Source organism: Anaerosolibacter carboniphilus, assembly GCF_014205875.1.
Lineage (GTDB): Bacteria > Bacillota > Clostridia > Peptostreptococcales > Thermotaleaceae > Anaerosolibacter > Anaerosolibacter carboniphilus.
Map to the genome: position 1 here is coordinate 1 of NZ_JACHEN010000020.1, position 100,264 is coordinate 100,264.

106 protein-coding genes, 12 tRNA genes, 1 rRNA gene and 2 other annotated features are annotated in these 100,264 nt (G+C 37.4%); of the genes, 29 read left to right on the plus strand and 90 right to left on the minus strand.

Translation table 11 applies throughout. From position 1 onward, the window contains the following. Positions 1 to 140: 140 nt before the first annotated feature. From HNQ80_RS15430 to HNQ80_RS15465, 8 genes are all read right to left on the minus strand, one after another. On the minus strand, positions 141 to 656 hold the full coding sequence (locus HNQ80_RS15430; RefSeq protein ID WP_184311576.1) for an NADH-quinone oxidoreductase subunit I: 516 nt from the start codon (positions 654 to 656) through the stop codon (positions 141 to 143). Beyond that, positions 653 to 1,753 (minus strand): NAD(P)/FAD-dependent oxidoreductase, encoded by a 1,101-nt coding sequence (locus HNQ80_RS15435; protein ID WP_184311577.1) that lies wholly within the window; start codon positions 1,751 to 1,753, stop codon positions 653 to 655. The genes HNQ80_RS15430 and HNQ80_RS15435 overlap by 4 nt, the downstream gene beginning before the upstream one ends. Next, positions 1,746 to 2,075 (minus strand): (2Fe-2S)-binding protein, encoded by a 330-nt coding sequence (locus HNQ80_RS15440; RefSeq protein WP_184311578.1) that lies wholly within the window; start codon positions 2,073 to 2,075, stop codon positions 1,746 to 1,748. Before HNQ80_RS15440 ends, HNQ80_RS15435 begins: the two co-directional genes overlap by 8 nt. Before the next feature lie 27 nt (positions 2,076 to 2,102). Next, positions 2,103 to 2,978, minus strand: coding sequence for a 4-hydroxy-tetrahydrodipicolinate synthase (gene dapA, locus HNQ80_RS15445; RefSeq protein ID WP_184311579.1), 876 nt, complete (start codon positions 2,976 to 2,978; stop codon positions 2,103 to 2,105). Positions 2,979 to 3,029: 51 nt separating this feature from the next. Continuing rightward, positions 3,030 to 3,317, minus strand: a complete 288-nt coding sequence (locus tag HNQ80_RS15450; protein ID WP_184311580.1) for a (2Fe-2S)-binding protein — start codon at positions 3,315 to 3,317, stop codon at positions 3,030 to 3,032. Continuing rightward, entirely contained in the window at positions 3,310 to 4,074 is a 765-nt protein-coding gene (locus tag HNQ80_RS15455) for an FCD domain-containing protein (RefSeq protein ID WP_184311581.1), read from the minus strand. Before HNQ80_RS15455 ends, HNQ80_RS15450 begins: the two co-directional genes overlap by 8 nt. Before the next feature lie 81 nt (positions 4,075 to 4,155). After that, on the minus strand, positions 4,156 to 5,601 hold the full coding sequence (locus HNQ80_RS15460; protein WP_184311582.1) for a sodium:solute symporter family protein: 1,446 nt from the start codon (positions 5,599 to 5,601) through the stop codon (positions 4,156 to 4,158). Between the two features lie 30 nt (positions 5,602 to 5,631). Then, positions 5,632 to 6,825, minus strand: a complete 1,194-nt coding sequence (locus HNQ80_RS15465; protein ID WP_184311583.1) for an NAD(P)/FAD-dependent oxidoreductase — start codon at positions 6,823 to 6,825, stop codon at positions 5,632 to 5,634. Positions 6,826 to 7,138: 313 nt separating this feature from the next. Between HNQ80_RS15465 and HNQ80_RS15470 the strand changes: the two genes are divergently transcribed. Genes HNQ80_RS15470 through dapB form a run of 3 tightly spaced genes read left to right on the plus strand, consistent with a single transcriptional unit; the run spans position 7,139 to position 10,018 of the window. Then, positions 7,139 to 8,149: an aspartate-semialdehyde dehydrogenase gene (locus tag HNQ80_RS15470; protein ID WP_184311584.1), complete on the plus strand. Its 1,011-nt coding sequence runs from the start codon at positions 7,139 to 7,141 to the stop codon at positions 8,147 to 8,149. Positions 8,150 to 8,161: 12 nt separating this feature from the next. Further along, positions 8,162 to 9,226 carry an aspartate kinase gene (locus tag HNQ80_RS15475; RefSeq protein WP_184311585.1) on the plus strand — a complete coding sequence of 355 codons (1,065 nt, stop codon included), beginning with the start codon at positions 8,162 to 8,164 and terminating at the stop codon, positions 9,224 to 9,226. Positions 9,227 to 9,250: 24 nt separating this feature from the next. Next, the gene (gene dapB / locus HNQ80_RS15480; protein WP_184311586.1) at positions 9,251 to 10,018 is read left to right on the plus strand and encodes a 4-hydroxy-tetrahydrodipicolinate reductase; all 768 of its coding nucleotides are present in this window, start codon (positions 9,251 to 9,253) and stop codon (positions 10,016 to 10,018) included. A gap of 32 nt (positions 10,019 to 10,050) precedes the next feature. Here the strand turns inward: dapB and hpt are convergent, their stop codons facing one another. Then, positions 10,051 to 10,581, minus strand: a complete 531-nt coding sequence (gene hpt, locus HNQ80_RS15485; RefSeq protein ID WP_184311587.1) for a hypoxanthine phosphoribosyltransferase — start codon at positions 10,579 to 10,581, stop codon at positions 10,051 to 10,053. A gap of 306 nt (positions 10,582 to 10,887) precedes the next feature. On the opposite strand from hpt, the gene HNQ80_RS15490 reads away from it, so the two are divergent. Continuing rightward, positions 10,888 to 12,096, plus strand: a complete 1,209-nt coding sequence (locus HNQ80_RS15490) for a CD0519/CD1768 family membrane protein (RefSeq protein WP_330602894.1) — start codon at positions 10,888 to 10,890, stop codon at positions 12,094 to 12,096. A gap of 42 nt (positions 12,097 to 12,138) precedes the next feature. Here the strand turns inward: HNQ80_RS15490 and HNQ80_RS15495 are convergent, their stop codons facing one another. The 8 genes from HNQ80_RS15495 to HNQ80_RS15530 all read right to left on the minus strand — a co-directional run bounded on the left by HNQ80_RS15495 (position 12,139) and on the right by HNQ80_RS15530 (position 21,616). Further along, positions 12,139 to 13,434, minus strand: a complete 1,296-nt coding sequence (locus HNQ80_RS15495) for an L-cysteine desulfidase family protein (protein WP_330602895.1) — start codon at positions 13,432 to 13,434, stop codon at positions 12,139 to 12,141. A 124-nt stretch (positions 13,435 to 13,558) separates the two neighbouring features. Further along, positions 13,559 to 15,358, minus strand: a complete 1,800-nt coding sequence (locus HNQ80_RS15500; RefSeq protein WP_184311588.1) for a sigma-54-dependent Fis family transcriptional regulator — start codon at positions 15,356 to 15,358, stop codon at positions 13,559 to 13,561. 47 nt (positions 15,359 to 15,405) lie between these two features. Further along, the gene (gene pfkB, locus HNQ80_RS15505) at positions 15,406 to 16,338 is read right to left on the minus strand and encodes a 1-phosphofructokinase (protein ID WP_184311589.1); all 933 of its coding nucleotides are present in this window, start codon (positions 16,336 to 16,338) and stop codon (positions 15,406 to 15,408) included. A gap of 242 nt (positions 16,339 to 16,580) precedes the next feature. Beyond that, positions 16,581 to 16,718 (minus strand): hypothetical protein, encoded by a 138-nt coding sequence (locus tag HNQ80_RS15510; RefSeq protein ID WP_184311680.1) that lies wholly within the window; start codon positions 16,716 to 16,718, stop codon positions 16,581 to 16,583. A 270-nt stretch (positions 16,719 to 16,988) separates the two neighbouring features. Beyond that, entirely contained in the window at positions 16,989 to 17,672 is a 684-nt protein-coding gene (locus HNQ80_RS15515) for a single-stranded DNA-binding protein (RefSeq protein WP_184311590.1), read from the minus strand. Positions 17,673 to 17,827: 155 nt separating this feature from the next. Beyond that, on the minus strand, positions 17,828 to 18,595 hold the full coding sequence (locus HNQ80_RS15520; protein ID WP_184311591.1) for a UDP-N-acetylmuramoyl-tripeptide--D-alanyl-D-alanine ligase: 768 nt from the start codon (positions 18,593 to 18,595) through the stop codon (positions 17,828 to 17,830). 245 nt (positions 18,596 to 18,840) lie between these two features. Then, positions 18,841 to 20,337 (minus strand): sodium-dependent transporter, encoded by a 1,497-nt coding sequence (locus HNQ80_RS15525; RefSeq protein ID WP_184311592.1) that lies wholly within the window; start codon positions 20,335 to 20,337, stop codon positions 18,841 to 18,843. Between the two features lie 165 nt (positions 20,338 to 20,502). Continuing rightward, positions 20,503 to 20,713: a binding site (T-box leader), on the minus strand. 132 nt (positions 20,714 to 20,845) lie between these two features. Continuing rightward, positions 20,846 to 21,616 (minus strand): polysaccharide deacetylase family protein, encoded by a 771-nt coding sequence (locus HNQ80_RS15530; protein ID WP_184311593.1) that lies wholly within the window; start codon positions 21,614 to 21,616, stop codon positions 20,846 to 20,848. Between the two features lie 151 nt (positions 21,617 to 21,767). On the opposite strand from HNQ80_RS15530, the gene HNQ80_RS15535 reads away from it, so the two are divergent. Then, entirely contained in the window at positions 21,768 to 22,697 is a 930-nt protein-coding gene (locus HNQ80_RS15535) for a Na/Pi cotransporter family protein (RefSeq protein ID WP_184311594.1), read from the plus strand. A gap of 35 nt (positions 22,698 to 22,732) precedes the next feature. Here the strand turns inward: HNQ80_RS15535 and HNQ80_RS15540 are convergent, their stop codons facing one another. Beyond that, the gene (locus HNQ80_RS15540; RefSeq protein WP_184311595.1) at positions 22,733 to 23,839 is read right to left on the minus strand and encodes a polysaccharide deacetylase family protein; all 1,107 of its coding nucleotides are present in this window, start codon (positions 23,837 to 23,839) and stop codon (positions 22,733 to 22,735) included. Positions 23,840 to 24,016: 177 nt separating this feature from the next. Here HNQ80_RS15540 and HNQ80_RS15545 point away from each other — a divergent pair, with 177 nt between their 5' ends. After that, positions 24,017 to 24,256, plus strand: coding sequence for a hypothetical protein (locus HNQ80_RS15545; RefSeq protein ID WP_243183311.1), 240 nt, complete (start codon positions 24,017 to 24,019; stop codon positions 24,254 to 24,256). 16 nt (positions 24,257 to 24,272) lie between these two features. On the opposite strand, the gene HNQ80_RS15550 is transcribed toward HNQ80_RS15545, so the two are convergent. Next, on the minus strand, positions 24,273 to 24,962 hold the full coding sequence (locus HNQ80_RS15550; protein ID WP_184311597.1) for a 4Fe-4S double cluster binding domain-containing protein: 690 nt from the start codon (positions 24,960 to 24,962) through the stop codon (positions 24,273 to 24,275). Positions 24,963 to 25,194: 232 nt separating this feature from the next. Here HNQ80_RS15550 and HNQ80_RS15555 point away from each other — a divergent pair, with 232 nt between their 5' ends. Both HNQ80_RS15555 and HNQ80_RS15560 read left to right on the plus strand, forming a co-directional pair. Next, positions 25,195 to 25,410 (plus strand): alpha/beta-type small acid-soluble spore protein, encoded by a 216-nt coding sequence (locus HNQ80_RS15555; protein ID WP_184311598.1) that lies wholly within the window; start codon positions 25,195 to 25,197, stop codon positions 25,408 to 25,410. Between the two features lie 132 nt (positions 25,411 to 25,542). Beyond that, positions 25,543 to 26,070 carry a DUF4364 family protein gene (locus tag HNQ80_RS15560; protein ID WP_184311599.1) on the plus strand — a complete coding sequence of 176 codons (528 nt, stop codon included), beginning with the start codon at positions 25,543 to 25,545 and terminating at the stop codon, positions 26,068 to 26,070. A gap of 34 nt (positions 26,071 to 26,104) precedes the next feature. Here the strand turns inward: HNQ80_RS15560 and HNQ80_RS15565 are convergent, their stop codons facing one another. Beyond that, positions 26,105 to 27,067, minus strand: coding sequence for a YncE family protein (locus tag HNQ80_RS15565; protein ID WP_184311600.1), 963 nt, complete (start codon positions 27,065 to 27,067; stop codon positions 26,105 to 26,107). A 138-nt stretch (positions 27,068 to 27,205) separates the two neighbouring features. Here HNQ80_RS15565 and HNQ80_RS15570 point away from each other — a divergent pair, with 138 nt between their 5' ends. Beyond that, positions 27,206 to 27,457, plus strand: a complete 252-nt coding sequence (locus HNQ80_RS15570; protein WP_184311601.1) for a TIGR03905 family TSCPD domain-containing protein — start codon at positions 27,206 to 27,208, stop codon at positions 27,455 to 27,457. A gap of 33 nt (positions 27,458 to 27,490) precedes the next feature. Here the strand turns inward: HNQ80_RS15570 and HNQ80_RS15575 are convergent, their stop codons facing one another. From HNQ80_RS15575 to HNQ80_RS15640, 14 genes are all read right to left on the minus strand, one after another. Further along, on the minus strand, positions 27,491 to 27,697 hold the full coding sequence (locus HNQ80_RS15575) for a hypothetical protein (protein WP_184311602.1): 207 nt from the start codon (positions 27,695 to 27,697) through the stop codon (positions 27,491 to 27,493). 106 nt (positions 27,698 to 27,803) lie between these two features. Next, on the minus strand, positions 27,804 to 29,105 hold the full coding sequence (locus HNQ80_RS15580; RefSeq protein ID WP_184311603.1) for a bifunctional folylpolyglutamate synthase/dihydrofolate synthase: 1,302 nt from the start codon (positions 29,103 to 29,105) through the stop codon (positions 27,804 to 27,806). 57 nt (positions 29,106 to 29,162) lie between these two features. After that, positions 29,163 to 31,823, minus strand: a complete 2,661-nt coding sequence (locus HNQ80_RS15585; RefSeq protein ID WP_184311604.1) for a valine--tRNA ligase — start codon at positions 31,821 to 31,823, stop codon at positions 29,163 to 29,165. Positions 31,824 to 31,844: 21 nt separating this feature from the next. Further along, positions 31,845 to 32,057: a hypothetical protein gene (locus HNQ80_RS15590; RefSeq protein WP_207727039.1), complete on the minus strand. Its 213-nt coding sequence runs from the start codon at positions 32,055 to 32,057 to the stop codon at positions 31,845 to 31,847. A gap of 36 nt (positions 32,058 to 32,093) precedes the next feature. Beyond that, positions 32,094 to 32,317 (minus strand) — a binding site (T-box leader). Positions 32,318 to 32,387: 70 nt separating this feature from the next. After that, positions 32,388 to 32,915, minus strand: coding sequence for a CDP-diacylglycerol--glycerol-3-phosphate 3-phosphatidyltransferase (gene pgsA / locus HNQ80_RS15595; protein WP_184311606.1), 528 nt, complete (start codon positions 32,913 to 32,915; stop codon positions 32,388 to 32,390). A 174-nt stretch (positions 32,916 to 33,089) separates the two neighbouring features. Then, positions 33,090 to 33,809, minus strand: a complete 720-nt coding sequence (locus HNQ80_RS15600; RefSeq protein WP_184311607.1) for a PRC-barrel domain-containing protein — start codon at positions 33,807 to 33,809, stop codon at positions 33,090 to 33,092. A 20-nt stretch (positions 33,810 to 33,829) separates the two neighbouring features. Beyond that, entirely contained in the window at positions 33,830 to 34,573 is a 744-nt protein-coding gene (locus tag HNQ80_RS15605) for a hypothetical protein (RefSeq protein WP_207727040.1), read from the minus strand. 171 nt (positions 34,574 to 34,744) lie between these two features. After that, positions 34,745 to 35,230: a flavin reductase family protein gene (locus HNQ80_RS15610; protein ID WP_184311609.1), complete on the minus strand. Its 486-nt coding sequence runs from the start codon at positions 35,228 to 35,230 to the stop codon at positions 34,745 to 34,747. Then, positions 35,223 to 35,588 (minus strand): hypothetical protein, encoded by a 366-nt coding sequence (locus tag HNQ80_RS15615; RefSeq protein ID WP_184311610.1) that lies wholly within the window; start codon positions 35,586 to 35,588, stop codon positions 35,223 to 35,225. The genes HNQ80_RS15610 and HNQ80_RS15615 overlap by 8 nt, the downstream gene beginning before the upstream one ends. A gap of 618 nt (positions 35,589 to 36,206) precedes the next feature. After that, on the minus strand, positions 36,207 to 36,347 hold the full coding sequence (locus HNQ80_RS15620) for a hypothetical protein (RefSeq protein WP_184311611.1): 141 nt from the start codon (positions 36,345 to 36,347) through the stop codon (positions 36,207 to 36,209). A 102-nt stretch (positions 36,348 to 36,449) separates the two neighbouring features. Beyond that, positions 36,450 to 36,779 carry a LiaI-LiaF-like domain-containing protein gene (locus HNQ80_RS15625; protein WP_184311612.1) on the minus strand — a complete coding sequence of 110 codons (330 nt, stop codon included), beginning with the start codon at positions 36,777 to 36,779 and terminating at the stop codon, positions 36,450 to 36,452. 1 nt (position 36,780) lies between these two features. Then, positions 36,781 to 37,203 carry a PspC domain-containing protein gene (locus HNQ80_RS15630; RefSeq protein WP_184311613.1) on the minus strand — a complete coding sequence of 141 codons (423 nt, stop codon included), beginning with the start codon at positions 37,201 to 37,203 and terminating at the stop codon, positions 36,781 to 36,783. Between the two features lie 217 nt (positions 37,204 to 37,420). Beyond that, positions 37,421 to 38,794: a VanW family protein gene (locus HNQ80_RS15635; protein ID WP_184311614.1), complete on the minus strand. Its 1,374-nt coding sequence runs from the start codon at positions 38,792 to 38,794 to the stop codon at positions 37,421 to 37,423. Between the two features lie 245 nt (positions 38,795 to 39,039). Then, positions 39,040 to 39,849 carry a ZIP family metal transporter gene (locus HNQ80_RS15640; RefSeq protein WP_184311615.1) on the minus strand — a complete coding sequence of 270 codons (810 nt, stop codon included), beginning with the start codon at positions 39,847 to 39,849 and terminating at the stop codon, positions 39,040 to 39,042. Between the two features lie 219 nt (positions 39,850 to 40,068). On the opposite strand from HNQ80_RS15640, the gene HNQ80_RS15645 reads away from it, so the two are divergent. From HNQ80_RS15645 to HNQ80_RS15655, 3 genes are all read left to right on the plus strand, one after another. Then, on the plus strand, positions 40,069 to 41,073 hold the full coding sequence (locus tag HNQ80_RS15645; RefSeq protein WP_330602896.1) for an ABC transporter substrate-binding protein: 1,005 nt from the start codon (positions 40,069 to 40,071) through the stop codon (positions 41,071 to 41,073). 277 nt (positions 41,074 to 41,350) lie between these two features. After that, positions 41,351 to 42,580, plus strand: coding sequence for a MerR family transcriptional regulator (locus HNQ80_RS15650; RefSeq protein WP_184311617.1), 1,230 nt, complete (start codon positions 41,351 to 41,353; stop codon positions 42,578 to 42,580). Positions 42,581 to 42,732: 152 nt separating this feature from the next. After that, on the plus strand, positions 42,733 to 44,010 hold the full coding sequence (locus HNQ80_RS15655) for an MFS transporter (RefSeq protein WP_207727041.1): 1,278 nt from the start codon (positions 42,733 to 42,735) through the stop codon (positions 44,008 to 44,010). A 207-nt stretch (positions 44,011 to 44,217) separates the two neighbouring features. On the opposite strand, the gene HNQ80_RS15660 is transcribed toward HNQ80_RS15655, so the two are convergent. Both HNQ80_RS15660 and pepT read right to left on the minus strand, forming a co-directional pair. Then, positions 44,218 to 44,394 (minus strand): hypothetical protein, encoded by a 177-nt coding sequence (locus HNQ80_RS15660; RefSeq protein WP_184311619.1) that lies wholly within the window; start codon positions 44,392 to 44,394, stop codon positions 44,218 to 44,220. 95 nt (positions 44,395 to 44,489) lie between these two features. After that, on the minus strand, positions 44,490 to 45,713 hold the full coding sequence (gene pepT, locus HNQ80_RS15665; protein ID WP_184311620.1) for a peptidase T: 1,224 nt from the start codon (positions 45,711 to 45,713) through the stop codon (positions 44,490 to 44,492). 195 nt (positions 45,714 to 45,908) lie between these two features. On the opposite strand from pepT, the gene HNQ80_RS15670 reads away from it, so the two are divergent. Further along, positions 45,909 to 46,052, plus strand: coding sequence for a polynucleotide phosphorylase (locus HNQ80_RS15670; RefSeq protein WP_184311621.1), 144 nt, complete (start codon positions 45,909 to 45,911; stop codon positions 46,050 to 46,052). Between the two features lie 94 nt (positions 46,053 to 46,146). Here the strand turns inward: HNQ80_RS15670 and HNQ80_RS15675 are convergent, their stop codons facing one another. From HNQ80_RS15675 to HNQ80_RS15705, 7 genes are all read right to left on the minus strand, one after another. Continuing rightward, positions 46,147 to 47,307 (minus strand): ABC transporter permease, encoded by a 1,161-nt coding sequence (locus HNQ80_RS15675; RefSeq protein WP_184311622.1) that lies wholly within the window; start codon positions 47,305 to 47,307, stop codon positions 46,147 to 46,149. Continuing rightward, positions 47,294 to 48,469 carry an ABC transporter permease gene (locus HNQ80_RS15680; RefSeq protein ID WP_184311623.1) on the minus strand — a complete coding sequence of 392 codons (1,176 nt, stop codon included), beginning with the start codon at positions 48,467 to 48,469 and terminating at the stop codon, positions 47,294 to 47,296. Before HNQ80_RS15680 ends, HNQ80_RS15675 begins: the two co-directional genes overlap by 14 nt. A gap of 12 nt (positions 48,470 to 48,481) precedes the next feature. Further along, positions 48,482 to 49,537, minus strand: a complete 1,056-nt coding sequence (locus HNQ80_RS15685) for an HlyD family secretion protein (RefSeq protein WP_184311624.1) — start codon at positions 49,535 to 49,537, stop codon at positions 48,482 to 48,484. Positions 49,538 to 49,573: 36 nt separating this feature from the next. After that, entirely contained in the window at positions 49,574 to 50,998 is a 1,425-nt protein-coding gene (locus tag HNQ80_RS15690) for a TolC family protein (protein ID WP_184311625.1), read from the minus strand. Continuing rightward, the gene (locus HNQ80_RS15695) at positions 50,985 to 51,497 is read right to left on the minus strand and encodes a MarR family winged helix-turn-helix transcriptional regulator (protein WP_184311626.1); all 513 of its coding nucleotides are present in this window, start codon (positions 51,495 to 51,497) and stop codon (positions 50,985 to 50,987) included. The genes HNQ80_RS15690 and HNQ80_RS15695 overlap by 14 nt, the downstream gene beginning before the upstream one ends. A 155-nt stretch (positions 51,498 to 51,652) precedes the next feature. Next, a complete protein-coding gene (locus HNQ80_RS15700; protein ID WP_184311627.1) occupies positions 51,653 to 52,291 on the minus strand; it encodes an MBL fold metallo-hydrolase in 639 nt (212 codons plus the stop codon). A gap of 60 nt (positions 52,292 to 52,351) precedes the next feature. Then, positions 52,352 to 52,425: transfer RNA gene (locus HNQ80_RS15705), tRNA-Gly, on the minus strand. Between the two features lie 159 nt (positions 52,426 to 52,584). On the opposite strand from HNQ80_RS15705, the gene HNQ80_RS15710 reads away from it, so the two are divergent. The 3 genes from HNQ80_RS15710 (at position 52,585) to HNQ80_RS15720 (ending at position 54,887) form a co-directional block, all read left to right on the plus strand. After that, positions 52,585 to 53,067, plus strand: a complete 483-nt coding sequence (locus HNQ80_RS15710) for a hypothetical protein (protein ID WP_243183313.1) — start codon at positions 52,585 to 52,587, stop codon at positions 53,065 to 53,067. Between the two features lie 255 nt (positions 53,068 to 53,322). Next, positions 53,323 to 54,603, plus strand: coding sequence for an ArsB/NhaD family transporter (locus tag HNQ80_RS15715; RefSeq protein ID WP_184311628.1), 1,281 nt, complete (start codon positions 53,323 to 53,325; stop codon positions 54,601 to 54,603). A gap of 26 nt (positions 54,604 to 54,629) precedes the next feature. After that, positions 54,630 to 54,887 carry a hypothetical protein gene (locus HNQ80_RS15720; protein WP_184311629.1) on the plus strand — a complete coding sequence of 86 codons (258 nt, stop codon included), beginning with the start codon at positions 54,630 to 54,632 and terminating at the stop codon, positions 54,885 to 54,887. 39 nt (positions 54,888 to 54,926) lie between these two features. On the opposite strand, the gene HNQ80_RS15725 is transcribed toward HNQ80_RS15720, so the two are convergent. Continuing rightward, entirely contained in the window at positions 54,927 to 55,178 is a 252-nt protein-coding gene (locus tag HNQ80_RS15725; RefSeq protein ID WP_184311630.1) for a hypothetical protein, read from the minus strand. A 224-nt stretch (positions 55,179 to 55,402) separates the two neighbouring features. Between HNQ80_RS15725 and HNQ80_RS15730 the strand changes: the two genes are divergently transcribed. Beyond that, positions 55,403 to 55,600: a DUF378 domain-containing protein gene (locus tag HNQ80_RS15730; protein ID WP_184311631.1), complete on the plus strand. Its 198-nt coding sequence runs from the start codon at positions 55,403 to 55,405 to the stop codon at positions 55,598 to 55,600. Positions 55,601 to 55,638: 38 nt separating this feature from the next. On the opposite strand, the gene HNQ80_RS15735 is transcribed toward HNQ80_RS15730, so the two are convergent. The 19 genes from HNQ80_RS15735 to HNQ80_RS15825 form a co-directional block, all read right to left on the minus strand. Then, positions 55,639 to 56,475 (minus strand): family 1 encapsulin nanocompartment shell protein, encoded by an 837-nt coding sequence (locus tag HNQ80_RS15735; protein WP_184311632.1) that lies wholly within the window; start codon positions 56,473 to 56,475, stop codon positions 55,639 to 55,641. Positions 56,476 to 56,486: 11 nt separating this feature from the next. Then, complete coding sequence (locus HNQ80_RS15740; RefSeq protein ID WP_184311633.1) at positions 56,487 to 56,852, minus strand: demethoxyubiquinone hydroxylase family protein; 366 nt, start codon at positions 56,850 to 56,852, stop codon at positions 56,487 to 56,489. 153 nt (positions 56,853 to 57,005) lie between these two features. Continuing rightward, a complete protein-coding gene (locus HNQ80_RS15745; RefSeq protein WP_184311634.1) occupies positions 57,006 to 57,290 on the minus strand; it encodes a hypothetical protein in 285 nt (94 codons plus the stop codon). 245 nt (positions 57,291 to 57,535) lie between these two features. Next, on the minus strand, positions 57,536 to 58,702 hold the full coding sequence (locus HNQ80_RS15750; protein WP_184311635.1) for an MFS transporter: 1,167 nt from the start codon (positions 58,700 to 58,702) through the stop codon (positions 57,536 to 57,538). Between the two features lie 128 nt (positions 58,703 to 58,830). Continuing rightward, on the minus strand, positions 58,831 to 60,177 hold the full coding sequence (gene ypeB / locus HNQ80_RS15755) for a germination protein YpeB (RefSeq protein WP_184311636.1): 1,347 nt from the start codon (positions 60,175 to 60,177) through the stop codon (positions 58,831 to 58,833). 15 nt (positions 60,178 to 60,192) lie between these two features. Then, positions 60,193 to 61,083: a spore cortex-lytic enzyme gene (gene sleB / locus HNQ80_RS25990; RefSeq protein WP_243183314.1), complete on the minus strand. Its 891-nt coding sequence runs from the start codon at positions 61,081 to 61,083 to the stop codon at positions 60,193 to 60,195. A 139-nt stretch (positions 61,084 to 61,222) separates the two neighbouring features. Beyond that, positions 61,223 to 61,612, minus strand: coding sequence for a flavodoxin domain-containing protein (locus HNQ80_RS25640; protein WP_207727042.1), 390 nt, complete (start codon positions 61,610 to 61,612; stop codon positions 61,223 to 61,225). Positions 61,613 to 62,258: 646 nt separating this feature from the next. Then, positions 62,259 to 63,080, minus strand: coding sequence for a peptidoglycan-binding domain-containing protein (locus HNQ80_RS25645; RefSeq protein ID WP_207727043.1), 822 nt, complete (start codon positions 63,078 to 63,080; stop codon positions 62,259 to 62,261). Between the two features lie 277 nt (positions 63,081 to 63,357). Continuing rightward, positions 63,358 to 64,110, minus strand: a complete 753-nt coding sequence (locus HNQ80_RS15775; protein WP_184311638.1) for a tRNA threonylcarbamoyladenosine dehydratase — start codon at positions 64,108 to 64,110, stop codon at positions 63,358 to 63,360. Between the two features lie 80 nt (positions 64,111 to 64,190). Continuing rightward, a complete protein-coding gene (locus HNQ80_RS15780) occupies positions 64,191 to 65,117 on the minus strand; it encodes a cation diffusion facilitator family transporter (RefSeq protein ID WP_184311639.1) in 927 nt (308 codons plus the stop codon). Between the two features lie 192 nt (positions 65,118 to 65,309). After that, positions 65,310 to 67,292: a molybdopterin-dependent oxidoreductase gene (locus HNQ80_RS15785; protein WP_184311640.1), complete on the minus strand. Its 1,983-nt coding sequence runs from the start codon at positions 67,290 to 67,292 to the stop codon at positions 65,310 to 65,312. Positions 67,293 to 67,417: 125 nt separating this feature from the next. Next, complete coding sequence (locus HNQ80_RS15790) at positions 67,418 to 67,921, minus strand: MarR family winged helix-turn-helix transcriptional regulator (protein ID WP_184311641.1); 504 nt, start codon at positions 67,919 to 67,921, stop codon at positions 67,418 to 67,420. Positions 67,922 to 68,009: 88 nt separating this feature from the next. Next, positions 68,010 to 68,213 carry a hypothetical protein gene (locus HNQ80_RS15795; RefSeq protein ID WP_184311642.1) on the minus strand — a complete coding sequence of 68 codons (204 nt, stop codon included), beginning with the start codon at positions 68,211 to 68,213 and terminating at the stop codon, positions 68,010 to 68,012. A gap of 146 nt (positions 68,214 to 68,359) precedes the next feature. Then, positions 68,360 to 69,769, minus strand: coding sequence for a sensor histidine kinase (locus HNQ80_RS15800; RefSeq protein WP_184311643.1), 1,410 nt, complete (start codon positions 69,767 to 69,769; stop codon positions 68,360 to 68,362). After that, entirely contained in the window at positions 69,766 to 70,464 is a 699-nt protein-coding gene (locus HNQ80_RS15805) for a response regulator transcription factor (protein WP_184311644.1), read from the minus strand. The genes HNQ80_RS15800 and HNQ80_RS15805 overlap by 4 nt, the downstream gene beginning before the upstream one ends. Positions 70,465 to 70,571: 107 nt before the next feature. After that, positions 70,572 to 71,153, minus strand: a complete 582-nt coding sequence (locus HNQ80_RS15810; protein WP_184311645.1) for a UbiX family flavin prenyltransferase — start codon at positions 71,151 to 71,153, stop codon at positions 70,572 to 70,574. A gap of 16 nt (positions 71,154 to 71,169) precedes the next feature. Then, the gene (locus HNQ80_RS15815; RefSeq protein ID WP_184311646.1) at positions 71,170 to 72,024 is read right to left on the minus strand and encodes a UbiA-like polyprenyltransferase; all 855 of its coding nucleotides are present in this window, start codon (positions 72,022 to 72,024) and stop codon (positions 71,170 to 71,172) included. A 247-nt stretch (positions 72,025 to 72,271) separates the two neighbouring features. After that, the gene (locus tag HNQ80_RS15820) at positions 72,272 to 72,769 is read right to left on the minus strand and encodes a VanZ family protein (protein ID WP_184311647.1); all 498 of its coding nucleotides are present in this window, start codon (positions 72,767 to 72,769) and stop codon (positions 72,272 to 72,274) included. A gap of 253 nt (positions 72,770 to 73,022) precedes the next feature. Continuing rightward, positions 73,023 to 73,196, minus strand: coding sequence for a hypothetical protein (locus tag HNQ80_RS15825; protein ID WP_184311648.1), 174 nt, complete (start codon positions 73,194 to 73,196; stop codon positions 73,023 to 73,025). Positions 73,197 to 73,431: 235 nt separating this feature from the next. Between HNQ80_RS15825 and HNQ80_RS15830 the strand changes: the two genes are divergently transcribed. Then, on the plus strand, positions 73,432 to 74,076 hold the full coding sequence (locus HNQ80_RS15830) for an ABC transporter ATP-binding protein (protein ID WP_184311649.1): 645 nt from the start codon (positions 73,432 to 73,434) through the stop codon (positions 74,074 to 74,076). Between the two features lie 108 nt (positions 74,077 to 74,184). Here HNQ80_RS15830 and HNQ80_RS15835 read toward each other — a convergent pair whose 3' ends face one another. The 5 genes from HNQ80_RS15835 to HNQ80_RS15855 form a co-directional block, all read right to left on the minus strand. Beyond that, positions 74,185 to 74,541: an HlyD family efflux transporter periplasmic adaptor subunit gene (locus HNQ80_RS15835; protein ID WP_184311650.1), complete on the minus strand. Its 357-nt coding sequence runs from the start codon at positions 74,539 to 74,541 to the stop codon at positions 74,185 to 74,187. Then, positions 74,528 to 74,764, minus strand: coding sequence for a hypothetical protein (locus HNQ80_RS15840; protein ID WP_184311651.1), 237 nt, complete (start codon positions 74,762 to 74,764; stop codon positions 74,528 to 74,530). Before HNQ80_RS15840 ends, HNQ80_RS15835 begins: the two co-directional genes overlap by 14 nt. Next, positions 74,745 to 75,329 carry an accessory gene regulator ArgB-like protein gene (locus tag HNQ80_RS15845; protein ID WP_184311652.1) on the minus strand — a complete coding sequence of 195 codons (585 nt, stop codon included), beginning with the start codon at positions 75,327 to 75,329 and terminating at the stop codon, positions 74,745 to 74,747. Before HNQ80_RS15845 ends, HNQ80_RS15840 begins: the two co-directional genes overlap by 20 nt. Then, the gene (locus tag HNQ80_RS15850; RefSeq protein ID WP_184311653.1) at positions 75,283 to 76,662 is read right to left on the minus strand and encodes a sensor histidine kinase; all 1,380 of its coding nucleotides are present in this window, start codon (positions 76,660 to 76,662) and stop codon (positions 75,283 to 75,285) included. Before HNQ80_RS15850 ends, HNQ80_RS15845 begins: the two co-directional genes overlap by 47 nt. Before the next feature lie 200 nt (positions 76,663 to 76,862). Further along, on the minus strand, positions 76,863 to 76,997 hold the full coding sequence (locus tag HNQ80_RS15855; protein ID WP_184311654.1) for a cyclic lactone autoinducer peptide: 135 nt from the start codon (positions 76,995 to 76,997) through the stop codon (positions 76,863 to 76,865). Positions 76,998 to 77,284: 287 nt separating this feature from the next. Here HNQ80_RS15855 and HNQ80_RS15860 point away from each other — a divergent pair, with 287 nt between their 5' ends. After that, positions 77,285 to 77,467, plus strand: a complete 183-nt coding sequence (locus HNQ80_RS15860; RefSeq protein ID WP_184311655.1) for an aspartyl-phosphate phosphatase Spo0E family protein — start codon at positions 77,285 to 77,287, stop codon at positions 77,465 to 77,467. Between the two features lie 389 nt (positions 77,468 to 77,856). Here the strand turns inward: HNQ80_RS15860 and HNQ80_RS15865 are convergent, their stop codons facing one another. Beyond that, entirely contained in the window at positions 77,857 to 78,864 is a 1,008-nt protein-coding gene (locus HNQ80_RS15865; RefSeq protein ID WP_184311656.1) for an asparaginase, read from the minus strand. A 297-nt stretch (positions 78,865 to 79,161) separates the two neighbouring features. On the opposite strand from HNQ80_RS15865, the gene HNQ80_RS15870 reads away from it, so the two are divergent. Both HNQ80_RS15870 and HNQ80_RS15875 read left to right on the plus strand, forming a co-directional pair. After that, positions 79,162 to 80,031: a MurR/RpiR family transcriptional regulator gene (locus HNQ80_RS15870; RefSeq protein WP_184311657.1), complete on the plus strand. Its 870-nt coding sequence runs from the start codon at positions 79,162 to 79,164 to the stop codon at positions 80,029 to 80,031. Positions 80,032 to 80,060: 29 nt separating this feature from the next. After that, complete coding sequence (locus HNQ80_RS15875) at positions 80,061 to 81,701, plus strand: peptide ABC transporter substrate-binding protein (RefSeq protein WP_184311658.1); 1,641 nt, start codon at positions 80,061 to 80,063, stop codon at positions 81,699 to 81,701. Between the two features lie 63 nt (positions 81,702 to 81,764). Here HNQ80_RS15875 and HNQ80_RS15880 read toward each other — a convergent pair whose 3' ends face one another. The 18 genes from HNQ80_RS15880 to HNQ80_RS26500 form a co-directional block, all read right to left on the minus strand. Further along, complete coding sequence (locus HNQ80_RS15880; RefSeq protein WP_184311659.1) at positions 81,765 to 81,947, minus strand: hypothetical protein; 183 nt, start codon at positions 81,945 to 81,947, stop codon at positions 81,765 to 81,767. Between the two features lie 182 nt (positions 81,948 to 82,129). Beyond that, positions 82,130 to 83,278 carry an NADase-type glycan-binding domain-containing protein gene (locus tag HNQ80_RS15885; RefSeq protein WP_184311660.1) on the minus strand — a complete coding sequence of 383 codons (1,149 nt, stop codon included), beginning with the start codon at positions 83,276 to 83,278 and terminating at the stop codon, positions 82,130 to 82,132. An 80-nt stretch (positions 83,279 to 83,358) separates the two neighbouring features. Further along, positions 83,359 to 84,858: an ankyrin repeat domain-containing protein gene (locus HNQ80_RS15890; RefSeq protein ID WP_184311661.1), complete on the minus strand. Its 1,500-nt coding sequence runs from the start codon at positions 84,856 to 84,858 to the stop codon at positions 83,359 to 83,361. A 635-nt stretch (positions 84,859 to 85,493) separates the two neighbouring features. After that, entirely contained in the window at positions 85,494 to 86,159 is a 666-nt protein-coding gene (locus HNQ80_RS15895) for a hypothetical protein (protein ID WP_184311662.1), read from the minus strand. Positions 86,160 to 86,369: 210 nt separating this feature from the next. Further along, positions 86,370 to 86,759, minus strand: a complete 390-nt coding sequence (locus tag HNQ80_RS15900; protein WP_184311663.1) for a helix-turn-helix domain-containing protein — start codon at positions 86,757 to 86,759, stop codon at positions 86,370 to 86,372. A 236-nt stretch (positions 86,760 to 86,995) separates the two neighbouring features. Further along, a 5S ribosomal RNA gene (rrf, locus tag HNQ80_RS15905) occupies positions 86,996 to 87,112 on the minus strand. Between the two features lie 96 nt (positions 87,113 to 87,208). Next, positions 87,209 to 87,285: transfer RNA gene (locus HNQ80_RS15910), tRNA-Pro, on the minus strand. 15 nt (positions 87,286 to 87,300) lie between these two features. Next, positions 87,301 to 87,376 (minus strand) — tRNA-Trp (locus tag HNQ80_RS15915). Positions 87,377 to 87,470: 94 nt separating this feature from the next. Continuing rightward, a tRNA-Ser gene (locus HNQ80_RS15920) sits at positions 87,471 to 87,562 on the minus strand. Positions 87,563 to 87,567: 5 nt separating this feature from the next. Continuing rightward, positions 87,568 to 87,643 (minus strand) — tRNA-Lys (locus tag HNQ80_RS15925). A gap of 6 nt (positions 87,644 to 87,649) precedes the next feature. Further along, positions 87,650 to 87,723, minus strand: a tRNA-Gly gene (locus HNQ80_RS15930). A gap of 6 nt (positions 87,724 to 87,729) precedes the next feature. Further along, a tRNA-Thr gene (locus HNQ80_RS15935) sits at positions 87,730 to 87,804 on the minus strand. Between the two features lie 84 nt (positions 87,805 to 87,888). After that, positions 87,889 to 87,965 (minus strand) — tRNA-Asp (locus HNQ80_RS15940). Between the two features lie 5 nt (positions 87,966 to 87,970). Further along, positions 87,971 to 88,046 (minus strand) — tRNA-Val (locus HNQ80_RS15945). A gap of 4 nt (positions 88,047 to 88,050) precedes the next feature. Then, positions 88,051 to 88,125, minus strand: a tRNA-Glu gene (locus tag HNQ80_RS15950). Positions 88,126 to 88,130: 5 nt separating this feature from the next. Beyond that, positions 88,131 to 88,206: transfer RNA gene (locus HNQ80_RS15955), tRNA-Met, on the minus strand. Positions 88,207 to 88,212: 6 nt separating this feature from the next. Beyond that, a tRNA-Asn gene (locus HNQ80_RS15960) sits at positions 88,213 to 88,287 on the minus strand. A gap of 232 nt (positions 88,288 to 88,519) precedes the next feature. Next, positions 88,520 to 89,056, minus strand: a complete 537-nt coding sequence (locus HNQ80_RS26500) for an RNA polymerase sigma factor (RefSeq protein ID WP_184311664.1) — start codon at positions 89,054 to 89,056, stop codon at positions 88,520 to 88,522. Positions 89,057 to 89,538: 482 nt separating this feature from the next. Here HNQ80_RS26500 and HNQ80_RS15970 point away from each other — a divergent pair, with 482 nt between their 5' ends. Together HNQ80_RS15970 and HNQ80_RS15975 are read left to right on the plus strand one after the other, a co-directional pair. Further along, complete coding sequence (locus tag HNQ80_RS15970; protein ID WP_184311665.1) at positions 89,539 to 89,745, plus strand: LexA family protein; 207 nt, start codon at positions 89,539 to 89,541, stop codon at positions 89,743 to 89,745. Positions 89,746 to 89,931: 186 nt separating this feature from the next. Further along, on the plus strand, positions 89,932 to 90,255 hold the full coding sequence (locus HNQ80_RS15975; RefSeq protein ID WP_184311666.1) for a hypothetical protein: 324 nt from the start codon (positions 89,932 to 89,934) through the stop codon (positions 90,253 to 90,255). Positions 90,256 to 90,325: 70 nt separating this feature from the next. Here HNQ80_RS15975 and HNQ80_RS15980 read toward each other — a convergent pair whose 3' ends face one another. Beyond that, the gene (locus tag HNQ80_RS15980) at positions 90,326 to 91,342 is read right to left on the minus strand and encodes a metal-dependent hydrolase (protein ID WP_184311667.1); all 1,017 of its coding nucleotides are present in this window, start codon (positions 91,340 to 91,342) and stop codon (positions 90,326 to 90,328) included. Positions 91,343 to 91,797: 455 nt separating this feature from the next. On the opposite strand from HNQ80_RS15980, the gene HNQ80_RS15985 reads away from it, so the two are divergent. Both HNQ80_RS15985 and nrdG read left to right on the plus strand, forming a co-directional pair. Continuing rightward, on the plus strand, positions 91,798 to 94,170 hold the full coding sequence (locus HNQ80_RS15985) for an anaerobic ribonucleoside triphosphate reductase (protein WP_184311668.1): 2,373 nt from the start codon (positions 91,798 to 91,800) through the stop codon (positions 94,168 to 94,170). A 13-nt stretch (positions 94,171 to 94,183) separates the two neighbouring features. Beyond that, a complete protein-coding gene (gene nrdG / locus HNQ80_RS15990) occupies positions 94,184 to 94,735 on the plus strand; it encodes an anaerobic ribonucleoside-triphosphate reductase activating protein (RefSeq protein ID WP_184311669.1) in 552 nt (183 codons plus the stop codon). A gap of 94 nt (positions 94,736 to 94,829) precedes the next feature. Here the strand turns inward: nrdG and ybaK are convergent, their stop codons facing one another. Then, on the minus strand, positions 94,830 to 95,288 hold the full coding sequence (gene ybaK, locus HNQ80_RS15995; RefSeq protein WP_334297394.1) for a Cys-tRNA(Pro) deacylase: 459 nt from the start codon (positions 95,286 to 95,288) through the stop codon (positions 94,830 to 94,832). A 237-nt stretch (positions 95,289 to 95,525) separates the two neighbouring features. On the opposite strand from ybaK, the gene HNQ80_RS16000 reads away from it, so the two are divergent. After that, a complete protein-coding gene (locus HNQ80_RS16000) occupies positions 95,526 to 97,157 on the plus strand; it encodes a recombinase family protein (RefSeq protein ID WP_184311671.1) in 1,632 nt (543 codons plus the stop codon). Here the strand turns inward: HNQ80_RS16000 and HNQ80_RS26685 are convergent. Continuing rightward, on the minus strand, positions 97,074 to 97,322 hold the full coding sequence (locus HNQ80_RS26685) for a transporter associated domain-containing protein (protein ID WP_184311672.1): 249 nt from the start codon (positions 97,320 to 97,322) through the stop codon (positions 97,074 to 97,076). The two genes, HNQ80_RS16000 and HNQ80_RS26685, sit on opposite strands and share 84 nt — an antisense overlap. A 252-nt stretch (positions 97,323 to 97,574) precedes the next feature. On the opposite strand from HNQ80_RS26685, the gene ytvI reads away from it, so the two are divergent. The 3 genes from ytvI to HNQ80_RS16020 all read left to right on the plus strand — a co-directional run bounded on the left by ytvI (position 97,575) and on the right by HNQ80_RS16020 (position 100,033). After that, positions 97,575 to 98,576: a sporulation integral membrane protein YtvI gene (ytvI, locus tag HNQ80_RS16010; protein WP_330602904.1), complete on the plus strand. Its 1,002-nt coding sequence runs from the start codon at positions 97,575 to 97,577 to the stop codon at positions 98,574 to 98,576. A 787-nt stretch (positions 98,577 to 99,363) separates the two neighbouring features. Then, the gene (locus HNQ80_RS16015; protein ID WP_184311674.1) at positions 99,364 to 99,534 is read left to right on the plus strand and encodes a sulfonate/nitrate/taurine transporter ATP-binding protein; all 171 of its coding nucleotides are present in this window, start codon (positions 99,364 to 99,366) and stop codon (positions 99,532 to 99,534) included. After that, the gene (locus tag HNQ80_RS16020; protein WP_184311675.1) at positions 99,524 to 100,033 is read left to right on the plus strand and encodes an ABC transporter permease; all 510 of its coding nucleotides are present in this window, start codon (positions 99,524 to 99,526) and stop codon (positions 100,031 to 100,033) included. Before HNQ80_RS16015 ends, HNQ80_RS16020 begins: the two co-directional genes overlap by 11 nt. Positions 100,034 to 100,264 lie beyond the last annotated feature (231 nt).

Genomic DNA, 100,264 nt, shown 5'->3' on the forward strand with positions numbered 1-100,264 from the left:
CTTTTTTTAATGGGATAATATTCCACGTATGCACTTTAAGCCTAAAACCCCCATATCACATGGAATAATCCATGCAATCTGAGGGTTTTAAATTGGTCAAGATTAAATATTTTACTTAATGCAACACTAGAACTAGCGCACTAGCTTTTATTTTTTATCCTTTCCATACTGATCACTTCATCAAAGAAAATTTTAGGATATATCACACTTACGATGGCAGTTCGATCATTTTTCTTGCCGTTTTGAATACCTACCACAGTACCTGAACACACCTTTTCGCCTTTTCTCCCAACCAGTTGCACAATATCTCCTTTTTGAGGAAAGGGGAAGTATTCATAAGGAAAAGAGATCCGTGCCTCTTGCTCTGAATAGGTATAATCCTTTATATAGATCGCCAAGCCCGGGCAAGCAGCCACACAAAAACCACAACCAATGCACTTCTCAAAGTCTATCCTCGGAAGATTGGTAATGGGGCTACCTACGATAATTGCCCCTTTTTCGCAAGATGTTTCACATGGATTACAAGGTATTTCCTCAATACATTCAATTACTGCAATAGGACCTTTCATAAAATCTTCTCTTCGAGGAAAGGCAGCGGAATTTCTTAGCTCTTCTAAAGAAGGAGCACCTATCGTTTTCAAGCAGAATTCACTCATGATATCCTCTCCTTCCCTATAGCAAGAATTCTATCTTTGGCATCTTTTCTTTTTTGCCCAAACTGGCCACATCTTAAAGCATCTAAATGATGCCATACCTCACTGGTACGTCTCTCCTTTTCTTCATGGGTATAGTAGCCTAAATCAGCTGCAGCACTAATACCTGCCAGACGCCCCTCCTCCATAGCTGTACTAGCCTCTTCTACACCTGAGATATCACCAGCAATATAAATACCTTTCACACTGGATTCCATCTGATAATCATGAATTGGCACATGTCCGCCTAATTCTGATATGTAAGCAAATTTGCATCCTGCAATCCATACCAATTCAGCCAATGGAGTTAATCCCGTTGCCAAACATATCGTATCTACCTCTAAAACTTGCTCTGTGCCTGGTATAGGCTTCCATTCAGCATCTAGCGCAGTGATTTCCGCAGCTTCCACTCGCTGATCGCCAATGGCTCTCGTAATTGTATGGGATGTGTAGAAAGGTACACCCGCCCTTCTTACCTTTGCGGTATGCACCCCATATCCACCTAACTTTGGTGCAGCCTCAATGATTCCTACAACCTCTGCTCCAGCTTGCATTAATTGATAAGAAACAATTACTCCCACATTTCCAGAACCAACCATAAGAACTTTTTTCCCTGGCAGAACACGATGAGTATTGATCATGGTTTGCGCAGCACCAGCTCCCATGACACCTGGTAAGGTCCAACCCGAAAATTTTACTGCATTTTCAATAGCTCCTGATGCCACAATTATTCTTTCAGCATGAATATTTATCGATCTATCTTTATTACGGATTGCCCATATATTTCGATCTTGATCAATACCACAAACCTCTGTATCTAACCATACTTCAATGCCTAACGTCTTTGTTTCCTCAAGCAATTGTCTTCCTATATCTATCCCTCTTACACCTGCTTTATGAACTCTTGAACCAAAAAACTTATGGATTTGCTTAAAAAGCTGACCCCCTGGCTTAAGATTTTCATCTATAACCAAAACCTTTGCCCCTGCCTTTGCAGCTTCAATCGCTGCTGACAAACCCGCTGGCCCAGCCCCAATAACGGCAATAGGGACACTATTCACGGAGATCACCTCTTTTCCACTCCCCAACCCCCACTTGGGTTTCTATCACCATTCCATCTCGAACTGGGGTGATACAGGTTCTTATATTCGGGATCCCATCCACCGTCATAATACAATCCGTGCACCGGCCAATACCGCAATAAATCCCCCTAGGTTTATGATGATGTGCCGTATACCTGAAAATCTTGATATCATTTGCCAGTAGGGCTGCAGCAATCATTTCTCCTTCATAGGCTTGATAGGGCTTTCCATCTACAATGATGGTTACCTGTTCCTCACCTGCTGCTTTCCCCAAAATAGGATGTTCATAGATCCTTGTCATCTTCATTCATCCTTCCTTTCTGCATCTTTAAACAAGATCTAGCTTCCTCATGTGCCTTTGGATCTCAGCTTTTATCGATGGTTTTGCCGCAGTTAGCGGCATTCGGAGATCTCCCACGCGAATTCCCATCATGTTTAAAGCTGCCTTTACTGGGATAGGATTTGTTACAACAAATAATCCATTAAAAATGTCCAATAGCTGAAAATGGATCTCTGTAGCTCTTTCCGTATTTCCCCTTAAAAAGCTGTTGATCATTTCTTTCATTCTCGAACCAACCACATGGGATGCGACACTCACGACCCCATAAGCACCCACCGAAAGACTTGGAAGAGTCAATACATCCTCACCAGTGTATACAAGAAAATCATCGGGTGTTCGTTTCACCGCCTCAGATAGCTGAATTATATTTCCGCTGGCTTCTTTTAGTGCAACGATATTTTCAATCTTAGAAAGCCTTTCAATGGTTTCAGGACCTATATTGCATCCTGTTCTACCTGGAACATTATATAACATGATTGGAATTTCAACAGCTTCGGCTACAACTCTAAAGTGTTCAAACAAAGAGTCCTGATCAGGCTTATTATAATAAGGTGCCACAATCAAGAGTCCATCGACACCGCATGCCAAAGCTCTCTTAGCATTTTCGATGGTGGATGCTGTTGAATTTGTTCCAATACCTGCAATAACGGGTACGCTTATATTTTCTTTTATCTTGCAGAAAAGATTTTCCTTTTCTTCAGCTGTAAGCGTAGGCCCTTCACCCGTTGTTCCGCTAACCACCAAAGCTGTTGTTCCCTCCGCAACCAATCTATTTGCTAGTTCTACCGCTTGTTCGTAATTAACCTCCAGCTTTTCGTTAAAAGGAGTAACCATAGCAGTGATCAGCCTGCCCCAACTCTTCATGACTATTTCCCCCTTATACTTGTTTACCTCTATATTCAATAATTATAAGCATTATCGATTTTCAAATTTATCCCTATTCTCTATTTCACTGAAGATTCCCATTCTTATAGGCCGTACGGGTTGACGATAGGTAGAGGGTATAATATCTTTCAACGGTTTTCCCGTTTCCTCTGATAGAATACGTTCCACTAATCTTCTGCAGGTCCTACCTTGGCATAATCCCATACCAGATCGGGTCCAGCGTTTAATTTCATTTATCGTAGTAGCACCTTGCCGTATGGCCTCTCGGATTTGCTCCTCTGAAATTTCTTCACATCTACATATGATTTCATCATTCATTTTGTCTACCTCCATCTATGTTAGCGTGACCTTCGATAGCATATTCATCCCAATACATGGTAACATCTTGAATTAAGTTTTCTGTATGTTGGATCATACACCGCTCTGCCTCGTCAGCATCATGGTTTTTGATGGCATTGAGAATATCTCGATGAGACTTGGAGTAAGGTGATTTTACCTGAGTCCTCACATGTTCAAATAATTTTGACTGCTGTCCCATGGTAGAAATAATAGTATAAAGAGATTCTAGAACTGTGTTTCTAGAAGCCTTGGCAATAGCCTTATGAAAATCTATATCATCTTGGGCAATGCTGCTATGATTGGTAAAGTGATCTTCTTGACGTCTGAGTATGGACGCCATATACTCAATCTCCTGATCCGTACTATGCTGTGCTGCCAATCTTGCTGTCTCTCGCTCAATGGCTTTTCTAGCTTGGAGTACCATAATAAAATCTTCAAGGACTTTCGTATTGATCATCTTATCCAGTTCGTTCTTATGGAAGTTTATTTTTTCAATGGTTTTTGCATTTCGAATGGCCTCTAATCCTTTTTGGGTGATAACTCTCCCCTTAACACTCTCTTTCTCAACATAGCCTACCCTCTCCAGCCTGTTCAGAATCCTTCCTATGGTTGCAGAACTCGTATTTACAGATCTTTCCTCTAGCAGTTCAACAAGAAGCCATGACCCAATAGGTTCCTCTGAGGATGCAATACACTCCAATACAATTAGTTCTTTATCGTCCAATATTTGTTTCATATTCTTCCTCCAGTAAAAATGTTATATGTTGAGAAATGGCGATATGTATCGTCATTTCTCAACACCCTAATATTAGGCGAATTATACCGCTTCTCCTTCTTCTATTTTATTTTTATTTCTTGTAAAGCCAGATACTACCACAATCAGAACAGCCGAAATTACCAAAGCGATCAACATGCGATTCGGTCCCAATGCAGTCACCTGTGTTAAAACAGATCCTGTAACAATGCCTACCCTTGCTCCCCATGGTGTTACTTTACTGTTTTTCTTGCCCATCTCAAAAGCTTCATTCGTCCGCTCTTTCCATAACAAACCGACAAGAAGTAATGGAACTAGCCCTCCCCCAGCCATGGCGTAGGCTCTAGAGAATAGATCAATAATTGAGCTTGCATAGATAGCTGCCAAAGCCGCAAATATACCAATTACTATCGTTAAGCCTTTGGCATATTTAACAAGTTGTACATCGGTTGCTTCCTTGTTAAAGGGTTTAATCAAATCATTTACAATCAAAATGGATGCAGAGTTTAAGTTAGAATCTGCAGAAGACATGCCAGCTGCCAAAATTAATACAAAAATCATTGCTGAAATCCCTACGGGCACATAATTTAACATAAACCAAGGCATTGCATCATCTGGTTTTAATCCTTGGTTCAATGTTAATATTACCATTCCTATCAACGCGGTAAGCATTACCATGATAATTGCAATAATACCACTGTATAACAATCCATTTCTAGCAGTTTTACCATCTTTCGCAGAGAAGCATCTTTGCCAATAAATCTGTGCCACCAATATCCCCACACATCCAGTTACAAATTTCGTTATGAGTTCAAGAGTATTCCCACTTCCCATAGTCCAAAGCTCAGCCTTCCCTATTTCTGCAAGGCGTCCACCTAGCTCGGCCATGCTCCAGTTAACCGGCGAAAATGCATAAATGTAGAAAGCTGTACCAAATAATACCACCAATACTCCTTGCAATAGATCTGTCCAAACAACAGAATAAATACCACCCAATGTTGTATAAAGAATAAATACCCCTGAAAAGAACAATATGATTGGAATTGGATTTGCTCCTGTTACAATGTTAAAGATATTACCAAAGGCTTTTCCTTGGCCCCCTACCCATGCAATCATGATCATAGATGCTAAAATACCGCCAAGGGCCCTTGTAATTCTATCTCTTGTAATGAGATCATCAACCATTTCTGGGAATGTATTATAGGTAAATCTTCCTGCCAATCCTGCAAAGAAAAGCGCAAAAATAATTTTAGATCCTTGCTCACCTAAGATAAATGCCATCCAAGGAAGTCCCACAGAATATCCTTTGCCCGCATGGCCAACAAAGTTACCAACTCCCATGATTGTGGCAAACTGGGTAAAGAAAATCAGATACATTGGAAAGCTTTTACCGCCAATGGCGTAGTTAGAAAAGCTTGAGGATGCTGTGTCCTTTACCTTCCATGAGATCACCAAGAAAGCACCACAAAGTAATATGGTCAGCAACCACAATAATGTCCCTAAACTCATACTCAATCCCCCTTTATTTTAATTTGAGCATCAGGCAAATGCACATTCCACCTCCTCCTGCCTAAATCTCTCAAGCTTTAATTCTTCCATGTTATAATGGATGCTTTTATCATCGATTAAATCAGCAATCAATTTTCCTGTTACAGGTGCAAGGGCAATGCCATCACCTTCATGACCAGCAGCAATACAAAAGCCACTTCGATTTTCTACTTTTCCTAGGATTGCCTTTCCATCTTCGGTAGCAGGTCTAAAACCTGCAAAGGTGCGAATCAAATGAACTTTTGACAATATAGGAAAAAACTGTATAGCTTGATTTACAATCAATTGTATTGCCTTTGGGTTTGTACCTTTGTCAAATCCTGCCTCTTCTCTAGTGCTTCCAATAAGATAATTCCCGCAGGATGCCTGAGAGAGCGCGAAACCAATCCCTAACCTCTTGAATTCTTCTTTCTTTTCATCTGCCAACTCCGGCTTCAGTTTGGCGACAATATACTCGGCACTCCATACATTGGTATCTCCAAGCCTTGGTATCTGTTCTGTAATAACAACCTGCCCTTTTTTCGGTCGAATAGGAATATGAATATCTACCAGCCTCCCGATCTCCGGTGCCCACGCACCAGCAGCATTTACAATATATTCAGTTTCAACATATGTACCATCTTCAAGAACAAGCTTCCATCCACTGCTTTTCTGTTTAATTTCAGAAATATTCACATGCTTTCTAAGCTCTAGGCCCATGGCAGACCCTCTTGCCAAAAATCCACGCATCACCCTCAATGGATTCACTTGGGCATCTGTTGCACTATAGGTGGATGCCAAAATCCCCTGTCGAACATGGGGTTGTTTTCTATATACGTCTGATTGATCAATGATTTCTACATCTAAACCATAACACTTTTGCTTTTCAACATATTCTTCCATCACGCTAAGGTGTCGCTGATTCTCTATTAAAATCATACCTCCGCGACTTTCATATTCGATATCTATCCTCAGCTCCTTTGACATGATTTTATACATATTGAGGCTTTCGATGGCCATTTCCAATGAAATACCTAGCTTTTTTGACTGAAGAAGAATCATATCATCACAGGCTCCTGAAGCACCGCTGCCTATTTCATTTTTTTCAATTATCATTACTTTTTTTCGGCGTTTCAACAACTGATAGGCTATGGACAATCCGACAATGCCTCCTCCAACCACTACAACATCATAATTCTTTCTCATAATAAATAATCCCCTTTCATTTGAATTGTCCTTTAGCTACTCATCATATGATGAGTAGTATATCTTAATGATAAACGCTTTCGGTTTTCTGTGTCAATATATTTTTAAAATATTCTGAATTATTTTTTAGTATATATTGTTTATTCATTTCAAGTCAATAATTATTCAAAATATTCTATTATATCTTTTTGATTGTTCTATACTCATTTTTATGAAATGATATTGACTTTCAGAATATTAAAATAATATAATGATAAAAAAGCTACTCACCACATGATGAGTAGTATGAATATATTTTAAAGGGGGATGTTCCATGAAAAGTTATCGTATCGCCATCGTAGGAGCTTTGGGAGCCGTAGGACAAGAGATGTTAAAAATTCTCGATCAGCGTAAATTTCCTTTTGAAACCATTAAGCTGCTCGATATTCCTTCCAATGCAGGTACAATGGTACCTTTTGGCAATGATTATCTAATCGTTGAAGCTGCCAAGAAAGGCGCCTTCTCCAATGTGGATATTGCTCTTTTTTCAGCTGGAGGAGATGCTAGCCAAGAGCTTGCGCCTATTGCCATAAACGAAGGGGCCATTGTGATAGATAATAGCAGCGCTTGGAGGATGGATCCAACTGTTCCTTTGGTTGTACCTGAAGTAAATCCTGAGGATGTAGACTGGCATAAAGGCTTAATAGCTAACCCTAACTGCTCTACGATTCAGATGCTGGTAGCCCTTAAGCCTATACATGATATCTTTCAGATTCAGCGTGTTGTCGTGTCTACCTACCAAGCAGTATCAGGTACAGGCCAAAAAGCCATTGATGAGCTTCGTCAACAAGCAGAATGCTATGTGACAGGTAAGGACATCATTCCTCAGGTCTATCCTTATCAAATCGGCTTTAATGCATTACCTCATATCGATGTGTTTCAAGAGAATGGTTATACAAAAGAAGAAATGAAAATGGTCAATGAAACAAAAAAAATACTAGATAATAATGTTCAGGTTAGCGCAACCACTGTTCGAATCCCTGTATTCCGAGGTCATTCCGAATCAGCGAATATTGAAACAAAGAAGGCTTTTGATATGGATGAAATTTACACCATTCTGCGAAATGCCCCTGGTATTCAGGTGATAGATGATCCTGGGAATCACGTATACCCCCTTCCCATTTTGGCTGAGGGTAAGGATGATGTTTTTGTTGGTAGAATTCGTAAGGACTTCACCATCGAAAATGGACTAAATCTATGGATTGTATCTGATAACCTAAGAAAAGGCGCAGCCTTAAATGCTGTACAAATTGCTGAGACCCTCATACAAAGAAGTTTAATATGAGGGGTGGTTGCAATGGCTGTGATTGTTCTTAAGTTTGGAGGTACTTCGTTACATACTGCAGAAGCTCGAGAAGCACTACTTCGCCAAGTACAGCAGTGCAAAATGGAGGGCAATGATATGGTAGTGGTTGTATCCGCCATGGGGCGATCGGGTGATCCTTATGCCACAGATACATTAATTTCTATATTATCCAATGTACACAAAGAAGTTGATGGAAAGAAGAAGGACCTTGCCATTTCCTGTGGTGAAACAATTTCAGCAGCTTTGGTAGCCCACTTGCTGGATGTTCATGGTTTACCCAGTGTCGCCCTTACAGGCTTCCAAGCAGGCATTATAACCAACAATGACTTTGGCAATAGTGAAATCCTTCATATTGATACAAAGAATATTTGCAGGTATTTAGATACAAATAAGATCGTTGTTGTTGCAGGTTTTCAGGGCATGACCAAAGATGGAGAGATTACTACCCTCGGCCGAGGCGGCAGCGATACCAGTGCTGTTACCCTAGGAGGATATCTTGGTGCAGAGAGGGTGGATATCTTTACAGATGTTCCTGGAATCGCATTGGTTGATCCCCGGATCATTCCAAACCCATACTTTTTAGAATATATTTCCTATGATAACATGTATAAGCTGGCTTCCAGCGGCACAAAGGTTATTCATCCGAGGGCCGTTTTAGCAGCAAAAAAATTTCAAATTCCAGTAAGGGTTCGGTCCACTTTTTCTAGCGGTATGGGTACGTTAATCTCTGAAAAAGATGAAGATACACCCTACCCCTTCATCGGAATTTCCGCTGACAAAGATATCCCATGCATCCAGGGCATCTCTCCCTCTGAATATGACAGGCTAGGCAGGATATCCGTATTTTTTCGTCAAGGAGCAACCGATCAGTCGGATAAACTAAAAAATCTAATCCTAGAAATAACCTCTCAAGCCTTCGATTATTCCTCTGGAGAAGATTATATTTCTATCTTACTGTTGAAAGACCACATTTCACATGCCATTCAACAAATCTATATGCTCGCTTATGAACAAGATGGTTCTCGAGACTTATGTTGTCCATCCAAATCTTCATAGATTTAGTAGAAAGGAGAGAGTTATTTGATACAAATTATTCTAAATGGATGTAATGGAAGCATGGGAAGGGTTGTCAGCCAATTTATTGCCGAGACAACAGATATGACTGTGGTTGCCGACATCGACAGGAGCCCTAATAAACAAACGAATACCTATCCTGTTTATAACCATATCTCTAACTGTAAGGAGCGAGGTGATCTCCTCATAGATTTTTCCCACCATAGCCTTTTACCAGGTCTTATTCAGTATTGCCGCACTACCCATACTCCCCTTCTCACGGCTACTTCTGGTTTTACTGAAAAAGATTATAGGGAGCTGGAGGCTGCTTCTCAAGAGATACCCATATTTCAATCAACTAATTTTTCTTTAGGTATTAACTTACTTATAGCGCTTACTTGCTACGCAGCCAAGTCCTTGGACGAAAATTTTAATATCGAAATACTTGAAAAATATCATAACAAGAAGATTGATGCTCCTAGCGGAACCACTTTGACGATTGCGGATGCTGTAAAAAAAGCAAACCATGAAGAGGCAGATTTCATATATGGCAGGCATGGAAGAACAGAAGTCCGTAAGAATACGGATATCGGTATACATTCTATACGAGGAGGAACTTATATAGGAGAACATACCGTTATTTTCGCAGGGATGGATGAAATCATTGAATTGAAACATGTGGCATTATCCAAGAATATTTTTGCCCTAGGTGCCTTAACCTGTAGTCGATTTTTGGTTCATCAAGAAACTGGCTTATACCATATGAAAGATCTTTTAGCTTTATCAAAACAATAGAAAGCCAATAGCAAATGCTATTGGCTTTCTTCTTAATCTACAAAGGCAAACACATAAGGTACATTTCTGTAATAATCTCCATAGTTCAGTCCATATCCTACGATGAACTTATCTGGGATCGTAAAGCCTACATAATCAGCTTCTAATTCTGTTTGTCTTCTAGAAGGCTTGTCCAATAGGACGCAGGATTTAATGCTAGCTGGTTTCTTTGCAGCTAGATGTTCCATCACAAATTTCATGGTTAATCCTGAATCTGCAATATCATCTACCACAAGTACATCATATCCCTCTAAAGCATCCTTTAAATCATAAAGGATCTTCACATGCCCTGATGATTCTTCTCCATGACCGTAGCTGGCCGTGGCCATAAATTCAATTTTTACCGGCGCGTCGATGGCTCGTACCAAATCCGCTGTAAAAATAAAGCTTCCTTTTAATAAAGACACCACAAGAATTTTCTTCCCTGCATAATCTTCAGCAATTTGTTTACCCATTTCCATGACTCTTTGTCGAATATCCTCCTGGGTAAAGAGAACCTCTTTTTTCTTTTTTTCTATATCCATGACTAGTAATCCCTCCAATATCTATAGTATGTAAGAACTTGTAATGACCATATAATTATAAATATTCTAATGCAAATCAATTTCTTTGTCAAATAGAATCCCCAAACAAATCCTTCATTATTAGTTAATTCCCGGTTTTTTATTCTAAACACGCTGGACAAATTTCTGCTAATTATTACATTTTTTTAAGATCTATTTCCTATTTCCTTCATTGAAACTCGTATACTGGCATAGTAAAATGTAGTGGTATGTAAACGTTTTCTCAAAATTGATACTATATTCTATTGAATCAGATGGAGGTATAAGATGAAATCTATGGTCAGCACAGATGAAAGTTACCAATACACCACCAATCGTAAAAAATCAGTATCTATGGAAACCTATGTTTTTCTCTTTGTATGCGTAGTCGGTTTCGGTTATCTTATCTCAAAAATGGGTGTCGGTATCATGTTTAATATCATTATGTATACCGCTCATGACCTATTGCTAAACACTGTTTTCTTTATCATGGCAATTGCAGTACTGGCCGGTGCCTTTGCTGCTCTTTTATCTGAATTCGGTATTGTAGCCCTGATCAACAAAATCATTTCTCCAATTATGGGACCCTTATATGGGTTGCCTGGCGCTGCTTCCATCGGAGCCATCACCACCTATCTTTCTGATAATCCCGCAATTATTTCTCTAGCCAAAGACAAAGGGTTTTCAAAATACTTTAAAAATTATCAAACTCCAGCTCTTTGTAATCTTGGAACAGCTTTTGGTATGGGACTAATCCTAACCACCTTTATGATTAGTTTAGGGAATGGTACTGAATTCATCGCTCCAGCAATCATCGGTAATATTGCTGCAATCATTGGAAGTATTATTAGTGTTCGTTTAATGATTCGCCACACAAAGAATTATTTTCATGATCAAAACGATCCTGAAGGCAGCCTTTCTCCTGACCAAGATGATTTTCTAAACTACAGAGACGTTCGCCCCGGCAGCATCTTTGAAAGGGCTTTGGATGCCGTACTGGAGGGCGGAAAAAACGGTGTGGAAATGGGTCTTGCCATCGTTCCGGGTGTAATATTCATCTGTACAATTGTTATGATCCTTACCTTTGGCCCTAGCGAGGTAAACCATGGTGTTTCTGTCTATAAAGGTGTGGCCTACGAGGGTGTAGCCATTCTGCCCAAGGTTGGACAATTCCTTGCTCCTATTCTAAAACCTCTCTTTGGATTTAAGAGTGTAGAAGCCATTGCATTTCCAATTACCTCTTTAGGCTCCGTGGGCGCAGCTTTAGGCTTGGTTACAAAATTCTTAAAAGAAGGCTTGATTGGTCCTAATGATATTGCCGTATTCACAGCCATGGGTATGTGTTGGAGTGGTTACCTGAGCACCCATGTAGGGATGATGGACGCCCTAGGTGTAAGAAAATTAGCCAATAAAGCAATTATCAGCCATACCATAGGTGGTATTTTTGCTGGTATCACAGCCCATTATTTATATCTGATCTATCAACTTATTAACTAGTCAAACAGAAACAGGAGCGGCACTGTATTGCCGCTCCTGTTTCTATAATGCCACCTGCATTTCCTTCATTATTTTCAAGATGACTGTATCTGTACTGCCCATGCCATCCTGCCCCAATTTTCCCAGATTCTCAATGGTTTCCTCTGCAGTTTCAGCCACTATCCCATTCTTGGCTGGTACGATCTTATTTCCTAAAGCTAGGATTGCAGATTGAACCGCAGTAGATGCCGCTGTCGCCAGTTTCAATGCACATCCCACCTTTGCACCATCACAAATCATACCACTAATGTTGGCGATCATGTTTTTGATCACCCCATCCATTTGTTTATGGTTGGCTCCCATTAACCATGCAATGGCCACAGCCGCACCAGTTGACGAGGCAACACCACATCCACATAAAGCAGAAAGCCTACCTATGTGGTGCTTAATATAGCCATTGATCATGTGGCTCATGGCCAAGGCCTTGGCCAATTTTTCTTCACTTACAGCGTACTTATTTCGATAGGCTACGATGGGCAAAATCGTAGTCAGCCCATTGTTTCCACTCCCATTACTGCTCATCACAGGCATTGAAAACCCAGACATCCTGGCATCTGCACCAGCAGCCGTCAACATCATAGCTTGATTCATCAAATCATCCGATAGAATGCCATTTTTTATACTCTGATAAAGACCGCTTCCCACACCCATGCCCATATCTTGATCTAGAGCAGCTTGTGCAATTCTTTCATTCATGTCCAATCCTTCCAAAAGAAATTCAATCTGATAATACGATAGATTTTCTATCCCAAGTATAATGTCACGAATGCTGAAATCATATATTTGCTGTTCTCCTTGAGATGCTTCTACCGCTGCCAAATGCTTATTGAATGTTTCTTGCCCATCGATTCTAATAGAAGCAAATTGATTATGTCGTTCTCTGATAACGACTTCTACCATGCCAGCATCAGCTTTCAAACAAACCTCAACGTAAATTTTTTCACAGGTGTCTTTCATGCCTACAGAAATTTTATTTCGTTCTAGCAGTTTCTTTGCGGCGCCTACTTCATGGATTGTCAATCCTTCCAAAATTCTTAGGTCCTTCTCACTTTTACCCCCAACAATACCAAGAGCAGCAGCTATTTCTAGCCCTACTTCTCCTGTATTTGGAATCCCTACGCACATGCCGTTTTTGTAAATATTTGGACTAACTAAGATCTTTACTTCTTCTAATTCTTCGTAAAGCAATAACTCTCTAGCCTTTGCACAGGCTAATGCCACGGCAACCGGCTCCGTGCAGCCCATAGCTGGCACAACTTCTCTTTTAAGGGTATCTAAAATAAGATTTTCTAGTTCCACGAAGCACCTCCATCAAATTTTCATACTAATGAAAGAAGCAATATATGTGCCAAAAATCACATACATAATTTCGTAGATTTCTACTTTTTTATCTCATTTTGAGATAAAAATCTCAAAAACAATCTCAAAACGAGACATTCGTCTCACTTTGAGATTGTTTCAATTGATACTCTTTTAGCTTTCGATATAAAGTGGCTCGACTAAGGCCTAATAGTTCAGCTGCTTTATCCATAGATTGCTTAGATCCCTCACACAACTTTAGTGCTTTTTCGATCTCCCTATATTCCAGTTCTCGAATCGTCATAACCCTCGTATCAGCGTTACTCTGCTCTTGATTTTCCCTGTTCTTTAATCGTTTCGGAAGATCTTCTTCTGAAATCTGATTTTGGCTGCACATGTTTACAGCATACTCAATGGTATTCTCTAATTCCCGAACATTTCCAGGCCATTGATAATTCTGTAGTATCCTCAAAGCCCCGGTTTGTATCCCTTCAACCCTTTTTCCAAGCTTATGGTTACATTTCCGTAGTAAATTGCCCACAAGGATATCAACATCCTCCATTCGATCTCGTAAGGAAGGAATATTTAAAGGAATCACATTTAAACGATAATACAGATCCTTTCGAAACTCCCCTTCCATTACCTTTTGTTCTAAATTCTTATTGGTTGCTGCGATGATACGAACATCAATAGGTATATACTCTCTTCCTCCAATTTTTTCGATCACATTTTCTTGCAATACCCGGAGGAGCTTTGCCTGTAAATGCAGCGGCATGTCTCCAATCTCATCTAAAAAAATAGTTCCTTTGTTTGCTAGCTCAAATTTTCCCGCTTTCCCACCTCTTTTTGCTCCTGTAAATGCTCCCTCCTCGTAGCCGAAAAGCTCGCTTTCTAAGAGCTGCTCAGGTATAGCAGCACAATTGATCGGAATAAAAGGTCTCCTTCTGCGGCTGCCTTGGAAATGAATTGCCCTTGCAAACAATTCCTTACCTGTTCCACTCTCCCCTTGGATCAGAATAGTAGATGGAGATTCCGCAGCCTTTTGTGCTTCTTCCTTTGCTCTTGCCATACCCTCGCTTTCTCCAATGATATGGTGAAATTTTGTTTCAATGGCACTTCCTATCACATCGTTCACCACATTTAAAGCCTCTGAAATATTGCTGAAGGTAAATACATAACCTACAGTGTCCATACCAACAATAATGGGATTGATCCCGTAGATACCGCGAACACGGTAAGCCCCTTTTTTATAACTAAATTCCCTATTCTTTATAGAAATATTCCGCATCTTTAGATCATAAAAGTCGATTTCACCCAGTATCTCATCTATGTTTCTATGGATCACACTTTTTTCATCCAATCGAAACAATTGGGCTGCCTTCAAGTTAAAATGCATAATTTTACCTACAGCATCCACAGCGATAATACCGCGGTCTACAGCGTCCAATACAATCTCTAATTCTCTTGCCAGTAGTTTAATTTTCTCCGTCTTTTCTTCTTCCATCAATTTTGAAGCAATCAAATCTGCCATCCTATGTAGAAATGCCATCAAATTCTCTTGATTGTTCACTATCGATTTTTTTTGAGTCTCTTCAAAAGCAATCAAACCAATAACACCCACAGTTTCATGATATACCTTGATAGGACAACATACCTGGGCATGTTCTTTACACTGATGCTGATCCTCACATTGCTTACAAGCCATATGATTCCTGGGATTATCTATGATGAATCCCTCTCCTTGCCTCAGGGCAAATCCAAAAACTGAATTTCTGCTGACTTTTGTTCCGATATGGTCGCCATAGCATCCTGTGGCCGCTATGCGGTTCAATTCACAATCTACAATGGTAACATCCACATTGATTACACTGGCTATGACTTCTGCAATTTTTTGAACACTAGCAGTAATACGCATCAAGTTCATTTTATTTCACCCTTTCGACAGTATAGTTATTAAAAAAGACTGGATTATTAATCCAGTCTTTTAAGCTTCGTCTCTTGATAAAATTTTTCTACGATTTCTGGATCAATATGGCCAATTTGCCTTTCCATAGCATTCGCTGTCCCTGCAGCGACTGCCAGTTTAAATGCGTCAGGTAGATCTCTCTTCCTAAAAAGGGCCACCGCACATCCAGCGACAAAAGCATCTCCACACCCCACTGTATTCACAGCTGAAATCTTGGGGGCACAGATCTTGTAGACCCCATCCTTTGTGGTAAAAATAGCTCCCTTATCTCCTAAAGAAATCGCTACGACCTCTATGCCCTGCTTGCATATGTATTTTGATTCATAAACAATCTTATATTCACTATCTAAATCATAACCAACCAATTCTTTTAACTCATGGAGATTCGGTTTAATCATGAAGGGTTTTGCCTTAATTGCTTCTACCAAATAACTTCCACAAGCATCGATTATCATTTTTACATTATTATCCCGAGCAATTTTAACCATGTCTCCATAGATGGTCTTAGGTAGACCTGGTGGTACGCTACCGGAGGCAATCATAATTTCACTATATTTTAATGTTTTCACAAATTCTTTTACAAAAGCATTTAACTCTTTCTTGGTTACTGCGGGACCTTTTTCACTAAGAAAGGTTTCCGTATTGTTAACAGGATCAACAATAGCGGTGAATACCCTAGTGGCTTCATTAATCCATACAAAGGATGTCGATATATTTAGTTTATCTAATTCCTCCTGTACAAACTTGCCTGTGACGCCACCTAAAAGACCTGTGGCATTTACCTTTTCCCCCAACATGGCTGCTACTCGCGCTACGTTCAGACCTTTGCCACCAGCGGAGACCTTCACGTCATCCACCATATATCTGGTATTCGGTTGGAAATTATTAATCACGTAAGCCCTGTCAATAGCAGGATTTAAGGTTACCGTAGTAATCATGGAATCCCCTTCTTTACAAAACAAATTCAAAAAAGAAAACTTAACGTATTTCTTCGACGTAAAACGGCATAAATCTATTATATACGCATCTTATCTACTTTGCAAAGATTTTTTGTTTTTATAATACTGAATACGATCATGTTTGTCCATTAAAAAAACTTCTTTCATTTGGTATCTCATGGATATTCTATAAAATTTCAATCATCGATGGAATATGCTAAAATACCCATTTTTCATCGGTCTTATAGCTTATCCCTTGCTTGAAGAGTTCTTAAAATATCTTTTATCTCTTTCAAGAGTATAATAATTCTGTTTAATGAATACTGCATGGTAATCAATATAATAAAAAAGATTACAACACAAATCAGTATATAATTCATTATCATTTCCTCCTAAGTATCTTTAACCCCATTATAATTCATTTCTAATTTCTCATCAATTAAAAATCGGTATAACACCACAGCAGCTTAGAATACGCCAAGAAAATTTTCTGTAACATAAATACTTCTATACAAATACAAATAAAAATACACTTTTTCTAGAGCTTCTAGCCACCAAGTTGCTCTAGAAAAAGTGTACTTCATTCTATGAAATATATTAGAGAAATCACTAATTTCAAACATTTAAATAAAATAATTGCATATTCCTTTCTAATCATTAGTAGGTTCGTCGTAGTCTGATTCCTTTTCATTAAAGCGATTATTATCTTCTTCATTGATTTCCATTTTCGATACGGATACTTCGTAAGCAATTTTTGTTATCGCCTGCTCATCTTGTATTTTTTTCTGGTATTCTCTACTTTGCACTCTCCCCCAGATTTTAATATGATCGCCTACCTGTAATTTTTCTGAGTACCTAGCATTCCTACCCCAAGCAATACATGGAATATAGTCGGACTTGTTATAGGGTCGGTTTACAGCAATTAGCATATCCGTGATTTCCCTACCAAATGGTGTCGTCCTATATACTGGTTCTTTGCAAATAAATCCGTCCAGAAAAATTTGATTTGGATTTTTGATTTCCTCAAGATTCTCACATAGGCTCATGTCCCGAGCAAAGATTGTAAGTACTAGTTTATTATTTCCGTCCTTGTACTTATTGTATGAACGTAATTGTCCTTCTACCTTTACTGCAATACCTGCCTTAATCTCCAAGCCTACCAAAATCCGTTCAGAAACAGTCACAGGTAGTACATCATTGTAGTCGCTCAGCCTAGGTATCTTTATATCAAATGTATAGAAGCCCTCCCCATACATTTCATGGCTAAATTCTAGTTCTGAGTGTACTTCTCCCACAACTGAAACTACGTTCGTTTCAATAACCTTATCCTGCATTTAACCCCCACGCTCCTTCCCACTTCTTATGTATTTTTTCAGGGTTAACCTACAAATATATTTATTCATCTAAAAACCAGATTATGATTAAAGAATAAAAAATAAGAAGAGAATTCTTTGCTAAATTCTCTTCTTATTTTTTATTCCTTAATCATTCATCGAGATTCATATTTTATTTTTTTTGTTGTTTGCTCATGAACTTGAAAGGCTTCCATAATTTTTTCTAGAGATACTCCACATATCAAGCCAACCCCAATAGCTGCTAAAGCATAATGGACATCTTCTTTTCCAAAATTAGGAATAAACACAGGAAATTCCATAGGATCAATTTCCAATCCGCTTCGTGTCGTAATCCCCCGCTGAATGCAGCATGTAAAATGAAGATTTGATGCCGCTTCAATACTAGATGCTGTAATAGTAGCTCTTGGAGAAAGGCCGTAGGTAATAATAAGCTTATCTTCAAGATAACGAACAAAATCTAAGTGTGCTTCATCATCTACATTGATAATGGCTAATCCCTTCGATGAAAGATTCTTAAACACTTCATTTACTCTGTGTCTTTCATTTTTTGAACTCTCACCAATAAAGGTATGAATAACACTATCTAGAGAAATATTCAACAAATCATTATGACATAAAGCTTGATATGGTAAATGGGCAACGGCATATTCCAATTCACCATCGCTAATGTTCATATGGGAATACAGAAGTTCTTCCATCCTCAAGGAGTGGTTGGAGGAATCAGCTAAATCAATAAAAGCTACTTTTTTTCCTGCACTCATAAAAAGATGATTCAACAGAGTTGATATTTTCTTATCTTCATTTACACCCATCATCCCGATGAGCTTTATATTCTCTAATGTATACCGCTTCATATCATTACTCTCCATGATACCTCCGGTCAAGCTTCTTTCGTCAATCATTTGCGACCTCAACTCCCTTTTCATCAGGTATGATAGAATAGTTTATCCTCCTATAGGATTGCCTATACATCTCCAGCATCCAATTTCCTGCATAAAAAATAGCGAGCGTTATTCGCTCGCTGTTTTTTATATGTTATTTCTTAGAATTAAACGCTTTATTCAATAAGAAAATAAAGCCGCCACCATAAAAACCTAAGGTAATTGTCATCATGATAATTGAAGTTGTAGACATTGCCTTACCTCCTTTATTCCATGTCTTCTTCAGAAGCCATGATATCTCGCCCTTTACCAATTTTCTTAGCAAGCCAGTTGTTTGTTAGGAATCCTCCTATGAGGAGGATGGCAAATTGCGCTGCAATGGTTCCTACGCTGAATACTTCCATTGGATTCCACCAGTTATCTGGATACCATGTAATGGCTTGCCATAACCACCAACCAATAATGATAGTAACAAATACAGGAAACAAGGATATGCTAATGGTCCACCATTTGTTAATTTTAAAGTCTGCCCACTCTGTATTGATGTCGTTATTTCTAATCTTTTCTAAGCCATTCTTCATGAGGGCAATCGATACAAAGAGTCCACTAAAGAGTAATCCTACACCCCATACCCAATCCTGATTATCATTGAAATTCAAACTGTAAGCTGATGGTATCCCTAAGAGAAATCCAGCAACTATTACGATAAGCGTTGCTTTTTTTCTATCCATGCCAGCATCCATAAAATTCCTTACACCGACTTCTACCATTGGTAATAAGGATGTTAAGGCAGCAATAGACATGGCTAGGAAGAATATTGATGCCAATATGGAACCGAACGGCATCGTTGTAAACAATTGTGCCAAATAGATAAATGTAATGCCCGTATTTCCTGCAGATAATGCTTGCTGTGCAGCTTCTGAGCTTCCAGATAGGGCAAAAATAGCTGGTAATACAGTAAGTCCACATATGAGGGCACCTACATTATCACTAAAGCCCATGATCATACAGTTTCCTGCCACATCTTCTCTTTTCTTTGTATATACAGCATAGGTGATAATAAAGCCCCAGCCTGCACCAGTAGACCATGCTGCTTGTGTAAACGCCTCAAGCCATATTTTAGGATTGGCTAGCATATGAAATTTTGGACTAAATAGATATTCTAATCCCTTTGCTGCCCCTGGCAGGGTTAAAGTTCTTATAGCCATAATAATAATAAGTGCAAATAAAGTTGGTATCATGATTTTAGAGGCTTTTTCAATACCTGAGGTTACACCTCTATAGATAATAAAACCTGCAATTGACATAGACACAAAGTGAAAAAATATGGTTTGAGAAGGTGCAGTCGTAAAGGTTTTCCATATATTTTCTGTTACTTCAGTGGTTACAGGACTATTAAATGCACCAGTAACCGCTAACGTAAAGTATTTTACACACCAACCCATAATTACTGAATAATAAAACATGATTAATAAACATACGGCGGCAATCCAGGTTCCCATCCATGTATACTTTTTTCCTACATAATCGCGGAATGCCCCAATGGTACCAAGACCCGTTCTCCTGCCCATAACCATTTCGCCCATCAAAAGTGGAATGGACCAAACAAACAAGGCAATCGTCCAGGCGATAATAAATGGTCCTCCACCATTGGCGGCTGCAACCCTTGGGAATCTCCAAACGTTACCTGTTCCTATGGCCATACCAATGGATGCTGCAATAAAGCCCCATCGGCTTCCCCACTGCTCGTTTTTTCCAGACATGAGATTTCCTCCTTTACAATGTGTAATATTTTCACCTTCGTTATGATCACTCCCTACACAAACGCTAGCAATTTATGGATGGAGGTTATAAGCACAAAAATCTGTTTATTAGACAAATGAAAATTACCTATACTATATTTCCCCAAATAAAAAACTCTCATCCCTGAAAGGGACGAGAGTTACCCGCGGTACCACCCTAGTTAATCAATCGTGCACGATCGATTCTTCTTTTCTCTTCGTAACGGGATGAGATCCGAGTGGTTTATTCACCACCTGCTCCAGAGCGGGTTTCAAAAAGCTAGTTTGCAAGTCTCTCACCAATGACCTACTCTCTGTGAAACATGACTTTTTTACTTTTCTCTTTCACTGCAATTCCATGTATTTATGTTTATACAATATGATATATAAAAATTAGGCAATGGTCAATTCTAAAGTTTATTTTTTATGTAAAAAAATTATATTCTATAGCATCTTTTTAGTTACGCCTTGATACAGATTCATGCTATCCCTATTTGGGCATTTTTTTCTGCATACCTGTATGATCAATATAATAATCTTCTTTCATAATCAACTGAGAGATAGGCACAATCTCATATCCCTGTTTTTGCAGCCTTTCAATAACAAGGGGAAGGTACTCCAAAACATACTTTGCATTGTTATGGAATAATACAATAGAACCTTTCTTAACATTTCTGGTAACCCGATCTACTACTGGCTGAGCACCAAGTTCTTTCCAATCTAGGGAATCCACATCCCATTGAATGGTATAGTAATCATTGTTTTTTGCCGTTTCAATTAAACGATTATTATAGTCACCGAAGGGAGGTCTGAACAAAGTAGGCTTTTTACCGGTTATTTTCCCAATTTTATCCCCAGTGGTATTTAGCTCTGTTGCGATTTGATCCTCTGACAGCTTTGACATATGAGGATGAGTCGTTGAGTGATTCTCTACTTCGTGGCCCCGTTCACTAATCTTTTTTACTGCATCGGGGTATTTGTCAACCCAGAAACCAACCAAAAAAAAGGTAGTCTTTACATTGTATTTGTCAAGGATATCCAAAATACCATCTGTATATTGATCACCCCAAGCAGCATCAAAACTGATGGCTATCTTTTTCTCCTCCGTATCCACACAATAAATCGGCAAAATTTTATCCCGATTAAACACTGCTAATAGCTTATTGCCAAACTCTCCTGAATGGATCAGTAATGCGCCTGTAAATAAGACTACTACAATAAAGCTCAATACTATTTTTTTATTTATTACAAATATTCTCATTCCGATTCCCCCTTTGTTGGCAACTATGGTTTCTATACTAAATTTATTCCAGCTTTTTTTTTATATGCATGAAATTATTTTCTCCATTACGCATAGGCGCTTCGTTCATACGATACATATAGTATGAGAGATAAATTTAGGGGGCTATCTTATGCTGATTTCAATGTTATTGGGTCTGATCTCGGGTTTAAGCATTTTTTTCGTTGCCATTCTCATCATGTCTAAAACAATAAGTAGAGCTGCAGATTATCAATTCAAGAAATGGGTTTCCATTTTCACCACCAATCCCATTATGGGCATTTTCGTAGGAGGAGTCGTTACCGCCATTACTCACAGCAGTAGCGGAACCACCGTCATGGTAGTAAGCTTAGTAAATAGTGGTGTGATGAACCTTTATCAGGCTACTGCAGTCATTATGGGCGCCAACATTGGTTCTACCTTTACAGCCCAGCTCATAAGCTTTAATTTTTATAATGTGATTCCCCACCTGCTTTTTATAGGCGTGTTATTCTACTATCTGAATTTTCATCCTGCCATGAAGCAGTTGGGAAAATTTATGATTGGATTTTGCTTATTGTTTGTCGGCATTCAAATCATGAGCCAATCCATGGACCCCTTGAAACATATGTCTAGTTTTCAAAACCTTATGATTTCCATTGAAGATCAAAGCTTTAAAGGGATACTGGTAGGTCTGATCACAACAGCCATTATCCAAAGCAGCAGTACTGGTGTCGCCATACTTCAAAGTCTTAGTTTCCAAGGCCTTATCAATCTTGCTCAAGCACTACCCATTCTTCTTGGGCAAAATATCGGTACCTGTATCACCACCATCATGGCCTCTTTTGCCGTGGATAAAAACGGAAAAAGAGCTGCCATTATCCACTTGCTTTTCAATATCAGTGGTGTAGTCCTCTTATATCCATTCTTGGACTCATTTTCCCAATTTGTTTCCCAGCTGACGCCCTTAAACCCAATGAGGCAGATTGCCAATGCCCATACAATCTTTAATGTTCTCAACACCTTGATATTGATTCCATTCATTTCCCAGCTGGTGTGGATTTCTCAAAAAATAATAAGATAGCTTCAGATTTGGCTATCTTATTATTTTGTTATTAACTATTTTTCTAATATATAAGTTTTTACTTCACGATTTCCTATCTTTGCTGAATCCAAAGCTTCTTTAAAATTCTCTGGTACTGTTACCGTGTCAGGATCTCCATCGGAAACAAATCGCGTTCGACTCCCCTTATCAAACTGCTCCAGCCAATTATACATACCTACATTCTGTACATATTTCTCTAATTCGCTTCCACGGATTCTATGAATTGCCAAGGGATTAAAATCCTTATGATATGGAGATTTGTCCGGGTCCCAACCTACATTCAGAATGGCAATATTCTTATAGCTAGTACCTTCATGGATACCTTGTTCCAAATAGGTATACAAGCTCTTATCCTTTGGTCTGGAACCAAAAGGCAGCGCTAAAGTATTTACTTCATAGTCAGGCAGATGTTTTCCTATCATTTCCACGATACCCGCCAGCTCTTTTTGCATTCTCTCAGGATCAGCCTTTGTGAAATCTACGTGGGTCACTGTATGATTTCCTACATCCATACCTTTTTCTACGATATATTTCAGCTTAAACGTCAAGTGTTCCTTCTGACCAAATGGAATGTTATCATTCACAAAAAAGGTTGCCTCCAATGGAAAATCAGGGTGCTCTGTATGAAATTTCTCTAAAATCCCCACAGCACTATTGGAATCAACAATCCATTCACCCTTACTATCTTGGATCAAGTTGAAATTATTCTGCCATCCATCATCAAAGGTTAAGACAACTGGTGTATAGCCTGCCTCGATGGTAATGTTTCCTGTGACATAATCTCTCAAACTAATAGGCCTATATCCCTTATCATACAATATTTGTAAATCTTTTCTTAAATTATCCGGCGTCCTTGTCCATTCTGCCTCTGGCTCTGAAATATTGTGATACATGAGTACCATGATCTGACCTGCTTCATTGGGCTTTACCATTTGCAGATCAATTTCTTTTTTTACTGCTGGTGCTGCTTCTGCTTCTTTTTCTCCTTCTTGGTTTTTTTCCATCGTAACTCCAGAATTCTCTGTAACCGGCACTGAATTTTGAGATGCTAAACTATTACATCCAGCAGTAAGTATCATGGATGCGACCGCTAGTGCAATGATTTTTTTATTCCTAGTCAAAAGATTGTCCCCCTCTTATTCTGTCTATAAGTCAATTATATATCAGCCTTGTCCTATTTTCTAGGCGAGACATTTTGCTAATAATTTCCTTCTCTAAAACTATCTGTATTTACATTTTTTGAATCTTATCTATAGACGAATCTCAACATATTTTTGTTTCAACAGGTCACAATAATAATGAGTATTGCGATGACCTTATCTATTCTTCAAGAAAGGAAGTGTATCCATTTGTCTACCATCAGAAGCCAATACACCACAGTAAAAGGTGAACGTACAGAGCTAGGCAGAAGAACCTTCAAGGTTGAAGAAAGACATTATCATCGGGAAGCAAAATCCCAGCATGCTCAACTGGAAAGTGTTCATCAACATGGCACAAGAAAAGACGTTAAAGTTAAAATGAACCGCAAGCTAACATAGGGTAGAAATTTCTGCCCTATCTTTTTAAAACATTTTGTCCTTTAGGACATTTCTTGATGCAAATTCCACATACAGAACCTCTTCCGATATGCTGATAATGTTGATGCATATGCGTGCTGCATGCCCTAGCATCCAATATCTCTGCCCTCTCCATACCAGGCTCCCAAAGTTTTCCTCGTAGTGCTAATGCAGGGCAGGCTTGAACACAATTTTTACATAAGCCACACCTTGATTCAGTGATCGGCGTATCATAATGGACATCCATATTGGTTAGCACCGTTCCCAATCTTATCCTTGGGCCATACTCCTCCGTAATCAAACATCCATTTTTACCAATCCATCCAATTCCTGCACGAGTAGCTGCCGTTCTGTGCTGAAAAATACCTCTATAATAATTGCCCTCCATATTTACAGATTGTGATGCTGCAATGGTCATGGCCAAATATCCCCATTCCTGTAGCAGCATCGTAATCCTTAAACTAATTTGATCGATAAATGCATTTACACTTCGATAATGATGAAAATAAGTGTGGGTTGGTGTCAAATCAATTTGACTGATGACCTCATCGGACAACCGTATCGCTATGGATATTCCTGTTTTTAAGTGTTTATATTCTTCAGGCAATACATCCTCTAGATTTCCGTAGCCGACTTTAGATGCACCCCATTCTAAAATCTTGTTTTTTAAGATAATATCTTTGTCCATTTATATCCCATACTTTCTCAATTATATTTCATTATTTATTTTACCTTGAGTTTCTCAATTTTAATAGTTACTTTTTTGGAAATATATAGTTATATGCATTTTTTCCAGTAATTATGCACGCTAACACAAAATGCTAACATATTTAATTTCCTTCCTGGTTAAATTAATAGTACAACATTGAAAGATGTTGTAGAACCCAACACAATATAAGACAACTTAGGAGGGATAATTCATGGCAAACAGTAACAGAAATAGAGTCGTTGTACCTGAAGCAAGAGCTGCATTAGATCAAATGAAATTAGAGATTGCTGGTGAACTAGGACTTTCTAATTACGCTACAGTTGATAAGGGAAATTTAACTTCCAGACAAAACGGTTATGTTGGCGGATATATGGTAAAGAGATTAGTTGAAACTGCTGAAAGAAGCTTAGCAGGTCGACAATTCTAATCATAAAAAAGAAAAGGAGAAAGAAATCATTCTTTCTCCTTTTCTTTTTTTTGTACACTTTTCAGCATCATTCTATGCTATAATTTATTATATTAAGCAAAACATTTGATCCTTGCAAAAGTAGGTGAACCCATGTTTTCCAACAATACACAGCAGCAAGCAGAACAGAAGCTAATTCTGCTACATATTCTTCATGAATTTAATATTCCCCTTACCAACACACAAATTACTGAATTTGTCATGGAAAAGGACTACATGAATTATTTTTCTCTTCAGCAATATTTAGGTGAGTTGGTTTCTTCCCATATGCTTGAATACAGTGCCAGCAGCGATCAATATTTTTATCTTTTAACTGAAAAGGGGAGAAATACTCTTCAATTTTTTAAAGATCGCCTATCCCCAGATATGATTACTGCAATCCAAAAGTCTGTAGATTTAAAAAAACAAATGCTTTTAAAAGAAATGCAAATAACAGCAGAATATATAAAAAGAAAAGACAGCGAATATATTGTAGACCTAAAGGTAGTAGAAAATGATATTACCCTTATTGACCTAAAATTAAGCGTAGTCACCAATAAACACGCAAAGCAGATTTGTGAGAAATGGAAAAACGAAGCACCTAGCTTGTATGGTGAAATCATCAACCTATTAATCCGATAATAAAACCCTTTATTTTGAAAAGAAATAAAGGGTTTTATATACAAAGGATACCATTCGGCTCTATTCCAGTTGCAATATGCTTTAGTACCTTCCATTGCTTCATGTCTATTACCGTCAGTGTATTGTCTTGAACGTTTGAAACAAAGATATATTTATTGTGACGATCCTTTACGATGCTATTGGGCATACGCCCAACGTTAATCCTTCCCACCAGTTTTCGGTCCTCTATTCGTAGTATGTGTACCGCATTGAGGTCTGCATCCGTGATAAACAGGTGCTTCTCTTCTTCATCCAAGGTCGCTTCCATAGGCATTCGGCCTAATCGAATACGCTCCACAATCTTCATGTAATGGGTATCTAAGATGGTAATACTTCCGCCTTCTATGGCGGAAAAACTTGTGTTTACAATGTATAGAAGACTTCCCTTCTCATTGAGGGTTAAGTGATATGGATTCAAACTTACTCGAATAGATCTTTCAATATCGTTTGATTCCGTATCAATCACAGTTAAAGCGTTGGTATCTAGGTTGGCAACATAAAGCTTCTGCCCATCTCTACTCAGTTTCACATCATGAGGCATACCTCCTACAGGAATCTGAGTGTGTAAAACTCTGGTCTCTAAGTCAACCACTGATACAGAATTGGAATCTGAATTCGATACATATAGGCTTTTATTTTTTTTACAAATCTCCATATGGGTAGGACAGCTACCTACACAAATTTCGTCAATAACTCTGTTAAGGATTAAATCAATGATACTAATGCCCCCTGAATGGGAATTTGTAGTATACAGATACTTATTATTGTAATCAATGGTAATGTGGTGGGGCCCTAGTATCGGTTTTTTGACTGTTCTGAAATAACGTCCATGATTGAGATAAATCTTACTTCGCTCCTTCATATCATTTAAATCTACAATCGATATGGTGTCTTCTCCCATATTGCTTACAAAAACGATATTTTCAAAGCCCATTACCATCCCATCACCCCATAGCAAAGTTGCATTCTCCTATTTTCGTCGCTTTATATCATAGTATGCTCACAGTCTATTGTTGTGAATTGTTTTTATTGACCTTTCCATCCTGTTATATTAATATATTGAATGAACTATATAAGGTGAAACAGGAGGCTTAATATGTATATTTATAAGACAACAGGTGTTTGTTCTAAACAAATTGAATTTCATGTAGAGGAATCTATTTTGAAAGAAGTGAAATTTTACGCTGGATGTCCCGGTAGTCTTCAAGGTATTAGCAGACTGATTTCTGGAATGCACATTGATGACGCCATTGAGAAATTGCATGGAATTACATGCAGTGGAAAAAATACATCCTGCCCTGATCAATTGACAAAAGCACTAATGCTGTTAAAGGAACAGATTGCATAGAATATAAATAAGGTACCAACCAAGGTTGGTACCTTATTTATATAGTATTCTATAATAAAGATTTTCCTTAGAACACCTTAACCTTCTCAGTTTAGCTTCCCGAATCAATTGATCACATCGCTTTAAGGCCTCATCATCGTGTATATCCTGGGTTCGCATATAATCAAAGGTATGATGGATTTGATTGAGCAAATCATTATCCTTCATTTTTTTATAAGGTCTAAATTCTAGTATTTTCATGATTTCTCCCCCACTTCCTATTGCTATTATATTCTGCAAGGGAGAAAATATGATTGTTTGTTATTACTTAAAACTTTGCATACGGCGGTGGCAGCTGATCTATCTCTTATCTGTTTTGTTCTTTCAATAGACTTCGCACATCTCCAATCATATAAAGAGATCCACAAAAAACAATTACATCATCTATAGACGAAGAATTCAACGCCTCATTTACCGCAGAAGGAATGGGCTCTGCCTTGATGGTTGTTTTTCCATAGACACTTACCTTTTCAGCCAACATATCCAAATCCATGGCCCTAGGATTATTAGGTTTCGTCAATACAATCCGCTTTGCCAAAGGCACGATCTCCCTCAACATCCCCTCTACATTCTTATCTCCTAGGATCCCTATCACGAGAACGATGTTTTTTTCACTATAAAGGGTTTTGATTGTCCTTGACAAAGCCTGCATACCATGAACATTGTGAGCACCATCTATAATGATCGTTGGACTTCTTCTAATTACTTCCAGCCTCCCCGGCCAGTTTGCGTTCATAAATCCCTTATACAAAGCTTCCTTTGAAATAGTAATTTGATGAACAGATTCTAAAATATATAGGGCAGTTAAAGCAACCGTAGCATTTTGGATTTGATGCTCTCCTAGCATAGAAATTTTCATGTTTTCTATTCTCTCCTCCCCATAGGAAACATGAAAGCATTGGCCAGAGTCATCATAGGAAACTATTTCGGCCATAGCAATCGGTGCTATAGTTACTGGTGCTTTAAGCTCTCTGGACACACCCTCTATAACCTCCATTGCCTCTTCTTTTTGGGGATAAGTCACCACAGGACAATTGTTCTTGATAATACCTGCCTTTTCAAATGCAATTTTTCCCAAGGTATCCCCCAAGTAATCTACATGATCATAGTCAATAGGAGTAATGACAGAAACCAAAGGATCATCAATGACATTCGTAGAATCTCCTCTACCGCCTAAACCCACTTCTAGAACTAGATAATCCACCTTCTTTCGTTTAAAGTATTCAAAGCCAATGGCTGTAACTACTTCAAATTCCGTGGGATGATTCTTTCCATGGGATAACATCAATTCAACCTTTTCCTTGGTATAGGCCGTAATTTCTGCCAACTCCTCTTTGGGGATATTTACGCCGTTGACGCGAATCCGCTCCGTAAATTCCTCAAGATAGGGCGATGTATATAAACCTACCCTGTAGCCTTGTTCTATCAGTACGCTGCTAATGTAAGCACATGTGGACCCCTTGCCATTGGTACCTGCCACATGGATCACTTTTAGCCCTTTATGGGGATTTTCCATGAGGTGAAGAAGGTAATTTATATTGCCCAACCCCAGTTTACTTCCAAACTTATAGGTGCCATGGATATAATCCAATGCTTGTTCATAATTCATCCTGCGTCCCCCCGATTTTTACTATTTAGAACAGCCGGGTTCCGGGCCCGGCTATTTTTACTTCATTTTTTTCTTAAGCTGTTCTAATCTCTCCAATACCTTTTCCATCATGCTTTGATAACTATTTTGCTTTTCTGTTTCCTCTTGGATCACCTCTTTAGGCGCCTTCGCCAAGAAGCCTTGATTCGATAACTTTCCACTCACCCGCTTCAATTCTCCTTCAAGTTTTGACTTCTCTTTTTCTAATCTTTCAATTTCTTTTTCAAAGTCTACCAGATCATCTAACGGTAAGAATATTTCTGCCCCCTTAGTTACAGCTGACATGGCGTCTTCTGGAATATCCTTCTTTTCCTTCAGAATCACAACTTCAGATGCACTGGCTAAGGTGACAAAATGCTCTTTTCCTTGGGATAAGGCCTCAAAAGCTTCGCCTGTTGCTACCGCAATCACCCTTGCCTTTCTGGAAGGAATGACATTCATCTCGGAACGGATATTTCTAATGCTTCGGATAGCCTCCATGATAATCTCCATGCTTTGTACTTCGCCAGGATAGTTTAGTTCTTCTCTGTATTGAGGCCATTCTGCAATCATGACGCTCTTTTCCGTTGTGGTAGGAAGGTGCTGCCATATTTCCTCCGTGATGAATGGCATGAAGGGATGCAATAGCTTTAATATATTCTCCAAGACATAAGTTAGCGTATATAGAGCCGCTCGCCTCGTATTCGCCTCCTGACCATAAAGTCTTGGCTTTACTAGTTCAATATACCAATCACAGTATTCACTCCAAATAAAGTCGTAAACCTTCTGAACAGCCATTCCCAGCTCAAACTTATCAAGATTCTCTGTTATTTCCTTCGATACTGTATTCATTCTAGATAAAATCCATTGATCCGCTAAGGTCAAGTATGGCTTACTTTCTACCATGCTGAGTCCTTCTTCATTTAAGTTCATCAATACAAATCGCGTTGCATTCCATAGCTTATTTGCAAAATTTCTGCTGGCCTCCACCCTTTCCATGTAGAAACGCATATCATTTCCCGGGGAATTTCCTGTAGCCAAGGTGAATCGTAAAGCATCGGCACCATATTGATCGATAATATCCAATGGATCAATACCATTGCCCAATGATTTACTCATCTTTCTTCCTTGGCCATCTCTCACAAGACCATGAACAAAAACATATTTGAAAGGAATATCCTCCATTTGTTCCAAACCAGAGAATACCATTCTTACAACCCAGAAAAAGATAATATCATATCCTGTTACCAATACATCTGTAGGATAGAAATATTTTAACTCTGGTGTCTGTTCTGGCCATCCTAATGTTGAAAAAGGCCATAAGGCAGAACTGAACCAAGTGTCCAATACATCCTCGTCCTGCTGAAACGCCTTGCTATGGCATTTATGACATTCTTGAGGCAATTCTCTTGATACAATGAATTCTCCACAATCTTGACAATAATATGCAGGGATTCTGTGCCCCCACCATAGCTGTCGAGAAATACACCAATCTTTGATATTTTCAAGCCAATGAAGATAAATCTTACTAAAGCGATCTGGAACAAATTTTAATTTTCCATTGTGAATCACCTCAATGGCAGGCTTTGCCAATTCCTCCATCTTTACAAACCACTGATCCGATAGTCTTGGCTCTACGACGGTATCGCAACGGTAGCAAATGCCTACATTATGTTGATGCTCTTTCACTTGCATTAAAAAGCCTTGGGCTTCTAGATCCTGTACTAGGGCCTTTCTGCATGCATAACGATCCATTCCTTCATACTTGCCAGCATGTTCATTCATCGTAGCATTTCCATGCATTACTGTTATTTGAGGTAAGTTATGTCTCAAACCTACTTCGAAGTCATTTGGATCATGGGCTGGGGTGATCTTTACGGCACCTGTACCAAATTCCTTATCAACATATTCATCAGCGATCACAGGTATTTCTCGATTTACAATCGGTAATATGAGTGTCTTTCCAATCAAATGACGATATCTTTCATCCTCTGGGTGGACAGCAACCGCTGTATCTCCCAACATTGTCTCAGGTCTTGTCGTTGCAATTTCAATATATTCATCAGAATCTTTTACTGGATATTTAATATGCCAAAAATATCCTTGTTTCTCCTCATGCTCTACCTCTGCATCGGATAGGGAGGTCATACAGTCAGGACACCAGTTAATCAGGCGATTTCCCCTGTAGATATATCCCTTTTCATAAAGCTTGATGAATACTTCTGTCACAGCTTTGCTGCAGCCCTCATCCATCGTAAATCTTTCACGAGACCAATCGCAGGAGTTTCCAAGCTTCTTCATTTGATCGACGATTCTGCCACCGTACTCTTCTTTCCATGCCCAGGCACGCTTTAAAAATTCTTCTCTACCTAAATCTTGCTTACTAAGCCCTTCCTCCTCTTGAATCTTCTCAACTACCTTTACCTCTGTAGCAATACTGGCATGATCTGTGCCCGGCAACCATAAAGCTTCATATCCCTGCATTCTTTTCCAACGAATCAAAATATCCTGTAGGCTATGATCCAGTGCATGACCCATGTGGAGCTGACCTGTAATATTCGGTGGCGGCAATACAATGGTAAAGGGCTTTTTATTTTCATTTACCTCCGCTTTAAAATATCCTTTCTCCATCCATTCATCGTAAATTCTTTTTTCAAAATCTTGAGGATTATAGGTTTTATCCAAATTTTTAATTTCCATAAAAACTCTCCCTTCGTCAATTTATAATATTCTTATCCACTCCAAATATCTTGGAATTTCACTCTTAAAAATAATGATTACTCCTATCACAGCACAAGTGAGGCCGATCATTTTGATTTGTAATGCTTGATTCTTCCCCCTAACAGGGATAAATCTTGTTATAGATGCTGTGCCATATACCAAGCATGCACCAACCATTAGTAACAACAATCCTACAATAAACACATCTTTCACCTCAACAGAACAAAATAAAAACCCTTCAATCCTTAATTTAAGGACGAAGGGTTACTCGCGGTACCACCTTAATTCCAGAATAACTTCTGGCACTTCGATGATCTATAACGGGATTACCCGGCCGAACCTAATACCAGCGTTTCTCAGTTCAGCAACTCAGAAGCTACCTTCGATTACACTTGCCTAAGGAATCTTTCAGCTCATAAATTCCTCTCTCTAAAGGCAGTACCTAATCTACTCCTCTTCATCAATGTTTTTGATAAAATTCTTATTGTCCATTATTATATATGATGTATACCAAAAGTCAAGACACTTTATTGTATTTCCCAATTACGCATCTATATTCTTATGGATCTGTTTAAAGCCGGACACATAATTATGAAAAGCCAATAAGGTAAAACAAACTGCTAAAACCATAATATAGATAGCAAAAGGTAAATGAAGTACCACAGCTAAGATAGCCACATACATCATCACCGTGGCAAATTTTCCGTAGTGATTAGCCTGAATAACCACTTTGTCTTTATAATAATAGAGTATCAGTGCACCAAGGATCATGAATAATTCTTTGATACCAATCACAACAATAACCCAAAGGGGAAGAATACCTTTATCCGTAAAGCAAAACAATACCGTTAACTGCATAAGCTTGTCAGCCAAGGGATCCATCGCTTGTCCCCACTTCGTAATCATATTGTATTTTCGTGCAACATACCCATCCAGAATATCCGTAAAGCCTGCAAACAAAAAGATTGAGGTGGCTGCCATTATGCTTCCTTGTCCATCACCATACAATACATAAACAAAGACAGGGATTAATAAGAAACGAACAAAGGTTAATAAATTCGCAATATTCATCCGTCACCCCTTTTCTTGCCATACTGACATAATTTACCTATATTATTATTATACACTACATTTTACTATTGTGCCCAAAATTCCTTTATTCCATCATTCAATTTTGTTGAAAATTTAATTCAAAGCTTGATAAAAAACTAAAACTATCCACATAGGGATAGTTTTAGTTTTTCATTATTTTACACTTAAAGTAAGCTCCATGAATTTTCCTGCCTCTTCAGCAGTCTTTATCACTTCTTCTGTAACGATCTGCCCTTCATAAGCAATGAGAACTTCTCCATCAAGAATTGTCTTTACTAATTCTCTGCCTAGTAAATACTCTTTCTGCTTTCTCGCAATGGCTTCAGCGGTGTCTTCAGCTCCTGGCTCGTCTATAGTTTCCAATACCTTTCTATCATTTAAAACTTCTTCAATGGAAGCCATCAATTTGTCATGGACATCGTGCTCTACGATGGTAACTTCCTTTCCAAAGGTGATAATAGATTCCGATGAAACAAATTTCGCGTCACCATCTTTGCCAATTTCACAACCCAGTATTTTTCCGCTTTCATCATCAATGAAAATTTCTGTGATCAATCCTAGGTTCTTGCCTTTTTTAGTAAAAATCTTAGAATTTACCACGGAAACATTCTTGTTTAAAAGTTCAACCACTTTTGATTCCTTTTGGGCATCTACTACCAAATCAGAAGTCTCAATCATCAATGCCTCATCACCGATTCCCATGATTTTACTCATAGGAACCACTTTAACATTAAACATGGATTGATCATCTACTAGAAAATATTCTAATCTGCCATCCTTTGGCTCAATCACTATATCTTTGATCTTTCCAATCTCTTTACCTTCAAATACACTGATGATGGGCAAATGGATAATTTCCTTCAAGCTTTTCACTTCGTTTTCCCCCTTATATCCTAGCTTTTCAAAATGTGCGCAATTTCTTCCATTCGCTGGCTCTGTAAGGCATCTCTATGCTGCTGTACAAAGCAGTACAAAACATTCTCTGCCTGCCTCGATTGGCCTATTTCTTTATAAATTGCCGCTATATTTATACAACTAGTAAATTCTTCATCTAATGTGGTGGCTCCCTTCAGAGATGTCATAAATCCTTCCAATGCCTTTATGTAATTTCCTTCTTCTCTATATACAAGGGCTTGTTGGTATGGATCCACAACCTCCAAGGGCTTTGTTTTTTCTACGTCAGAAATACTGTTATCTTTTTCCAGACGGATCTCTTCCATATAAAGGGAATCGAAGTATTCTCCAAGTAACCCCAAATCTTCATCCTGCCCTTGAGCAATTTCTAAAACTTCTTCTAGAGACTCTGGTAGCTCTATGGCGGATACATATTGAGCCTCAGCTAGATGCTCCATCGGAGAAGCCAACATCATATGCTCATGAAGCAAGGATGGTTTCGAAGCCAAATAGTTCATTCCTTCAGGAACCAATGCAGCATATCTGTTGTTCAGCATGAATACAGCGGTAATGATTACTACAGTATATAGAATTGCAACATTTTTGAAATTATAATAGATTGCGAGAAAGGGAAACGTGAATCCCGTAGTAGTACCAAGCAATGTACTATTCATAAACAATCTTTTGCTAATTCCCATTCTGTAAAAAATTTTATCATAAGAAAAATAGAGTAATACATTCACCACAGCAATAAACAAAACTATCCCATTTACAACCCTCCTTTTTGACATATTTCTCACATGATCATTTCACATTTCTACATAATGCGGCGAATTCCTTTTCCCTCCTGTCAATTCATGGCAAATGAGTCTGCATGCCCATAAAAAAACAAGCCATAGGTCCTATGACTTGTTTTAATAGCAGATGGTTCCCATCTTATTCGTCATGATCAAGGGTCTTTTTGACTCATCATAATTGGCGGCCAACACTTCAGCAACAAAGAGGGTATGATCCCCTGCAACAACGGCATCCTTTACACGACATTCTAGGTTAGCGATTGCTCCTTTAATATGAAATCCCTTCACAAATTGGGTTTCTTGCGTTTCAATACCAACATCATCGAACTTATCGATATGATATGCTGTTTTAGTACCGCAGGACAATGCTAAAGCTTCTTGCTCTTCCGAGAGCAATGCAAGTACAAATTCTCCTGCTTCTTCAATCAACGGATGTATGTACCTTTCCGGAGCAATACTAACCACAATCAATGGCGGATCATTAGAGACCTTTGATATCCAAGCAACTGTGGTTACATCTTTTTTATCATCCGTTTTGGCAACAACCAATCCCACAGGATTTACTATTTTCCGCAGCCCTTTTTTTATTTGCTCATCATTCATCCTTTGAACCTCCTCTTAACAGACGAAGAGAATATCTTCGATCCAAGTAATCTACCAATTGCTTCACCATCTCCACATAATTGCTGTTTAATACATCCCACTCTCTTTTGTAGTTCGCATAGATGTATCGCTTTACACTGGACGGTGACAGGTATCGATTTTCCTTCTGCTCTGCAAACTCTTTATAAACACATAATCTGGATATCCTGCCATTGCCTGTTTGCAAATTCACTGGATTGATTCCGTGCTCTATCTCATTCTTATGTACCAGTGCATACCAATAAAAGTCACCTACACTGCCCTTTATGTAACCAAACTTATATTTTCCTTCATCAATTTTAATATTATAATTATTCACCTGATGCTCTACCTCCTGCTTTAGACGATGTTTCTCTAGTTTGCTATAGTTATATTCATTATTCTTGCCATTTAGGCATATTTTTTACCATAGCGATTAAATTTTATCCATCGTCATCAGTGAGGAGTGTACAATATGGTGAAACGCTACCCTATCTGTCGCAGTTTATTCCTTTATCTTCTAGGCATTCTTTGTGTTTATTATAGTCATATCCTCCTTTCATTAGATTACTTAGCTTGGTTTGCTGCCATAACAGAAAAAAAGAATAGACTTTTCATCTACCTCTTAGCAAATCACGCCTTTGGCGGTGTAGCAATGGCAGTTACAGGTTTTGTTCTTTTGTTCTATTTAGCTTATACTGCTGCATCTAAGCTCCTCTATCACCGACATATAATCCCAAGGCTGCGTATGCTGATCCTATTCTGGATTTTTCTATTGTTCGCTTCTCTGATTTATCATTCTATATTTCTTTATCAGATTTCTATTTCCCTGCTTTTCTTCTCCATTAGCATCTTTTTCTTTTTTCTGATTGCTCGCTATCTTATATTTCCTTAAGAAAATCAAATAAAAAAGCACCTATAAAAAAATCCACTGCTATTTTACAGTGGATTAAAAATATTATGCTATGGATTTTAAGAATTCTTTTTTTCTGCATGTCATCTCTACATATTGAGTCTCAGTGATCGACCCGTTCTTTAGCAAATCATCACAAAGACTAATAAATCTCTCAATGACATCCATTAGTTGTTTTTCTTCCATATTTTTCCCCCTCACTGTATTTCTTCACGTTTTTTAACATTAGTAGATTATACGCCAGTGAAAGAGAAAATATACCTTATTTATGGATAAACTTTGTTTTTTTTACATCTTTCGCATTATACAAGACACTTTGGTTCCTGGCTCATTGGCAATCCTAACATTTTGACCATTTTGATTTTCCAATTGCCCAATCCTTTGCCCTTGGAAGAATCCATAACCAATCAATACAAGGAAAAATAATATCCATGTCACCATTGGTAAAAAAGTATTCTTTTTGAAAATCAAGTTTAAGCCGACTACCACAAAAACTAAAGGCCACAAATCATTAATTCCATCCCACAAAGACCAAGTGATAAAACCTAGGTTTTCCATCATCCAGAATATGCCCAGTAGGATAAGAATAACCCCTGCACCGATATTCTTGTTTTTCATCTTATTTCTCTCCCTTTCCCTTATAGATAATATAGATACCCCCGCCAATTAACAACAGTGGCCATAATCTTCCTATATCTATCCAATGGAAAAACTGCTTTGAAAAAAAGACAACACCTAGAACAATCAGTAAGACACCTGCCAGGGTTCTATTCTTTTGACTTATCTCCTGTTGTGAATGGTTTTCTCCATCAAACATAGATGTCTGCTCCTCGGCATGGTCCGCAATTCCAAAATGGTAGGGATTCTCTGGAATAATAATAATACTGACTAGATAAGCGATAAATCCGATACCTCCTGGCACTGTAATAAGAACCCACAGCAATCGAATGAGGGTTGGATCTAAATCTAAATATTCGGCAATACCGCCGCATACTCCACTGATCACACGATTTTTTTTTGATCGATATAATTGTTTTGTCATTTTGCCTCTCCTTTCTTCCATTTGAAAATCCTAATAAATTCCCCGCATAAATATCTTTCATAATGTACTACGATAAAAAATCACAAAGGTATGCTGTCAGTAGTTTTTTAGAAACGAATGATATCGATTTTCAAATATAGGTAATTTCATTGGCTAACTACACTTTCAGATTAAATAAAATACACCAGCGATCAATCAACTGGTGTATTCCAATGATTTAGTCATTCATTTGCTTTTCTTTGGTGCCTACTTTAATTATTTTGGAAGTAGCCATATAATTATCTGTACTCATCGTCTTCACGCCTGCTAGGCTACCATCTATATATACCTCTTTGATGAGCTTTGACTTATAGCCTACATGCCCTGGATCTGTCACTTTTCTTTCACCGATAACCATTGTCTCATCCTCAATTTCTTTTATAGGCGCTGGTATTGAAGCAATCGTTTGAGATATTAGCTTTACTTCTTTGTTATCCGCTGTACTAAACAATTCAAAAATGATCTGGTTTCCTCTTATTTCACCGTGAATAAAAATGTTATGCGGTGTATTGTTTACAAATCTAAAATCCTTAGATCCCCAAGATACTGCGGCATCACGACTTAAAGGTACATAGGGAACTGTAAGACTATGAGGATGTCTCTCCTGAATTTCTAAATCAAATAGTAATGCCGCATTATACAAGGTCGTTGATACTTGACAGATTCCCCCGCCTAATCCAGTTTTCACTTGTCCATTGACATAGATCCCAGCCTCTTGATACCCATTTTCGATAGTCCTTTTACCGACGATCTGATTGAAAGAGAATTCTTGTCCCGGTACCAATACAGTTCCATCAATTGTCTTTACCGCTTTTTTCAAATTGTTTGTTCTTGTTCGATTATTTGGGTCAAAGGTAGTGCTGAAAACAGACACCCGTTCTTTCACCCCACCCTGTTCCAACTGGCTCTTTGAAATTTCTGGTGGAATTTCTTTTAATGGTATCTCAGCATGAATTTCTTTTTCAATCAAAGAGGGATCTATCATCTCAAAAAGCTCTTCTTTATCCAAACTGTAGCCAGACGCTCCTCCTATGATGATAATCTTTCCATTCTCGTACTTGTACTGAGCATTTTGGGGTTGTCCCAATTCTATTTGATCAAAATAGTCTAGTGCTTCAATAAACTTGGCTTCATCCTTTGTATACGCAACCCTATATGCTTTACCTTGTTTCTTGATTTCATTATATGCTTTAATCTTTTCAATCAGCGTTAATTCATTTTCAACAATATACCTAATTTCATCAAGTATTTCTAATTTGTTTGTTCCGTAACCCAACATGCTTAATTCGTATTCCTTTTGATAGATTTTATCTGCATCGCTAAACACAACAATAATTTTTTTATCCATCATCTCTCTTTCAATCTCATTTAAAATCTCTTGAACTTCCTGAATGTCTTTTTTCCCTATAGAGAGATCATTAAGCATCACATTCTGGGGAAGTATTTTGTATATCTTTCCAACACTATTAATGCCAAAAGCAACAACGGGTGTTGCAAATATAATTACAATGATTGCAGTAATAAAAATTTTAAATTTAAAGACCTTTCGCATACATTTCACCTCCAAATATAATTTTATCTGTAGCTGGATCTCACTAAATAATAAGTTTATATCACTAGTATTAAAGGGGTAGCTTCTAACTACTTAAGTATTAGACATATTTTTTTATAAAAAGTTTCATACTAAATCCTTCCTTTTATTTGAATATAAACTAGGAATATCCATATCATCTTGAACAAAAAGATCCTTAGTAAATCTTAAGGATCTTTTTGTCTCTTATTATCACATTTTTAAAACTATCCTAATGCCACGTCCAATGTCATCATCACTGCAAACCCTAACATGGCGCCCATGGTTGCAATATCTGTGTTCTTCTCCATCTGGGACTCAGGTATTAATTCCTCTACAACGACAAAAATCATCGCGCCTGCTGCAAAGGATAGGGCATAGGGCAAAATCGGCTTCATCATCATGACGGCGGCGGCTCCGATGACGCCCGCTATAGGCTCTACTATTCCAGACATCTGTCCATACCAAAAACTCTTCCACCTTGAAAAACCCTCCCTTCGCAGAGGAACAGATACAGAAGTTCCCTCAGGAAAGTTTTGAAGTCCAATTCCTACTGCCAATGCAACAGCACCTGCCAAGGATGCAGAAGGAAGCCCAGCTTTCAATGCACCAAATGCTACACCTACAGCCAATCCCTCTGGTATATTGTGTAGCGTTATAGCCAAAACCAATAAAACACTTCTATGCCAGCTGGTTTGAATTCCTTCACTTTCCTCCCTTGGAAATCCGGGATGAAGATGGGGTAAAAATTTATCGATCATGCGAAGAAACATGCCTCCCATCAAGAAACCAATCAATGGTGGAACCCATGGAGTAATCCCTGCTGCTTCTGACATTTCAATAGATGGCGCCAACAAAGACCAAAAGCTTGCTGCAATCATAACGCCTGCTGCAAACCCTAACATCACATCCAGGACCTTTCGTTTTACAGTTTTAAACACAAAAACAACTGCCGCCCCTAGAGCTGTAACAAACCATGTAAAGCAAGTCGCTAAAAAAGCTTGATATATGGGGTCAAGCTGAATAAACCATGCCATAATCAAAGTACCTCCTCCCTAAAAGTTAGCCATAGCTAATAAATCATTCGCTCAATCTCATCATATGCCATGCCAAAAATATGGTTACATGAGATTTATATAAGAACTATGATTTCTCACTAAGGGATCCTCTTTGGGTCGAGTAACCATTATTCTTTTCCTGAATATAATGAAACTATATATCTAAATCTTAATCATTAGTTAATGGAGGGATTTTTTGTGAAAAACTTTAAAGCGATTGCTTTACTGTTAATCTTCGTAATGCTTCTTTCTGTTGCATTAACAGGCTGCGGTGAGAAGGCGTTGACGAAGGTTAGGTTATCGGAAGTAACTCACTCTGTATTCTATGCGCCTCAATATGTAGCCATCTCCGAAGGATTCTTTAAAGAAGAAGGACTTGAGGTTGAATTGATCAATGGGCAAGGCGCAGACAAGGTAATGACGGCTCTACTATCTGATCAGGTAGAAATCGGTTTTATGGGTCCTGAAGCTTCCGTCTATGTGTATAACCAAGGCAAAGAGGACTATGCAGTTAACTTCGCTCAACTCACCCAAAGAGACGGTTCCTTCCTAGTGGCAAGAGAATCCATGCCTAGCTTTAGCTTTGAAGCATTAAGAGGCAAAAACGTTATTGGTGGAAGAAAAGGCGGTATGCCTGAAATGACCTTTGAATATGTATTGAGACAGCATGGCATCGAGCCAGGAAAAGATGTAAATGTAAGAACAGATATACAATTTGCAGTGATGGCAGGCGCCTTTACTGGCGGTGAGGGAGATTTTGTCACATTGTTCGAACCCGTAGCTTCCTCCCTTGAAAAAGAGGGAAAGGGCTATATCGTCGCATCCATAGGTGCAGAAGCTGGATATATCCCCTATACATGTTATTCAGCTAAGAAAAGTTATATCGAGAAAAATCCAGAAGTCCTTCAAAAATTTACAAACGCTATTTATAAAGGCATGAAATGGGTAGAGACCCATAGTGCTGCAGAAATTGCACAATCCATTGCACCACAATTCCCTGATTCAGATATGGAAATTCTAGTAAAGGTTGCTGAAAGATATAAGAACCAGGATACTTGGAAACCTGACCTTGTATTGACCGAAGATGGATTAAACCATATGATGGATATTATTCAAGCAGCAGGCGAACTGGATAAGAGGGCGCCTTATGATAAGATTGTAACAACCAAATTTGCTGAAGAAGCAATGAAAACTATTAAATAATCTTAAAATATTACCACATAAATATGGCTTACTTCTTCGGAAGTAAGCCATATTTATTGACGGATATATACAATTCATCTTTTTGAACAAAACGAGTGAAATGATTACTGCCTTATTCTTTTTTCTCTTATTTCACCAGCAATATAAATTCTAGCACAGCACCTCCTTACACAAGTAATAGCGATTGGAAGCATTAAAAGTTCATTTTCTATCTTAATTTTTTCCTAAGTAATATGATATGCTATGTATAGAGTTTAATGAGGTGAGGTTATTATAGATGAAAATTGGTGAGTTTGCAAAAAAACACAATGTATCTGTCGATAGGATTCGTCATTATATGGATTTAGAACTCCTTCTGCCGCAAAAGCTTGGAGGTCATTATTCTTTTACGAAGGAAGATAGCACAAATCTTGTGGAGATATTGGAATTAAAAAAGATGAATTTCTCCCTAACAGAAATACAGCAGCTATTTGCATATAAGCGTCTTACAGCGATGAAAACCAATGAGGATCAACTGCATTTTAAAAGATTTTTGGAAACCAAGAAAAATGCATTGCTTCTTCAGCAGATAGATTTGGAAAAAACTATACAGTATCTGCAAGAAAAAATAGAAGATATCCAGTTTGAAGATGCTTTACCCCATGGAATCCTTGGCATTCCCCTTTCCTTTATTCCTTCTATCTATTGTCCTTTATGCAATAAATCATTGCTGCTTATTGGCGGTCGCATTGAGAACAACATGCTCATTGAGGGGAGCTTTCAATGTGACTGTGGTTATTCTGCCAAAGTGGCCAAGGGCATCTTGATATCCTTGGATCATGAAGATATCGGTAAGATAACTCCCATTGATCAATCTTATACCACTTTGGATTATGTAATGAATACCTCTACAAAATTTATAAACTTTATGTATAGAGCAATTAATACGGTAAAAGAAGCTCTAAAAAATGAAAACTTAGCGAATTCTGTTATATTAGAGCTTGGGACTGGATCTGGTATCTTTCTTCGGCAAATATTGGAGCAGCTACCAGTAAACACCTTCTATATCATCACAGATCATGATTTGAAAAGAATACAAGGTGTAAAAAACTATCTACAGCGGGAATCCATTCATAAGAATTTTGTGTTTTTATGCACGGATTTTGAAAAACTTCCCCTGGCCAGTGCTTCTATTGACTATGCCATCGATTATTGGGGTTCCGTCACCTATAATCCCAAAGCCACTAAGTTTCTGCCCGATGTTTTAGCTCCAAAGATAAAGCAAAATGGAAAATATCTAGGTATATTTGTTTGCTTTAACAAACTATCTCAACGATTGAAGCAGCTTCCTGAAGAAAATCGTTGTTTCTATCGATCAGTCTATCTACAGAGCTTATTTGAAAAGTCTCACTATAAAACTTTAGAGTACAAAGAATTGGGATCTATTGATGAGGCTGGGATCTATGAGCCTCTCATTGATGGGGGTTCCGTATCTGAACTCTATTGGTGTGGAGAGAAACGACGTTAAGAACATGGGGTCAACCCCATGTTTTTATTATATCATTGCCTAATTTCCGTTTTTCTTGTATTGACCTTGGGAGAACCCCATCCTTTAAAATAAAAGAAACAACACCTTATGGTGAAAAAACATAAAGGATGGTAATTGCCATGATGTCCACATTGAAAAATAAAAATTTTTCATTAATATTATCAGGTAAACTAGTCTCTCTTCTTGGAAATGCCATTTATCACATTAGCCTCATCTGGTACGTCCTCTCATTGCCAGGAGAACAGAATGGAAAAATGCTCACTTGGATTATGGTATTGGGCCTCGCTCCTGCCGTAGCATTTGGAGGATTTATAGGAGGATTTGTTGATCGATATGACAAAAAGAAACTCATTGTGCGCTCTGATATCCTATCGGGTATTACGGTGTTACTCTTGGCTTTCTTAATGGATCAACAGCTTTTAAAACCAATACATTTGCTCATAGCCACCTGTATTCTGTCCATCTCAACTTCGACCCTATCTATTGCAGTGAGGAGCATCATTCCTGAAATATTGACGGAGGGCGAGCTACAGGCAGCCAATGCCTCCAATCAATTTATTGAGCGTCTCACCAGTTTATTGGGTCTTTTATTTGGTGGTATCCTTATATCCTTTTTAAGCGTAAACACTATATTTCTTCTCAATGGAATATCCTTCTTGATCTCAGCTATTTGTGAAATGTTCATCCAATATGCATCAAAGGCCAACCTTGAGTACCATACTAGGACTCACTCAGCTTTTAGGGACGATTTTCAACAAACCTTTCGCTTCTTATTTCAAAACAAAGATATCCTTACTTTAATGTTTGTCTTTACCTTTGTAAATCTATTATGGGATCCTCTCTTTATGATTGTGGTTCCCTACGTACTGAAAACAAATTTTGCCATCACACCCATAGAATTTGGTGCCGTAGAAGCAGCATTAGGTCTAGGCTTCTGCCTAGCTGCCATCTATTTTTCAAAACGCCCCGGTTTTCTTCAACATCATGCTGTATTATTTTATTCCATTATGGGCGTGAATACCCTTATCTCTCTTTTTGCTATCCCCATCATGTTTTATACGTTTTTTTCTAGTATAAAATATATATCTATTTACTTTGTTGTTATGCTCATGATAGCAGGTTTTTTTTCAGCTTCCCTAAATATAGCCGTTGCTACCCATTTGCAGAAAATAATCCCCCAAAATCTTCGTGGTAAGTTTTACGGAGTATCTACCAGTATCGGTCAAGGGCTTATCCCTCTATCCAGTGTGGTCATGGGAAGCTTTATCGGTAAGGTTCATTCCTATATATTCTTTGTCATCTCCTGTGCCTTGGTTTACATGGTACTCTTATTTGTTCCTGCTGTATCGCGATTGACAAAACATTTATATGAAATAAAGCAGCATCAAGAGCCTTCCCGGTTATCCTGAGCAATAGCGAAGAATCTTACGAATTTAATATCTTTTATACAAGATTCTTCGCTTCGCTCAGAATAAAACTTGCATATATCTGTTGTTTGAAAAAACAATATCGCACTTTAACAGAGGGTTTCTAAAGATGGTCCATGGACCTGTTTTGAAGCCCACACCAAAACAGGTCCATACTATTATAAAAAGGGTGAGATCAACTCACCCTTTTTAACTCCATTTTGGTGTTCTAAAGTCACTGTCCTTTATCCGTTTTCCTTCTTCCTCGGAAACAATGTATGCAGATACACCCTGTTGATCATATTCTTTTACCTTCTTGATCGCTTCTTCCCGTGTCATTGGCTGGGAGATCGAAGCATCTGTTCGAATAACATATTTTTTGTTCACAGATTATCCTCCTTCTAACATTAGGAATCTAAAAGAAATTCATTGTACTTTCTCTAGTATTCCTCAATTATAGGAAGAAAGATTCATCTTTTGTTCTAGGCTTTCGTACAAAGCTCAGCAATTTTTACGATAACTTCTACGGCCTTTTCCATAGCATAAGTAGGAATATACTCATACCTGCCATGATAATTATGACCACCTGTAAAGATATTAGGTGTAGGCAATCCCATATAGGATAACCGAGCGCCATCGGTACCCCCGCGAATAGGTACAATGATTGGCTTTATACCCACCTCTTCCATTGCCTTATGAGCAATCTCTACCACATGTTTTGCTTCATCGATTTTTTCTTTCATGTTGTAGTATTGATCCTTCATCTCTAATACCACCGTACCAGAACCATATTTTTCATTCAATGTATCTACAATGTTTTTCAACACCGTTTTTCTTTCCTCAAACCTGTTTTTATCAAATTCACGGATGATATAGTTCATCTTTGTATTTTCAACATTTCCTTCAATGCTATTCAAATGATAAAATCCCTCGTAGCCTTCTGTATATCCAGGTGTTTCATTTGCTGGCAGCATACTAGCCAGTTCCATCCCAATGAGGGTTGCATTCTTCATCTTATTTTTAGCAGAACCAGGGTGTACGTTTCTTCCGTGAATGATGATTTTAGCACCCGCCGCATTAAAATTTTCATACTCCAATTCACCTATTGGCCCACCATCTACTGTATAGGCGAAAGCTGCGCCAAATTTTTTCACATCAAACCGATCTGCGCCTCTTCCAATCTCTTCATCAGGTGTAAACCCAACCTTGATCGTACCATGTTGGATCTCTGGATGCTCCATGAGATATTCCATGGCAGTAATAATTTCTGCAATGCCCGCTTTATTGTCGGCACCTAACAGTGTGGTACCATCGGTAGTAATAAGAGTTTTGCCAATATAATCATGTAGATCTGGAAAGTCCTTTGGAGAAAGAATGATATTTCCATCCCTATTTAAGACGATATCTCCACCTTCATATTGCACAAGCTGAGGCTTCACATCAGTTCCCGTCATATCTGGGCTTGTATCCATATGAGCAATAAATCCGATCACTGGCACATCCTTATCCATATTGGATGGCAATGTAGCCATGATATACCCATTTTCATCCAGATATACCTCCTTCAACCCAATTTCCTCCAGTTCTTTGGCCAGGTCCTTCGCCAATATCATTTGACTGGCAGAGCTTGGGCATGTATCAGATGCTTCATCGGATTTTGTATCATATTTCACATATCTCAAAAATCTCTCAACCACTTTTTCCATATTTATGACTCCCTTCCTTATATTCCCTATCTATTGTAACACTTTTATCGTAATTTTAGAAGATTTTACATCTCTATTGTGCGCAAAATGCCCAATGATAACCTCATTTTCAAATAAATTATGAATAGGATCCCCATACATTGAATCTCTTTATTCAGGTAATAATAGATTTAGAAAATAAGAAGGAGGCGTCCTATGCAACAACAATATTTAGACTCATTAAAAGCATTAAACTTTGCTGACTTATCAGAAGAACAGGAAAGACATTTAAGGGACTTAGAGAAGAAATTTAACAGTGAATTTGGTAAAGAAGTATATTTCATGGTAATGGAAAAATAAATAAAGATCCTTCATATCATTATTCACTTATAGATAAGCCCGTACTGTAATTTAATACAGCACGGGCTTATCTGCATTTAGAAATAAAACTTATCTAAGAACTTATTCCTGATGGTTCTATATTGGCGTTCAGCGCACTATGCTTTCTCTTTAAAATCCATATGGCTATTGGCAGCCAGAACACCGTATATATTCCCATTTGTATCAAAGGCTCCTTAATGGCATTTACAGATAACCCTTTCAATAGGACCTCATCAAATGGTCTTGCAAAATAAATTAACGGCCACAAGCTTTTGATAACATTTACAAGTATCTTCGGCATTTGATCTATGGGCCATACATAACCACAGCTTACAAAGGTAGGCAAAGATAGCATGAAAGCAATTTGACCTAGTTTTACCTTGCTATCTGCAAAAGTTGCCAAGATAATAGCTGGACCACTCATTGCCAAGATAAACAGCGCGCACATCAAAAGTGAAAATCCTACGCTTCCTCTAATCGTTACTTTGAAAACAAATGCTGCAATGGCCACTGCAGCAGAAGTTGATAATAATGCAATGCTGCCGCAAGCTATAATTTTGCTCAAAATACCCAATATCGTATGTTTTTGAGCCAAATGTTCTTTGTCCTGTAATACCGATATCCCTAATCCAGAAAGAATAATTTGCTGTAAAAATACCGCTACAAAACCTAGCAATAGGTAATTCATATAGGTCATTCTTGGATCATATAAGGTCCGATCATTGAACTGAAAGGCTAAAGCCATATTCTCCGCCACTTGGGGCATCATTCCCTTTGCAGAAATGATTTTCATTTGTGTGCCTGCCGCTATGGTTTGGATAATCCCTGCCGCTGCAGCATAAGCATTATTTCCGATGATCATGTTTGTTCCATCGACGATGATCAATATCTCTTTCGAATTACCTGAGCTGACATCCTTATAGAAGTCTATAGGTATATACAATCCCATATGAACTTTTCTCTGCTCAATCAGGCGCTTCAATTCTTCCCTTGTACCTGCATAATCTTGAATATAAAACCGCTCATTCTCATCAAATTGTTGAATGATCATTCTGCTCATACTGGAATTATCTTCATCTAATACAGCTATGGGGATATCTTCCACATAGCTGTTGCTATAGACACCTCCAAAGATAAGGGTTAGAAGTATGGGAGCACCCACCAAAAGGATAATGATATCCCGATTCTTTAATGTCGACTTTATTTCATCTTTCAGCGTTTTAAGAAAGTACAATAGCTTCCATCTCCTTTCCTAATTCTTCAGTCTCAGTTTTTCGAAAGAAAATCATCCCTAATAAACCAACAAAAGAAACAAAAGCAATATAGATTATCAGCCACTGTATATCCTTCATCATGTGGCTTAAAGAACTTCCTTTTAAAAACATATCCCTTAGATTATCTGCATAGCGGTAAAAGGGAAATAATCTACCCAAGATTTGATATGGTTTTGGCATTGCTATTAATGGCCATGTATATCCCACCATAATGGTGTTTGGAATAAATAGCACAGCATTGATCTGGGTAGCTAACATCTCATGCTTCACCCACACAGAAATCGTAAGAGAAAACACAGCCACCGCCATTGACAATACAAAGCTTAGAAGAATAGCTTCACGCATCTGGCCTCTAAATGGAATATCAAATATATTGGATTGTATCCAAATACTCATGATAAGTGAAATCCCGCCCATAATACTATAAAACAATGCTTTTCCCAAATAATAGCCGATTCTATTTCTTTTCCCTCCCTCAATTTCTTCCGTTCGGATGGCGACAGCTCCCATGAGTACAATAGCCGTTTGGACAATAGCCGTACTGAAGCCCGGATTTAAAAAGTTCTTAAAGCTCTTCGCAGGATTATATAACATACGATTACTAAATTTAATAGACAAAGCCATTTTCTCTGCCACATCTGCTGGCAGACTTAGCTTTCCTTCAATGAGCTTTATCAGAATGCCTGTTTTTAGTGTCAATAAAATCTCCGATGCCTTACTTTTTGCTGTACTGGCAATCGACATATGACTCCCATCGTAAATCATCATGATTGTAGGAGACTTTAATTCAGCTACATCCTTTGAAAAATTTTTGGGGATAATCATTCCTACTCGTATATGACTTTCATCGAATAACTGCTTCATCTGTTCACTATTATCTATGTAGTAGTTTACATGAAAGATTTCATTTTCTGCAAACTGTTGAGCAATCATTCTACTTAGGGATGAGTTATCCTGATCGTAAATCGCCATAGAAATGTTCTGGATTTGATTCTTGGAAAACTCGAAACCTATTAAAATATTCACCAGAAAAGGAATAAACAGAATGACAATAAAGATCATCTTTTCTCGAATCATTTTGTCCCATTCTCTTTTCATCGTTTTCAACATAGTGCTTGACATCAAGACCACCACCTAGTTTTTGAACTGTACAAAGGCTGTCATACCTGGTCTTAGAACTTTATCTTTATTATCTAACTCAATCTTTACTCCATAAGAAAGGATGTCGAACTCTCCATTGTCGTTTGTAGATCTCTTTGTAGCAAAATCAGGCTTTTGATTCATTCTTACCACTTTTCCCTCAAAACCTTTTTCAGGAAAACTAGATAGTTTCACATCTACCTTTTGATCTACCGTTATTTTTTCTAAATCTGTTTCTTTTATCTTTACCTCTACCCAAGTATTATTCAAATCTGTTACGGTTGCTATGGACATGCCAGAAGACACCAGTTCCCCTTCATCCGCATTAATGATTGTAATAGTCCCTGAAATAGGTGACACAATTACTGTGTCCTTGAGATAGGCTTGCACTTCTTGTAGCCCCGCCTGGGCCTGTTCCAACTTCCCTTTTGCTGCTTCTCTCATTGATAACGCTTGGGCTACAAGGGCCTGCGCCCCGCTTTTATCTTCAGTTCTTGCTCCCTCTTGTGCAAGACTTAATTGCTGCTTTGCAACCTCTAACTGTGTGGCTACCTCATCTTTTTTCTGGGCAGAAACTGCGCCTTTTTCGAAGAGTTTTTCTACACGATCATAGGTTTTTTGCATTAAATCACAGTACGCCTGGGCTTGTGCAATTTCCTGGACCCTAGCTCCGTTTTCTGCCTTCTGCAACTGTGCATTCGCAGCGTCTACCTGTCCTTGTGCTGCATTCAATGAAGCCTGTGCTGCTTCAATCAATGCTTTCGCCTGGGCTTCTTTGGCCTTCAATTCATCACTTGATATTTCAACCAAAATATCTCCAGCCTGTACTTCCTGGCCTTCTTCAACGTGGAGTTTCATAATTTTCCCTGGGATTTTGCTATTGATGCTTACTTCTTTTGCTTCAACAATTCCTTGGGAAACAATGCCTTGTGATTCATCAAAAGGACCTGTATGCGCCTGCCCATTTGCTGATGAACAGCCAGATATCAAAAATGGGATCATTAGCAAACCTAAAACACTTATCGTTATTCTTTTATTCTTCAATTTCATCACCCTCACCTCGTCAATTCATTATGCAAGATAAATTTAAAAAGTCTTCGCTCCAATATCATTAAAGTATTTCATTTTTGCTAGGTTATAGCTATAGGTAATCTCTACGATCTTTTCTTCAATCTGAGCTAGATTTTCTTCTGCTGCTAAAACCTCTACCATAGTTCCAGCAGCAGCCTCTAAATCAAGCTTTTTAAGCATGCTAGTATCTACGCCAAAACCTTCTTGATATTTATATTCAGCTATTTCTAGATTTTCCTTTGCATGCGCTATCATTTCATCAGACATTTTTAACATCTCTCCCACGCTTATCAAGGTTTCATAGGATTGACGAATAGAATTTTCTACCTCCAATTTTGTTTGTTGGAGATTTAGAGCACTTTTGTCACTAAGAAGCTCTGCCTCTTTATACTGATAATCTTTTTCTTCGTAGTTATTTCTAATAATATTTTTAACGTTCTCAATCTGTAGCGTTCTCTCTGCTAAAGCCTTTTTAATCTCTAATCTGTTTCTTAAACCAGCTTCGATACCTGCTTTAACATCAGGTTTCTCGACTTTCTCTGCCAATACATCTACTAATTTAACCGCTGTATCAAAGTCAATCTTCATCACTTTCTTCAATTCAGTCAGGGCGTTATTCAATTCACCCTGTGCCTTTGTATATTCAATCTGTGTCCCTTTATAATAAATGTTGGCTAATAGGAAATCATCCTTTGCTTTCATCCCTTCTTCATAGCCATCTTTTGCAAATTCATACTGTTTTTTCGCTCTTTCCATAGCCTTTGCTTTTACTTCTAGCATTTTTTCAGCTTTCAATACATCATAGTAGTTTTTTTGTATGAGCAAAGCAATTTGATTTCTATAAATATCATAAGAAGCTTGGGTAACATCATAGGAAATTTCACTCATCAAATCTAGCATTTTTTGTGTACCATAGGTTCCAATCTTATAGGAACTTTCCATTCCCAATTTTTCACCAATTCTATCGTTTACTTTTTGTAACGCTAGATCAAATTTCGTTTCACCGGATTCCAAGTCTCTCTTCCCTTCATCCACTTGCTGTCTCATTTCTGCAACATCTTGAGAAGTTAATCCAATGGCCGCAAGTTCTTCAGATGAAAGACGTTCCAGTTTTCTAACTTGGCTGTCATTTCGATCCAGCCTGCTTATTCCGTCATATACTTCATCTTGAGCCTTATCCAGATCTTTACCAACCTCCCTTGATCTTTGTTTTCCTACAGAACTTATTTCGATCTGGTTTTGAACGATCTTCAACTGTATGCTGTTTTCCAACCCAATTTTTACTGCATCCTCAATGGTTAATTCTATCACTTGATCTTTCATTTCTTCCTCAGCTTTTGCAGGTATCTTCACTTGTTCCTCGGCCTTTGCTGGTATCGTCAAACTTGTCATAAGTAAAGAAAAAATAAGTACTGTAATAATCGTTTTAAAATACTTCATTCTCTTGATCTCCTTCTTTATAATGATGAGCTATAACAATGCCATTCTGTATTTTTTTTAGTGTGAGAATAAGTTCATTTTTTTCTTCCATCTTTATGTCAACTAAAATTTCTTTTGTCCATCGCTTATAGTCTTCTATGACCATTTGCGTAAACACTCTTCCCTCTTCAGTAATGACAGCACTAATCTTTCTTCTATCGTCATCATCACGGATACGTTCAACAAATCCTTGTTTTTCCAATCGATCAATTAAACCTGTCATATTTCCTTTTGTAACCAGCATTAATTCACTAATTTCTGATAGGATCATCCCTTCCATTGGTCCATTATATAGAATGGCCAATACATTGAATTTTGTATTAGAAATTCCATATCTAGAAAAAAACTGGCTATGCAGCTCCTCTAGAATATCCGAAGTTTTCTTTAACTCTATAATTACTTTGTTTGTAATCTCATCAACCCAGCTATATCCCTCAAGTAAACCTTTCAATTTCGCCATGCCATCACCCCCAAATTATATTTCCAAATCATAGTATACACCTTCAAATTTTATATGTAAATAGTTTATATATAAACTATTTTATTCAAAATAGTTATCATCAATACAAAAGTCTTAGCTTCCTATACCCATAAAAAATAGTCCTTTGATTAGGACTATTTTAGCATGCTTAAAAACTCAATATTCTTTTTTCGCACATAGGCCATGGTTGCATGATCCGCATGTCCAGGATAGATCACAATGTCATCTGCCCATTTGGCTATTTTGTTTACAATAGATCTCTTCATTTCATCTTCTGAACCATCTTCCAAATCTGTTCTGCCCAAGTCATCATCAAAAATAGTATCTCCTGTAAAAATGATGTTCTCATTCTTAACCTTTAGACACATGCTGCCATGGGTATGACCTGGTGTATGAATAACCTCTAGAATCACTTCACCTGCTTGAATTTGATCGCCATCAGACACAAGCTTATCAGCAGTAATGGCTACAGGTTTTCTGTAACCACCGATGGAATGATTGATCTCTGGCGTTTTTAATCCTAGAGCATCCTTCTTATGTATATACACGGGACAATTATATTTTTTCTTAATATCATCCACTGCCCCAATATGATCGTAGTGATAATGAGTTAAAATGATGGCTTTCACTCTCAAAGCGTTTTTTTCAATATATTTAAATAATGTTTGGCTTTCGTCTCCCGGATCAATAACGAAAGTATCCAGCGTATGCTCATCATAGATGATATAACTATTGCTTTCCAACATACCTACTACAAATCTTTCAAACTTCATAGGCTACCACCTTTCTACACTTATCAAAATAAAGAAAAGCCCTATAAAAGAGCTATTGATTGGAGCGGGCAACGGGAATCGAACCCGCACAACCGGCTTGGGAAGCCGGGACTCTGCCATTAAGCTATGCCCGCATTTGTATTATTAGCCTCATTATAATTATTTTTCCCAATCTTGTCAATATTTAAAATTTCTTACAAGCCTTTCGTAATAATCTATTGTTCTTTTATAATTAGTGTATTATGATACAATTAGAATAGTGATTGTCATGGGGTGAAAGGGGAAGATGCAGCTTGAGTAAACAGTTTATAGATTTAGAAAAGGATATTCATGAACTTAAACTAAGACAGATGGGTGCTGTCGTTGAGGATATCAGAGGTATTATGCATTATGTACGCTTTGATATTGATGGTACAGCTGTAAAGTACGTCTATCATATTAATAAAAAGGGAACGTACTTTCTTCAAAGACGTTCTCCATATCCACTGAACGTGGGTACATTCGAATCAAAAGAGGATGTGATAAATATCATCCAGCATGATTTGGCACAAATGAAGAATGCAAAAAATAGTAAAAAATTTGATAAGTTCATCGAGATCAATAAGTCCTTAAGCAGCATCATGAGGAATTTTGAAGATCTATATTTATATTATAATGTTTCCCGTGTCCAGACAGAAAAAATCGAGGAAACTTTACAGCATCTTAAAGACTTAATTTTCGAGACTCGTGATAAGAGTGAAAGAGTATATTTCGAAAAGGACCCAGATACCCTATAATGGGTTCCTTTTTATTGTCTTAGAAATCATGGAAGATATTCTTTCGGATTTAATAAATTAAATTGTTATTTTTTCGAATATTGATGAAAATAATAGTATGGCTTGCTGTTGTATATCTATTCTTCGATAATCATTTTAAAAGCCATTAATTATATGAATATTCTTCAATATACCATTTTTATATTTTGTAGAAAAGATGTAAAATGAATACATTGTTTTCTTTATCTTCTTTAGATAAATTAGGGAGGGATATGTTTGCCAGGGTCTGTACATTTCATCGTTGCTATTATCATTTTCATTTCTATTTATGCCATCATCATATCTGAAAAAATAAATCGCACCACTATTGCTTTTTTTGGGGCAGTATTGATGATATTATTCAAAATCATCGGTCTAGATCAAGCTTTTGAAACCATTGATTTTCATACCATCGGGCTATTAATTGGCATGATGATTATGGTAAATATATTGAAACGAACAGGTGCTTTTCAATATATTGCCATTAAATCAGCAAAGCTTACAAAAGGTGACCCTTGGTACATACTCGTCATGCTAAGTACTATAACAGCCATATCTTCAGCCCTCTTAGATAACGTGACAACTGTTTTATTGATCGCCCCTGTTACGTTGGTTATTACAGAAGCCTTAAAAATAAATCCTATCCCTTTTATGGTAGCTGAAATTCTTTCGGCCAATATTGGCGGTACAGCTACCTTAATCGGTGACCCGCCTAATATTATGATCGGTAGTGAAACGGGCTTGGGTTTCATGGACTTTCTTATTAACTTAGCGCCTGTTGTAGTTGTGATTTATCTGATTACCCTCTTTATGTTGAAAATTATTTACAAAAAGCACCTTATCGTGCAGGAGGATCTCAAGACAAAAATTATGGAATTTGATGAAAATTTAGCCATAACAGATAAAACTTTGTTAAAAAAATCCATAATTGTTCTGACTTGCACCATATTGGGTTTTGGACTTCACCAATTCGTTGGCCTTGAAACTGCCACGGTTGCCCTCACTGGTGCCTCTATATTGCTTTTAATTAGCAAAACCGATCCTGAGGAAATTTTTCATGAGATTGAATGGCTTACCATCTTTTTCTTTATCTTCCTTTTTGTTTTGGTTGGAACCTTAGAAGAAGTTGGCGCTATAGAAATGATTGCAAAAGGTGTTGTTAGTATCACGCAAGGCAACCTGCTGCTCACAGCGCTGCTCATTCTTTGGATTTCTGGTATTGCCTCAGCATTCTTAGACAATATTCCTTTTGTTGCAACCATGATTCCATTGATTCAAAGCATTGGTTCCCTAACTTCCATCAATATTACACCCTTATGGTGGGCACTTGCCCTTGGTGCTTGTCTAGGTGGAAATGGTACTTTGGTCGGTGCATCAGCCAATGTGGTGGTAGCCGGTATCCTGGAAAAACATAAACACCGAATTTCTTTTGTAGAGTATATGAAAATCGGATTTCCATTGATGATCGTATCTATTATCATTGCAACAGCTTATCTTTATGTATTTTATTTGATGTAATTTCATTTCGTGAAGGAGTACTTAGGATGAATCAAATTAAAAAATTCGAATTATTATTTCCACTTATTTTATTGATACTATTCCTTATTACAACATCTATGGTATCTGCTCACTATGAAAACGATCATGAAAAAGATGAAGCCATCAAAGATCTAACACAAGGAAATTTAGATTTTTGGGGAATACCTATAGAGATTCATGATAAAGTCCTTACCACAGATCATGATGTTCAACAGGAACAATACTTTTTTTGGGGGATTTCCCCTCATCTTCTTAAAAAATAATAATTAGGCCTGAGGATATATCCCTCAGGCCTTTCAAAATTACGATAAGCTATTGTAGCCCATGTTTTGGCTGCCACTGTTTTGTACTTTTTGTCTTACTTTCTGCACTTCCTGCTGTCCTATGGCTGTAGAATTCATTAAACCTGCTGCTCCACCAACTGTAACATTTGATGTCATTCCCTGTACCATCGCATTTGTGTTATTCATACTTTGCTTTACTTTCTGAATCTCACCCTGATTTACAGCACTGGAATTACTTAAGCTAGGCTTATTTCCCATAAGATTGCTCATATTTGGCATACCTCCACAAGTAATTTTGGCAAGCTCATTGGCTTACAAAATTATTATGTGCAAAAACCACCCTTAAATACCATGCAGATAAATCATTCTTTGGAACATATTAGAATGACAATAATATGAAAGCAGTTTATATAAAATTACTGGGAACAAATGTATTTTTCTAAATAACCTTGGCATAATAATAACTGAATCCAATATAAAAAGGAGTTGAAATCGTGGATAGATTAGCGCTTTTATTGGTAATCATAGGAGCACTGAACTGGGGACTAATTGGTTTATTTCGATTCGATTTAGTGGCGGCTCTCCTTGGTGGACAGGCATCCATACTTAGCAGAATCGTATATTCTTTAGTTGGACTCGCTGGTGCCTATTCCATTAGCTTCTTATTTAGAGAAAGAGAAAAGGTTAGATAATTATAAAAATAGAGGGCAATACCCTCTATTTTTATTTATTATTCTATCGTTACAATGGCTTCTGGCCGCTTGATTCTTAATAGTAATGTTTCAAATACTCTTAAACGATGATTCATTTGTTCTGGCCCTAAGTAAGCAGTTATTAAATCTTGGCCAATGACTAGATCCATGTTTTCAGAACCCTTTGCCAAAAGAACAGCTTTGTTTTCTCCTAATACAGGCGTTTTATAGACCTTGGCACCAACTAACTCTTTTACGCGATCTAGCTCCAAGATTCCAGTACCTTGTTGTAAGCGCTGCATCTGAACATATAAATCAGGACTAACTACCAACACGTAAGGTCCGTAAAAGCCTTTTCTCACCAATTTTTCGATTCCTTCCGCTACATCTTTAAAGGCATTTTCACCCTCGCGCCAGTCTCCTTTTCTAAGTATCTGCCTACCCTCTACATTGGTTAAGCCTGGATATCCATAGGCTGGATTTCCATTAAAAATAATACTATCTTCCTTCTGACAACAAGCTGTGGCTGCAATCGTTATAGGAGATAATTCTAACGGAAGTCCTGTTTGTTTACTTCTCTCAATATCTCTCCAAGCAATAGATAGATCCTTATACAGCATAGGAATAGCAACATACTTTCTGCCGCTAATCTTAATAGGGGCATCCTCTTCTTCTCCATTAAAGTCCACTTTTGTATCCATATCTACTTCTAAAGCATCTACATGAATACTATCTATCCCTGCTCCTAGGGGACCAAAAATTGGTATAAACCTTCTACCAATCAACTGTTGCGTAGCTACATTCACCACGACACCGTCCACACGCTCCCATATTTCTCCACCGAATGGTGCATCATCCCGAAATAAATGGTCCATTTTCACCCCTCCTATTCTTCTAATAAACTTCCAACGGTTTTCGCCGGAACATCATTAACATCCAATTTTTTTTCTTCAATTCCTAGCTCAGCAAGCATTTCTCTTACCTCTTCTTCCCCCTCAGCAAACAACTCACCTTCTCGAGGATCTAAAATTCTCAAGAGTGCCATAAGCTCGCCTATATGGGCTTTTTCTTCATCTCGAATATCTGCTATCACTTTCTTGGCAATGGGGTTATCCGTTGCCTGAACATGCGCATCATAGATATAGATAGCTTCTAGTTCACCGGCAATATCTAGTCTTATTGCCTGAATCAGTTCTTCATCACTAATTTTTCTGTTTACATTTGCTCCAAAAGGATTAGCAAAACTTGGCATATGTACAACCTCCCTGTAATGTTTTTCCAATTAAATTATACCCCTTCTGATTCATCCCAATCAATAATTATTTAAATATTCAAATTTAATTTTTCCATATACCACCTCTGCTTTCACAACGAAAGAAGTAGAGGGGGTCCTCTACTCCATTCGTTATTTAGATAATAGCTCTATGAATTTATCTACTTTTCTACGTTGATCATTGTCGAGTAATCCAGACATCTGCTTTAGCATATGAAGTTTCTGGATCATATCCTTCTTTTCCTTTTCTGAAAAACCTTGAGCAAGCTTTTTCATTTCCTTTTCCATTTGTTCAGGGCTCATTCCGCCATACTGATTCGCTAAATTCGCAAACTGCTTCATTTGATCTTCTGTAGGTTGAATATTTCCTGCCGCCTGAGCCAGTTTCTTATTCATCTGACTTAAATTTTTTCTCATTTCTATAAATAGCCTCCTTCCACTCTGGTACCAAGAAAAATACACTATATAGCATCATATGCAGCATCCTTCGAAAAGGATCTTTTTAAATCACAAGGTATTCATATAAAACCTATATAGCTTCACTTTTCTCCTTTCGCACTAATATAATATGTGAAAAGTATAGATAGGTTACGGGTTGTCTTCCCTATTAAAAATAAAAAATACAACCCATTCCAGGTTGTATTACAATATCAACTGATAGATTATTCAGTCTGGTGAGACAATTCTCTTTTCAATAACAACAGCAGTAGCAATACCATAGATAAGAAGAAAATGATCATACTAAATCCAACAGTTTCATTGAACATATCATTCACCCTTCCAATCAACCAATTAGCCGTCATATTGATTACGCTAGAAGCTGTCATCACTACGCCTAGTATACTGTTCAATCCTTTTTTAAAGGACTTTATTAATACCACCATAACCGTTGGATAAATAATTGAAAAGAAAAACCCTCCGATGGATATGACGATGGTTAGATTTGATCCACCAAATAAACCAATCGTAATACAACACAATGCTGAGAATACAAATAAGAATATACTCCGCATATAACCCACTCTCTCTGCAATAAATCCCCCCACCAACCTGCCAACGGTGAATATCATAAAGAATAGAGATAGATAAGATGCACTTTCCAGCTCCGACATCCCTTTAGCATATTGCAGATATGTAGCAAACCAGTTGGCCAATCCTACCTCTGAAGCAACATAAAATCCAAATATTAGTGAAAATAAAATAACCCTTCTATTTTTTAGTATTTCTAGTAGAGAGACTTTCTCTTCTTTCTCTCCCTCCTCAATCTTAGGAAACTTACAGAGGAGAAAATAAACAAGAACGCCTCCTACAGGAATAAGACTATAACGATAAATACTCTGCCATGTAAACCCTGCATCCAGCAACCCCCCAGCAAATCGAGGCCCTATGGTAGCTCCAACACCATAAAAGAAATGCATTAAATTCATCATGATTCCTTGATTTTTTATAAAAATAATTGGGGCCAAAGTACTGGCTCCTATGGTGAGCAGGCCAATCCCATAACCCAATAAAAGCATGGAAAATACAAACAAATAATAAATGCCAGCCGTTGATATTCCTAGAATCGCTATCAATATAAAGCCAAAACCTGTTAAGATCACTTTTTTTTGGCCGATTTTATCCGTCATCATTCCACCCGTAAAGGTTGCCAAGATATACCCAAAGGTTGTCACCAACATCATCGTGGCAATACTGGTATAGCTTACCATAAATGCTTCTTTGATAGATGGTATCAATACACCCCTTATATTATCTATACACCCTTGCGCCAGCATCAATCCAAAGGTTAGTACAATCAGCATTCGTCGCATTTTATTTTGCATTTCCATTTTGAACCCCCTTTACGATAATCCAGTATCTAATTATACGCCTCCTTCCATCTATTGTAAATATTTATTCATCTTCATATTTTCTCAGATATCAAGTACAAGCTAAAAGCTGATCCTGTGATCAGCTTTTATAGCATTAATACACCTTCGTCTTTGATAATCATTTGAAGAATTTTTTGTTCATCCCCGGTATCGGCATTTATATAGATTAAGAAAGTATCCTGTTTGTATTTAGCTTTAAATTCATAACAAAGGATTTCACTGCCACCTTCTGTAGGGATTATCGCCAGCCTTGGTTCAGATACATCTGCAGCCATGCTGATTTTTTCTCTGGCTTCCTCTGCTGTAATCTTCGGTGGATCAATATTTCTTTCATAGTTGTTCGATAAAAAACCCTCCGCTTCAAAGCCAACAATCTTTCCCTCATCTAACCCTACCTTTACCTTGATCAGATCGGGATATATGACAATATCATTTTGTTGATACGCAAAATTAATAACCATTTGCCCATCATACTGAACAGAATATGTAGGAATCATTTGCTGATAACCTTTGTTTTTCAGAAACGCTTGTGCAATTTGGATGCCTTGTTCCTCCGAAAGCTTGGCCTCACCTATATTACCAGCATCCAACATCCATATGACTTTTCCTCCAGTCTTTGTGATCGCCATAGTAAGATCATGATTCGCTTCTCCAGTCCTAGGTTTCAAGCTCACCACATAAGCAGGCATTCTGGTATCATTCAAATCTCCTAGCACATTGGCTTCATATTTTGTACCATCATTGACAAAGGATTCTGCGATTCGTTCAATCTCATTTTGATTGATTTGCTTACCTTGCAAACGAGGTTTTTTTCGTTTTAAATGTTCCGAAAAAGGTCCATCATAAATTAATTCTGGATATTCCCTCATTTTCTCTTCCATGTTTACAAAACTGGTAGTGAGCATATTGGCATTCGTCTCTTTTAACTGTTGGTTTGCCTTTCTAGCTAACTCCCCTATTCTGGTGCCCCCATTGGCAATCTGGCCTTGAAGTTCAATCAACTGCTGAGATAAATAATTCGCATAATTATGCAGTTCTTCCAGCGTATCCGTTTCAGTTTGATCTAGAGGTTTCCCATCAAGATTTTTTCTTGCCAGCGACATGCTTAAATCGCCTACCTGACTGAGGAATTTCTGGGTCTTACTTACATTGCTATGATCTATAGGAAGCTGACTCAGCTTTTCCTGTGCATCATAGCTTAGATGCATGATATCGGTAAAAAGCATGACATTCTGCTTCGGTGTGCCTGTGACCATCGCCTTAGCCAAAGACACCTGGATGTTCTCGACATCCACAATCATATCATAAAACATCCGTTGAAACTGATTTTCCAAATAAATATTATGCTCCATATTCTCTTGATACTGCTGATAGCCCCATATGCCTGATCCGACTAAGGCTATAGCTAAAACAATCATCAGTCCTCTGCGCATTCCACCACCTCTTTCCTAATTATGGGCAAACCAATGCTTTCCAATCTTTACAGTAGGCGTTCTAGTCCAGATCCATTTACTAGTAGCTGTTGCTGGATTCCAATAATAAATGGCTCCTCCTGTTGGATCCCATCCATTTAATGCATCTCTTGCCGCCTTGAAAGATGTATCATTTGGTGAAAGATAGATTTGTCCATCGTCAACAGCTGTAAAAGCTAGAGGTTGATAAATAACGCCAGCGATGGAATTAGGAAAGGAAGGATGTCGTACTCGATTTAAAATTACAGCACCTACTGCAACCTGGCCCGCATAAGGCTCCCCTCTGGCTTCTCCATGAATTGCCATTGCCAATAGTCTTACATCATCATTTCTTGATACCCCCCTACTGGTTGGCGCATAGGCAGTAGTTGTTCCTCCAGTTGGAAGACCTAATGCCTTTTTCGTTTGGGCGCCAATGATTCCATCAGCTGTCAGCCCATTTTTTCGTTGAAATCTTTTTATGGCATCTCCTGTCCGTGACCCATAGATTCCATCAATCGCTCCAGCATAGTAGCCCCATTGTTTTAACTTCCGCTGGGCCGCCCGTACCGTTTCATCTACTTTCACAGATGTAGTTGTTGTAGAAATGCCTATTGCACGTTTGGTTGCGGGACCCACCTTCCCATCGGCATTTAGGCCATTTTTTCTCTGAAATTGAACCACAGCTCGATAGGTTCCTGCTCCAAAAACTCCATCTACTGCTCCTGTATAATAACCCCATTGCTTGAGCTTTGTCTGTACTTGCCGTACTTCGTTTCCCCTTGAACCCCAAGAAAGACTCCCTGCAAAAATTGTTTCGATAAATATCATGCTAAAAACGAATGTAATCATCAAAGCAAAGCAAACAATCTTTGCTACTTTTTTCATCTTCTGTCCTCCTTCCATGAACTAATTTTATTTTTCCTTATTCATCTGTCATTTATTCTTTCCTTGCACCAATGCAAAAAGAAAGTGAGTCAATCTTCATTGACCCACTTTCTTTTCGACGTTAGCTTTCTTTTCTATATCATTTTTCCATCTCTTTACCATAGGCATAACAAGCTTTCAGATCTTCTGCTGTAGGCACATATTTGACCTGTAATCCTTCCTTGACCAACTGAATCCCTGCTTCCTTCAATTTTCTCTCTATATTTGCTATAGCGCTCTTCCCCCATCCATAGGAACCAAAGGATGCATCAATCTTATTTCTTGGTTTTAATCCCATGAGTTCCTCCAAGAAGTGAGCTACCTGGGAAATCATTGTATTGTTAATGGTAGATGATGCTACCAAAACAGCCTTTGCATCTAATATATCCGTAATGATATCATTCCCATCATCAAAAAAATAATGGCCTTCGCCATTATTTTTAAAAACACATAAAAATTTATGAACTTTGTAACGGATTTTTGAGGCCATAATTTTCTATGTATTTTATAAATGTCTTCCTTTACAAATCTTCGATGAAGACCTTTTTACTGTACTAACAGTTTACTTATGTTCGTAATTCCAGCCGTAAGACCAGAAATTAATACGAAAAACATAAAACCTACAATCAAAGTTTTAATCTTATTCATTGTCTTTCTCCTTCTTACCAAAAATAATGTATCATGACTTCTATATTATTCACAGAAAAATACTGCTTTATTCTTCAACATAAAAAAAATCTGAAAAAACTTCAAATCACTTTCATCGTATTATCTTTGTCTCCCCACATTCCTTACCCCTATGATATATATACCATATTAGACAGCCTTTAATCAATTACATTTGTATTACAAATTCTATGATAAAACGTCATAAAACCAACTCAGGCCTGCATTTTATGCAGTTAATAGGTAATTTGAACCAAAAATATTGATGAATAAAGGACAAAGTTGCCTATCGGCAATTTGTTTTCGCTAGGAAACCCTAGGTTTCCTTCGACGCCTGCAATGCAGGCTGAGCACCTTCCTAAATACGGCAAAGGGGAATCCCCTCTGCACACCCCATATAAAGGAAATTGAAAACCATAATTTCCTTTATATTAAAAAAAGACCCGATTTCTCGAGTCTAATCATACTTGCTATTTTAAACCTGCTGCACGCTGAATGGCTTGCTGGTGCTGAGGATCGACTTTATCATCCTTGTGTCTCAAGCTATTCTTAAAGTGCAAATCAATATGTCCATCCATGCCATTGTCTTTTATAAAATCAAAATTGTATCCACTGCCATAGCCACCACTTCGTCCAGATACATTTGTACCTCCCGCTGCTGAGTCTACGCCTGCATGAGGCATTGCTGTCATAGAAGCCGCTATGGTCTGATCTCCTGTATAAACCAGTACAGGCCTTCTATCCCAGCTAAATCCTCCCCAAATACTTTTTATGACGGCAGTATCTTCTTTGCTTAAGGTTTCAACATCAGCATGATTGGTTCCAGCAGTTACCTGTACCTTGAAAGTCTTGCCTGTATCCAGATCTTCAATAGTAAGTATATCGTTTCGGCTAATCATTTTGGATACTTCACTCCACCAATCTAAATAGGCCCCGCTGCTTCTTCTTGAGCCCCTACTTACGACTTGGCTATTGTTCGTACCATCGATCAATCCCAACGCGACCATCTTAGAAATCGTCCCTTTACCAACGATTCCATCAGCCTCTAGCCCATACTTTTTTTGAAAATCCTCCACCGCCTTTTTTGTGACAGAACCAAAGTATGTAGTCGTCTTGTCATTCTTAAACACGCCGTCCTTTTTTAGCGCTGCTTGGATGATTTGCACATCTCCGTGGGTCATGCCTTGCTTGTAAACATTCTGAGAAAGGCTTGTCCCCTCAGCAGCCCATGCACTTGCACTAAAACCAACAAACACCACTAGTAAAACAAAAACCCTTAAAGCCATTTTCATTAGTCTTTCCTCCTTACTCTCGCATAGCTGCACCCACAATCTACACGAAAAATAATTTGTTAGTACCTAATACCTAGATGATACTATATCATTTTTGGTTAACATAAATCAAGTTATTTTCTCTATTGGCTATATTTTCCTGAAACTTTTATCACCTTTTTACGTCTTTTATGTTAACCACTGCTTATAGAATACGGGAATAATTTATATTTAGGGCCTATACATAAAAGAAAAACTGTTGGATTTATTATCCAACAGTTTTTCTTTTATATACATTCTACATGCCAATAAGATCTCTTACCACCACAGAGGCAATGATTAAACCGGCCACAGAAGGTACAAATCCGATGCTGCCAGGAATCTGATGTCTCACTGTACAGGTTCTGTCCTTATTTGGACAGATGCAATTTGTCTTGCAATCTGCATTAATCTGCTTAGGTTCAATGGGTTCTTCCTTAGAATATACCACCTTGAGGCTTTCCACTCCCCTTTTTCTCAATTCCTTCCGCATCACCTTTGCCAAGGGGCAAATAGAGGTTTTGTATATATCCGTCACTTCAAATCGCGTAGGGTCCAATTTGTTGCCAGCTCCCATGCTGCTGATAATTTTAATTCCTCTTTTTGAGCAACGCTCAACCAAATCTAATTTAGCAGTGACCATATCAATGGCATCAATTACATAGTCATAATCATCTGAAAGAAGCTGTTCTGCTGTTTCAGCCGTATAAAGCATCTTGTGAGTTTCAATGGTAGCCTTGGGATTGATTTCCAATACTCTTTCCTTCATCACATCTACTTTTGACTTCCCTACTGTACTGCGTAAAGCGTGAATCTGTCGATTGATATTGGTAAGACATATATCATCATCATCCACTAGAACAAAACTACCTACACCTGTTCTAGCCAATCCTTCCACTGCAAAGGTACCTACGCCACCTATTCCAAAAACAGCAACCTTACTATTCTTTAATTTCTCTAAATTTTCCGTTCCAATAATCAACTCACTACGTGAGAATGCATGTAATCCCATTTTTTTCCTCCTTCGTAAAGCTATTTCCTTCATATAAAGCAATTGCTACTCACTGATTATATAGGGGATTTTCTATAAAATCAACTATTCTTTCCACAATTCAAGGTACATCCGCCATATTCCGAATCTCTTCCACATGGGTCTAAATGAACAATTACATCCTTCACATTGTTCATTTTTGATTTCACCAATTCTTCTACCTTTTCACCAATATTATGCCCTGCATATACAGAAATTAATGGATCAACGCATATTTTTATATCTACATATGCTTTTGAACCATGTTTTCTTCCTCTCAGTTCATTGATAGCTATGATTCCTTCGAGACAATTGATTTCCTTCTGAATTTCCTCCATTTTTTCTCTATCAATGGCACTATCCATCAATTCATCGATACCTGATTTCAATAGCTCCAATCCAATCTTTACGACAATCAATGAAACAATAGTTCCAGCTAAAGGATCTAAAAAGCCATAGCCTAGCCTAGCTCCTAAAATACCAACTAAGGCTGCTACAGATGACAGTGCATCCGATCGATGATGCCATGCATCTCCCATCATTGCATTACTATTCAATGCTTTTGCAGCTTTCATTGTAATCCTGTATTGATATTCTTTCATAATAATTGAGATTGCAGCTACCAATGCTGTCAGAATATGAGGCGTCTGAAAGTTTCGACCAGCGAGGAGTTTGATGGCATCATATCCAATTTTAAGTCCTGTAATGACAAGAACAATGGCTAATAAAAAACCAGCAATCGATTCTGCTTTTTCATGACCATACTGATGTTGATCATCCTCTGGCCTCGCGGCCAAAAACATACCAAGCACTACACCTACAGAAGTAATAATATCCGAGGCAGAATGAAGTCCGTCTGCGATGATTGCAGTACTATTCCCAATGACTCCAATTCCCATCTTCATGATAGTCAGTAAAACATTTAAAATAATTGTGATCAAAATAATACGATTCCCTATTTTAAAGCGTTCTTGATGATTTTGCGCCATCTATAGATCTCTCCCTTATTTTCAATTGATACAATTATAGTATATTATATTACATCTTTCATCTTTTGCAACCCTTTATTTTCAATATTTTTATAGAATGTCTATGCGGTATATATTATCAATTGAAATAATTATATTCCTCTTTTACACCCCATAAATAAATGGAAGGACTACGTTTGTAGCCCTTCCAATTTATTTATGGTTGCTAATTTTACAAAAACAGTCGTAAATAGCTGCTTGTTCTCCAATGTCAGATATGATGTCTTCAGTAAGAAAGTTTACAGAACCACTCTTGTGCCACCAACCCTCATAGATCATCAGAATCTCATCCCCAACGCTTTCATCAATCTCTGGTTTTGCAATGAGTATACCTTGTTTAGATTCAATTTTCACAAGACCGCTCATTTCCAAATGATTAGATACAAAGGTCTTCTTATTGAGATACACTACAGGAACTTCACTGATAAACACAAAGTGCTGGGAGTGAAGAGATTTTTTGCAGTGGGGCGTAAGCAATCTTAATGGAAATTCACGCCCCCCTTCTAAGGCTGGTATATAGGTAGGCAGTGGACTTGTTCCTTCTGCCATTGCCATTTCCGAATATAGCTCAAATTTTCCTGAAGGTGTCTCAAACTTTCCATCCTCCCAAGGAATTTCCCTTTTAGGAATAGAAAAATATGAATGCTTTATTTGGTCCAAGGTAATTTCAAATGTATTCATCAAGGGTTGAATCGCCCTCTCTAGAAATTCACCTTGGCCTATATCGGGATATTCTTCCAACCCCAACTTTATTGCAAGACGTCGAAAGAACTCATACTCTCCTATGATTCCATCAGGAGGTGCTACTGCTTTCGCTGAATAACTTATATAGGGAGAGAACATAGATGAATAGATAAGGTCTTCTTCCTCTAATATGCTGGTGCAGGGAAGTACAATATCAGCTAACTTTGCTGTATCTGTCATAAACATATCAACAACCACTTTAAAATCAACTTTTGCAAAGGCTTCCATAGTTCGAGAAATGTTCGGTACTTGTACCAAAGGATTGGATTTGGTAACAAAAATGCATTTGATCGTCGGCTCTTGTACCGATTCTAAAAACTCACCTAATTTTGTTTTGCTGTAGGTTCTTTGATTTTTTATGAAACCTTCGCTTTTTACCACTTCACCTTTTACATATCGCGATATACTCTTATTGGCATAATTCACACCACCACCCTGAATCCCTATATTTCCAGTAATGGCTCCTAAAGCATCTATACATCGGACATTATTTCCACCATTGATATATCGCTGTAGACCATATCCGATGATAATACAGGATGGTTTATTGGCTGCGTAGGTTATGGCTAGTCTTTTTATGGTCTCCTGATCAATTCCTGTAATTTTTTCCACGCGCTCTAGGGTGAAATCTGCCACATAGTCTTTAAACGCTTCATATCCCTTTACATACTGATCAATATATCTTTGGTCTACCAGGCTCTCTTCAATGATTACACGGGCCATTCCCAAAGCTAAGGCTCCATCTGTTGATGGTTTTATGTAAATGTGCTCCGATGCTATATTGGCTGTTTTCGTGCGTATAGGATCGATTAACACAATATGCGTTCCCTGCTTCTTCGCTTGAGCCAGGTACTCCATTAGATGTAGATTGGTATTATATGGATTTCTCCCCCATATAATGATCGTCTTTGCATTCAAATGATCTTTTGGATGATGTCCTTGGTTATCTCCAAAATCATATTTTTGCCCTTGGATTCCCGCACTCCAGCATAAACCACCTCTGGAAACCGTAACCCCACCATAATAGTTAAAAAACATCTTATCTACAGACTTGCTCAATCCACCATACCCAGCGTCGGAGTAGTGGAGTACCGCCGTTGTTCCATATTCTCTTTTAATTTCTAAAAGTTTATTACCGATTTCATCGATAGCCTCTTCCCAGCTAATATCGATCCAGATATCTCCCATTCTTTTCTTAGGTTTTCTCAGCCTTTCTGGGTGGTAGAGCCGTTCTAAATGCCTCTTTCCTTTTTCACAAACGTATCCTTTCGTAAATGGATGGGCAGGATCACCTTCTACCTTTATCACCTTTCCATTCTGCACTGTAGCGATCATACCACATGCATCAAAGCAGTCCATTGGACAAGTAAATTTAATCATCTCTTTATTCATATCCTCACACCCTACCAGTCATATTTTCTTCATATACAGATATATTACTATAATCACTTTTTTTTATACAACACAAAAATAAAATGACCCATTAAGAGTCATTTCATATAAGTACAAATCATCCATCATTTATTCTTAATCAGCCGATCCGATGATCGGTTTACATAGTCCATAAACTCTTGATCTAGCACTTTCTCCGCAACATGCATCACCATTTCTTCTAATTTCATTTGATCTTCTTTACTTAAACTATCTACAGCTTGCAAGATTTTATATGGATACCCTTCATCACAATCTCTTTGTGTTTCACTCCGAAGTCGTTTTCCTTCCTCTGTAATGTAAACCCGAGTGATCCGTCCATCCAGCATATCCTTTTCTTTTTTAACCAATCCTCGCTGATCCATTCGATTTACAATATCTTGGGTAGTAGAAAGGTTCCATAAACCTTTGGCTGCTAGATCCGACAATTTTATACCATCATCCAAATAAAGAATCCACAACACATGAAGATGAGCATTGGTCATCCCGTATTTTTGCGCATGCTCTTCCCATTCTCTTTCCATCGATTTGTATAGCCCCTTCACCAAATTTAACATCTGATGAATTCGTACGGTATTTCTCTTAACCACTCTCTACACCTGCCGTCTCTTGATATATATCCAACAATACTGCGACTAAAAATTTAAAGCGTCTTCTTCACAAAAAAGTCTTTTAGGCTTAGAAACAATTCTTCAAAGCATTTCCAAGTTCAAAATTACAATGCTTCAAAAAGTCTATCTTATTTTTTGTAAGATCTTCGTATTCCTTCTGAGTGATTTTGCCCTCATCTAGTAGACAATCTAAAAATCTTATAAACTGTACGATCAAATCTATCAAATTTTCCTTATACTTTAGAGTTTCCTGTTTTTCCACAAACCGCATTATACCACCTCATATAATGATATAATAATTATATTATACATTTGTAATAAAAATCCTGCTATAAAAGTAAATTTTTAGTAGGTTGCCCATTTCCTTTTTTACAGCATGAGAACGCACACTTTCTTATGTTGTAAAAAAACTAAGCGCTATCCCCTCAATTCAATGGCAGTTTTAGGGAAGTTCATAATAAAGGTAGTTCCCACATCAATTTTACTCTTGACCTTTATTTTTCCACCATGGGCTTCCACAAGGGCTTTGGTAATTGCTAAACCAATTCCTGTTCCACCCGTCTCTCTACTCCTTGAGATATCCCCTCTATAGAACCTTTCGAAGATATGGGGGAGGTCTTTTTCTCCAACACCTATGCCTGTGTCCCCTATTTCAATGACAATCTCCTCTTGCCTCTCTTCTAGCTCTACCCGGACAAAACCACCCTCATTGGTGTACTTATAGGCATTAGTAAGCAAATTGATTAGAATCTGCCTCACTTTGTCCCTATCCATAAATACATTCTTATCCCCATCAAGCTTCATGGATACCTCAATATTCTTCTTAATAAATTGGGGTCTCATGGCCTCTACCATTTTTTGTATTTCCTCTGACAAAGAAAACTCTTCTCTGTTTAACTGGAGATTGGCCTGTTCAAGCTTTGCTAAGTTCTGTAGATTTCCAACCAGCTTCGACAATCGCTCTACCTCTTCATAGCAGCTGGCAAATCGATCCTCCGTAGGTGTCCAAATGCCATCCAGAAAAGCTTCTATATGGCTTTTTAAAGTAGTTAAGGGTGTTCTAATTTCATGGGCCATATCCGTAGTCAGTCTTTTTCTGAGCATTTCTTGTTGTTGCAGGCTCTCTGCTAAATAATTCATCGCCTTGGACAACTGATCTAACTCTAAAGTATTCGTATTTACATTTGCCCGTACGTTTAGATTACCTTCTCCCATGATTCTAGCTGTTTGTGTAATCCTAACCAGCGGCGTTGTTATCTGACGTGAGAACCATATACTTACAATAACTCCGAATAGCAAAGCTGCCGTTGCCGAAATACCAAAAGCTTGATTCAACGTGGATTTAAATCCAATATCTCGTTCCGTCAAATTCCATTGTCCAAAGTAACCAATGATCACAGTTCCGATTTTTTTGGCATTATTCTTTAGGGGATAGCTTTCTTCTATATATTCTCCCAGCTGCTTTCTCCAGCCCATCCCCATCATTCGCCCTGGCATGGCATACATCATTTTTTTGTGGAGAAGATGATCCTGGCCCGATGAAAAGACTTGACTCCCCTGATCATCTAGCACGCGAATATATAAGTCCTCTAGGACAGCAACCCTTTCCAGCTCGCCATCATTTTTATTTTGGAATCCATTCTTTTCATCATAGATGGTATTTACTAGTTCAATCACCTTATCAATCTTTCGTTGATGCTCTCCATGAAGATACTCATTAAATCGCCGATCAATCATATAGTTCGATACTAGACTTGTAATCAAAATAGCTCCTAAAATCGCGATCAAGAAGCCAAGGGTCAGTTTTTTTACTAAGGATAGCTTCATTTTGTACCTCCGAATTTATATCCCATTCCATAGACCGTAAGAATATATATCGGATTTTTCGGATCATCTTCAATCTTTTGTCTTATATTTTTAATATGGGTATCTATTGTTCGATCAAAACCATCATAGTCACGCCCAAAGGCCTTTTCGATAAGCTGCTCTCTTGCAAAAACCTGACCTGGATTTATAATGAATACATAAAAAAGTTTAAATTCATTGGTTGTAAGACTGAGTAACTTTCCCCTTTTTTTGACTAGCATGCGTTTTACATCAATTTCCAAATCTCCATTATTAAAAGTCAAAAAATCAGCCAAAGGTTGTTCTTCACGGTAGCTCCGCCGAATCAATGCCCGAACTCGTCCTATCAATTCCCTTGGACTAAAGGGCTTAGTCATATAATCATCCGCGCCTATGGCCAACCCCTCAATTTTCTCGTCTTCTTCCGTTTTGGCCGTGAGCATGATAATAGGTATATCAGACATAGTCCGAATCCTTCTGCATACATCCTCCCCAGATACCTTCGGCAGCATAAGATCTAAAATGACCAGATGAACAGTCTCTCCCTTCAGGATCTCCAAAGCTTCCTCTCCATCCTCAGCAGTCAACACATCAAATTCTTCATTCTCCAAATATGCTTGTATCACATCTAGTATTTTCTTCTCATCCTCTACCACCAATATAATCTTGTTTTTCATACATTCCTCCACAATCCCAGATCTATACGTTCCCTTATTTTCTATTTTTTCACTTTCTTTGCTCATTGTAAAGCATGTTCTAGGATCGATTTTACCTCAAGATTGTTTTACACCCCTCCATTCCATTCATGATATAAATGATTCTCTATGCCAAGACTTCTCATGACTCTGCCTACGATAGCATCTATCATATCCTCTATGGTTCTAGGCTTATGATAAAAACTAGGCATAGCAGGCAAAATCGTAACGCCCATCTCACTAAGACTGAGCATATTCTTTAAATGAATTGTACTTAATGGCGTTTCCCTAGGTACCAGCACAAGATTCCTTTTTTCTTTTATACACACATCGGCAGCTCGAATCAAGAGATTATCTCCAATGCCATGGGAAATTTTTCCCATGGTTGACATGGAACATGGCAGTACTACCATGCCATCGATAAGGAAAGACCCGCTGGCTATTGGCGCGAACAAATCATCAATGGCACATACACGGAGTTTTTTTCCATGGTCTCCACACTGTTTTACAATATGCTCTATTGTCAAATTCACTTCATAGTTTAGAACTTGTTCTCCACATTTGGTACATACGAGAAAAACCTCATGCCCTGACTTTAAAAGCTCTTCCAATAATCTAACAGCATATATACTCCCACTGGCTCCTGTTACTCCTAGTACGAATTTCGACAAAAAATCACCTCGTCTATTATATAAAAATGTCTAACGCTACAAAAATGCATAATACAACACTGACAATTTGATTAATATTATAGGAAGCAATCTTCATGGTCTTTAGATTTTTAGGTGAAACCATCATATGCTCCATAAAAAGCAATATAGCTGCAATGGATACCCCGATTAAATATAAACTTCCCATATTCATAAGGTAATAGAGATAAATTAGGAGCGCCACCACTGTCCCATGAAAAAAGGCAGAAATACACAGGCTGTTTTTGATACCAAACTGCGCTGGCATTGAAAATAATCCATGACTCCGGTCAAAATCCACATCTTGGGTGGCATAGATAATGTCGAAGCCAGCTACCCAAAGGGTCACCACAGCCCCTAATACAATAGATGGCCATCCGATTTCACCCGTTACCGCCATCCATGCACCTACAGGTGCCCCTCCACAAGCAATACCTAACACCACATGACAAGCCCAAGTAAATCTCTTGGTATAGGAATAAATACCAAAAGCAACTAGCGCTAAAGGAAGCAACTTAACACATAAGGGATTTAACATAAAAGCTGCAATTGCCATAAGGGCAAAGCAGAAAACAGTCAATGCGATTACTTCATACACCTTGACACTACCTTTCGGAAGATGACGGTCAGCTGTCCTAGGATTTCTTGCATCGATACCCTTATCAACAAGACGATTTAATGCATTCGCTCCATTCCGAGCCCCCACCAATGCAACCAGCATCCAGAAAATAATTTTTCCAGAGGGCAGCCCTTGGGCAGCCCAGAGCATAGCGATGATTGCAAATGGAAGTGAAAAGAGGGTATGGGAGAACATAACAAGCTCTCCATAGGTTTTAACCTTACTTAATCCCATACTATTCCCACCTTACACTCGCCAGATTTTTTTCTTCTAATCTCTTAATAAAATACTGATGATCTTTATACGACAAAACAGCATCCCCTTTCTACCTTCCAATTCATCTACTGACTAACATCTTGGATTCATAGATTTTAGATTATTCGTTAGATCGCTAACCAATTACTTTTCTACATTGAGCACGAAAAATCCTCTTATATGTCGAATATAATTTCGACTCTCTAAGCATTTTCTCTTAAGCATGTTAGCCATCAACGTTTCTGTATAGCTTCAAGAGCAGACTATGTAAGATGCTAAATATAAGATATCCCATGGCGCCACCTAAGGTATTCAGAATAACGTCATCCACATCAAAAGTCCCTACCCCTAACGCAAATTGAGTCATTTCAATCAGTAAGCTGAATACGCCAGTAGCCACAACTACAGACTTTAATCTTCTTACATCCCTGCATAAGGTCGGTAATAAGAAGCCAAAGGGCATAAAAGCTAATATATTCCCAAAAAGATTAAAAAACCATATTTCCTTACTTACAGCGCGATAATTTCTTATATATGCAAAGACTGTTTTAAAAGGCACTAGATTATACCCCATCATTCGACCGACAACACGATGATAACCTCCATAAGCATAAAAAAATACACGCCATAAAAGGAAAACAATATAGCTGCAAAACAATACGCTCATTAGGATATATAGATATTTTTTGATATTCTTGTTGTCTCTCTGATTCAAGCTTTTCAAAAATTCATGCCACCTTTCCTATATCTTTCCAATACTTTCATCTATTATATATCTTTACAAAAAGAAGTGTATCGTAATAAAAAATCTTTTATATTTATCATCGGCACGATTATCCTTGTATCTATTTTCAGTGTAAAATATTTTTAGACATCATGTCAAAGAGCAGGATCGAGATCCTGCTCTTTGACATGATGTCTAAAAATAATAAATAAAACATATTTTCGTTTAATTGAAACAGTTAAAACTATATGAGTCAAGAGGCTATATCCAAGGGATAGTCCTCCTTCGCAAATAATAGTATGAAGCCTTCTTCATGGTCTGTGGACGGCAGAACATCTATTAAGGTCCATCCATCTTTATTTTGGGCTTCAACCACAGTATAGAATTCACTAAAGTCTCTGATTGTCTCAATAGAATATATTTTCATCATAAACCGCCTTTTTGGTATATTTGGATATATTCAGTATACCAAACTAATGCTGTAGATTCATGAGACCCGGGGCATATTCAATCCTAGGCAAATAGCCCCATGCTTTCTATATCTAAATCATTTTTCGACCATATATTTGCTCCCAAAAGCTTTCCCTATCCATAAGTCACCATTCCCCCAAAGCACGAATATCATGAACTATACCCATTTTACAGCTTAGGGAGGAATGCCAATGACTGCTGAAAAAGTTGTTGAAATACAGAACATATCTATGAACTATCATACCTTGGATGGAGAAACCCTTGCAATTCATAATCTATCCTTTGACGTTTATAAGGGTGAGATCATCGTAATTGTAGGACCTAGCGGATGCGGAAAATCAACAGCTTTGTCCACAATTTCAGGTCTTATTAAGCCTTCATCTGGAAAAGTACTTGTGAATGGACAAGAGGTAGGCGGCACCAATAAGTCCATCGGCTACATGTTCCAAAAAGATCATCTCTTTGAATGGCGAACCATCATGAGTAATATATTGATCGGCCTGGAGATTCAAAGAAAGCTCAATGATGAAACGAAGAAGAAAGCAGAACAACTACTAGAAATGTATGGATTGGCTGAATTCAAAAACTATTATCCCAGCCAACTATCTGGCGGTATGCGACAAAGAGTAGCCTTAATAAGAACGCTGGCTGTAGAGCCAGATATCCTCCTGCTGGATGAACCCTTCTCTGCTTTAGATTATCAAACACGGCTATCTGTCGCTGACGAAATCGGTACTATACTAAAAAAAGAGAGAAAAACAGCCATTATGGTCACCCATGATATTTCAGATGCTATATGTTTAAAATGGCTACCAATATTTTATAGATATACCTAACTAGAATACGAAAACATTTCGTCCCTTCCCACCAAAAATGAAGCAAAAGCCTACTTTTCTTATATATCTCCCTTACTTCATCTTCAATTTTTTTTGCTACCAGTTCGTTCATATCTTCAGTAGTAGCCCTGGATAAATCGTAGTGATGATAGCTGCCGACATGGACACATCTGCTATGGCTCCGACTAAAAAATCTGCTTGTGAAAACTCATCTATAATTTCTATATCTATCATATAAAGATTTGTCTTATTATTAGGGCTTTTTTGGATATTCGTAACGGTTCCCTCTCTAGATTCATTATTTAATTTCACATTTGTTTTCTGATTTATTTTAATCTTGCTCATATCATTTTGGGATACTCCCACATTTATAATTTGTTTTTCTCCCCTTTGAATAATCACAGGTACAGATGGGTTAGTATTTTGTTTTCTCGCATATCTACTATGATTATTAACCTTCTTCACTAATGATCAACCTTAACCTTCTTTGCTCTTCCAAAGGAATTGTTATTTCGCCCTTTTCCGCCATTAGCTTATCTTCTCTAAAAGTCCATATAGGGATATCAATTTTAAATCTATCACATAACGTCACCAGAGCGTAGAAAAAACTCTTTTTATCATGAAATGGCATGTTAAAGATGCCTACTATATTACTTTCTTCCATCATTTCACCTTTTAAAATTTTCATTTTCAAGACCCCTTTTCGTAATTACCCCAAGCGGAAGTGTAAGTCCTTCAAGAAATATGGCAGTGACGGCTGCTACAGATAAATCATTTCGTAGCAGAAAACTTAGCACTCCAAAAAATATACATAAAAAAACCGCTAGTACCCTAAGTTTTTTTCTCCGAATATTACTAATGATTGGCTTATTTGGATGATCTACTGGTGCATATCTCCATACTAGAATGAAAGATATAAGTAATAGGATCAGCCTTTGAATCGTAGACAGATGAATATAGCTACTCGTCAGCGCAATAATAGTAAATATCGTTAGACTGGTGGCAAAGCATCTCCAATAGGTTTTATCATGATATCCGCCAGCTACTAATCTAAGACTACAAAAGAATGCTAAACCCACAAGAAAGTAATCTGTTACTGAAAACACTGAAAATATAATCAGAAACATAAATATTTTACTTAATTCACTAATAATACAGGTAAGCCCAAACTCAATCTTCTTGATCTCAAGGTCTGTCAGGTTCAAATTATTCGTTATAATTAAACCCGTAATTTTTCTTGCTATTATCTCCATGACTTATCTTCTCCATTTTAAAAGTTATTAGGAACTCCGTCTCTGCCTCAGAACTATTCACCATGATCTTTCCTTTATTCTTTTCCACAAGTTTTTTAGTGATAAACAGACCCAGGCCATGATCTTCTTTATCCTCTAACTTTGTTGAGAATCCATTCTCAAAAATTTTCTCTACAAACTCTGTTGGGATAAGAGGTCCATTGTTTGCAATGGATAAATGAAACAGATCATCTTCAATATAAGTACAGATGGATATAATTTTCAAGCTGTCATTTGCTTGAGATAATAAAGCATCAAACCCATTGTCAAGTATGTTGCTAGTAATACTTATCAGATCATACGAATCAATTCGAATTTTATCTAATGACTCTTCAAAATCCACATCCATATGAATATTATGGGTAAATGCAAAATTGCTTTTGACAGCCAATAGACCGTCTAAATACTCATCACCAGTATTATAGTAACGATAGCTAGCGTTCATATTATGTACTAACTTATCAAGATATGCCTTGATTCTCTCAACAGTATCATCTTTATTTAACATACACAAAGCATAGACGGTATTAATATGATTTGAAAAATCATGTTTTTCTCTTCGAACAATACCGATGGTTTCTTCAATATTTTTTATATACTCTTCTTGAAGCTTATATTTCTGCTGTATCTTCCAAACTTTAATCATATCCCTATAGACAATAACACCTATAACAATAAAGGTGAGAAAAATTCCAAGTAATAATCCTTCGTATAGAACCAAGTTTCCTTTTTCACTAACTGCATAGCTAATGCTGAAGGTAAGTACTCCAATCAAGAAAGTGCCTAAAAGAAAATACGATATAACACTGGTATTTGAATCTGATGTTAGATTGTTAAAGAAACTTTTCTTCATTTTAAAACCAAATATAACTAGTACTACTTGAAAAAACTTTAAGATCAAGGAGATTTTGAATTTATTAATTGGATTATGAATTATCTCTGAAATGTTTATTTTCATAAACACTGATAAAATAAGGAAAAGCAACCCTTCTGAAGCCATTATAAAAATAGCTGCAATAATTATAATTAAAACAGATGTCCATAAGCTGGTTTCCGTTATAATTCCTAAGGTTATCGATGCAAAAATAACGATGGCAAGGGTATGATAACCTAATGGCAAATACATTGTAGCCCAATAGGCAAACATCATATAAAATATTGTAAAAACAAAAGTTTTTAACTTGTTGTCACGACAAAAAGTTCGTTGATTTGATAAGATGGAATAGATCAAAATAATTATTAAACTTTCAACAGCTGCAAACAAAGTCTCATTAATGATTACAAATAAATTCATATATTTTCCCCTTCAAGAACAAAGTTGCCTATCGACAATTTGTTTTCCCTAGGAAACCTAAGTTTCCTTCGACGCCCGCAAAACAGACTGCACACCTTTCTGAATACGGCAGAGGGAGAGTTCCCTCTGCACGCTTCATATCCAGGAAATCAAAAACCATAATTCCTAGATATTAAATAAGAACGATAAGAATATCGTTCTTATTTAAGTAGTTCTTCTGGACACTTTGGCTGATGAGACAGCATTAATGTCGCAGAGGATGCAGATGCTGTACCAACAAATAATGCGAATAGGGTAAGAATTTTTAAAGAGTTACTTTTTATAAAGTTCATCATATGTATTACCCCCTTTCATATTTTGGTAACTGCCTGTACAAATATAATACTACAAAAAATCAAAAATCAATGTCAAAATTTGTAATTTGCAAAAATATTTTTGAATTTTTTGATTATTATAGATACATCATTGGCTCTTTTCTATGAACTGATAACATAAAGCATCATTTTCTATTGAGTGTCATCATCATTTTATACTTTTTTACATTTTGTACATATTTTGGGTATTTTAAATTGTGTATGCTATAATTGAAAATGAAATTTATTTTATTGTGGCAGGTGGGTAAATGAATCGTTTGGAAATCATCAGAATTTTTATTGAGTCTCGCAAGAAAGACCTAGATAAACTTATCATGGCTGAAGATAATCTTTTAAGTTCAGAGGTACTGAACCTCAGCCAAGAAGTTGATCTTTTGATAAGTGAGTACTACAGATGCATGAAAAAAGCTGCGTCAGATGAAACACCATAAATCATATCAGAGTTTGAATTCATAGTAAACATAATGATTAATATTTCACCAAGCGTTCTTTTCATTGAGTTCTATTACAAAATTATGTTAAAGAGAACTTATTGTTGGTGTAGACTCTATCATATGACAGATTCGAGATACTTAATAATATCTTTTGGTCTTTGAAATTTATATCTTCCGTATAAGCTTATTATTCTATTTTTAGTATAATTTTCCATTATTGTTTCAAGAAATAATTTTCGTTTATACGAGCTGATGAATAGCTAAAACTTCATTTCACATAATAACCCATGTTTCTTTATCATAAAGAAATTCCTCTTTACCTCAACCTAGGTAAAAAGGAATTCAAGGAAGGTACACACTATATTGTTACATATAGTGGGAGGGGCTTAATTATTTTGAATCAATTCGACTGCAATTTTTGTTTCTCCTACAATCCCACCTTTATGATTCTTACTTTCCATAACATAATGTTTTTCTAGCTTTTTAAACTCTTCAGAACTGATCACATCCAACTTTCTTAACACTTCCAAGACTACCCCGTTTACAATGCCCTTTCCTCCGTCTTCAATCTTAAATGTTATGCCGATGCCTCTTCCTTTCAGTCCAATGGCATAATAGGCACCAGCTCCTGCTTTCGCAAATAGTCTATCTCCACATAACTTCATCAGATCGGTACATATTCTGTCTGTACCGCCTACCATCTCAGGATGGGCAATCATAGCCTCCGTGATCCGTGTAACGGTTTGACTGCGTACATCTCCTAAGACTTCTGGTTTTGAAAGTCTTGCAAAGCCTTGGGCAAATTTATATAATGGCATAGCATGGACAGGTACTCCGCATCCATCTATAGCTGTAATAATCTCATCTTCATCATACTGACATACTTCAGATAAAATGTTCATGATTCTCTTCTGAACAGGATGCTCAAGCTGATAATAATGATCTAAATCTTCCCCTAGGTGCTTAGCCGTAACCAGCATTCCCGCATGTTTTCCAGAGCAGTTGCAATGGACAGTTTGCGCCTTTAGTCCCTTCTCTTTTAACGCCTCAGCTGCATACTCTGCAAGGGGCATATGTATCCCACACTGTAGATAACTTTCATTTAGCCCAGCCTTTTTCAGCACACTTCGTACGCCCTCCACATGGAAGCACTCTCCACTGTGTGATGCGCAAAACAATGCAATCTCCTTATCTGTAATACCGTATGCATCAACTGCTCCACTCTCTATAGCAGGTATCGTCTGCATAGGCTTCGCAGAAGATCGGGCAAATGTTACTCTATAAGGATCTCCACAATAATACAATATCTTGCCTGTGATATCTACTACCGCCACATGCCCTATATGGGTCAAATCAATCACATTTCCTCTATACACCTTCGCTACTACTGACATACTTTTCCCACCATTCTCAATATTTTATTCATGAGACGATTATAACATACAATTATAATATTTACTTTATTATTTTATTTTTTTAAATTAATTTATTTCATTTTTATAGTATTATATATATTTTAATTCTTTGTATTCCAGAATCCTAGGCTATAAAAGCGTTAAAACATCCCACTATACAGGCAAAAAAGATTCATTAAACACTTTTAACCAAAGCATACACTTTAATTTTCATAATATTCTAGTTGACTTGCTATAATAAATATAGTAGTATACTTAAAAAACGAGGTGAGATTTTTGACCATTATTGAAATTATTAAGAATCATTTTTCCAACTTAAGCAATAAACAACAGAGCATTGCGCGATATCTTACTCGAAACAAAAGCAAAATTGCGTTTATGAGTTTAAAGGAATTAAGCAGTGAACTTAAGGTTTCTGAAGTGACAATACTAAATTTTTGTAAAGCGATTGGTGTAGACTCATTTATCGAACTAAAGAAAGAGTTTCAGACCCTCATCAAAGAAGAATTACAGGTTCCAGCTAAGATGAGATCCTCTTTAGAAGAGCTAGAAAGCCTCGAAGATGCAGTCAGGAATACAATCCAGCTTCAAAGAATGAACTTTGATAAAATTCTAGCGAATAATTCTATTGAAGTTCTCTATCAGGCTAGTCAGCTCATTCAAAAAAGTAAAACGGTTTATCTTTGTGGCTTAGGTGTTTCTAGTCTTGTATGCGATTTTCTGTATCCACGTTTAAAAACCTTACTTATTGATGTGAAAACTTTAGATTTAGATGATATTAACATACTCAGTAATGATTTGATCAGAGCTACGAAAGAAGACTTATTTATATTGATTTCATTTCCTATTTATTCAAGTCAGATTATACGATTAGCACAATATTTGTCAGCCAACGAATTTAAATATATCGCGATCACAGATAGCCAACAATCACCTATCGCCCAGAACGCAGATATCATACTAAAAGCAGAAAATCAATCTTTGGTTTTTTACAATTTTATATCGGCGACCATCACATTAATTGAATTGCTACTGATCGTTCTCAGCTATAACAATAAAGAAAGTATCATCCATGATGTAAAAGAGATCAAAGCTATTCACGAGTTTTTTTCTCATAAACCTGTTAGCAATAAAAAAAATAAATAAACATCTATTTTAAAAAAGGGGGAAAAAAGATGTTCAAAAAGAAAATTGCATTGGTGGTAGCTGCTATGCTAATGGTTTTAACAGTTTTAGCTGGATGTAGTGCTAACAGTAAGGACACTTCACAGTCTACAGATGGAAATACTCAACTGGGGTCTGCCGTACTTAACTTTAATTTAGCTGCAGATCCAAGAACTATTGATCCCAGCCTAAACGATGCCATCGATGGGAGCCACGTCATCAACAATACCTTTGAGGGACTGATGCGAGAAATCGATGGAGAACTACAAAATGCCATGGCTGAAACTCTTGAGATCTCAGACGATGGGTTAGTTTATACTTTTCATTTAAGAGATGCTAAATGGTCAGATGGGCAACCTGTAAAGGCGCAGGATTTTGAATACGGCTGGAAAAGAGTATTGGATCCTCTTACAGCAGCGCCCTATGCCCCTCATATGTTTTATATCAAAAATGCACAAGCCTATTATGAAGGCAAAGCATCCATAGAGGATGTCGGCATCCATTCTGTGGACGATAAAACCTTTGAAATAACCCTTAAAACACCAACACCATATTTCTTGTCCTTGATTACCCGAGGTGCTTTTATGCCTCTTCGCAAAGATATGGTAGAAAAATCTCCTGAAGGATGGGCAAAAGACCCAGCCACAGCCATATCCAATGGTCCTTTCGTTCTAGCTGAATATACGATAGGAGATCGACTGGTATTAAGAAAGAATGCAAATTATTGGGATGCTGAAAAAACAAAACTAGATCAAATCAATTATCTGATGATCATCGAAGCATCTACAGCGCTTACAGCCTATGACTCTGGAGAAATAGACATCATCAATGCTATGCCAGCTCAGGAAATACCAAGACTAATGAAGGAGGACCCCACATTTAATGTATTGCCACAGTTGGGAACCTATTATCTGATTTTTAATGTAAATAAAGCACCTACAAACGATGTGAAGGTACGCCATGCCTTAGCTTTGGCTATTGATAGAAAAGCTATTACAGAAAGTGTAAAAAAGGGAGGAGAAATTCCTGCTACTGGCTTTAATCCTATCGGACTGAAAGACTCTGCAGGAAATGACTTTAATAAAACAGCAGGAGATTATGGCGTTAATGTGGATGGCGGGAATGTAGAAGAAGCTAAAAAACTTTTGACAGAAGCAGGATTCCCCGATGGCAAAGGCTTCCCTCAAGTCACATTGCTCTACAATACAAGCGAAAGTCATAAGGCCGTCGCCGAAGCAATCCAGGAAATGTGGAAGAAAAATCTAGGAATTTCTGTAGATCTAACCAACCAAGAATGGGCAGTATTCCAAGAATCCCGTAAACAAGGAAATTTTGACATTGCTAGAGGTGGCTATATTGGAGATTATCCAGATCCTGTGGGATTATTAGAGTTATTTGTTACTAATTCTTCTAATAATGATCCTCATTGGTCAAATCCTGAGTATGATGAACTCATCAATCAATCCAGATTCGCAAAAGGTTCAGAAAGAGATGAATTGATATACAAGGCTCAGGATATATTGATGAAGGATTTGCCAGTTACTCCGATCTACTATTATACTGATCCTGTAATGGCAAAAGAATATGTAAAGAACTGGCAGAAAAATAGCATGAGTTACTGGTATTTTGGTAGAACATCTATTGAAAAATAGCTTCCACCATTCCATCCAGTCATTGAAATGAATTGCTGAGAAAAAATAATCAGGGGGCACTCTTTATTGATGGCTCCCTTTCTTCTTCAATTTTTCTATAATCAGATCATATGCTGCCAGCCTTTGCGCTTGGGGGAGTTGATTGATCCTGGATTCGATAATGTCTGCCCATGCTTTCGCCATTAGTTTTCCTACAACTTCATCATTAGGTTTATTCACTATCACTTCGATCTTTTTTCCTTTCATCAAACCCCCCCTTTCTATAAGCTATGAAATATCCAGTTTGTACTATGCTGTTACAAGATAAATTTCAGCGATCCTAGTCCATGAATAAAAAAGAAACCCATGCAACGAAATAGATTGCATGGGTTTCTCTATCTTTTTATCTCCAAAGCATCCACCTATATAATTAATAGATTCTGCAGCGCCTAATATGTACTAATCTCTGATATGCATGTATCAGAATATTTTTTACCTTTATAGATATCCAAGATCGTAAATTTAATTGATGTTGTCCTGACCGGTTTTCCTAGCATGATAGATGTCTTGCCTAAATCATCTTTAAAAGTTTTTATAAGCGATGTTCCATCGGAAAACTCTATTTTTACAGCTTTTAGTCTACTATTTGCTTGAAATAACTCATAGCTTTTTTGATATCCATTGTAGATGTCAACCTTGTAGATCTCTTGGACAGAAGGGCTCTCAAATTTTATCCATTCACCAACCCCATCATCTTCTTTCCCTTCAACCCATGCTGTAGCCGTGTTTTGATCTGCTATGTTTTTAGGGATATAATTTGGCTTATTCGGATCCAAAATAGATGAAGCTGTTATACTCTCCCATCCTGTAGTCTTAAAATTCGATGCTATGGCATCAATAAAATCTCCGCTTTGTTTTTTAAAAACACAAGTGTCTATATTGTCATCAGGATCCCCGAAAGTTACATATACCTTATTATCTTTCAACATTATCTCATACGGCCAGTAATATTGGTCCAAATCATCTACCTGCCACTTAATACCTCCATCAGGATACACTGCTGTAATAAATGGTCCATAATAGCCCGCGCAGTAGATTACGCCATCTTCATCTACTACTGGAGCAGGGGTTGACCCAACAAGTACGTTACCCCATTTTTCTCGACCTGTCTGCAGCTCTAACGCATATAAATTGGCACTTACCTCAATATAAACCATGTCATTTGCTATGGTATATTCTGATGCCACTTCTAACTCCGTCTCTTGAATGTCTTTCCATACCTTTTCCCATAATTTATTTCCAGCCTTATCTTGTGCAAAAATATGAAAATCTAAAGCACTGTTATCTTTTCCGTACTTTTTTTCGGTATATATGTAAACCTCGTTTTTCGTTGTCACATTCTTAGATAGACTGTCTGCCTCACTATTATTACTTTCTTTACGGTCATCCTCCAGCTTTGCGCCACTCTCCTCTTTAACAGTAGATTGATTATCATCAGTAGAAAGATTTTTCTCTGAACTCGAAGCAGAGTTCGTGCAAGCTGCTAAAACAATCATACAGCAGAGCATTAATATAACAATCAATTTCCTTTTTTTCATTGTTCCGCTCCCCTTATTATGTGTCGGTGTCATTCTATAGAAAGTCCTAAAGCATTGTATTCTTTAAAAAACAAATCATACTAAAGGTTTGTTGATATCTTATTTTCAACAAACCCATATTTAATTGCCACCGTATTTACTATGACCAGGGCCTGCTCTCTTGTAAGCAGGCCTTGCGGTTCAATTTTGTTATCTCCAAGACCCCTTATGATCTCATTCGTTAAAGCAAATGTCATATAATCTTTAGCCCAAGGTGAAACTCTATTAAAATCTACAAATGTCATAGAAGATGGGGTATTGCTGATTTGGACATTAATGTTATTCTTCTCTAATAATTTACATATCATTGTTATCATCTGTTCCCTTGTCAAATTTCCTGACGGATTAAATTTATCAGAAGATACACCACTAACAATGCCTAGTCTATAGGCTGCTAATACTTTCGGATTATCTACATCTTCAAATGGATTCGTCTCTGATGCCTCTAAAATTTCTTTGTTTACTGCTTGCTGAAGTGACATCAACAGCTCTGTTACTTCTTCCCTAGTAATATACTTTTTACTGAGACTTTCATTTATCAGTGAGCTAGGTACAATATTTTGTAATTTAAGATTATTCACATGAGTTTTCGCCCAGTCCGATATACCAAGATTTTGAGGTTGATCTGGCAGTTTATTTACCCCTGGTTTATATTTACCACTTGACACCTCTTTCAAAAATGCAATTACTTCCTTGGCATTATTACCAGATTCCAACGCTACAGTCAGCGGTGTTTCTCCTGCACTATTTTTACTATTAAAATCTGCTCCGTAATCAATAAGTATCTTAGCTGCATCAACTGAATTAAACCAAGCCGCTTCATGAAGTGGTGTATTACCTAATCTACCCTCTTGCGCTTGAAGATTTCCACCATGTTTGATCAGCAGTTCTGTAATCTCTTTCGCGTTATTTGCAGCCGCATCATGCAATGGTATCCTTCCGTTTGCACCTATTTTATTTACCTCTGCTCCGTTCTCCAACATGAGTCTAGAAATATCGGCTCTATTTTGGCTTACTGCATAATAGAAGACACTGCATCCGAAGTTATCTACGGCATTCACATCTGCACCGCTGTTTATTAAAAGTTTTGCATATTCATAATCATCGGGGGTATTATTATTTGCCACATAGTATAAAGGTGTATTCCCATAAGCATTTTTTGCATTCACATCTGCTTTACCTGTTTCAACGATTATCTTAGCAAACTCCACTGGTTGATCCCAAAAAGCCGCTTCATGTAAAGGTGTATTCCCTTGAAAAGTTTCTTTAATGCTGGGGTCTGCTCCTTTGTCTATTAATAATTTCACAATATCAATATTTCCATAATGAACTGCAATAAGTAATGGCGTCCGTCCATCTTTATCCCTCGCATTGATATCTGCACCATTCGCTATCTCATTTTTTGCCATTTCTAAATCACCCTCTACAGCGGCTATATGCAGAAATGTAGCGCTATTTTGAGTATTATTTGCATCAGCAAATGCACCAAAACTGTTTAACAAAACAAAAGCAATAATTAAAAAACAGGTTTTTTTATTCATTCATATCCTCCCACAAATAAATTAGTGAACTCGTTAAAACCATAGTAATAATATAACTTATCTTTTTCGTTCTGGCTACTCCCCTCATTTCTTATCTCACATATCATTTATAGGTTAACTCTTTGATATATTTTCAATATATACATCACGAATACCCTTTTCCCTTCCATCAAAATTAAACTTTATCCATAACAGAACCTACTCTGTAATATTGTCCCAATTCATCATTCTCTCTCTAAATGAAATGAGAATACTTTTAAAAGTTTTTCAGAAGCGATTAAATTATGTTCTCATGTTAAATATTGTCCTACTTCATTTTTCGAACACCATAGGTAAGGTTGCCAATATCCACTTCTATCTGGCGTTCTCTTCAAAATCAAAAATTGCAAGTCTGAGTTTCTTGTGAATATAAAAGCTTGTATATTTCTTCTCTCTACCATTTTTTTCACATCCTACTCAGCGCAATAGCAAAACATTCAACGAAGATACACTTAAGTACTATAGATTTAACTTCTACATCTTCCACCTATTTCCTTCTAACTAAAAAGAGTAGGAATTCACTCCTACCCAATCTGATTTGATATATATTATGCTATTGGAAAGATATATATGAAAGGAAACCACTAGCTCCCAATTTAATAAATTGCAGCTATCATTAGAATTATTCCAATGATAGGGTACATATACCAAGATATTCTCTGCATCGTGATATAAAGATCTGAGGGTTCTGGGTTTCTAACATGTAAAAAATTTTTAAGCATAAAGAAAAACAATGGGAACTTGATATCTATTGCCGTTAAAACAAATAATATTATAGCGAACATCAAAAGTTCAAATCTACCACGAATTGTTTCATTTGAAAAGGTAGAAAAGTCTACTACGTTTTTCAATGGTATTCTATAATCCGCATTATAGGATATTTCTTCATCAATTATATAATCATATTCCATTAATGGATCCCCATTTTTATCAAACAAAAATGGCATGTTCTTACTATATTCACCTTCAAAAATAATGTTTCCTTCTTCGTTCTTAATACTTTCTATACCTATTTCTAAATTAACAGCATCTCTAAAAGTTACAGTATATTTCTTATTCAAGTCATTTGGCAACCTATAAATCACATCTACACCACTTTGCTGATCGATTCCCTTCTTTACTGTAATGTGGTGAAAATCCCCATGCTTCGATTTGCCCACATAATGGGTATCAGAACCTTCTGCCTCTTTTTTTAGAAAAGTATCATCGAAATATACACCCGTGGTGAAAAAAGTCTTAAAGTACAAAATCAATATTGCCATTAACAAAGTTGCTAATAGAATCTTCAAGGATATACTTTTAGGAATTCTTTGCTTAATTCTATCAATCGTAATAAAACGCCCCCCTTATTATGTAATATGCAAGTAATTGTTACTTTATAATTTTATTAAATCAAACATATATCTCAGCCATAATCAAGTCTATAATGACAACTCATCCGTTAAACTTATTTTTATAATTCTAGGATACATTTATTGCAATATCCATCCTTTTACTGTATCATACTGCCTTCTTGTAGATGTAACCTCTTTTAACCATTCTTCAATGGATGTTTTATTAAAGTAATACTTTTTGTTTATGATCAAATATGGAAACATTGGTCCAGAAAATGTACCATACTGCTCAAGTTGTTTCTTTTCCGTATTTATAATTCCCAACACTTCATTCTCTGAGATATTAAGATATTTGGCGACGTCTGAAACAGTAATAAGATTCCCGTTATCAGCTTTCGTAAGTTCAACTTTTTCAGGTTTTGATTGTATAGCCGATTGAATAGCATAGCCAATCATTATGCCATTGAATATTATCGATATACCTAAAAACACAATACAAATTAACAAATATTTTCTATAATTTTTCATTCTATCAATCTCCTTAAAAATTTCTTTTCTTGCTCTTAAATACAATAAAGTAGCCTTAAGCAATGATTTAATACATTATTAGCTACTTTGTTTTTTGACCTAGAAAGTCTTCTTAATATTTCTCAATATTTTACATATCGACTTATCATTTTATAATATTAATTTCTACAAATTCCATTTATTCCCTTCTAAAATAAAAAACTAGAACGAATCTTTTCGTTCTAGTTTTTATGTAAAACCAGCGACGACCTACTCTCCCAAGGCGCTACCGCCTAAGTACCATCAGCGCTGAAGGGCTTAACTTCTGTGTTCGGTATGGGAACAGGTGTGACCCCTTCGCTATAGTCACTGGATTATGCACTTCGTGCAGATTAAGTTTAGTTTGAGATTGATTCAGGGTCTTCCTCTTAGGTCTTCAGGTCTTTAACCTGAGCCATAAGCACTTAATATGGTCGGGGTGGCAGGATTTGAACCCGCGGCCCTCTGGTCCCAAACCAGATGCGCTACCAAACTGCGCTACACCCCGATATGAATGAAATTTTGGCAGGGGTAGCAGGACTTGAACCCACGACACGTGGTTTTGGAGACCACTGTTCTACCAACTGAACTATACCCCTGTGAAAATGATGCCCTTCACGGGCTTGAAATCCAGTCCTACCGGTTATGAGCCAGAGACTGTAACCCCCTGAGCCAAAGGCCCTCAAGATGTTATGGCGGAGAAGGAGGGATTCGAACCCTCGCACCAGTTACCCGGTCTAACGGTTTAGCAAACCGTCCTCTTCAGCCTACTTGAGTACTTCTCCATATTTGGTGACCCATCCGCGGCTCGAACGCGGGACACCTTGATTAAAAGTCAAGTGCTCTACCTACTGAGCTAATGGGTCATATCTTGGAGCGGATGATGGGAATCGAACCCACGCGATCAGCTTGGAAGGCTGAAGTTCTACCATTAAACTACATCCGCACAAAATGGAGCTAGTGAAGGGAATCGAACCCCCAACCTGCTGATTACAAGTCAGCTGCTCTACCGTTGAGCCACACTAGCATAATGGGTTATAAGTTGTAAGTTGAAGGTTGTAAGTTTTTAGCTTATCTCTTTCAACTTTTAAACTTTCAACTATCTGAAAAATGGCGACCCGGAAGGGGCTCGAACCCTCGACCTCCAGCGTGACAGGCTGGCATTCTAACCAACTGAACTACCGGGCCAAATATGGTGGGCGCAATAGGGATCGAACCTATGACCCCCTGCTTGTAAGGCAGGTGCTCTCCCAGCTGAGCTATGCGCCCGAAATGGTGACCCATCCGGGAATCGAACCCGGGTTACCGCCGTGAAAGGGCGGTGTCTTGACCGCTTGACCAATGGGCCGTGTATGGTTGCGGAGACAGGACTTGAACCTGTGACCTTCGGGTTATGAGCCCGACGAGCTGCCAACTGCTCCACTCCGCGATATAATGGCTCCAGAGCGGGGACTCGAACCCTGAACCTACCGGTTAACAGCCGGGTGCTCCACCATTGAGCTACTCTGGAATATTTCTACGTCCTTTTGAAGTGACAAAAACTATAATACCATATACACTTAGATATTGTCCATATGTAATTTATTCCAAATCCCCTCTTTTCTTCACAATATAATTATTTAGGTTTACGATTTGGAATAAATATCTGTTACATATTTTGTTATGTCGGAGATGTTCGTGAACTTGAAGGTTTTAATACTGTATATATATATTTGAAATAAACGCATTAAATATGTCCATGATTACTTCCCTCCTACCTCTTTTCTCAGTTTGTTTAAAGCAGCTTGTTTGATTTTATTGACAGCTTGTTTTGTAATTCCTAGCTCTTTAGCCACCATTTCTTCTTCTTTATCCTTAATAATACATTCATGAATGATTTGTTTTTGCCTATCCGTTAATGTTTCTATGGCTTGGAGTACTTCTTTATCTGCAAAAATCTCGCGATAGTCTATATTTTCTTTATCCCCATAGATTTCTTCTATAAAATCCATAGGGGCATCGGCAATAGTGTTGATTCTTTCCTCTTCAAAATCGGCGTCCAATACATTTAAGTACAAACCTTCTTTTTCTCTGATTTCGCTCTCCATTGTCTTTATATCCATGGCTGCAAAGACAATGGATTTCCTTATATAACTGTAGAGCTTGATTCGAAACAGGTAATCATTAAACTTTTGATTGAGGACATCTAGAACTCTATCATTCTTGAAGATAATTCCCTGGACATATAGCTCCTTATTTGCCGCATCTTCTTCTAAAAACTGCTTTGCTAAACGATCCACTTTATCCCCTCCTTGTGTAACCCCCTGTAACCTGTTTACCCATAAGATACATTTACTAATTGCCCAAATATATTTAAGCTCCCCTCCTATATAAGACAACTGAAAAGTAAATTTGGTCAACCTTTTTACATGCATTTTTGATTTTTTTAACTTTGTGTCAATTATTACATTTAGATTATAATTCATACTCAGATTATTCCTTCCAAAATCCCTTCGCCATAAGAAACACAATGAGATCCTTATCAGCTACTTCTCTTAAATCCATTTTTCCCATGTCATCACCACTATTAATAAGGCACATTAGCTAAGGATATTTTACTGGCACATATGTTCGGCAGCAAATATACGAATATGGTTTCTAGAGTGAACTAACTCATCTTTGTTCTTCATTCTTTCCATATTCAGCCTAATTCGGAATTTTACTATCGAACTCACGTTCGGTATAATCTATCTATAGTGACTCTACCATAGGAGGTGTATATATGCTAACAACAAGTCAAGACAAGATTTTAAATGCTATCAAGTTCTATTATCGAATGTTCGGTTTCTCTCCATCCGTTCGAGACATCGCTGATCTTTGTGGAATGAAATCAATCAATACAGTGCGCCAACATCTTCAAACATTAAAGCAGAAAGGGCTCATTTCCATGGAAGAATCTAAAGCCAGGGCTATCAAGATCCTATCATAGATCAGAATGTGAACTTATAAAAGATAAGAAACGTGTGATCATACATATTGACTCCATATTAACTCAAACAAGAGATTGATACTTGCAAATGAGTGTTGTTTAAAATATAATGGATACATAGCACTATATCTAGTATGTTATGCTAAACTAACTACTTTATTTAGAACTTCAAGGGGGAATTACTACATGCTGGATGAACGAATCTACAAGGAGCATTATGAAACAATTTTACATATGACCAGGAATTTAGGCATTGATACGACTGATGATTGTTTGCGTCAAGAACTTTCCAGTGCATCTAAGGAAGTTGCTGTTTTGCGTGAGAAGATCTTGAATATGAAAGCATCCCTCCATCAAAAAACAAATATGGATGAGTTTCGCCACCTTCAGTATGATTTAGAAGATGCTCAGGCTCTTCTAGATAACTTACTACACAAACTGCGAACAAGCGATGAAAGGTACCTATGTTTTAAAGAATATCTTCGTCGCAATCCTAAGGAAATTGAATAACTAAAACTGAAAAAGACTGGAAAATTCACTTTCCAGTCTTTTCTCTATTTTATAAATTCATTCAATCTACCTAAATAAGCTTGATATTTCCATTAAATACAATAAATGAACTCACTGCAACAATAAGAAGGACTATCACATAACAACTTTCGAAAATATTTCCCCATGTACTTCCTGTGCTCATAAGGGGTAGCCTTACCCTAAAACTTAAAACGCTATTGATGATTTGATACACTTTGAATCTTTTTAGTTTTTTCTTAAGTCCCAGTTTATTTATAATCATTGGTATAATGGAAAGGGGAACCCCCTCTTTGGTGAGGGCATCCGTCAAATAAAGATGACTAAAATATCCTATCATAAAGGGCTGCATAATCCATGCATGCCCGATTTTATTGCCCAAGTACCAGGCAGCTATAGCAAACAGTATAAAACCTTCTATAGAGTGTAGAAAACTCCTATGGGGAAATATGGCTATTCCTATGAATAGTAGTCCAATAAGATATAGATAAATATTCCCGCCATTTAGATAGCTATATCTAATGATCCCTGCTCCTGTCCCGCCATAGATTAAGATCATGGCTCCACGCTTTAAGAAATTTCCTCCTTTGTAGACTATAGACATAATTCCTTCATATAGATTCCCAATAACAGGTATGTTTCTTAAAAGGTATCGCCCTTTTCTACCCATAAATCCAAGTAATATGAAAAGAATTGCTGCAGCATAAGTAATGGTTATTGCATAGTCCTTCGTAGGCTCTAAACTTGATAGAATGCCTATAAAAGCTCCTGGATTGAAAAGTATGTACACTCCAATTCCAAGAGTAAATACGAACCCTATGATTGTTTCTATGATCCTTTCTAACGTATTGATTGCTCCTTTGGCCATTCCCGTTACAGGATTAAGATGATTAATTTTACTGTGCTGACTATCGGCATCAGCCATGAGACCTGCCATCCCTGCCACAGCCATTCCTGCAATGGTTAAGCTCTGAGCAACGCCTTCAAAGGGCAATACATTAAATGCTGGCACTGTTGAAGCAATGACATAACTTAATACACCTATCTGAAAATGGGTCTTACCCATCATATTAATGCACCTCCGTAAAAAAATAGGTTCTGATCCCAGCATTAGGACCAGAGCCACTGTATTGATTCATTTTATTTTAGCACATTTCTCTGTTCAAACACAAAGCCATTTACATTAAAATTACCCTTTCCAAATCACGAAAAATATTTATTTTCATGGATAAATCCCAGTATTTAAGCTGTCTATAGACTTTTCATCAATAAAGTTATTATCTGTGAGAATAACATCATAAACGACAGATTTGTAGAAAAAAATCGGTTCTAATCATAAATTATGAGCCAAATTTCTTATTGAGTATCCCTGCTAATTTTGCTAAAATTTACTTCAGATAGAAAAAACGAGTACATAATATATAACCCTTTGGAAAGCTTGAGGGTATTTTTTATTGCTTTTCAATCTATATATAGTACACCAGCTATATTCGCGCACAATATATAGAAGAAAGGAAGTTGGAAATGATCGACAAAATCAAGAAGAGAGATGGCCGAATTATTAACTTTGTTCCTCAGAAAATTACAGCAGCAATTTTTAAAGCAGCCCAGGCTGCCGCTAAGAAAGAAGACCGGGAAGCAGACTATGACATCGCTGAAAAGCTGACGGAAGATGTGATGGCTTTATTGAACAAAAAATACATAGGAGAAATTCCTACTGTTGAACAAGTGCAGGATGCGGTTATAAAGATATTGATTGAAGCAGGACATGCAAAGACAAGCGAAAATTACATCCTCTATAGGGCAGATCGTACAAGAAGCAGAGAGTCAAAATCTCGCTTGATGAGAACCATAGAAGCAATCACTCTAAAGGATGCCACCGAAAGTAACACAAAAAGAGAAAATGCCAATATTGATGGAAATACTGCAATGGGTACAATGCTTCAGTATGGGAGTGCTGTTTCAAAGGAGTTTTGTAAAACCCATATGTTGAAGCCTGAGCATGCCTTTGCCCACGATAATGGAGATATACATATTCATGATCTTGACTTCTTTAATATGGGCACGCTAACCTGTGCTCAAATAGATATTATCAACTTGTTTGAAGGTGGATTCTCTACAGGTCACGGCTTTTTAAGAGAGCCGCAGGACATCATGAGTTATGCTGCATTAGCTGCTATAGCTATTCAGTCCAACCAAAATGATCAACACGGCGGACAAAGTATCCCCTTTTTCGACTTTGGTCTTGCGCTAGGGGTAAAGAAGACTTACAAAAGACTTTATAAATCTAATATGGCAAAAGCCATTGCAATATATTGCAGCTTTGAGGATGAAGAACCAGAGAAAATAGCAGATGAAATTATCCAAGAATCTCAACTAGTTTCTAAACTCCCATTAACCATGGAAAATGATCCTTCCTATGTGGATGTGGAAATAGATTTATTAGCGAAAAAGCTAAACATCAGCAAAGAACAAGCTGTAAAAATACATAAATTCACGAAAAAATATACTTTCCAAGAAACTGATAGAAGAACCTATCAAGCAATGGAAGCTTTTATACATAATCTTAATACGATGCATTCAAGAGCAGGTGCCCAAGTACCCTTTAGCAGCATAAACTTTGGGACAGATACTTCTATAGAAGGCAGAACAATTTCTAGAAATCTGCTATTGGCAACAGAATCAGGCCTTGGAAATGGAGAGACAGCAATATTTCCAATACTGATTTTTAAAGTTAAGGAAGGCGTGAACTATAATCCTGAAGACCCGAACTATGATTTGTTTAAATTATCCTGCAGGGTATCTGCAAAAAGATTGTTCCCCAACTTTAGCTTCTTAGATGCATCTTTTAATGCTCAGTACTATATACCTGGTCGTCCTGAAACAGAAGTCACCTATATGGGCTGTAGAACCCGGGTGATCGGAAATGTCTACGATAAGGAAAGAGAAATTGTTACAGGTAGAGGAAATATTTCCTTTACGTCGATCAACCTGCCAAGACTGGCAATCAAACATGGCCAGGCAGCAAAAGGAGAAGCAAATATCGATGGTTTTTTCTCAGAGTTGAATGAAAAGATTGATCTGGTCATTGATCAACTAATGGAGAGAATGAAGGTACAGCAGAGTAAAAGGGTAAAGAACTTTCCTTTCTTAATGGGTCAAGGCATTTGGATAGATTCCGATAAACTTGACTGGGATAGCGATTTGAGCGAAATCATAAAGCATGGTACCCTAACGGTTGGATTTATTGGCTTGGCTGAAACATTGAAGGCTTTAATTGGAAAGCATCACGGTGAAAGCCAAAAAGCCCAAGAACTTGGACTAAAAATAGTAAAGTTTATGCGTGATAAGTTGGATACTACGGCCGAAAAATACAAACTTAATTTCTCATTAATCGCTACACCTGCCGAGGGATTATCCGGAAGGTTTACACGAATAGACCGCAAAGTATTTGGAGAAATTCCAGGAGTTACAGACAAGGACTATTATACAAACTCCTTCCATGTACCAGTCTATCACACCTTAAGCGCTTATGAAAAAATACAGTTAGAGGCGCCTTATCATACCTTTACAAATGCAGGTCACATTACATATATAGAGTTGGATGGAAAGCCTTCAGATAACTTAGAAGCCTTTGAAACAATTGTTAGAGCCATGAAAGATGCAGGGGTTGGATATGGCAGTATCAATCACCCTGTAGATCGGGATCCTGTTTGTGGATTCAATGGCGTTATCGATGATATTTGCCCTGGATGTGGTCGAACAGAAGAAGACGGGGTAAAATTTGAAAGAATTCGGAGAATAACAGGTTACTTAGTAGGAACAATCGATCGATTCAACGACGCGAAGCTTGCAGAAGTGAAACAAAGAGTAAAACATAATTTTAAAAGGATATAAAGGATGTGGTTAAATGCTCGTCCGTTTAGCTCACAAAATGACGAGGGATAGTATTGTTGATGGACCGGGTCTTCGAGCGGTCATTTGGACTCAGGGCTGTAAGCATAAATGTAAAGGCTGTCACAATCCTTCTACCCATGACTTCAATGGTGGGTTCCTCATGGATACACAGGATATTATATCGGAATTAGAAACTTTAAAGTTAAATCGTGGCATTACCTTTAGCGGTGGCGAACCCTTCGAACAACCCCTAGAATGTCTCGAAATTGCCAAGCAGGCAAAGGAATTAGGTTTGAATATTTGGTGTTATACTGGTTATACCTTCGAGGAACTGACCAATGTGAAAAGCTTTAAGTATAAAGAAGGCTGGCTAGAATTTCTAAAATACATTGATGTACTCATTGACGGCCCCTTTATTCTTGAAAAGAAAAATCTACTACTAAGATTTCGAGGGTCAGAAAATCAAAGAATTTTAGATGTGCAGCGATCCTTAAAATTGAAAATGCCAGTTCTACATGAAGACTATCATGAAATCCATATAGATGAAGCAGCCATAGCCCGATAGACAAATTGAGTAAATACATACAAACTATAAAAACCATGGAAAGACATTTGTTCCATGGTTTTTTATGTTCTCAAAGCTGCCAACTTATTGATTGTTAACTGGAAATAGAGATACTATCTATCATGCAGTGTAGAAGGCCCGCTAAATCTTTAGGTGCCAACTCTATTTGATGCCCTATCTTCCCTGCGCTTACAATGAATGTATCTAATTCTCTGCAGGAGCTATCCAGTACAGTTTTATATTCTTTTTTCATTCCTATAGGCGAGCATCCCCCGCGAATATACCCTGTAACTTTGTTAATATCAGTAACCTTAATCATCTCAACCGCTTTTTCATTTACTGCCTTTGCTGCTGCTTTTAAATCAAGTTCTCTAGCAACAGGAATGACAAAAACATAGTATTCTCTGGTTGTTCCTTGGGTAACAAGAGTTTTGTAAACCTTTTCAACAGGCTGTCCTATTTTTGAAGCAACTGAAATACCATCTACCAAGCCATCTCCATGATCATAAGCATGTGTTTTATATAAAATTCCTGCTTTATCAAGAATTCTCATAGTATTTGTCTTTAAATTTGCCAATGGTTATCCCTCCTTTGATTATTTCATAGTACTAATTTCTACACATTTTATTTATTACCTTCTCAAATCAACAAGTAGGGGTTCTTTGTTCTACTTTGCCTCATTAAGGGTATATTTCATAATATATATTTAATGGCTTTATGAATGCCGTCGCTTTTAATCTCATAATTATATAACTAGCTTTATATAATTATGAGATTAAAAGGTGATCACATGAAAGTTGCAATTTATTCTAGAAAATCTAAATTCACTGGCAAAGGTGAATCTACACAAAATCAAATAGAGTTATGCAAAGAATATGCTATAAAGCATTTCAGTATTGATGATTTCGTTGTATATGAAGATGAAGGCTTTTCTGGGGGAAATACAGACAGGCCAGAATATCAACGGATGCTTTCAGATGCAAAAAAGAAGAAGTTTGATACACTGATTTGCTATCGTTTGGATCGTATCAGCAGGAATGTATTAGATTTTTCAAATACCATTGAAATGCTGCAAGCGTATAATATCTCTTTTGTATCTATTCGCGAACAGTTTGATACCTCTACCCCTATGGGGCGTGCAATGATGTATATCTCTTCTGTATTTGCCCAACTTGAGCGAGAAACAATTGCTGAACGTATTCGTGATAATATGCACCAGCTAGCAAGATCCGGCAGATGGTTAGGTGGTATTACTCCAACCGGTTTTGAAAGTGTTTCTTATACATATCAAGATGAAAACCTCTCTAAACGAAAGGCTTATAGACTTTCTCCTATCCCTGAAGAGCTTGATCTCATCAGATCAATCTACTATAAATACCTGGAATTGGAATCATTGACCAAATTAGAAAGCTGGTCTTTAGAAAGTCATGTCAAAACCAGGAATGGGAATAATTTTGAAAAAAGCACTTTGAAAATGATATTAACCAACCCAGTTTATGCTGTCGCCGATCAATTACTCTATGAATACTTTGAATCTTATGGTGCAGACATGGCAGGGCCAAAACAGGAGTTTGATGGCTATCATGGCTTGATGGTATTTAATAAGCATGATGAAAAAAAGAAGAATAAAGTTATGCGCAAAGATAAATCGGAGTGGATTGTTGCTGTAGGAGATCATATGGGTATCATTCCATCGAAAGACTGGATACATGTGCAAAATCTAATTGACGCAAATGCTGATAAGGCTCCCCGTGCGGGTACAGGAAACTATGGCATTCTAACCAGATTATTAAGATGTACAGAATGCGGTTCAAAAATGCGCGTTTCCTTAAAACATAATAAAAGCAAAGGCATTACGCACTACTACTATAAGTGCCTCATGAAAGAACAGTCTCGCGGGTCACACTGTAACATTCAAAACCTTAACGGTATAGATACTGATCAAATTGTACTTGGTGAACTTAAGAGACTTGCGTTTGATGAGAGTGATCTGGCTAAAGAATTAGGCTTAAAAAAGAAAACTATCCATACACTAAAAAAAGTATATGAATTAGATAGAAAACATCTTGAGAAAGAATTAGCAAAGCTTGAAACATCTATCCAAAATCTAACGCTGCAGTTAGCAGAAAATCAAAATTCCTCAGCTTCAAAATATATCATACAACAAATCGAAAGTATCGACGTCCACATTGTAGAGATTAGAAAGAAACTTCAAGATATTGATGATGAAAATGAATCTTCTTTAATAAAACAAATGAATATCGAGATTATTCAGGAGCTCATGAAAAATTTCACTGAAAACTATGACAATCTAAGCTTTGAGGAAAAGAGAAAAATGCTAAATCAAATCATTGACGAAATCACTTGGGATGGAAATAGAATTGAAATAAATGTATTTGGCTATAATAGAACAAGTCTTTGACTTTTCAGCCTTGAATTCAAGATTTTCATGCCCTACAGAAGAATTTTCATCTTCTCCAGGAACGCTTCCCGAGATATCTAATAAAAATCCACCTATCGAATCATCATATTCAGCTGTAAGCGCTAAATTGAGTTCTTCATTAAGCTCATCTATATTAAGAACCAATTTATTTTTCTCAGCCTGTCCAACCCTTACAGCGTCTAGAGAAAGATATAGTAATTCATTATAAGTAATAGTATAATTAGTATGATAATTTCGAGTATAGAATTAGTGTGAGAAGCTATGGGTCATTCTAATCGTCTTGTAGATGACTAATTTGTTTTCTCAATATTAAAGTCTATATATAACCTGCATCTAAGCTGAAAGGAGACTCATATATTAGATCCAGTATTTATTGATAAGCTGAAAAAGACTGCTATCTTCGTCGTTGCATTTTCTTTGTTGTTTATTCTGTTTTTCTCATCCCTGTCGTATACCCTACCCTTTGTTCTGGCGTTTATTATAGCTCTATGGACAAAACCATTAAACAAATATCTTCAGAAAAAATTTAAAATATCAAACGCTATCTCTTCAATTATATCTACAACCCTTGTGTTTTCATTACTAGGAATCCTAATATCCGCAGTATTATATAAAATTACAAATGAAGCAAGACTGCTGCTTACTAAAATCCCTAATCTTGAAACGATTAGAAGCTATGTTGAACTATATCTTAACGAACTTAATAGCTTCTTTGGTCAGTTAGATCCTGCACTAATAGAAAAAGCTTATCCCCAACTTACAGCCATGCTGTCTGGTACCTTTGATGTAACTGTAGGTATCCTAAATACCATTATCTCCTTTGTCATTGGACTTCCCGTCGCTCTCATGATTGCGTTCATTACATTTCTTGCTACCTATTTCTTTTCTAAAGATATGCCCGACATCGTAGAAAGATTCTATTCTATTTTTTCCTTTCACGGTAAGGAAAAAATGCATAGCATTCTTAAAGAGGGTAGTAGTATGATTGCAGGCTATTTTAAAGCATACTCTACGGTGATATTTCTTACATTTCTTGAGACGTTAATTGGACTCTCAATATTAGGAATAGATTATGCCTTAATTCTCAGTATCTTATCAGCAATTATGGATGTACTCCCTATTCTAGGTATCAGTGCTGTCTACATACCCCTTGCGTTATATAATCTTTATTTGGGCAATACCTTTGTTGCTGTTGGACTATTGATTCTCTATGTGATTGTCACTGTAGCGAGACAAATCATTGAACCAAAGCTAGTTTCTACGACTTTAGATATTCATCCTGTAATGATATTGGCAGCAATTTTCATTGGTTTAAAAGCATATGGCTTTCTTGGAATGATTTTTTTGATTGCCCTCATGGTAGTCTATAAGATATTATCAAAAGTGCGTATTTTGTAATGAAAAGATGCTTAATAAAAGATGAAAGAAGCCAAAGAATTCTTTGGCTTCTTTCATCTTTTATTAAGCAATATCTAGTCTTTTTTCTTTTTTTCTAATTCTTTCTCTCCTGCACGGATAAGAAGCATGCCTCCAACAGCAAATATTGTAAAGACAACGATTACTGCTATTACATCCATGTGTATCCTCCTCTCCTCATTAAGTTTCCTAATGAAGAGAGATGCTTTTATACCTTTCCGAGTTATGTTTAGGTAATAATAAATCTTTTAGCCTTATAAAACAGTATTTCATGTTTTCTTCTCTATATTTATTTAATCGTTCTTTGCTCAAAGCGAGCGGGAGAAAGAAAATATTCTTTATGAAGAAATATACGCAACGCAGGAACAAAGATGCAGTGAAAACGATGCCTATTCTTTCTTTAACTATTCTAACATATAAAGTATCATTAGCATCAGTCAAAGGTGTAGCTATCACAAATCCAGTCGTTTTTTCTTGTTTATTATCTATATTGAAAAAGCCTGCACAAATAAAAATGATTATAACAATACACTGAATCATAATGATTTGAGATTTATGTCTCCACATTTTACCCTCACCGCCATTATCCTATGCATACCTGATAGTCTTATTATATACTCGTTTGTTTTATAATGCACAACATTTCCTCAAAGGAAAATAATGAATTGTTATCAAAAGCATACTAGTCTTCCTATGTCGATTACCTAATGATAGTCTATTGATTTTCATTCTCTTTCTCCATTTAAGAGATATAGCAGAAGCTATAAGCATGGCAGATCGAGTGGTTGTTTTGTCCAAAAGACCAGCATGCGTAAAGAGTGTTCACGAAATCAAATTGACGTTAGACGTGGAACGAACACCTCTTACTTCAAGGGAAGCTCCTGAATTCAGACATTATTTCAACACCATATGGAAGGAGCTGGATATACATGTTAAATAAAGTGAAGTGCAATAGTAATGTCGAGGAACAAAACTATGAATTCTCCCAGGAGCACCTAGACTATTTGTGCGCAGTCAAAAGAAGGAGACGTGCTATTCTTTTTACCCAAATTGCACTATTGGCTGTATTCTTTATCGTCTGGGAGCTTGCAGCACAACTGAAACTGATCGATACCTTCTTAACCAGCTATCCTTCCCAGATGTGGAGACTATTCTTGCAACTTGTTAAGGATGGTTCACTACTAAAGCATATGGGCATTAGCACCTTTGAAACAGTGATAGGATTTATAGCAGGAACACTTCTAGGAACTATCGTGGCTATTCTTCTTTGGTGGTCAGATTTTGCATCGAAAGTTCTTGATCCTTATATGGTGGTACTCAACGCATTACCAAAAACCGCCCTTGCTCCCATCATCATTCTTTGGGCAGGTGCAGGCATCACTGGAATCATCGTTACAGCAATGACTGTATCCATTGTTTTTAGTGTCGATACTGCATAATCATCTATTGCTAGTCATATATATTAGCATGGATGCTTATATGATTATTCTACGGATCATACTAAGGATAATCAACAAGGAAAACGAAGAACAAAAGGAAGAAGAGCAGGATTAAATCCTGCTCTTCTTCCTTTTGTTGAGACTGTTGACAAAGTCCACCCGAAAGGGTGGATATTTTTTATGTGTCAAAAAGGGATTACGAAGTTAATGTAGAATATATAAAGTGAGGTG

Excerpts from the sequence above, each read along its gene's own strand:
- HNQ80_RS15430 (WP_184311576.1), bottom strand. The coding sequence starts at position 656 with ATGAGTGAATTCTGCTTGAAAACGATAGGTGCTCCTTCTTTAGAAGAG.
- HNQ80_RS15440 (WP_184311578.1), bottom strand. The coding sequence starts at position 2,075 with ATGACAAGGATCTATGAACATCCTATTTTGGGGAAAGCAGCAGGTGAG.
- dapA (WP_184311579.1), bottom strand. The coding sequence starts at position 2,978 with ATGAAGAGTTGGGGCAGGCTGATCACTGCTATGGTTACTCCTTTTAAC.
- HNQ80_RS15450 (WP_184311580.1), bottom strand. The coding sequence starts at position 3,317 with ATGAATGATGAAATCATATGTAGATGTGAAGAAATTTCAGAGGAGCAA.
- HNQ80_RS15455 (WP_184311581.1), bottom strand. The coding sequence starts at position 4,074 with ATGAAACAAATATTGGACGATAAAGAACTAATTGTATTGGAGTGTATT.
- HNQ80_RS15460 (WP_184311582.1), bottom strand. The coding sequence starts at position 5,601 with ATGAGTTTAGGGACATTATTGTGGTTGCTGACCATATTACTTTGTGGT.
- HNQ80_RS15465 (WP_184311583.1), bottom strand. The coding sequence starts at position 6,825 with ATGAGAAAGAATTATGATGTTGTAGTGGTTGGAGGAGGCATTGTCGGA.
- HNQ80_RS15470 (WP_184311584.1), top strand. The coding sequence starts at position 7,139 with ATGAAAAGTTATCGTATCGCCATCGTAGGAGCTTTGGGAGCCGTAGGA.
- HNQ80_RS15475 (WP_184311585.1), top strand. The coding sequence starts at position 8,162 with ATGGCTGTGATTGTTCTTAAGTTTGGAGGTACTTCGTTACATACTGCA.
- hpt (WP_184311587.1), bottom strand. The coding sequence starts at position 10,581 with ATGGATATAGAAAAAAAGAAAAAAGAGGTTCTCTTTACCCAGGAGGAT.
- HNQ80_RS15490 (WP_330602894.1), top strand. The coding sequence starts at position 10,888 with ATGAAATCTATGGTCAGCACAGATGAAAGTTACCAATACACCACCAAT.
- HNQ80_RS15500 (WP_184311588.1), bottom strand. The coding sequence starts at position 15,358 with ATGAACTTGATGCGTATTACTGCTAGTGTTCAAAAAATTGCAGAAGTC.
- pfkB (WP_184311589.1), bottom strand. The coding sequence starts at position 16,338 with ATGATTACTACGGTAACCTTAAATCCTGCTATTGACAGGGCTTACGTG.
- HNQ80_RS15510 (WP_184311680.1), bottom strand. The coding sequence starts at position 16,718 with ATGAATTATATACTGATTTGTGTTGTAATCTTTTTTATTATATTGATT.
- HNQ80_RS15515 (WP_184311590.1), bottom strand. The coding sequence starts at position 17,672 with ATGCAGGATAAGGTTATTGAAACGAACGTAGTTTCAGTTGTGGGAGAA.
- HNQ80_RS15520 (WP_184311591.1), bottom strand. The coding sequence starts at position 18,595 with ATGATTGACGAAAGAAGCTTGACCGGAGGTATCATGGAGAGTAATGAT.
- HNQ80_RS15525 (WP_184311592.1), bottom strand. The coding sequence starts at position 20,337 with ATGTCTGGAAAAAACGAGCAGTGGGGAAGCCGATGGGGCTTTATTGCA.
- HNQ80_RS15530 (WP_184311593.1), bottom strand. The coding sequence starts at position 21,616 with ATGAGAATATTTGTAATAAATAAAAAAATAGTATTGAGCTTTATTGTA.
- HNQ80_RS15535 (WP_184311594.1), top strand. The coding sequence starts at position 21,768 with ATGCTGATTTCAATGTTATTGGGTCTGATCTCGGGTTTAAGCATTTTT.
- HNQ80_RS15545 (WP_243183311.1), top strand. The coding sequence starts at position 24,017 with ATGAGTATTGCGATGACCTTATCTATTCTTCAAGAAAGGAAGTGTATC.
- HNQ80_RS15550 (WP_184311597.1), bottom strand. The coding sequence starts at position 24,962 with ATGGACAAAGATATTATCTTAAAAAACAAGATTTTAGAATGGGGTGCA.
- HNQ80_RS15555 (WP_184311598.1), top strand. The coding sequence starts at position 25,195 with ATGGCAAACAGTAACAGAAATAGAGTCGTTGTACCTGAAGCAAGAGCT.
- HNQ80_RS15560 (WP_184311599.1), top strand. The coding sequence starts at position 25,543 with ATGTTTTCCAACAATACACAGCAGCAAGCAGAACAGAAGCTAATTCTG.
- HNQ80_RS15570 (WP_184311601.1), top strand. The coding sequence starts at position 27,206 with ATGTATATTTATAAGACAACAGGTGTTTGTTCTAAACAAATTGAATTT.
- HNQ80_RS15575 (WP_184311602.1), bottom strand. The coding sequence starts at position 27,697 with ATGAAAATACTAGAATTTAGACCTTATAAAAAAATGAAGGATAATGAT.
- HNQ80_RS15580 (WP_184311603.1), bottom strand. The coding sequence starts at position 29,105 with ATGAATTATGAACAAGCATTGGATTATATCCATGGCACCTATAAGTTT.
- HNQ80_RS15585 (WP_184311604.1), bottom strand. The coding sequence starts at position 31,823 with ATGGAAATTAAAAATTTGGATAAAACCTATAATCCTCAAGATTTTGAA.
- pgsA (WP_184311606.1), bottom strand. The coding sequence starts at position 32,915 with ATGAATATTGCGAATTTATTAACCTTTGTTCGTTTCTTATTAATCCCT.
- HNQ80_RS15610 (WP_184311609.1), bottom strand. The coding sequence starts at position 35,230 with ATGAATGATGAGCAAATAAAAAAAGGGCTGCGGAAAATAGTAAATCCT.
- HNQ80_RS15620 (WP_184311611.1), bottom strand. The coding sequence starts at position 36,347 with ATGGAAGAAAAACAACTAATGGATGTCATTGAGAGATTTATTAGTCTT.
- HNQ80_RS15625 (WP_184311612.1), bottom strand. The coding sequence starts at position 36,779 with ATGAAAAACAAGAATATCGGTGCAGGGGTTATTCTTATCCTACTGGGC.
- HNQ80_RS15630 (WP_184311613.1), bottom strand. The coding sequence starts at position 37,203 with ATGACAAAACAATTATATCGATCAAAAAAAAATCGTGTGATCAGTGGA.
- HNQ80_RS15635 (WP_184311614.1), bottom strand. The coding sequence starts at position 38,794 with ATGCGAAAGGTCTTTAAATTTAAAATTTTTATTACTGCAATCATTGTA.
- HNQ80_RS15640 (WP_184311615.1), bottom strand. The coding sequence starts at position 39,849 with ATGGCATGGTTTATTCAGCTTGACCCCATATATCAAGCTTTTTTAGCG.
- HNQ80_RS15650 (WP_184311617.1), top strand. The coding sequence starts at position 41,351 with ATGAAAATTGGTGAGTTTGCAAAAAAACACAATGTATCTGTCGATAGG.
- pepT (WP_184311620.1), bottom strand. The coding sequence starts at position 45,713 with ATGGAAAAAGTGGTTGAGAGATTTTTGAGATATGTGAAATATGATACA.
- HNQ80_RS15670 (WP_184311621.1), top strand. The coding sequence starts at position 45,909 with ATGCAACAACAATATTTAGACTCATTAAAAGCATTAAACTTTGCTGAC.
- HNQ80_RS15680 (WP_184311623.1), bottom strand. The coding sequence starts at position 48,469 with ATGTCAAGCACTATGTTGAAAACGATGAAAAGAGAATGGGACAAAATG.
- HNQ80_RS15685 (WP_184311624.1), bottom strand. The coding sequence starts at position 49,537 with ATGAAATTGAAGAATAAAAGAATAACGATAAGTGTTTTAGGTTTGCTA.
- HNQ80_RS15690 (WP_184311625.1), bottom strand. The coding sequence starts at position 50,998 with ATGAAGTATTTTAAAACGATTATTACAGTACTTATTTTTTCTTTACTT.
- HNQ80_RS15695 (WP_184311626.1), bottom strand. The coding sequence starts at position 51,497 with ATGGCGAAATTGAAAGGTTTACTTGAGGGATATAGCTGGGTTGATGAG.
- HNQ80_RS15700 (WP_184311627.1), bottom strand. The coding sequence starts at position 52,291 with ATGAAGTTTGAAAGATTTGTAGTAGGTATGTTGGAAAGCAATAGTTAT.
- HNQ80_RS15720 (WP_184311629.1), top strand. The coding sequence starts at position 54,630 with ATGAATCAAATTAAAAAATTCGAATTATTATTTCCACTTATTTTATTG.
- HNQ80_RS15725 (WP_184311630.1), bottom strand. The coding sequence starts at position 55,178 with ATGAGCAATCTTATGGGAAATAAGCCTAGCTTAAGTAATTCCAGTGCT.
- HNQ80_RS15735 (WP_184311632.1), bottom strand. The coding sequence starts at position 56,475 with ATGGACCATTTATTTCGGGATGATGCACCATTCGGTGGAGAAATATGG.
- HNQ80_RS15740 (WP_184311633.1), bottom strand. The coding sequence starts at position 56,852 with ATGCCAAGTTTTGCTAATCCTTTTGGAGCAAATGTAAACAGAAAAATT.
- HNQ80_RS15745 (WP_184311634.1), bottom strand. The coding sequence starts at position 57,290 with ATGAGAAAAAATTTAAGTCAGATGAATAAGAAACTGGCTCAGGCGGCA.
- HNQ80_RS15750 (WP_184311635.1), bottom strand. The coding sequence starts at position 58,702 with ATGGAAATGCAAAATAAAATGCGACGAATGCTGATTGTACTAACCTTT.
- ypeB (WP_184311636.1), bottom strand. The coding sequence starts at position 60,177 with ATGCGCAGAGGACTGATGATTGTTTTAGCTATAGCCTTAGTCGGATCA.
- sleB (WP_243183314.1), bottom strand. The coding sequence starts at position 61,083 with ATGAAAAAAGTAGCAAAGATTGTTTGCTTTGCTTTGATGATTACATTC.
- HNQ80_RS25640 (WP_207727042.1), bottom strand. The coding sequence starts at position 61,612 with ATGGCCTCAAAAATCCGTTACAAAGTTCATAAATTTTTATGTGTTTTT.
- HNQ80_RS25645 (WP_207727043.1), bottom strand. The coding sequence starts at position 63,080 with ATGAAAATGGCTTTAAGGGTTTTTGTTTTACTAGTGGTGTTTGTTGGT.
- HNQ80_RS15775 (WP_184311638.1), bottom strand. The coding sequence starts at position 64,110 with ATGGGATTACATGCATTCTCACGTAGTGAGTTGATTATTGGAACGGAA.
- HNQ80_RS15780 (WP_184311639.1), bottom strand. The coding sequence starts at position 65,117 with ATGGCGCAAAATCATCAAGAACGCTTTAAAATAGGGAATCGTATTATT.
- HNQ80_RS15785 (WP_184311640.1), bottom strand. The coding sequence starts at position 67,292 with ATGAATAAAGAGATGATTAAATTTACTTGTCCAATGGACTGCTTTGAT.
- HNQ80_RS15795 (WP_184311642.1), bottom strand. The coding sequence starts at position 68,213 with ATGCGGTTTGTGGAAAAACAGGAAACTCTAAAGTATAAGGAAAATTTG.
- HNQ80_RS15800 (WP_184311643.1), bottom strand. The coding sequence starts at position 69,769 with ATGAAGCTATCCTTAGTAAAAAAACTGACCCTTGGCTTCTTGATCGCG.
- HNQ80_RS15805 (WP_184311644.1), bottom strand. The coding sequence starts at position 70,464 with ATGAAAAACAAGATTATATTGGTGGTAGAGGATGAGAAGAAAATACTA.
- HNQ80_RS15815 (WP_184311646.1), bottom strand. The coding sequence starts at position 72,024 with ATGGGATTAAGTAAGGTTAAAACCTATGGAGAGCTTGTTATGTTCTCC.
- HNQ80_RS15825 (WP_184311648.1), bottom strand. The coding sequence starts at position 73,196 with ATGAAAATATATTCTATTGAGACAATCAGAGACTTTAGTGAATTCTAT.
- HNQ80_RS15830 (WP_184311649.1), top strand. The coding sequence starts at position 73,432 with ATGACTGCTGAAAAAGTTGTTGAAATACAGAACATATCTATGAACTAT.
- HNQ80_RS15840 (WP_184311651.1), bottom strand. The coding sequence starts at position 74,764 with ATGAAAATTTTAAAAGGTGAAATGATGGAAGAAAGTAATATAGTAGGC.
- HNQ80_RS15845 (WP_184311652.1), bottom strand. The coding sequence starts at position 75,329 with ATGGAGATAATAGCAAGAAAAATTACGGGTTTAATTATAACGAATAAT.
- HNQ80_RS15850 (WP_184311653.1), bottom strand. The coding sequence starts at position 76,662 with ATGAATTTATTTGTAATCATTAATGAGACTTTGTTTGCAGCTGTTGAA.
- HNQ80_RS15855 (WP_184311654.1), bottom strand. The coding sequence starts at position 76,997 with ATGATGAACTTTATAAAAAGTAACTCTTTAAAAATTCTTACCCTATTC.
- HNQ80_RS15860 (WP_184311655.1), top strand. The coding sequence starts at position 77,285 with ATGAATCGTTTGGAAATCATCAGAATTTTTATTGAGTCTCGCAAGAAA.
- HNQ80_RS15865 (WP_184311656.1), bottom strand. The coding sequence starts at position 78,864 with ATGTCAGTAGTAGCGAAGGTGTATAGAGGAAATGTGATTGATTTGACC.
- HNQ80_RS15875 (WP_184311658.1), top strand. The coding sequence starts at position 80,061 with ATGTTCAAAAAGAAAATTGCATTGGTGGTAGCTGCTATGCTAATGGTT.
- HNQ80_RS15880 (WP_184311659.1), bottom strand. The coding sequence starts at position 81,947 with ATGAAAGGAAAAAAGATCGAAGTGATAGTGAATAAACCTAATGATGAA.
- HNQ80_RS15885 (WP_184311660.1), bottom strand. The coding sequence starts at position 83,278 with ATGAAAAAAAGGAAATTGATTGTTATATTAATGCTCTGCTGTATGATT.
- HNQ80_RS15890 (WP_184311661.1), bottom strand. The coding sequence starts at position 84,858 with ATGAATAAAAAAACCTGTTTTTTAATTATTGCTTTTGTTTTGTTAAAC.
- HNQ80_RS15895 (WP_184311662.1), bottom strand. The coding sequence starts at position 86,159 with ATGGCAATATTGATTTTGTACTTTAAGACTTTTTTCACCACGGGTGTA.
- HNQ80_RS15900 (WP_184311663.1), bottom strand. The coding sequence starts at position 86,759 with ATGAAAAATTATAGAAAATATTTGTTAATTTGTATTGTGTTTTTAGGT.
- HNQ80_RS15970 (WP_184311665.1), top strand. The coding sequence starts at position 89,539 with ATGCTAACAACAAGTCAAGACAAGATTTTAAATGCTATCAAGTTCTAT.
- HNQ80_RS15975 (WP_184311666.1), top strand. The coding sequence starts at position 89,932 with ATGCTGGATGAACGAATCTACAAGGAGCATTATGAAACAATTTTACAT.
- HNQ80_RS15980 (WP_184311667.1), bottom strand. The coding sequence starts at position 91,342 with ATGATGGGTAAGACCCATTTTCAGATAGGTGTATTAAGTTATGTCATT.
- HNQ80_RS15985 (WP_184311668.1), top strand. The coding sequence starts at position 91,798 with ATGATCGACAAAATCAAGAAGAGAGATGGCCGAATTATTAACTTTGTT.
- nrdG (WP_184311669.1), top strand. The coding sequence starts at position 94,184 with ATGCTCGTCCGTTTAGCTCACAAAATGACGAGGGATAGTATTGTTGAT.
- ybaK (WP_334297394.1), bottom strand. The coding sequence starts at position 95,288 with ATGAGAATTCTTGATAAAGCAGGAATTTTATATAAAACACATGCTTAT.
- HNQ80_RS16000 (WP_184311671.1), top strand. The coding sequence starts at position 95,526 with ATGAAAGTTGCAATTTATTCTAGAAAATCTAAATTCACTGGCAAAGGT.
- HNQ80_RS16015 (WP_184311674.1), top strand. The coding sequence starts at position 99,364 with ATGGCAGATCGAGTGGTTGTTTTGTCCAAAAGACCAGCATGCGTAAAG.
- HNQ80_RS16020 (WP_184311675.1), top strand. The coding sequence starts at position 99,524 with ATGTTAAATAAAGTGAAGTGCAATAGTAATGTCGAGGAACAAAACTAT.